Annotated in this window: 80 protein-coding genes; 38 read left to right on the top strand and 42 right to left on the bottom strand. The window is 73.4% G+C overall.

The genetic code is table 11. From position 1 onward, the window contains the following. Together MNZ39_RS04325 and mdcA are read right to left on the bottom strand one after the other, a co-directional pair. Positions 1-414, bottom strand: a 414-nt coding sequence (locus MNZ39_RS04325) for a triphosphoribosyl-dephospho-CoA synthase (protein ID WP_242335036.1), incomplete at its 3' end; no start/stop codon positions are given. A 4-nt stretch (positions 415-418) separates the two neighbouring features. Further along, a complete protein-coding gene (gene mdcA / locus MNZ39_RS04320) occupies positions 419-2,083 on the bottom strand; it encodes a malonate decarboxylase subunit alpha (RefSeq protein WP_242335033.1) in 1,665 nt (554 codons plus the stop codon). A 92-nt stretch (positions 2,084-2,175) separates the two neighbouring features. Between mdcA and MNZ39_RS04315 the strand changes: the two genes are divergently transcribed. The 5 genes from MNZ39_RS04315 to MNZ39_RS04295 all read left to right on the top strand — a co-directional run bounded on the left by MNZ39_RS04315 (position 2,176) and on the right by MNZ39_RS04295 (position 7,772). After that, positions 2,176-3,162 carry a bile acid:sodium symporter family protein gene (locus tag MNZ39_RS04315; RefSeq protein WP_255821094.1) on the top strand — a complete coding sequence of 329 codons (987 nt, stop codon included), beginning with the start codon at positions 2,176-2,178 and terminating at the stop codon, positions 3,160-3,162. 113 nt (positions 3,163-3,275) lie between these two features. Further along, positions 3,276-4,820: an AMP-binding protein gene (locus MNZ39_RS04310; protein WP_242335027.1), complete on the top strand. Its 1,545-nt coding sequence runs from the start codon at positions 3,276-3,278 to the stop codon at positions 4,818-4,820. A 20-nt stretch (positions 4,821-4,840) separates the two neighbouring features. Then, positions 4,841-5,869, top strand: coding sequence for a TRAP transporter substrate-binding protein DctP (dctP, locus tag MNZ39_RS04305; RefSeq protein WP_242335024.1), 1,029 nt, complete (start codon positions 4,841-4,843; stop codon positions 5,867-5,869). After that, entirely contained in the window at positions 5,866-6,426 is a 561-nt protein-coding gene (locus MNZ39_RS04300) for a TRAP transporter small permease (RefSeq protein ID WP_242335021.1), read from the top strand. Before dctP ends, MNZ39_RS04300 begins: the two co-directional genes overlap by 4 nt. Next, the gene (locus MNZ39_RS04295) at positions 6,423-7,772 is read left to right on the top strand and encodes a TRAP transporter large permease (RefSeq protein WP_242335018.1); all 1,350 of its coding nucleotides are present in this window, start codon (positions 6,423-6,425) and stop codon (positions 7,770-7,772) included. The genes MNZ39_RS04300 and MNZ39_RS04295 overlap by 4 nt, the downstream gene beginning before the upstream one ends. 173 nt (positions 7,773-7,945) lie before the next feature. Here the strand turns inward: MNZ39_RS04295 and MNZ39_RS04290 are convergent, their stop codons facing one another. Both MNZ39_RS04290 and MNZ39_RS04285 read right to left on the bottom strand, forming a co-directional pair. After that, positions 7,946-9,601 (bottom strand): DUF6178 family protein, encoded by a 1,656-nt coding sequence (locus MNZ39_RS04290; RefSeq protein ID WP_242335015.1) that lies wholly within the window; start codon positions 9,599-9,601, stop codon positions 7,946-7,948. After that, positions 9,598-10,242, bottom strand: coding sequence for a TetR/AcrR family transcriptional regulator (locus MNZ39_RS04285; protein ID WP_242335012.1), 645 nt, complete (start codon positions 10,240-10,242; stop codon positions 9,598-9,600). Before MNZ39_RS04285 ends, MNZ39_RS04290 begins: the two co-directional genes overlap by 4 nt. 327 nt (positions 10,243-10,569) lie before the next feature. Between MNZ39_RS04285 and MNZ39_RS04280 the strand changes: the two genes are divergently transcribed. From MNZ39_RS04280 to MNZ39_RS04265, 4 genes are all read left to right on the top strand, one after another. Beyond that, positions 10,570-14,019 carry a pyruvate carboxylase gene (locus tag MNZ39_RS04280; protein WP_242335008.1) on the top strand — a complete coding sequence of 1,150 codons (3,450 nt, stop codon included), beginning with the start codon at positions 10,570-10,572 and terminating at the stop codon, positions 14,017-14,019. Between the two features lie 108 nt (positions 14,020-14,127). Then, positions 14,128-14,523 carry a bacteriohemerythrin gene (locus MNZ39_RS04275; RefSeq protein ID WP_242335005.1) on the top strand — a complete coding sequence of 132 codons (396 nt, stop codon included), beginning with the start codon at positions 14,128-14,130 and terminating at the stop codon, positions 14,521-14,523. A 136-nt stretch (positions 14,524-14,659) separates the two neighbouring features. Continuing rightward, a complete protein-coding gene (locus MNZ39_RS04270) occupies positions 14,660-16,522 on the top strand; it encodes a 2-oxoacid:acceptor oxidoreductase subunit alpha (RefSeq protein ID WP_242335002.1) in 1,863 nt (620 codons plus the stop codon). A 1-nt stretch (position 16,523) separates the two neighbouring features. Beyond that, positions 16,524-17,567, top strand: coding sequence for a 2-oxoacid:ferredoxin oxidoreductase subunit beta (locus tag MNZ39_RS04265; RefSeq protein ID WP_242334999.1), 1,044 nt, complete (start codon positions 16,524-16,526; stop codon positions 17,565-17,567). Between the two features lie 170 nt (positions 17,568-17,737). On the opposite strand, the gene MNZ39_RS04260 is transcribed toward MNZ39_RS04265, so the two are convergent. Both MNZ39_RS04260 and MNZ39_RS04255 read right to left on the bottom strand, forming a co-directional pair. Further along, entirely contained in the window at positions 17,738-18,019 is a 282-nt protein-coding gene (locus MNZ39_RS04260) for a rhodanese-like domain-containing protein (RefSeq protein ID WP_242334996.1), read from the bottom strand. A 94-nt stretch (positions 18,020-18,113) separates the two neighbouring features. Continuing rightward, positions 18,114-19,400, bottom strand: a complete 1,287-nt coding sequence (locus MNZ39_RS04255; protein ID WP_242334993.1) for a hypothetical protein — start codon at positions 19,398-19,400, stop codon at positions 18,114-18,116. A 119-nt stretch (positions 19,401-19,519) separates the two neighbouring features. On the opposite strand from MNZ39_RS04255, the gene MNZ39_RS04250 reads away from it, so the two are divergent. The 4 genes from MNZ39_RS04250 (at position 19,520) to MNZ39_RS04235 (ending at position 24,821) form a co-directional block, all read left to right on the top strand. Beyond that, positions 19,520-20,491: a quinone oxidoreductase gene (locus MNZ39_RS04250; protein ID WP_242334990.1), complete on the top strand. Its 972-nt coding sequence runs from the start codon at positions 19,520-19,522 to the stop codon at positions 20,489-20,491. Positions 20,492-20,569: 78 nt separating this feature from the next. Next, complete coding sequence (locus MNZ39_RS04245) at positions 20,570-22,210, top strand: AMP-binding protein (protein ID WP_242334987.1); 1,641 nt, start codon at positions 20,570-20,572, stop codon at positions 22,208-22,210. A gap of 535 nt (positions 22,211-22,745) precedes the next feature. Beyond that, complete coding sequence (locus MNZ39_RS04240) at positions 22,746-23,309, top strand: DUF5666 domain-containing protein (RefSeq protein ID WP_242334985.1); 564 nt, start codon at positions 22,746-22,748, stop codon at positions 23,307-23,309. Positions 23,310-23,537: 228 nt separating this feature from the next. Then, complete coding sequence (locus MNZ39_RS04235) at positions 23,538-24,821, top strand: outer membrane protein assembly factor (protein WP_242334983.1); 1,284 nt, start codon at positions 23,538-23,540, stop codon at positions 24,819-24,821. A 278-nt stretch (positions 24,822-25,099) separates the two neighbouring features. Here the strand turns inward: MNZ39_RS04235 and MNZ39_RS04230 are convergent, their stop codons facing one another. The 3 genes from MNZ39_RS04230 to MNZ39_RS04220 all read right to left on the bottom strand — a co-directional run bounded on the left by MNZ39_RS04230 (position 25,100) and on the right by MNZ39_RS04220 (position 30,015). Continuing rightward, the gene (locus MNZ39_RS04230) at positions 25,100-28,192 is read right to left on the bottom strand and encodes an efflux RND transporter permease subunit (RefSeq protein ID WP_242334981.1); all 3,093 of its coding nucleotides are present in this window, start codon (positions 28,190-28,192) and stop codon (positions 25,100-25,102) included. Positions 28,193-28,217: 25 nt separating this feature from the next. Then, the gene (locus MNZ39_RS04225) at positions 28,218-29,309 is read right to left on the bottom strand and encodes an efflux RND transporter periplasmic adaptor subunit (RefSeq protein ID WP_242334978.1); all 1,092 of its coding nucleotides are present in this window, start codon (positions 29,307-29,309) and stop codon (positions 28,218-28,220) included. A 91-nt stretch (positions 29,310-29,400) separates the two neighbouring features. Continuing rightward, the gene (locus tag MNZ39_RS04220) at positions 29,401-30,015 is read right to left on the bottom strand and encodes a TetR/AcrR family transcriptional regulator (protein ID WP_242334975.1); all 615 of its coding nucleotides are present in this window, start codon (positions 30,013-30,015) and stop codon (positions 29,401-29,403) included. An 82-nt stretch (positions 30,016-30,097) separates the two neighbouring features. Here MNZ39_RS04220 and MNZ39_RS04215 point away from each other — a divergent pair, with 82 nt between their 5' ends. Beyond that, positions 30,098-31,087 (top strand): aldo/keto reductase, encoded by a 990-nt coding sequence (locus tag MNZ39_RS04215; RefSeq protein ID WP_242334971.1) that lies wholly within the window; start codon positions 30,098-30,100, stop codon positions 31,085-31,087. 176 nt (positions 31,088-31,263) lie between these two features. Here MNZ39_RS04215 and MNZ39_RS04210 read toward each other — a convergent pair whose 3' ends face one another. Further along, positions 31,264-31,656: a VOC family protein gene (locus MNZ39_RS04210; RefSeq protein WP_242334968.1), complete on the bottom strand. Its 393-nt coding sequence runs from the start codon at positions 31,654-31,656 to the stop codon at positions 31,264-31,266. Positions 31,657-31,759: 103 nt separating this feature from the next. On the opposite strand from MNZ39_RS04210, the gene MNZ39_RS04205 reads away from it, so the two are divergent. Together MNZ39_RS04205 and MNZ39_RS04200 are read left to right on the top strand one after the other, a co-directional pair. Further along, a complete protein-coding gene (locus tag MNZ39_RS04205) occupies positions 31,760-32,398 on the top strand; it encodes a YafY family protein (RefSeq protein ID WP_242334965.1) in 639 nt (212 codons plus the stop codon). Between the two features lie 221 nt (positions 32,399-32,619). Beyond that, positions 32,620-33,015 carry a hypothetical protein gene (locus MNZ39_RS04200; RefSeq protein ID WP_242334960.1) on the top strand — a complete coding sequence of 132 codons (396 nt, stop codon included), beginning with the start codon at positions 32,620-32,622 and terminating at the stop codon, positions 33,013-33,015. Between the two features lie 47 nt (positions 33,016-33,062). On the opposite strand, the gene MNZ39_RS04195 is transcribed toward MNZ39_RS04200, so the two are convergent. Next, positions 33,063-34,526: a sigma-54 dependent transcriptional regulator gene (locus tag MNZ39_RS04195; RefSeq protein WP_242334956.1), complete on the bottom strand. Its 1,464-nt coding sequence runs from the start codon at positions 34,524-34,526 to the stop codon at positions 33,063-33,065. Between the two features lie 210 nt (positions 34,527-34,736). Between MNZ39_RS04195 and MNZ39_RS04190 the strand changes: the two genes are divergently transcribed. The 3 genes from MNZ39_RS04190 to MNZ39_RS24810 are packed head-to-tail and all read left to right on the top strand — an operon-like array spanning position 34,737 to position 38,868. Beyond that, positions 34,737-35,933 carry an ABC transporter substrate-binding protein gene (locus MNZ39_RS04190; protein WP_242334952.1) on the top strand — a complete coding sequence of 399 codons (1,197 nt, stop codon included), beginning with the start codon at positions 34,737-34,739 and terminating at the stop codon, positions 35,931-35,933. After that, positions 35,930-38,149 (top strand): cell wall metabolism sensor histidine kinase WalK, encoded by a 2,220-nt coding sequence (locus MNZ39_RS04185; protein ID WP_242334949.1) that lies wholly within the window; start codon positions 35,930-35,932, stop codon positions 38,147-38,149. Before MNZ39_RS04190 ends, MNZ39_RS04185 begins: the two co-directional genes overlap by 4 nt. Then, positions 38,146-38,868 carry a response regulator gene (locus MNZ39_RS24810; protein ID WP_242334946.1) on the top strand — a complete coding sequence of 241 codons (723 nt, stop codon included), beginning with the start codon at positions 38,146-38,148 and terminating at the stop codon, positions 38,866-38,868. The genes MNZ39_RS04185 and MNZ39_RS24810 overlap by 4 nt, the downstream gene beginning before the upstream one ends. A 184-nt stretch (positions 38,869-39,052) precedes the next feature. On the opposite strand, the gene MNZ39_RS04175 is transcribed toward MNZ39_RS24810, so the two are convergent. Then, positions 39,053-39,592, bottom strand: coding sequence for a hypothetical protein (locus tag MNZ39_RS04175; protein WP_242334943.1), 540 nt, complete (start codon positions 39,590-39,592; stop codon positions 39,053-39,055). 213 nt (positions 39,593-39,805) lie between these two features. Continuing rightward, positions 39,806-42,058: an isocitrate lyase ICL2 gene (gene aceA, locus MNZ39_RS04170; protein ID WP_242334940.1), complete on the bottom strand. Its 2,253-nt coding sequence runs from the start codon at positions 42,056-42,058 to the stop codon at positions 39,806-39,808. Positions 42,059-42,380: 322 nt separating this feature from the next. Between aceA and MNZ39_RS04165 the strand changes: the two genes are divergently transcribed. Then, positions 42,381-42,839, top strand: a complete 459-nt coding sequence (locus MNZ39_RS04165) for an ester cyclase (protein ID WP_242334937.1) — start codon at positions 42,381-42,383, stop codon at positions 42,837-42,839. A gap of 48 nt (positions 42,840-42,887) precedes the next feature. Here MNZ39_RS04165 and MNZ39_RS04160 read toward each other — a convergent pair whose 3' ends face one another. From MNZ39_RS04160 to MNZ39_RS04145, 4 genes are all read right to left on the bottom strand, one after another. Next, positions 42,888-43,940 (bottom strand): NAD(P)-dependent alcohol dehydrogenase, encoded by a 1,053-nt coding sequence (locus tag MNZ39_RS04160; protein ID WP_242334934.1) that lies wholly within the window; start codon positions 43,938-43,940, stop codon positions 42,888-42,890. A 136-nt stretch (positions 43,941-44,076) separates the two neighbouring features. Beyond that, positions 44,077-45,465, bottom strand: a complete 1,389-nt coding sequence (locus MNZ39_RS04155; RefSeq protein WP_242334932.1) for an NAD(P)(+) transhydrogenase (Re/Si-specific) subunit beta — start codon at positions 45,463-45,465, stop codon at positions 44,077-44,079. Continuing rightward, a complete protein-coding gene (locus MNZ39_RS04150; RefSeq protein ID WP_242334929.1) occupies positions 45,462-45,764 on the bottom strand; it encodes an NAD(P) transhydrogenase subunit alpha in 303 nt (100 codons plus the stop codon). The genes MNZ39_RS04155 and MNZ39_RS04150 overlap by 4 nt, the downstream gene beginning before the upstream one ends. A gap of 12 nt (positions 45,765-45,776) precedes the next feature. Next, entirely contained in the window at positions 45,777-46,874 is a 1,098-nt protein-coding gene (locus MNZ39_RS04145; RefSeq protein ID WP_242334926.1) for a Re/Si-specific NAD(P)(+) transhydrogenase subunit alpha, read from the bottom strand. Positions 46,875-47,029: 155 nt separating this feature from the next. Here MNZ39_RS04145 and MNZ39_RS04140 point away from each other — a divergent pair, with 155 nt between their 5' ends. After that, on the top strand, positions 47,030-47,221 hold the full coding sequence (locus MNZ39_RS04140) for a hypothetical protein (RefSeq protein WP_242334923.1): 192 nt from the start codon (positions 47,030-47,032) through the stop codon (positions 47,219-47,221). A 95-nt stretch (positions 47,222-47,316) separates the two neighbouring features. Here MNZ39_RS04140 and MNZ39_RS04135 read toward each other — a convergent pair whose 3' ends face one another. Beyond that, on the bottom strand, positions 47,317-47,736 hold the full coding sequence (locus tag MNZ39_RS04135) for a cyclic nucleotide-binding/CBS domain-containing protein (RefSeq protein ID WP_242334920.1): 420 nt from the start codon (positions 47,734-47,736) through the stop codon (positions 47,317-47,319). Positions 47,737-47,859: 123 nt separating this feature from the next. Beyond that, complete coding sequence (locus MNZ39_RS04130) at positions 47,860-48,402, bottom strand: hypothetical protein (protein ID WP_242334917.1); 543 nt, start codon at positions 48,400-48,402, stop codon at positions 47,860-47,862. Between the two features lie 234 nt (positions 48,403-48,636). On the opposite strand from MNZ39_RS04130, the gene treS reads away from it, so the two are divergent. Further along, positions 48,637-50,298 carry a maltose alpha-D-glucosyltransferase gene (gene treS / locus MNZ39_RS04125; protein WP_242334914.1) on the top strand — a complete coding sequence of 554 codons (1,662 nt, stop codon included), beginning with the start codon at positions 48,637-48,639 and terminating at the stop codon, positions 50,296-50,298. 2 nt (positions 50,299-50,300) lie between these two features. Then, positions 50,301-50,636 carry a hypothetical protein gene (locus MNZ39_RS04120; protein WP_242334911.1) on the top strand — a complete coding sequence of 112 codons (336 nt, stop codon included), beginning with the start codon at positions 50,301-50,303 and terminating at the stop codon, positions 50,634-50,636. Positions 50,637-50,653: 17 nt separating this feature from the next. Here MNZ39_RS04120 and malQ read toward each other — a convergent pair whose 3' ends face one another. From malQ to MNZ39_RS04075, 7 genes are all read right to left on the bottom strand, one after another. Next, the gene (gene malQ / locus MNZ39_RS04115) at positions 50,654-52,174 is read right to left on the bottom strand and encodes a 4-alpha-glucanotransferase (protein ID WP_242334908.1); all 1,521 of its coding nucleotides are present in this window, start codon (positions 52,172-52,174) and stop codon (positions 50,654-50,656) included. A gap of 12 nt (positions 52,175-52,186) precedes the next feature. Beyond that, positions 52,187-52,909, bottom strand: a complete 723-nt coding sequence (locus MNZ39_RS04105) for a hypothetical protein (RefSeq protein ID WP_242334905.1) — start codon at positions 52,907-52,909, stop codon at positions 52,187-52,189. A 10-nt stretch (positions 52,910-52,919) separates the two neighbouring features. Next, on the bottom strand, positions 52,920-54,143 hold the full coding sequence (locus MNZ39_RS04100) for a hypothetical protein (protein WP_242335043.1): 1,224 nt from the start codon (positions 54,141-54,143) through the stop codon (positions 52,920-52,922). A gap of 88 nt (positions 54,144-54,231) precedes the next feature. After that, positions 54,232-57,561 carry a malate synthase A gene (gene aceB / locus MNZ39_RS24805; RefSeq protein ID WP_255821076.1) on the bottom strand — a complete coding sequence of 1,110 codons (3,330 nt, stop codon included), beginning with the start codon at positions 57,559-57,561 and terminating at the stop codon, positions 54,232-54,234. 129 nt (positions 57,562-57,690) lie between these two features. After that, positions 57,691-59,127, bottom strand: coding sequence for a hypothetical protein (locus MNZ39_RS04085; RefSeq protein ID WP_242334902.1), 1,437 nt, complete (start codon positions 59,125-59,127; stop codon positions 57,691-57,693). A 494-nt stretch (positions 59,128-59,621) separates the two neighbouring features. Then, positions 59,622-60,800 carry an alanine--glyoxylate aminotransferase family protein gene (locus MNZ39_RS04080; RefSeq protein ID WP_242334899.1) on the bottom strand — a complete coding sequence of 393 codons (1,179 nt, stop codon included), beginning with the start codon at positions 60,798-60,800 and terminating at the stop codon, positions 59,622-59,624. A gap of 203 nt (positions 60,801-61,003) precedes the next feature. Then, a complete protein-coding gene (locus MNZ39_RS04075; protein WP_242334896.1) occupies positions 61,004-61,735 on the bottom strand; it encodes a 16S rRNA (uracil(1498)-N(3))-methyltransferase in 732 nt (243 codons plus the stop codon). Between the two features lie 92 nt (positions 61,736-61,827). On the opposite strand from MNZ39_RS04075, the gene MNZ39_RS04070 reads away from it, so the two are divergent. From MNZ39_RS04070 to MNZ39_RS04060, 3 genes are all read left to right on the top strand, one after another. Then, complete coding sequence (locus tag MNZ39_RS04070) at positions 61,828-62,160, top strand: hypothetical protein (RefSeq protein WP_242334893.1); 333 nt, start codon at positions 61,828-61,830, stop codon at positions 62,158-62,160. A 175-nt stretch (positions 62,161-62,335) separates the two neighbouring features. After that, complete coding sequence (locus tag MNZ39_RS04065) at positions 62,336-62,686, top strand: hypothetical protein (protein WP_242334877.1); 351 nt, start codon at positions 62,336-62,338, stop codon at positions 62,684-62,686. A 152-nt stretch (positions 62,687-62,838) separates the two neighbouring features. Continuing rightward, complete coding sequence (locus MNZ39_RS04060) at positions 62,839-64,917, top strand: GtrA family protein (RefSeq protein ID WP_242334871.1); 2,079 nt, start codon at positions 62,839-62,841, stop codon at positions 64,915-64,917. A gap of 81 nt (positions 64,918-64,998) precedes the next feature. On the opposite strand, the gene MNZ39_RS04055 is transcribed toward MNZ39_RS04060, so the two are convergent. The 3 genes from MNZ39_RS04055 to MNZ39_RS04045 form a co-directional block, all read right to left on the bottom strand. Next, a complete protein-coding gene (locus tag MNZ39_RS04055; RefSeq protein WP_242334870.1) occupies positions 64,999-65,586 on the bottom strand; it encodes a cytochrome c3 family protein in 588 nt (195 codons plus the stop codon). 118 nt (positions 65,587-65,704) lie between these two features. After that, a complete protein-coding gene (locus tag MNZ39_RS04050; RefSeq protein ID WP_242334869.1) occupies positions 65,705-66,346 on the bottom strand; it encodes a trimeric intracellular cation channel family protein in 642 nt (213 codons plus the stop codon). Between the two features lie 39 nt (positions 66,347-66,385). After that, positions 66,386-66,811: a CBS domain-containing protein gene (locus MNZ39_RS04045; protein ID WP_242334867.1), complete on the bottom strand. Its 426-nt coding sequence runs from the start codon at positions 66,809-66,811 to the stop codon at positions 66,386-66,388. Between the two features lie 147 nt (positions 66,812-66,958). Here MNZ39_RS04045 and MNZ39_RS04040 point away from each other — a divergent pair, with 147 nt between their 5' ends. Beyond that, entirely contained in the window at positions 66,959-67,690 is a 732-nt protein-coding gene (locus MNZ39_RS04040; protein ID WP_242334864.1) for an RNA methyltransferase, read from the top strand. 15 nt (positions 67,691-67,705) lie between these two features. Here MNZ39_RS04040 and MNZ39_RS04035 read toward each other — a convergent pair whose 3' ends face one another. Further along, positions 67,706-68,572: a PfkB family carbohydrate kinase gene (locus MNZ39_RS04035; protein WP_242334861.1), complete on the bottom strand. Its 867-nt coding sequence runs from the start codon at positions 68,570-68,572 to the stop codon at positions 67,706-67,708. 131 nt (positions 68,573-68,703) lie between these two features. Then, positions 68,704-69,357, bottom strand: a complete 654-nt coding sequence (locus MNZ39_RS04030; protein WP_242334858.1) for a methyltransferase — start codon at positions 69,355-69,357, stop codon at positions 68,704-68,706. Positions 69,358-69,498: 141 nt separating this feature from the next. On the opposite strand from MNZ39_RS04030, the gene MNZ39_RS04025 reads away from it, so the two are divergent. Continuing rightward, a complete protein-coding gene (locus MNZ39_RS04025) occupies positions 69,499-69,792 on the top strand; it encodes a hypothetical protein (protein ID WP_242334856.1) in 294 nt (97 codons plus the stop codon). Between the two features lie 60 nt (positions 69,793-69,852). After that, complete coding sequence (locus tag MNZ39_RS04020) at positions 69,853-70,215, top strand: PilZ domain-containing protein (protein ID WP_242334853.1); 363 nt, start codon at positions 69,853-69,855, stop codon at positions 70,213-70,215. Between the two features lie 89 nt (positions 70,216-70,304). Here the strand turns inward: MNZ39_RS04020 and MNZ39_RS04015 are convergent, their stop codons facing one another. After that, the gene (locus MNZ39_RS04015) at positions 70,305-71,813 is read right to left on the bottom strand and encodes a DUF3482 domain-containing protein (protein WP_242334850.1); all 1,509 of its coding nucleotides are present in this window, start codon (positions 71,811-71,813) and stop codon (positions 70,305-70,307) included. Next, positions 71,810-73,303 (bottom strand): DUF2868 domain-containing protein, encoded by a 1,494-nt coding sequence (locus MNZ39_RS04010; RefSeq protein WP_242334847.1) that lies wholly within the window; start codon positions 73,301-73,303, stop codon positions 71,810-71,812. Before MNZ39_RS04010 ends, MNZ39_RS04015 begins: the two co-directional genes overlap by 4 nt. Before the next feature lie 243 nt (positions 73,304-73,546). Between MNZ39_RS04010 and MNZ39_RS04005 the strand changes: the two genes are divergently transcribed. Then, positions 73,547-75,157, top strand: coding sequence for a methyl-accepting chemotaxis protein (locus MNZ39_RS04005; protein ID WP_242334845.1), 1,611 nt, complete (start codon positions 73,547-73,549; stop codon positions 75,155-75,157). A 52-nt stretch (positions 75,158-75,209) separates the two neighbouring features. Beyond that, a complete protein-coding gene (locus MNZ39_RS04000) occupies positions 75,210-75,671 on the top strand; it encodes a cache domain-containing protein (RefSeq protein WP_242334842.1) in 462 nt (153 codons plus the stop codon). Positions 75,672-75,715: 44 nt separating this feature from the next. Here MNZ39_RS04000 and MNZ39_RS03995 read toward each other — a convergent pair whose 3' ends face one another. Continuing rightward, positions 75,716-77,287, bottom strand: a complete 1,572-nt coding sequence (locus MNZ39_RS03995; RefSeq protein ID WP_242334839.1) for a B12-binding domain-containing radical SAM protein — start codon at positions 77,285-77,287, stop codon at positions 75,716-75,718. 263 nt (positions 77,288-77,550) lie between these two features. On the opposite strand from MNZ39_RS03995, the gene MNZ39_RS03990 reads away from it, so the two are divergent. Continuing rightward, positions 77,551-77,757: a hypothetical protein gene (locus MNZ39_RS03990; protein WP_242334836.1), complete on the top strand. Its 207-nt coding sequence runs from the start codon at positions 77,551-77,553 to the stop codon at positions 77,755-77,757. A gap of 326 nt (positions 77,758-78,083) precedes the next feature. On the opposite strand, the gene MNZ39_RS03985 is transcribed toward MNZ39_RS03990, so the two are convergent. The 3 genes from MNZ39_RS03985 to MNZ39_RS03975 all read right to left on the bottom strand — a co-directional run bounded on the left by MNZ39_RS03985 (position 78,084) and on the right by MNZ39_RS03975 (position 83,098). Further along, the gene (locus MNZ39_RS03985) at positions 78,084-79,100 is read right to left on the bottom strand and encodes a ChaN family lipoprotein (RefSeq protein ID WP_242334833.1); all 1,017 of its coding nucleotides are present in this window, start codon (positions 79,098-79,100) and stop codon (positions 78,084-78,086) included. Between the two features lie 104 nt (positions 79,101-79,204). Then, positions 79,205-82,432 (bottom strand): C45 family autoproteolytic acyltransferase/hydolase, encoded by a 3,228-nt coding sequence (locus tag MNZ39_RS03980; protein ID WP_242334831.1) that lies wholly within the window; start codon positions 82,430-82,432, stop codon positions 79,205-79,207. Between the two features lie 60 nt (positions 82,433-82,492). Continuing rightward, positions 82,493-83,098, bottom strand: a complete 606-nt coding sequence (locus MNZ39_RS03975; RefSeq protein WP_242334828.1) for a tetratricopeptide repeat protein — start codon at positions 83,096-83,098, stop codon at positions 82,493-82,495. A 143-nt stretch (positions 83,099-83,241) separates the two neighbouring features. Here MNZ39_RS03975 and MNZ39_RS03970 point away from each other — a divergent pair, with 143 nt between their 5' ends. Beyond that, positions 83,242-83,784: a hypothetical protein gene (locus MNZ39_RS03970; RefSeq protein ID WP_242334825.1), complete on the top strand. Its 543-nt coding sequence runs from the start codon at positions 83,242-83,244 to the stop codon at positions 83,782-83,784. A gap of 66 nt (positions 83,785-83,850) precedes the next feature. Here the strand turns inward: MNZ39_RS03970 and MNZ39_RS03965 are convergent, their stop codons facing one another. Then, entirely contained in the window at positions 83,851-85,008 is a 1,158-nt protein-coding gene (locus MNZ39_RS03965) for a sensor histidine kinase KdpD (protein ID WP_242334822.1), read from the bottom strand. 110 nt (positions 85,009-85,118) lie between these two features. Here MNZ39_RS03965 and MNZ39_RS03960 point away from each other — a divergent pair, with 110 nt between their 5' ends. After that, positions 85,119-86,309: an acyl-CoA dehydrogenase family protein gene (locus tag MNZ39_RS03960; RefSeq protein WP_242334819.1), complete on the top strand. Its 1,191-nt coding sequence runs from the start codon at positions 85,119-85,121 to the stop codon at positions 86,307-86,309. A gap of 98 nt (positions 86,310-86,407) precedes the next feature. Beyond that, positions 86,408-86,806 (top strand): tautomerase family protein, encoded by a 399-nt coding sequence (locus MNZ39_RS03955; RefSeq protein ID WP_242334816.1) that lies wholly within the window; start codon positions 86,408-86,410, stop codon positions 86,804-86,806. A gap of 67 nt (positions 86,807-86,873) precedes the next feature. Here the strand turns inward: MNZ39_RS03955 and tdh are convergent, their stop codons facing one another. From tdh to MNZ39_RS03940, 3 genes are all read right to left on the bottom strand, one after another. After that, positions 86,874-87,905, bottom strand: a complete 1,032-nt coding sequence (gene tdh, locus MNZ39_RS03950; RefSeq protein ID WP_242334814.1) for an L-threonine 3-dehydrogenase — start codon at positions 87,903-87,905, stop codon at positions 86,874-86,876. 19 nt (positions 87,906-87,924) lie between these two features. Continuing rightward, on the bottom strand, positions 87,925-89,121 hold the full coding sequence (locus tag MNZ39_RS03945) for a glycine C-acetyltransferase (protein WP_242334811.1): 1,197 nt from the start codon (positions 89,119-89,121) through the stop codon (positions 87,925-87,927). A gap of 132 nt (positions 89,122-89,253) precedes the next feature. Beyond that, positions 89,254-91,125 (bottom strand): ATP-binding protein, encoded by a 1,872-nt coding sequence (locus MNZ39_RS03940; protein ID WP_242334808.1) that lies wholly within the window; start codon positions 91,123-91,125, stop codon positions 89,254-89,256. 321 nt (positions 91,126-91,446) lie between these two features. On the opposite strand from MNZ39_RS03940, the gene MNZ39_RS03935 reads away from it, so the two are divergent. After that, entirely contained in the window at positions 91,447-91,758 is a 312-nt protein-coding gene (locus MNZ39_RS03935; RefSeq protein ID WP_242334805.1) for a GNAT family N-acetyltransferase, read from the top strand. A 240-nt stretch (positions 91,759-91,998) separates the two neighbouring features. Further along, positions 91,999-93,123 (top strand): triacylglycerol lipase, encoded by a 1,125-nt coding sequence (locus MNZ39_RS03930; protein ID WP_242334802.1) that lies wholly within the window; start codon positions 91,999-92,001, stop codon positions 93,121-93,123. Between the two features lie 21 nt (positions 93,124-93,144). On the opposite strand, the gene MNZ39_RS03925 is transcribed toward MNZ39_RS03930, so the two are convergent. Next, positions 93,145-93,828, bottom strand: a complete 684-nt coding sequence (locus MNZ39_RS03925; protein WP_242334799.1) for a PrsW family glutamic-type intramembrane protease — start codon at positions 93,826-93,828, stop codon at positions 93,145-93,147. Positions 93,829-94,345: 517 nt separating this feature from the next. On the opposite strand from MNZ39_RS03925, the gene MNZ39_RS03920 reads away from it, so the two are divergent. After that, the coding region (locus MNZ39_RS03920) for an HNH endonuclease (protein WP_242334797.1) at positions 94,346-95,540 on the top strand (1,195 nt) is incomplete at its 3' end.

Below are 95,540 nucleotides of genomic sequence, written 5' to 3'. Positions count from 1 at the left end.
GGCGCGCGCCGCGATCGCCGCGGGCCCGCCGCGGGCGCCCTCGATGGCGGCGCCGGCGACGAGGAGGCCGAGCGCCCAGATCGCGCCGCGGTGCGCGTTCGCGCCGCCGGTGGCGGCGAGCATGGCGGCCTCGCCCTCGCGGCCGATCGCGCCGAGCGTGGTGCGCAGCGCGTCCGCCGGGCGGGCGCCGTGGGCGGCCTGGGCCATCTCGGCGAAGGCGCCGCGGAGCGCGTGGGCGGAGCGGCGCATCGTCGGGAGGTCGAGGTCCGCGTGCGCGCCGCTGCCGCGACGGTCGACGAGGCCGGGCTTGGGCGTGAGCTCCGCCTCGTCGAGGAGCGCCGACACCGCCAGGTCCGCGAGCCGGTCGGCCCGCCGCGAGGCGTGAGGGGGCGGCGCGTGCGCGATCGCGATCATGCGTTCACCAGGACCGGAAGCGGGCGGGCGGCCGGTAGAGCCCGCCCGACCAGGCGACGAGGTCGTCGATGCTGCGGGCCGCGAGGAGCGAGCGCCTCGCGTCGAGGCGGCGCACGCCGAGGTCCTCGGGGAACGCGACGATGCCGCGCCGGCGCAGCCCCTCGGTCCGCCGGGCGTCGGCTCCGAGCCCCACGGGCGTCGCCCCGGCGACCGCCGCGAGGGCCGCGCGGCGCTCCGTCGGCCCGTCCGCGCGGTAGAGGTAGGCGATCCCTTCCTCCGTCACGACGTGCGTGACGTCGTCGCCGTAGATCATCACGGGCGCGACCGGCATCCCGCTCGCCTTCCCGACCTGCACCGCGTCCAGCGACTCGACGAAGACCGGCTGGCCGCCCTTCTGGTAGGTCTCGGCGAGCTGGACGACGATCTTGCGCCCGCGGACGACGTCTCCCTCCGCCGTGATGAGGTCGAGCCACGGCGCGCTCGCGTGACGGCGTCCCCGCGGATCGTGGCCCATGTTCGGCGCACCGCCGAACCCGGCGAGGCGGCCGAGCGTGACCGTGGAGGAGTTCGCGTCCGCGTCCATCTGGAGCGTCGAGCCGATGAAGAGGTCCACGCCGTACTGCCCGGCGAGCTGGCACAGCACGCGGTTCGACCGCAGGCTGCCGTCCTTGCCGGTGAAGAACACGTCGGGGCGCGCCCGCACGTAGTCCTCCATCCCGACCTCGCTGCCGAAGCAGTGGACGCTCTCCATCCAGCCGCGCTCGATGGCGGGGATGAGGGTGGGGTGGGGGTTCAGCGCCCAGTTCCGGCAGATCCGGCCGCGCAGCCCGAGCGACTCGCCGTAGGTCGGCAGGAGGAGCTCGATCGCCGCGGTGTCGAACCCGATGCCGTGGTTGAGCGAGGTGACGCCGTGCCGCTCGTAGATCCCGCGGATGACCATCATCCCCATCAGGATCTGCAGCTCGTTGATGTGCCGCGGGTCGCGCGTGAAGAGCGGCTCGACCGCGTAGGGCCTGTCGGCGACCACGACGAGGTCGATCCAGGAGCCCGGGACGTCGACGCGCGGCAGCTCGTCCACGATCTCGTTCACCTGCGCGACGACCACGCCGTGGCGGAACGCGGTCGCCTCCACGATCGTGGGCGTGTCCTCGGTGTTCGGCCCCGTGTAGAGGTTGCCGTGCGCGTCCGCCTTGTCCGCGCAGACGAGCGCCACGTTCGGCGTGAGGTCCACGAACATCCGCGCGTAGAGCTCGACGTAGGTGTGGATGGCGCCGATCTCGAGCTTCCCGTCCTCGAGCAGCTGCGCGAGCCGGAGGCTCTGCGGGCCGGCGAAGGCGAAGTCCACCTTGCGCGCGATCCCGTGCTCGAACAGGGCGAGGTGCTCGGGCCGGCTGATGCTGGAGATGAGCAGGTGCACGTCGTGCACCGCCGCGGGGTCCACCCGCGCGAGCGAGCGCGACAGGAAGTCCGCCTGCTTCTGGTTGTCGCCCTCCAGCGCCACGCGGTCGCCGGGAGAGACGAGCGCCTCGAGCGCCTCCACCAGCCGGTCGGCGCGGAGCGCCTTTCCGTCCACGAAGGGAGCGACGCGCCCGAGCCGGCGGGCCTTCTCGGCGGGGCGTGTTCTCCAGGGCGAAGCGGGAACCGGCGCGCGGATGGTGGTATTCAGCATTCTGCATGCTGTATACAACAGGCAACATGCCAGCTCAACCGGAGAACGGGCGGACAGGCGGGAGCTCAGGTGGGGGTCGCCAGCGAAACGCACTGCGGCGACACGGGTTTCTCGCCGGGATGATCGGCGCGGTGGTGCTCGCGACGGCGCTCCCGGGGGCGGGGAGGACCGGCGGTCCCATGCACGGCGATCGCGTGGCCGACGCCGGGATCTTCGCCATCTTCCTCCTGCACGGGCTCGGGCTCGACACCGCTCGCCTGAAGGCCGGGCTCCTGCGCTGGAGGCTCCACGCCGTCGTGCAGGCGTTCACGTTCTGTGTCTTCCCGGTCCTGTACCTCGCGCTCGGCGCCACGTTCGGCCGCTTCCTCCCGCGGCCGCTCCTGCTCGGCTTCTTCTACCTGAGCGTGCTGCCGTCCACGATCTCGTCCTCCGTCGCCATGACGGGCATCGCGCGCGGCAACGTCCCCGGCGCGATCTTCAACGCCATCGCGTCGAACGTGCTCGGCGTCTTCGTGACGCCGCTCCTCGTGTCCCTCGCCGGGAGCGCGTCCGGCGGCGGCCGGCTGCCGCTCGCGCGCTCCATCCTCACCATCGGCGTGCTCATCCTCGTCCCGCTCGCCGTCGGCCTCGCGCTCCGTCCGCTCCTCGGGGGCTTCTACGCGCGCCACGAGCGCCAGGCGCACCGCCTCGACAAGGCGGTGATCCTCGTCATCGTCTACGTGGCGTTCTGTGACTCGGTGAGCTCGGGCCTGTGGTCGCACCACGGCCCCGGGGTCCTCGCGCTGACGCTCGCCGGCGCGGCCGTGCTCCTCGCCCTCGTGCTCGTCCTCACGACGGCGGTGGCGGGCTGGGTGGGGCTCGCGAAGGAGGACGAGATCGCGGCGGTGTTCTGCGGCTCGAAGAAGGCGCTCTCCTCGGGAGTGGGGATGGCGAAGGTGCTGTTCGGAGCGCAGCCCGGCCTCGGCCTGATCGTGCTGCCGGTCATGTGCTACCACCAGCTTCAGCTCTTCGCGTGCTCGGTCCTCGCCGAGCGCTACGCCCGCCGCGCCGCCGCGGCCCCTCCCGCCGTCCGGACCTGAGTCGCTCGTCCGCCCGCCCCAACAAGGGGGCGGACGGGGGGTTGACCGCTTTGTCGCAGGTTGCTTTGTATACAGCGTACAGAATGCACGATGCCGACCGAACGGACGGGACGATGCGACGAACGGACGCACCTAGCGAAAACCTGTTCGACGTCCTCACGGAGCGCGGGCGCGCCGACGCGACCTTCATCGAGACGGACGGCGGGCGGCGGCTCACGTACGCCGAGCTGCGGTCGCTCACGGGGCGGTACGCGAACGCGCTCGCCGCGCACGGGGTGGAGCCCGGCGACCGGGTCGCCGTCCAGGTCGAGAAGTCGCCCGAGGCCTACTGCCTGTACCTGGCGGTGCTCCGGCGCGGCGGCATCTACGTCCCGCTGAACCCCGCCTACACGGTGGCGGAGCTCCGGTACTTCCTCGAGGACGCCGCGCCCGCCGCGTTCGTGTTCGATCCGGCCGACGCGGCGGGCAAGGCGCCGCTGGCCGCCGCGTGCGGCGTCCCGGCCTGCCTCACGCTGGACGCCGCGGGGAAGGGGACGCTCGCGGAGCGCGCCGCCGCCGAGGACGACGCGTTCCCCACCGCGCCCCGCGGGCGCGACGACGTCGCCGCGATCCTCTACACGTCCGGGACGACCGGGCGGCAGAAGGGCGCGATGCTCACGCACGGGAACCTGGCGAGCAACGCCCGGGCCCTGACGAACCTGTGGGGGTTCACCGAGCGCGATCGGCTGCTGCACGCGCTGCCGATGTTCCACGCCCACGGCCTCTTCATCGCCGCGCACTGCGCGCTGCTCTCCGGCAGCGCGATGCTGTTCCTCGCCAGGTTCTCGGCCGAGCGCGTCGCGGAGCTCCTGCCTCGCGCCACCGCGATGATGGGCGTCCCGACGTTCTACACCCGCCTGCTGGATCTGCCCGGGTTCGGCCCGGAGGCGTGCCGGTCCGTGCGGCTCTTCACCTCGGGGTCGGCGCCCCTGCTCGCGGAGACGAGCCGCGCCTTCGCGGAGCGCGCCGGGCACGCCGTGCTCGAGCGCTACGGCATGACGGAGGCCGTCGTCATCACCTCGAACCCGCTCGACGGCGAGCGCCGTCCGGGCAGCGTCGGGAGGGCCATCGAAGGGGTCGAGCTGCGCGTCGCCGACGCCGAGGGCCGGCCGCTCTCCCGGGGCGCGGTGGGCGTGCTCCAGATCCGCGGCCCCGCGGTGATGAAGGGCTACTGGCGCCAGCCGGAGAAGACGGCGGAGGCCTTCACCGCCGACGGCTGGTTCCGCACCGGCGATCTCGGCACCGTGGCGGAGGACGGGTACGTGACGCTCGTCGGTCGGACGAGCGATCTCGTCATCTCCGGCGGGTTCAACGTCTACCCGAAGGAGGTCGAGCTCGCCCTCGACGCGCTCCCCGGCGTCGTCGAGTCGGCCGTCATCGGCGTGCCCCACCGCGACCTCGGCGAGGCGGTCACCGCCGTCGTGGTCCGGCGCGATCCGGCGCTCGACGCCGGCCGGATCGTGGGCGCGCTGAAGGCCCGGCTCGCCTCCTACAAGGTCCCGAAGCACGTGCACTTCGTCGACCACCTCCCCCGCAACGCGATGGGGAAGGTCCTGAAGAGCGCGCTGCGCGAAACGTATGCCGTCGAAGCGTCCCGTCCCGTCGTCCCAACCCACTGACCCGCAGCGCGGAGGCGATCGTGCACCAGTTCACCCGCAGGAACCTGCTGTTCGGAATGCTGGCCTCGCCGGCGCTGGCGCTCGTCGGCCGGCGCGCCCTCGCGGCGGGCACGACGGAGCTCAAGATCTCGCACCAGTTCCCCGGCGGCACCCTCACGGACGGCGACTTCCGCGACCGCCTGTGCCGCCGGTTCGCGGCCGAGATCGCGAAGCGGACGAACGGCGCGCTGACCGGGACGGTCTACCCGAGCTCCTCGCTCATGAAGGTCAACGCGCAGTTCAGCGCCGCCCGCAAGGGCGCGCTCGACATGAGCCTCTTCCCGCTCTCGTACGCGGGCGGCGAGGTCCCCGAGCTCAACATCGGCCTCATGCCGGGCGTCGTGACCTCGTACGAGCAGGGCATGGCCTGGAAGCACGGCGAGGTGGGCAAGTACCTCACCGATCTCCTCGCCGACAAGGGCATCGTCATCGTGAGCTGGGTCTGGCAGGCGGGCGGCGTCGCCTGCCGCAGCGGCGCCATCGTCGAGCCCCAGGACGCGAAGGGGCAGAAGGTCCGCGGCGGCAGCCGCGAGATGGACATGGTCCTCAAGGAGGCGGGGGCCACCGTGGTCTCGCTCCCCTCGAACGAGATCTACGCGGGCATGCAGACGGGGGCGCTCGACGCGGCCATGACCTCGTCGACGAGCCTCATCTCCTTCCGCCTGGAGGAGGTCGCGAAGCAGCTCGTCACGGGTCGCGGGAAGGCCTACTGGTTCATGCTCGAGCCGCTCATCATGTCGCGCGCGATCTTCGACGGGCTGCCGAAGGACCTGCAGTCGGTGATCATGACGGTCGGCGCGGAGCTCGAGTCGTTCGGCGTCAACTCCGCGAAGGCGGACGACCAGCTCGTCGCGGCGGCGTTCGCGAAGGCGGGCGCGAAGCCCGTGGACCTGTCCGAGGCCACCGTCCGTCGCTGGCAGGACATCGCCCGCGCCACCGCCTGGAAGGACTTCGCCGCGCGCAACGAGCGCTGCGCCCGGCTCCTCTCGCTCGCGGAGAAGACCCTGTGAGCCACGGATTCGAGCTCGAGGCCAGGGCAGCCGAGCTGCCGGCGCTGCCGCGCGCGGGCGCCCTCGGCGTGGCCATGCGCGCGCTCGCCGCCCTGAACCGCCATACCGTGATCGTCTCCGCCCTGGCGATCCTCGGCGCGGCGGCCGTCCTCACGGGCAGCGTCGTCACCCGCTACTTCTTCAAGGTCCCGACCGACTGGCAGGACGAGGCGGCCGTGTTCCTCATGGTCGGCGCGACCTTCCTGACGGCGGCGCAGGTCCAGGCGCAGCGAGGGCACGTGGCCATCGCGGCGCTCGCCTCGATCCTGCCGCCCCGCGTGAACCGGGCCCGCGCGCTCGTCGCGGACCTGGTGTCGCTCCTGTTCTGCACGTTCTTCACCTGGAAGTCCTGGGCGCTCCTCCACGAGGCGGTCGTGGACGGCCAGACGTCGTCGTCGTCGTGGGGGCCGCCGATGTGGATCCCGTACTCGCTCATGACGGTGGGGATGACCCTCCTCACCCTCCAGCTCGTGCTGCAGGTCCTGCATCGCCTCGCGCCGGAAGGAGCAACCGAATGAGCGTCTCCGTCGTCGGCGGTCTCTACGGCGCGGCCACCCTGCTCGTGATGTTCTCGGGCGTGCCGGTCGCCTTCGCGCTCGGGATGGTGGCGGTCGTCTTCATGTACTTCTTCATGCCCGGCGCGGCGCTCGACACCGTCACCCAGAACGTCTACGAGGAGATGTCGAGCATCACGCTGCTCTCCATCCCGCTCTTCATCCTGAAGGGCGCGGCCATCGGCAAGTCGCGCGCCGGGGCGGACCTCTACTCCGCCATCCACGCCTGGATCCGGCGCATCCCGGGCGGCCTCGGCATCGCCAACGTGTTCGCGTGCGCGCTGTTCGCGGCCATGGCCGGGTCGAGCCCGGCGACCGCGTCCGCCATCGGCAGCTCCGGCATCCCCGAGATGCGGTCCCGCGGGTACTCCCCCCGGCTCGCGGCGGGGATCATCGCCGCGGGCGGGACGCTGGGGATCCTCCTGCCGCCGTCGATCACCATGATCCTCTTCGCGGTCGCGTCGGAGCAGTCGCTCGGGCGGCTCTTCCTGGCCGGCATCGGCCCGGGCGCGCTGCTCGTGCTCCTGTTCGCGGGCTACACGGTGTTCCGCTTCAAGAAGGAGTACCGCGCCGCCCTCGCCACCTACGAGCGCACCGGCGTCCGCGCCGCGCACCTCGACGAGCCGGAGCTCTCGCTCGCCGAGAAGACGCGGATGCTGCCGAAGGTCCTCCCCTTCGTGGTCCTGCTGGTCGGCGTCATGGTCGCGCTGTACGGCGGCTTCGCCACGCCCTCCGAGACCGCGGGCCTCGGCGCGATCCTGGCGCTCGTGCTGGTGGGGATCATCTACCGCATGTGGCGCCCGCGCGACCTGAAGCCGATCTTCGCGGGGACGCTCAAGGAGTCGACCATGCTGCTGTTCATCATCGGCATGTCGCTCCTGTACTCGTACGTGATGAGCTACCTGCACATCAGCCAGTCGGCCGCCGAGTGGATCGTGGCCATGCACCTCTCGCGCTGGGTGCTCCTCGCGGCCATCCTCGTGTTCGTGGTGGTGCTCGGCTTCTTCCTGCCGCCGGTCTCGATCATCCTCATGACCGCGCCGATCATCCTGCCGCCCCTCAAGGCGGCCGGGTTCGACCTGGTCTGGTTCGGCGTGGTGATGACGGTGGTGATGGAGATGGGGCTCATCCACCCGCCGGTCGGCCTCAACATCTTCGTCATCAACAACGTCGCGCCGGACATCCCGCTCCGCGACGTCGTCTGGGGCGTGATGCCGTTCGTGGGCCTCATGGTGGTGGCGGTCGTGCTCCTGTGCGTCTTCCCCGGGATCGCGACCTGGCTCCCTGACGCGGTGATGGGGATGCGCTGACGCGGCCGCGCCCGCGCGCCGTGCTCGGGCGGAGGGGGGCGACGCGCTCGCCTCCCTCCGCCTCACGAGCCGGCCGCGAGGCCGGCCGAGCTCCGCGCGGAACGCGGCCATACTCGGGGTGCGAGTGCACTGCATTCGCACCCAGGGTAACGACAAACTCGGCGCGGCGAGCCTCACAGCTCTTCCAGGAGGCGCTGCGCTCTCCGAAGCTGCTCCTCCGTCGCGATGAACTCTCGCTCGCGGGGGCTCCACCCGGACAGGCGGTCCGACCCGACGCCAGTCTCCCTCGAGATGGATGGGCACTCGTCGAGGAGCGCCTCGAGAGTTCGGAGCGTGGGCGCGTCGAAGACGAAACTGAGCGCATCCAGCCTCCTCAGGGCGACCCATGGTTTTCCCGCCGCAACCGCGGAGCTCACTGCCTTTGCGGCGCTCGCCAACTGGGCCGCGACGTCGCGGTCGACGGTCTCTCGAATCCTCTGAGCGAGTGCCCGCTCGAGCGCACGCGCGGCGGTGAGGGATACTTCGGCATACAGCAGGTGCCACCCCGCCCGGAACAACTTGTCGGCGCCCTCGCGCGCCAGCATGTCGGTGGCACGCTGCGACAGCGGAGTCTCGGACACGTTGCCCGGCGCCGCCTTGAGCAGGTGCTCGAGTCCGAGGTTGCAGGTGGCCACCACCGCCTCGACCGCCTCGAATGGCCGCAATCTTCGGCCCGCGAAGCTGCAGCCAGCGACGAGGACGTTGCCGAGGTAGCTGAGCTCATCCATCCGGAGCGAATGGAGCTTCGGATGACTCGCGTAGAGTTCCACCACCGCCCGTTTGAAGAGCGCGTCCGCCTCCGATGAGCGCGAGGACGCGCTGCCGGCGAGGAGGTTCTGGCGCGCCTCTCGCGGAACCTCCGCCTCGTCCAGCTGTTCGATGAGCCTGGCCAACCTGGTCGCCTTGTCGGCGGTCTCGAGCGCGCGGGGCGCGGCCTTCTTTCCTCGCGGAGGGCCCGAGGGCGTGGGCTCGAGCGCGCGGAAATAGGCCCGGGTGATCGGGTCCGCCTCGCGCGAATCGATGATGTCGTGAAGGTCCGTCACGCGGGCGAGGCCCAGAAAGCTCGCCGCAGCCGATGGAGCGATGAAGCCTTCCCGCGCTCGCTGCTCCTCGCGCTCGGCGGCGACATCCGACTCGAGCATCTCCTCGGAGGTGAGGACGTCGTAGAGCCCGCCGTTCTCCTCGATGTATTCCGACGAGAGGTAGCAGCAGCGCTCCAGGATCCGTTGCAGGAGACCGTGATGGTCCCTGTCGAGCGCGACCAGGACGGACAGGATGGCGTCCCACCCGTCGTGTCGCTTCGAGATGACCTGGTACTGGCCGAACTCGTGGTAGAGGCAGCTGTCGAGCGCCTTGTCGGTCAGGTCGCTGTCCTCGCCACGACCCTCCATCTCGACGGCCAGCTCATCAACGTCGACGACCAGAACGTGTCGATGCAGCGACAGCGTCACGAGATCCTCGGGAAGCTCTGCGAGCTTCTGCGCGGTGAAGTCCTCGCCCGCCTCGAGCATCACCTCCAGCCAGAGGGCGAACCGATCAGCATCGAAGGTCTCGTCCTTCCCTGGCTCCTCGCTCCGCCACAGGTCCTCGTCGAAGATCCTCCTGAGCTGCTCCGTCGTGGCCAGCGAGACGATCTCGCCCGAATCTTCGAGCCCGACATGTTGGATGAGCCTTCCGAGGACGCGGGGCTCCAGGGCCTGCACGGTCGCCACGAGCGCGGGATCCTCCAGGATCCGCGCCAAGAGCTGGCGTGGCCGTGGTTGCGCGAATCGCGCGAGCATCCTCGTCATCGGCGCACCCTCGACGACAACGAAGCACCCTCGAAGAAGCTCTTCAGCCCGGCCAGGTGGTAATGCGAGAGGCCCGCGACGGCCTCGCGGATCTTGGCCTCGTCCTTGAACCTCGTGAGGATGCTCGCCATGGCGCTCACGAAATTCCGGTAGACCAGGTCGAGAGAGAACGTCGTCGTCTCCTTTGGATCGAACGTCGGCCTCGTGGATCTGGCATGGGCGATCGTCATCTTCACGAGGTCGTGGACCATCTTTTCGGCGAACGGCTCGTGGTTGGTTCCTTGGGCCTTGCCGAGCAGGACCACGACGCGAAGCCGGTTCTCGATACAGAACCGGAGGAGTTCTTCGGAGATCAGGTGATACGGGGCGTCCACCTCCAGCGCGCGAACGTCATCAACTCCATCGAGGGCATTGACGCGCTGCCGGATGAGCTCGGTGAAAGTCCTGGCGAACTCGTCGGAGACGACGGCGCGGAATAGCTCTTTCTTGTCTTGGAAATACCGGTAGATGTTGCCGGTCGAGATTCCAGCGGCTTCGGCGATCTCGGTCATGGTCGCGGCGCTGTAGCCCTTCTGCGCAAATACCGTCAGCGCGGCGCTGGAGATGCTCTCCTGAATGTCCTCCTTGAGGTACTGCGCCATGCATGCATCCCAGGTCTATAATGAACGTTCGGTTCATTTATGTGCCCCCGGATCGGACCTGTCAACCACGCCGATCCCCCACCACCCGACTCCAAAATCACGTAAGTCGGCGCCGCGGACCCCTCGACACGTCGCGTCGAACTGTGCTCCATTGCCGCACGTAGGACGCGCTGGACCGAGCCGAGGCTCGCCAAGCCCGACTTGATCCTCCTCGCAACCGCGCCTGCTCCGGCAGGCCGGGCGGCCAGCAGCGAACGACACCCGAGACCCCGACGCCCGCGCCGCCGCGACGGGTGGGCGTCCACCGTTCGCTTCGAGGAGCCGCACATGCCCGTCCCGTTCAAGAGAGTGATGGCCGCCAACCGCGGCGAGATCGCCATCCGCATCTTCCGCGCCTGCACCGAGCTCGGGATCCAGACGATCGCGATCTACTCGGAGGAGGACCGCCTCTCGCTGCACCGCTACAAGGCGGACGAGGCGTACCTCGTCGGCAAGGGCAAGAAGCCCATCGACGCGTACCTCGGCATCGAGGAGATCGTCGCGCTCGCGAAGCGGCTCGAGGTGGACGCCATCCACCCCGGCTACGGCTTCCTCTCCGAGAACGCGGAGTTCGCCGAGGCGTGCGAGCGGGCCGGCATCGTCTTCGTGGGGCCGACGCCCGAGATGCAGCGCCGGCTGGGCGACAAGGTGGCGGGCCGCAAGGCGGCGCAGGCGGCGGGCGTACCGGTCGTGCCCGGCACCGCCGAGCCGATCGCGCACGACGAGGAGGCGCTCGTCTTCGCGCGCGAGCACGGCTACCCCATCATCATCAAGGCGAGCGCGGGCGGCGGCGGGCGCGGCATGCGCGTCGCCCGCAACCAGCGCGAGCTCGTCGAGGGGCTCGTGTCGGCGCGCAGCGAGGCGGGCGCGGCGTTCGGCAACCCGGCCGTCTTCCTCGAGCGGTACATCGAGCGGCCGAAGCACATCGAGGTGCAGATCCTCGGCGACCACCACGGGAACCTCGTCCACCTGTTCGAGCGTGACTGCTCGATCCAGCGCCGGCACCAGAAGGTCGTCGAGTTCGCGCCCTCGCTCGCGCTCTCCGAGGCGCAGCGCGCGGCGATCTGCGAGGACGCGCTCAAGATCGCGCGCAGCGTGGCGTACCGGAACGCCGGCACGGTGGAGTTCCTCGTGGACCGCGAGGGGCGGCACTACTTCATCGAGGTGAACCCGCGCATCCAGGTGGAGCACACGGTCACGGAGAGCATCACCGGCCGCAACCTCGTGCAGGCGCAGCTCCTCGTGGCCCAGGGGAAGAAGCTCTCCGATCCGGAGATCGGCATCGCGCGGCAGGAGGACGTGCAGCGCCGAGGCTTCGCCATCCAGTGCCGCATCACCACCGAGGACCCGCAGAACGGCTTCGCGCCCGACTACGGGGTGCTGAAGGCGTACCGCTCGCCGGGCGGGTTCGGCGTGCGGCTCGACGCGGGCAGCGCCTTCACCGGCGCGGTTATCACGCCGCACTACGACTCGCTGCTCGTGAAGATCACCACCTGGGGGCTGACGCTCGGCGCGGCGGCGCGGGTGATGGACCGCTCGCTCCAGGAGTTCCGCGTCCGCGGGGTGAAGACCAACATCGCCTTCCTCGAGAACGTCGCGCGCCACCCCGTGTTCCTGGCGGGCGACTGCGACACATCGTTCATCGAGGGGCACCCGGAGCTCATGCAGGCCAAGGTCAAGAAGGACCGCGGCACGAAGCTCCTGCGCTACCTCGGCGAGGTGATCGTGAACGGCTCGCCCGGCGTGGCGAAGCCGCTCCGCTCGGCGGAGCTCCGCGAGCCGCGCCTGCCGAAGGTGGAGATGTCGGGCCGCCCGCCGAAGGGATCGCGCGACCTCCTCCTCGAGCGCGGGCCGGAGGGGCTCGCGCGCTGGGCGCTCGAGGAGCGGCGGCTGCTCTTCACCGACACCACCATGCGCGACGCGCACCAGTCGCTGCTCGCGACGCGCGTGCGCACCGACGACCTGGTCCGCATCGCCCCCGCCACCGCCCGCCTCGCCGCAGGGCTCTTCTCGCTCGAGCTGTGGGGAGGCGCGACGTTCGACGTGTCGATGCGCTTCCTCAAGGAGGACCCCTGGGAGCGGCTCCACAAGCTCCGCGCCGCGATCCCGAACGTCCTCTTCCAGATGCTGCTCCGCGGCTCGAACGCGGTCGGGTACACGAACTACCCTGACAACGTGGTCGAGCGGTTCGTGGAGGAGGCCGCGAGGAGCGGGGTGGACGTCTTCCGCGTCTTCGACTCGCTCAACTGGACGAAGGGCATGACGGTCGCCTGCGAGGCGGTGCGGCGGCAGAAGAACGCCGTGCTGGAGGCGGCGCTCTGCTACACGGGCGACATCAGCGATCCGCGGCGCGACAAGTACCCGCTCGACTACTACGTGAAGCTCGCGAAGGAGCTCGAGCGCATGGGCGCACACTTCCTCGCGGTGAAGGACATGGCGGGGCTCCTGAAGCCCTTCGCCGCGGCGAAGCTGGTGAAGGCGCTCAAGGAGGCGGTGGGCATCCCCGTCCACCTGCACACCCACGACACCTCCGGCGTGGCGTCCGCGACGCTGCTCGAGGCGGCGCGGGCGGGCGTGGACGTGGTGGACGCGGCGCTCGCGCCCCTCTCCGGCCTCACCGCCCAGCCCAACCTGAACTCGCTCGCGGCCGTCCTGCGCGGCGAGGAGCGGGACCCGGCGCTCGACGAGGGCGGCCTGCAGGAGCTCGCCGCTTACTGGGAGACGGTGCGCGAGTGGTACGCGCCCTTCGAGTCCGGGCTGCGGAGCGGGACCGCCGAGGTCTATCGCCACGAGATCCCCGGCGGCCAGTACTCCAACTACAAGCCGCAGGTGGCCGGGCTCGGCCTCCTCGACCGGTGGGAGGAGTGCAAGGACATGTACCGGAAGGTGAACCTGCTCTTCGGGGACATCGTCAAGGTGACGCCGTCGTCCAAGGTCGTGGGCGACATGGCCATGTTCCTCGTGAAGAACGGCCTCGAGCCCGAGGACCTCTTCACGGAGAAGGGCAGGGATCTCGCCTTCCCGGAGTCGGTGGTCGGCCTCGCGAGGGGCATGCTCGGCCAGCCTCACGGCGGCTTCCCGGAGGAGCTCCGCCGGGTGATCCTGAAGGACCAGGAGCCCATCACGCGCCGCCCGGGCGAGCTGCTCGAGCCCGCCGACCTGGAGCGCGAGCGGGCGCGCGCGGCGGAGCGCGCCGGCGTACCGGTGGACGACAAGGCGCTCGTGTCGTGGCTGCTCTACCCGAACGTGTGGCCGGACCTCGTGCGTCACCGCGAGGAGTTCTCGGACACCTCGGTCGTCCCGACGGCGGTGTTCCTCTACGGGCTCGAGCCGGGGCAGGAGACCTCGATCGAGATCGAGCCCGGCAAGACGCTCATCGTGCGCCTCGTGACCGTCGGCAAGCTCGAGAAGGACGGCACGCGCGATCTCTTCTTCGAGCTGAACGGCGAGGCGCGCACCATCACCGTGCGCGACCAGTCCGCGGCGCAGGGGGCCCAGGCCCGGCCGAAGGCCGAGCGCGGGAACCCCGCCCACGTCGGCGCCCCCATGCCCGGCAAGGTCGTGAAGGTGAACGTGAAGGCCGGCGAGCAGGTGAAGGCCGGCGCGGTGCTGCTCGTCACCGAGGCGATGAAGATGGAGACGAACGTGAAGGCGAAGGCGGACTGCACCGTCGCCGAGGTCCGCTTCAAGGAGGGCGACAAGGTGGAGAAGGAGGACCTCCTCCTCGTGCTCGCGTGACCGGCCGGGCCGGCCGGGAAGGCGGCCGCGCTGCGCGCCGCGGCGCATGCCCGAAAGGCGCGCGGCCGCGACGTTGACGGATCGTCGCGATGGGCGCACTCGTCGGGCATGCCGCTCGAGTGGAGCCCGTCGCTCGCGGTCGGGGTCGCGGAGATCGACGCCGACCACGTCGAGCTGTTCCACCGGGCCGAGCGGCTCGTGCGCGCGCTGCGCACGGGCGATCGGGCGGGGGTCGAGGCGCTGTTCACGTACCTCGCCGGCTACGCGGAGCGGCACTTCCTCGCGGAGGAGCGGCTCATGGTCGCCGCCGGCTACCCGCGCCTCGAGGAGCACCGCGCCGCGCACGCCCGCTTCCGGGGTGAGCTCGAGGGCCACCTCCGAGCCCACGCGCGCGACGGCGGCAGCGCCGCCGCCGGCCTCGCGCTCCACAACTGGCTCTCCGACTGGCTGCGCGAGCACCTCGCCGGGCTCGATCGGGACCTGGCGCTGCATCTCGGGCGCTAGGCCTCCCCGGCGAGGCCCGATCGCGACGCCCCTCGGAGGGAGCGCGCACCCGGCGGACTCCGGGCGGCATTGCCCGCTCGACCCGCCCGCCGACCCCGCCCAGCAGAAGCTCCTGCGGCCAGATGTCGCTCCCTCTATGAAGCAGATGGAGGAGCGCACGATGGCGTCCCCGGACAGCTCCGTCGCGCCACTGCCGGCCGCCCGGCCGGACGGTGGCGCGCGGGTGAACGACTTCTCGATCCAGGTCGCGACCGCGAACGGCTCGGGCTCGCAGAGCTCGAACACCGTGCTCCTGCGGGCGATCTTCCAGATGGGCGTGCCGGTCTCCGGCAAGAACCTGTTCCCGTCGAACATCGCGGGCCTGCCGACCTGGTACACGATCCGCGCCTCGCGGGACGGCTGGATCGCGCGGAAGAAGGAGGTGGACCTCCTCGTCGCGATGAACCCCGAGACGGCGCGCGACGACGTGCTCGGGCTCTCCGCCGGCGCGGCGGTGGTCTACGACGCGCCGCTCGCGCTCGCGGAGCTCCGGCCCGACCTCGTGTACTACCCGGTGGCGTTCGACGCGCTCGTCGAGCCGCTCACGAAGGAGCCGAAGCTCCGGCGGCTCCTCCGCAACATGGCGTACGTGGGCGTCCTCGCGCGGCTGCTCGACCTCGACCTCGGCGAGGTGGAGCACGCCATCGAGAAGCAGTTTCCGGGCAAGCCCAGGGCCCGCGACCTGAACGTCGCGGCGGCGCGGGCCGGCTTCGACCACGCGGCGACGCTCGAGAAGCGCGATCCGCTGGTCGTGCGCCGGATGGACCGGACGGCGGGGAAGATCCTGGTGGACGGCAACGCCGCGGCGGCGATGGGCGCCCTCTTCGCGGGCGTCACGGTCGTCGCCTGGTACCCCATCACGCCCTCGTCCTCGCTCGTCGAGACGCTCATCGGCCACCTCCGCAGGTACCGCATCGGCCCGGACGGCAAGGCGACCTTCGCGGTGGTGCAGGCCGAGGACGAGCTCGCGGCGGTGGGGATGGCCATCGGGGCGGGCTGGGCCGGCGCGCGGGCGATGACCGCCACGGCCGGACCGGGCGTCTCCCTCATGAGCGAGTTCGCCGGGCTCGCGTACTACGCGGAGATCCCCGCGGTGATCTTCGACGTCCAGCGGGTCGGCCCGTCGACGGGGCTCCCCACGCGCACCGCCCAGGGCGACGTGCTCTCGACGGCGTTCCTCTCCCACGGCGACACGCGCCACGTGCTGCTCTTCCCGGGGTCGGTCGAGGAGTGCTTCACGATGGGGGTGGACGCGTTCGATCTCGCCGAGCGCCTCCAGACGCCGGTGTTCGTGATGACCGACCTCGATCTCGGCATGAACGTGTGGATGTCCGACCCCTTCCCGTACCCGGCGCGCCCGCTCGATCGCGGGAAGGTGCTCGGGAAGGACGACCTCGACCGGCTGGGCGGATTCGCGCGGTACGCCGACGTGGACGGCGACGGGATCGGCTGGCGCACGCTGCCGGGCACGCCGCACCCGAAGGCCGCCTACTTCACGCGCGGCACGGGCCACGACGAGCAGGCCGCCTACAGCGAGGACCCGCGCACGTTCGAGCGGAACCTCGCCCGGCTCGAGAAGAAGCTCGACGGCGCGCGCGACCTCCTGCCCGCGCCGGTGCGGGAGGGCTCCGGCGAGGCGAAGCTCGGCCTCCTCGCCTACGGCTCCTCCGATCCGGCGCTCCGCGAGGCGCGCGATCAGCTCCGCCGCGAGGCGGGGCTCGACTCCGACTACCTGCGCGTGCGCGCCTACCCGTTCTCGCGCGAGGTGCGCGAGTTCGTGGAGGCGCACGAGCGGGTGTACGTGGTGGAGCAGAACCGCGACGGGCAGCTCGCGGCGCTGCTGAAGCTCGATCTGCCGGCCGCGCTCGTCCCGCGGCTCCGCCCCGTCCCGCACCTCGACGGGCTGCCGCTCGACGCCCGCACGGTGTCCGACGCGATCCGCGCCGAGGAGGCGCGCTGACATGGCCACCCCCGCGACCCCCGCCGCCCCGCGCACCAACCGGCTCGGCCTCAGCGTCGTCGAGTACAAGGGCGCGAAGAGCACGCTCTGCGCCGGCTGCGGCCACAACGCGATCTCCGAGCGCATCCTGGAGGCGATGTACGAGATGGGGGTGCCCCCCGAGCGCGTCGCCAAGCTCTCCGGGATCGGCTGCTCGTCGAAGAGCCCCGCCTACTTCATGAGCCGCTCGCACGCGTTCAACGCGCTGCACGGGCGCATGCCGTCCGTCGCGACCGGCGCGGTCCTCGCGAACCGCGAGCTCCTCGCGCTCGGCGTCTCCGGCGACGGGGACACCGCCTCCATCGGGATCGGCCAGTTCGTGCACCTCATGCGCCGGAACCTCCCGATCCTCTACGTCGTCGAGAACAACGGCGTGTACGGGCTCACGAAGGGGCAGTTCTCGGCGACGGCCGATCTCGGGGCGAAGCTCAAGACCGGCGTGCAGAACGACCTGCCCGCCATCGACCTCTGCACGCTCGCGATCCAGCTCGGCGCCACGTTCGTCGGCCGCTCCTTCTCGGGCGACAAGCGCCAGCTCTCGGCCATGCTGCGGGCGGCGCTCGCGCACCGGGGGACGGCGATGCTCGACGTGGTCTCGCCCTGCGTCACGTTCAACGACCACGAGGGCTCGACCAAGTCCTACGCGTACATGAAGGAGCACGACGTCCCGCTGCACGAGCTCCAGTTCGTGCCGGCGTTCGAGGACCTCGCGGTCGAGTACGACCCGGGGACCACCGTGGACGTGACGATGCACGACGGCTCGCACCTGCGGCTGCGCAAGCTGGAGGAGGGGTACGATCCGCGCGACCGCGGCCGGGCGATGTCGCGCCTCGTCGAGGCGCAGGCGGGCGGCGACGTGCTCACCGGCGTGCTCTTCGTGGACGCGAAGGCGCCGAGCCTCGTCGATCTCCTGAACCTCGTGGACGCGCCGCTCGCGACGCTGCCCGCGGAGGCGGTGCGGCCGCCGCGGGAGGTGCTCGACGCCCTCATGGACGCGCTCCGCTGAGCCACCGGCGGCCGCGGCGCGGACGTCGAGGGTCAGCCGCGCTTCGCCGCCGGCCCGCCGCGCTCCACCGGCAATCCACGGCCGAGCCAGTCCGGCAGGCCGCCCTGGTAGACGTGGAGGTTCTTGTAGCCCATCTCGGCCGCCGCACGGGCGGCCTCCTGGCTCAGCGTTCAGCCGCCGCCGCGGCAGTAGAAGACGATGGGCGCCGCGCGGTCCTTCGGGAGGGAGCCCTGGTACGCCTTCGTCCACGCCGCCGGGATGCTTATGGCGCCCGGCAGGTGGGCCTCGGCGTACTCCTCGGGGCTGCGGCTGTCCACGAGGACGGCCTTCCGCGCGCCGGAGACGAGCGCCCGGACCTCGTCGGCGCCGACGGTCCTGACCTGGGCGCCGGCCGCGCCCGGCAGGACGAGCGCGGCGAGGACGGCTGCCACGGCGATGAGGCTCGAGCGCACGGCGTTCCTCCGGCTGCGGGGGCGGCGAGAGGCCGCCGCCCGATGAGAGCCGCGGGAGGGATGGAGGGTTCGGCCGGGGCCGGCCGTCGGGCCCTCAGCCGCGGGCGAGCAGCGCGGGCCACCAGCGGAACGTGCACGCGTCCTTGCCGGACTGCTGCACCACCGTCCCGTCCCAGCCCTGGTCGAGGGCGCCGGTCGTGCAGCCCTGGGCGCCCTCACGGATCGTGATGCGACCGCAGAGCCGGCCCGAGGGCGCGACGAGCTCGATCCGCTGCACGCAGTCGGGCGCGGCCACGCCGGCGGGCTCCAGGGCGGCGTAGCCCGCGTTGCCGCGCGTGAGGCGGTACCCCCAGCGCGCGCGCTCCGCGAGCCAGGCCGGCAGGGGCTCCGAGCGCGCGGCGAGCGGCGCGTAGCGGCGCAGCCAGCTCCCGTCCGAGCGGACCGCGAGCCCGCCGTCGAGGAGCGGCGCGACGTCCACGTCGTGGCTGAGCCCCTCGCCGACGACGGCGGCGGAGGCCTCGGGCTCGCCGGCGTCGGCCACCGCCGCGCCCGAGGGCTCGACCCAGTGCGCGCGGAGGTAGGCGGAGTCCTGGAAGAGCATGAGCGCGGCGCCGGTGATGGAGACGCCGGCGGCCATGAAGTACGGCTCCGCCGCGTCGGGGTCGGACGACACCGGCACCGCCTCGGGCCAGCGGGGCGCCCCGCTCGCGTCGAAGCGGAACGCGTCGAGCGCGTTCCAGTGGTTGCCGGCCACCGTGACCGAGCGGAACAGCACCACGCTCCCGCCCTGGGGATCCTGCGCCAGCCTCGAGCGGAAGCCGGTGCGCAGCGCCGGGTCCGGCGAGATCGGGGAGGCGCGGCGCACCCGCCCGTCGGGCGCGATCGAGACGTGCTCGACCGTGCCGGCCGCTCCGGCGAGCCCCTGCCAGCCGTCCGGCGCGGCGACGAGCGCCTCGGCCGCGAAGGTGCCCAGCGGGCTACCGTCGCGGGAGCGCGCCTGCCAGGTGAGCGCACCCGCCGCGTCGCGCACGCCGAGCGCGACCGCGCCGGTCCCGTCGGCGCTGCCGGCGACGCAGGTACCGCCCGCGGGGGCGGTCAGCCGGACGGTCACCGGCTCGGGCGCAGCGGTGGGGACGAGCGCGTCGCACTCGGCGGCGGCGTCGAGCCGCTCGAGGTCCAGGGAGGCCGCTCCGGGCGCGCCCGACGCGGCGATGGGGCTGGAGGACGGCGGCGGTGGCACATCGGGACCCGCCGCGCCGGCGGTGGCGCCCGAGGAGGGCGGACCGCCCGCGCCGCCGCACGCCAGGAGCGCCCCGAGGGCCGACGCGGCGAGGAGGAGGACGGACGGCCGAGGTGCGAGGAGGTGGTTGGCGGGGCGCATGGCGGGGACAGTGTCGGCACGCCGATGGGGCTCCGCCTGCCTGCTCCCCTGATTTTCTCGGCCTCGCCCGCGCCGGGCGGGCCCTGGCGTGCCGCGCCGCCCAAGGTTAGGAGCCGGGCATGCCCAGGGCCATCCGCTTCCACGAGACCGGCGGGCCGGAGGTGCTCCGGCTCGAGGACGTCCAGGTCGGCGCGCCCGGCGCGGGCGAGGCGCGCGTCCGCCACACCGCGATCGGCGTGAACTTCGTCGACATCTACCACCGCTCCGGGCTCTACCCGCTGCCGCTCCCGTCCGGCGTCGGGGTCGAGGGCGCCGGCGTGGTGGAGGCGGTCGGCGCCGGCGTCACGCACGTGCACGCCGGCGATCGCGTGGCCTACACCGGGCCGCCGGGCTCGTACTCGGAGGTGCGGCTCGTCCCGGCGGACCGGCTCGTGAAGCTGCCCGACGACATCGCCGATCGCACGGCCGCGGCGGTCCTGACGAAGGGGCTCACGGTGCACGCGCTGGTGCGGCGCACGCACGCGGTCCGTGCGGGAGAGACGGTGCTCCTGCAGGCCGCCGCCGGCGGCGTCGGGCTCATCGCGGTGCAGTGGCTGAAGGCGCTCGGCGCGACCGTCATCGGGACCGTCGGCTCGGACGAGAAGGCGGAGATCGCGCGCGCCCACGGCTGCGACCACGTGATCGTCTACACGCGCGAGGACTTCCCGAGGCGCGTGCGCGAGATCACCGGCGGCGCGGGCGTCCCGGTCGTCTACGACTCCGTCGGCAAGGCCACCTTCGACGGATCGCTCGACTGCCTCTCGCCCCTCGGGCTGATGGTCCTCTTCGGGAACGCCTCCGGGTCGGTCCCGCCGTTCGACCCCGCCGTGCTCGGGCGGAAGGGCTCGCTCTTCCTCACGCGGCCGTCGGTCTTCACGTACATCGCCCGGCGGGAGGACCTCGAGCGCGGGGCCGCCGCGCTCTTCGAGATGCTGCGGACCGGGAAGGTGAGGGTGCAGATCGGCCGGACCCTGCCGCTCGCGGAGGCCGCCGACGCGCAGCGGGCGCTCGCGGCGCGCGAGACCACCGGGTCGGTGGTGCTCTTGCCCTGACGCGCAGGGTCTAGCGGCCGCTCGCCCGCCGAAATACGATGCCGACCTTTGCGCGAACCGCGCGCGGGAGGCATCTCTTTGTACGCACCTTCCTACCTGAGCGGCCCGTCCTCGGCGCCGCTCCTCGGCGAGACCATCGGGGAGAACCTGCGCCGCACCGTGACCCGGTTCCCGGAGCGCGAGGCGCTCGTCTCGGTCCAGCAGGGGTACCGCGCGACGTACCGCGAGCTCTGGGAGCAGACCTCCGAGATCGCGCGGGCGCTGCTCGTCCGCGGCGTGCGCAAGGGCGACCGCGTCGGGCTCTGGTCGCCGAACCGGTTCGAGTGGGTGGTGCTCCAGTACGCCTGCGCCCGCGTGGGCGCGATCCTCGTGAACGTGAACCCCGCCTACCGCGTGCACGAGCTCGAGTACGCGCTCCGGCACGCGGGCGTCTCGACGCTCCTGCTCGCGCGCGCGTTCCGCCAGGCCGACTACGTCACGATGGTGCGGGAGGTCCGGCTCCGCTGCCCGGAGCTGCGGCAGACGATCGTCATCGACGAGGAGTGGACCGACCTCCGGCAGGACGCGCGCCGCCTCTCCGAGGAGGAGCTCTCGCGCGTCGAGCGCGACCTGCAGTTCGACGAGCCGATCAACATCCAGTACACGAGCGGCACGACCGGCTTCCCGAAGGGCGCGACGCTCTCGCACCACAACATCCTCAACAACGGCTACTTCGTCGCGCAGTACCTCCGCTACACCGAGGAGGACCGCGTCTGCATCCCGGTGCCCTTCTACCACTGCTTCGGCATGGTGATGGGGAACCTCGCCTGCACCACGCACGGCGCGGCGATGGTGATCCCGGCGGAGAGCTTCGAGCCACAGTCGGTGATGCGGACCGTGCAGGAGGAGCGCTGCACCTCGCTCTACGGCGTCCCGACGATGTTCATCGCCGAGCTCGACCACCCGGAGTTCTCCGCGTTCGACTTCTCGTCGCTCCGCACCGGCATCATGGCGGGCTCGCCCTGCCCGATCGAGGTGATGAAGCGGGTCCAGCGGGACATGCACATGCCGGAGGTCACGATCTGCTACGGCATGACCGAGACCTCGCCGGTGTCCACGCAGTCGCGCCCGGACGATCCGCTCGAGAAGCGGGTCACCACCGTCGGCCAGGTCCACCCGCACGTCGAGATCAAGGTCGTCGATCCGACCACCGGGCGCGTCGTGCCGCGGGGCACGCCGGGCGAGCTGTGCACGCGCGGCTACTCGGTGATGATCGGCTACTGGAACGACGCGCCCGCGTCGCGCGACGCGATCGACACCGGGCGCTGGATGCACACGGGCGATCTCGCCACGGTGGACGCCGACGGCTACGTGAAGATCGTCGGCCGCATCAAGGACATGGTCCTGCGCGGCGGGGAGAACGTCTTCCCGCGCGAGGTGGAGGAGTTCCTCTACACGCTCCCCGGCGTCTCCGACGTGCAGGTGATCGGGGTGCCGGACGCGAAGTACGGCGAGGAGCTCATGGCGTGGGTGAAGCTGCGCCCCGGCGTGACGCTCACGGGCGACGATCTCCGGCGGCTCTGCCGCGGCAAGATCGCGACCTACAAGATCCCCCGCTACTACAAGTTCGTGGACGCGTTCCCGATGACGGTCACCGGCAAGGTCCAGAAGTTCCGCATGCGCGAGCAGGCGATCCAGGAGCTCGGGCTCGAGAAGGCCGCCCGGATCGAAACCGCCTGAACGACAGTTCGTGCTTCGCGATCACCTTCGGTGACGCGAATCGCGCTGTCGTTCAGGGATGTTCGAACGGGGGCTGCGCCCCCGCCCCGCCGCCGGCTGGCCGCCGTCGTCGGGGACCCCCCCCCGGCTCGCCGGGTCCCGTGCGCCGCCGCGAGCGGCTTCGCCGCTTCCGCGGCGTCGCCCCGGCGGGCTCGCTTCGCTCGCCTGTTCGCGAAGCATGATTGGCCGGTTAGTGCCTTCCGACCCTCGAGCCCCGCGGCGGAGGGAGCCCGCGGGGCGCTTGAATAGGCGCGCCGCGCCTGCCGTCGCGATCGCGGCGAGCCGAGTCGAAGGTGCACGCTCGGAGAAGGGGCTCGCTCCCTCGCGCGCCGCGCGGGCGGATGGAACGCCGAGGGGTGGACGGGCGCCGCTGCGTCCGCCTCCGCCCCCTGGCGTGCATCGACCCGCTCGCAGACGCCAGGTTTCCCGGACGGCGGGAGAGTGCGCACCTTCTCGCTTGCGGGCGCGACGCCCGCCACAGGGAGGGGAGTTGACCATGAGAAAGATCGCAATCGTGGGCGCGCTGGCCGCGCTCGCCTGGGCGCAGGGCGTCCGGGCGGAGGATCCGGCGAAGGCGGAGGCCGAGGCGCAGGAGAAGGTCCAGAAGGCGGAGGCCAAGGCGCACGAGAAGACCGCAGAGGCCCAGGCGGACGCGCAGAAGAAGACCGCCGAGGCGCAGAAGGACGTCCGCAAGGAGAAGGCGGAGGCCCAGGAGAAGGTGCAGGACGCGCGCAGGGACGAGATGCGTCAGGGCACCGCGGCGGGCACGGGCACCGGCTCGATGGCGGCGCGCGACGAGCGGAAGCACCCGATGTTCGAGGGCAAGGACAACTACGAGGTGAAGGGCAAGATCGAGGCCGTCACTGCGAGCTCGATCACCGTCCGTCGCGACGAGCTGCCGGCGGCCAAGCTGAGCGTCGATCACAACACGAAGATCGAGCTCGACGGCCAGCACGTCGCCGCGTCCCAGCTCAGGCAGGGGCAGGACGTGAAGGCGTCGTTCAACCTCAAGGACGACAAGCCGCTGGCCGTGGAGATCAAGGCCGAGAAGATGAAGTAGCGCCGCAGAAGGCGTTTGCTCGAAGGGCTCCCCGGACGTCTCCGGGGAGCCCCTTGCATTTGCGAGGCGCCTGGCGCGAGCGCCGGCTCCGCGGCCTCCTCCTCGACCCGCTCCTCGCAGGTGTCCGCGGGGGCCGTGCGCCGGAGGACGCCTTCTCTGCGCCATGAGGGAGGCCCCGCTCCTCGCCCTGCGCAGCGCCTGGCCCGGCGGTAGCTTCGTTCTCGACCCATGAGCGTCGCCCTGGTCCTCCTCGCATCCGCAGCGCTGTGCGCCGGCGCGCCCGAGCTGCCCCCGCCGGATCCCTCGGCCGCGGCGGCGCCCGCTGAGGGCGCGCAGGCGGGGGACGCACCGCGCAGCGCACCGGCGGCGCCGGCGTCGCAGGCCACGGACCCCGCGTCGCAGGAGTCACCCCCTCGAGCAGCTCCGCCGCCGCCTCCTCCGGCGCCGCCGACCGAGCCCGGAGAGCGGTCCGCCGAGACCTCCGCCCATCAGTCCGGGCACGTCGCAGCCGCCGAGGCGACGCACCGCGGGAGCCGCTGGTTCGCGCTGCCGGTCCTGTTCTGGCTCCCCGAGACCCGGCTCGGCTTCGGCGTGAGCGGCGGCCTCCACCTCCACCTCGACGGCGCTCCGCGGACGAGCAGCCTCTTCGCCGGCGCCGTCTACACGCTGCAGCGGCAGGGCTCGCTGGACGTCGCGGGGGACGTCTACCTCCCGGGCGGTGCGCTCCTGTCCGGGCGCGCGCGCGTCGTCCACTTCCCCGACGTGTTCTACGGGATAGGCCCGCACACCACGACCGCGCAGCGTGAGGACTTCACCCGCCGCGCGGCCGAGCTGGTGATCGCCGCCGAGTTCCCGATCGTCGCGCACCTGAGCGCCGGGCCGCGCCTGGACCTCCGTGCGGAGGAGATCCGCGACCGGCGGCCGGGAAGCGCGCTCGCGGAAGGCGACGTCACCGGGTGGAACGGCTACTCCGCGGCAGCGCTCGGCGCGAGCGCGCGGTGGGACTCGCGGGACAGCGCCTTCTGGCCCACCACGGGGACCCTGGCGCAGACCTGGTACGTCTACGCGCCGGAGGGGTTCGGCCGGAGCCACGGCTTCGGGCGCGGGGTCCTGGAGGTGAGCCGGTTCCTGGGGCTCGGCCGCGGGCGCGTGCTCGGGCTCGACGGCTACGCCGAGGGCGCCCACGGCGACCCACCGTTCACGCTCTTGCCGAAGCTCGGAAGCACCCACTTCCTGCGCGGCGTCCGGGAGGGCCGTTACCGCGACCGGCTCGACTGGGCGGCGCAGGCGGAGCTGCGGGTGCCGGTCTGGCGGCGGCTCAGCGCCACCACCTTCGCGGCGGCGGGCGCCGTCGCCCCGGGGCTCCGGGACCTCTCGCTGCGGACCGTGCAGGTCACCGGCGGCGCCGGCCTGCGCTTCCGGCTCACGGAGGAGGGCGCCAACATCCGGCTCGACCTGGCCGCGAGCCGGACGGGCGTCGAGGTGTACGTGCTCGTGCTGGAAGCGTTCTAAACGACAGTTCGTGCTTCGCGATCACCTTCGGTGACGCGAATCACGCTGTCGTTTAGCCATGTTCGAACGGGGGCTGCGCCCCCGCCCCGCCGAGCGAAGCTCGTCGGGGCCCCACCCCTGCTCGCCGGGTCCCGTGCGCCGCCGCGAGCGGCTTCGCCCCGGCGGGCTCGCTTCGCTCGCCTGTTCGCGAATCATGATCGACCTCTTAGGCGCGCCCGGGCCTCGAGCGGGCTCCCCGGGTCATCCCGGGGAGCCCGCTTTCGTGCGAGTGCCTCGTCCTACGCGGCCTTGTCCCCGGTCTCCTCCTCCTCGTGAGGCGCGGCCGGGAGGGCGCGGACGAGCCGCCCGCGCAGGCCGTCGAGGAGCGCGTACACCACCGGGACCACGACGAGCGTGAGGACCGTCGAGGCGGCGAGGCCGCCGATGATCGCCCAGGCCATGCCGGTGCGCATCTCGGCGCCGTCGCCGCGCGCGAACGCGACGGGGATCATGCCGGCGATCATCGCGATCGACGTCATGAGGATGGGGCGGAGCCGCAGCGGGCCCGCCTCGAGGAGCGCCTCGAGCGTGGTCCGGCCCTCGGCGCGGAGCTGGTTCGTGAACTCCACGATGAGGATGCCGTTCTTCGTCACGAGGCCGGCGAGCATGATCATGCCGATCATGGCGAGCATCGACATGAACTCGTGGGCGAGGAGCAGCGCCGCGATGGCGCCGATCACCGCGAGCGGCAGGGAGAGCATGATGGTGACCGGGTCGAGGAGGCTCTCGAACTGCGCCGCGAGGATCATGTAGATGAGGATGATCCCGAGCAGGAGCGCCATGAGGAACTCGCGCCCGGTGTTCGCGAGCTCCTTGCCCTGGCCCTCGAAGTCCGTCTGCACCTGCGGCGGGAACTCCTTCGCGATCCCGTTCAGGAACGAGATCGCCTCGCCGAGCGAGTAGCCCTTGAGGTTCGCGAGCATCGTCACCTGGCGCTTCAGGGCCTGGCGCTCGATCTGCGACGGGCCCTCGCCGCCCTGGAGCCGCGCCACGCTGCGCAGCTCGACGAGCTCGTTCTTGGGCGTGCGCAGGGTGAGCGCGCCGATCGCGTCCGGGTCAGCGCGGGTCTCGTCCGGGAGCCGGAGCTTCACGTCGTACTGGTTGCCCTTCTCGCGGTACGTCCCGAAGGCGTCCTGGCCGAGGAACGCGCGCAGCGTCTGGCCGACGGCCGCCGCCGGGAGCCCCACCGCGGCGGCCCGGTCGCGGTCCACCTGCACCGAGAGCAGGGGCCGCCCGGCGCGGTAGGTGGTGTCCACGTCGGTGAGGCCGGGGTTCTTCAGCATCGCGGCCTTGGTCTTCTCCACCGCCGCGAGGATCGCGTCCCAGTCGTCCGAGCGGATGTTGAACTGCACCGGCTGGGGGCGCGAGCCGCCGCCCGCCATCATCTGCTGGTCGGCCACGGAGAGCACCGTGCCCGGAGGCACCGCGAGCGACTGCCGGAGGTGCTGCTTGAACTCCTCCTGGCTGTAGCGGCGCTCGTTCACCCGGAGGAGGTTCACCGTGAGGTCGGCCTTGTTCACCGCCTCGTCCACGCCGCCGCCGACGAGGGAGAAGACGTTCACGACGCCGGGCACGCCGCGGATCTGGCCGGCGATGCGCTCCGCCTCGCGCTGCGTCTCCGCGAGCGGCGTCCCGACGGGGAGCTCCACGCTCACCGTGACGCCGCCCTGGTCCTGCGACGGGATGAACGTGAACTGGAGGAACTTGCCGAGGCCGACCGTCACGAAGAGCACGCCGACCGCCGCCGCGACGGTGACGGCGCGGTGCGCGAGCGCCCACTCGAGCGTGCGGCGGTAGCCGCGCTCGATGGCCGTGAAGAACCGCTCGAGCACGGCGCCCACCCGCGACGTGCCGTGCCCGTGCTTCGCCAGGATGCGCGCCGACATCATCGGCGTGAGCGTCATCGAGACGAAGTACGAGATGGCCACCGCGACCGCGACCGTCACGCCGAACTGGAAGAAGAAGCGGCCGACCATCCCCTTCATGAACGCCACGGGGATGAACACCGCGATGACCGAGAGGGTCACCGCGAGCACGGCGAGCGCGATCTGTCCGGTCCCGTTCAGCGCCGCCTCGCGCGGCCGCTCGCCCTTCTCGAGGTGGCGGACGATGTTCTCGATGACGACGATGGCGTCGTCGATGAGGAGGCCGATCGAGAGGGTCAGCGCGAGCATCGTCACCGTGTTGAAGGTGAAGCCGAGCGCGTGCATGACGGCGAAGGTGCCGATGACCGAGGTCGGCAGCGCCAGCGCGGAGACGATGGTGGCGCGCCAGTCGCGCAGGAACACGAGCACGACGAGCACGGCGAGGATCGCGCCGATGACGAGGTCGTGCTGCACCGCCGAGATGGAGCCGCGGATGAACTTGGAGTTGTCGGTGACGATCTCGAGCTTGGAGCCCGCCGGGAGGCGCTGGGTGAGCGCGGCGAGGTCCCCCTTCACGCGCTCGGCCACCTCGACGGTGTTCGCGCCCGACTGCTTGCGGATGACGAGCGCGACCGCCGAGCGGCCGTCGAGGGTCGCCGCCGAGCGCGCCTCCCCGGGGCCGTCCACCACGTTCGCGACGTCGCGCACGCGGATGGGCCGGTTGCCGGGGCTCGCCACGACGAGATCGCGGATCTCCTCGACCGAGCGGGCCTCGGTCTCGAGCTTGACCACGCGCTCCTGGCCGGGCTCGAGCGTGCGGCCGCCCGGGACGGAGATGCTCTGGGCGCGGATCGCCTGGGACACGTCGGTCGCGGCGAGGCCGTAGGACCGGAGCCGGACCGGGTCGACGACCACGTTGACCTCGCGCTCGCGCCCGCCGACCACGTCGATGGAGCCCACGCCCTGGAGCCGCTGGAGGCCGGGCTTCAGCTCGTCCTCGGCGATGCGGGTGAGCTCCTCGATGGGCACCGGGCCGGAGAGGGCGAGCTGGACGATCGGCATGGCGCCGAGGTCGAGCTTCTGCACGACCGGCGTCTCGATCTCCTTCGGCAGCTTGGAGAGGGTCGCCTGCACCTTGTCGCGCACGTCCTGGGCGGCGACGTCGACGGGCTTCGAGAGCTCGAAGCGCAGGACGACCATCGAGACGCTCTCGAAGTTCTGGGAGCGGAGGGTGTCGAGGCCGGAGATGGTGTTGAGCGCCTCCTCGAGCGGCTTGGAGACGTTCTCCTCGACGGTCTCGGGGTCGGCGCCCGGCAGGATCGTCGTGACGGTGACGATGGGGAAGTCGACCTCGGGCATCTGGTCGACGCCGATGCGCGGGTACGAGAACAGGCCGAACACCACCACCGCGAGCAGGAGCATGCTCGTGAAGATGGGGCGGCGGATGAACGTTCGGATGGGGCTCACGTGCGTGCCTCGGCTCTCTGTCGGATCACTGGAGGACGCGGACGGACGCGCCGTCCTTCAGGGCCGCGCCGCTCTCGGCGACGACGAGCGCGTCGGGACCGACGCCGGACAGGACGCGGACCGTGCCGGGCCCGAGCTTCTCGACCTTGACGGGCTGGCGCTTCAGCTTGTCGGCCTCGACCGTCCAGACGAACTGCGCGCCGGCCTCCTCCGCCACCGCGCCCGCGGGGAGGAAGAGCCCCTCGGCGGCGGCGCTCCCGCCGAGCGCGATCTCGACGATGGCCCCCGCCCGGAGCTCCTTCAGCGGGCCGCCGATGGGGTCGGCGCGCACGTCGACGGTGCGGGTGCCCGCCTCGACGACCGCGCCCACCGAGCGGATCCGCGCCTTGAACGGCTTGCCCGACGGGCTGACCGTGGCGGCGAGCTCGGCGCCGGGCGCGAGGAGGTCCGCGACCGCCTCCGGCACGCCCGCGCGCACCTCGAGCGAGCCGAGGTCCACCATCGCGAGCACCGGGGTCGGCGGCACCATCGCGACGAACTCGCCCGCGCTCTTCGTCCGCGCGGTGACGACGCCGTCGAACGGCGCCCGGAGCACGTGCTTCGAGAGCTGGTCCTGCGCGGCCGCGACGGCGGCGCTCGCCTGCTGGAGCGCGGCGGCCGTCTGCAGCTCCACGGTCTCCGCCCGCTCGACCGCCGCGGGCGAGGCCGCGTCGCCGCGGGCGAGCTCGCGCGCGCGGCGGAGATCGGACTCGGCGCCCTTGTGGGCCGCGGCGGCGGCCGCGCGCGCGGCCTCCGCCTGCTGCACCTGGATGCGCGCCGTCGAGGCGTCGAGCTCCGCGAGCACGTCGCCCTTCTTCACCCGGGACCCGACGTCCACGAGGAAGCGCTGGATGCGGCCGGAGGTCTCGGCGGAGAGCACGGCCTCGTGGCGCGCGCGCAGCTCGCCGGTCGCGCGCGTCACCTGGGCGGAGCCGGCGTGGGGCTTCACGGTCCGGACGCCGATGGCGTCGGGGTGCGCGTCGGTCGGCGCGGCGGCGGGGAGGGCGGCGCCGCCGCCGCGTCCGCAGGCGAGGGTGAGGGCGGCCAGCACGGCGAGGCGGGGGAGGGTGCGAGTCATCGTCCGAATCTCCATTCGGCAAATTGAAGCGGCGTTTAGCACGCTGCGCCCGGCCGGACAAGGCGCTGCGGTGGGAGCGGGTGCGGGGGGCCTAGCCGCCGGCCGGGCGGCCTGCCCCCCGCAACAGGAGCTCGACGGCGTGCGCGGCTTCCCGTGCCGGGTCCGGCGCCGCGGCCGCGCCCGCGACGATCCAGGGGAGGAAGAGCGCCTGGGTGATGCCGAAGAGGACGCGCGCCGCCTCCTCGGGCGGGAAGCGCAGGTGTTCCCTGGCCCCGGACGCGGCGAGGAACTCGGTCATGCGGCGGAGGAGCGGAAGCGGGCCGTCCTCGCCGTTCCGGCAGCGGTGGCGGGGGCCCAGGTCGAAGATGATGCGGAGCGCCTGGCGGCGCGCGAAGGCGAGCTCGAACTGGCGCTGGACGAGGAGCTCGAGCCGCTGCTCGAAGGTGAGCCCCGCGGGCAGGTGGGCGTCGAAGGTCGCGAGGAACGCGCCCCTGAACTCGTCCACGAGCGCCTCGTAGATCTCGTCCTTGCTCTTGAAATACGTGTAGAGCGACGCCGCCGTGAAGCCGACCTCGCGGGCGATCGCCTGCATGGTCGCCTCGTGGAACCCCGCCTGCGCGAACACCCGCGCCGCGGCGTCGATGATGTCGCGGCGAGTGTGCTCGATCTCTCGTGCCCGACGGGCTGATTTGATATTCGGTGCCACCGAATGCGTATTTGGCGCATGCGGGGCCCGGTGTCAAGGGGAACACGGGCATAAGAACGCCAGGACCAGGAGGAGGGAACGCATGGCGCTCGAGAGGCGGAGGCTGGGACGGCAAGGGCTGGAGGTGTCGGCGCTCGGGCTGGGCTGCATGGGGATGAGCCAGTCGTACGGCGCGGCGGACGAGGCGGAGTCCATCGCCACGATCCACCGCGCGCTCGAGCTCGGCGTCACCTTCTTCGACACCGCCGAGGTCTACGGGCCGTTCCGGAACGAGGAGCTGCTCGGGCGTGCGCTCGCGGGGAGGCGGGACGGCGCCGTGATCGCCACGAAGTTCGGGTTCCGGATCGAGGACGGGCAGAGCGTCGGCCTCGACAGCCGGCCGGAGCACGTCCGGGAGGTGGTGGAGGCCTCGCTGCGCAGGCTGCGCACCGACCGGATCGATCTCCTCTACCAGCACCGGGTCGATCCGGCGGTGCCGATCGAGGACGTCGTCGGGGCGATGGCGGAGCAGGTGCGGCAAGGCAAGGTGCGCTACCTCGGGCTCTCCGAGGCGGGCGCGCGGACCCTTCGCCGGGCCCACGCGGTCCACCCCATCTCGGCGCTGCAGAGCGAGTACTCGCTCTGGGAGCGCAACCTCGAGCCGGAGATCATCCCGCTCCTGCGCGAGCTGGGCATCGGCCTCGTCCCCTTCTCCCCGCTCGGCCGGGGGTTCCTCACCGGCGCGGTGCGGCGCGCGGAGGAGTACCCGGAGACCGACTTCAGGCGCCGCGACCCGCGCTTCCAGGGCGCGAACTTCGACGCGAACGTCCGCGCCGCCGACGCGGTGCGAGCGCTCGCGGCGCGCAAGGGCGCGACGCCCGGCCAGCTCGCGCTCGCGTGGCTCCTGCGCAGGGGCGACGACGTCGTGCCCATCCCGGGGACGAAGCGGCGCAGCTACCTCGAGGAGAACGTCGCCGCTGCGGCGCTCTCCCTGTCCCCCGCGGAGCTGGCCGAGCTCGACGCGGCGCTGCCGCCGGACAAGGTGTCGGGGCCGCGCTACGACGAGGAGCGCATGCGGACGGTGGACCGCTAGACGACGGGTCGCGTATTCACCGGCGCGCACGTGGCTTCGAGAGCTTCACTTCAGCCGGTCGCCGCCGGGTTCACCTTCTCGAGGCGCAAGACCCCGGCGCCGGACGGGCGCCGGGGCGTGCGTTCCGGGATCGGGCACCGAGCGGCGTCCCGCGCGAAGCCGCGGCCCGACGTGGGTCAGGCCCGCTCGGGAGCGCGGCGGGTCCGGTCGTGCAGGCCGACGCGGTTGCCCTCGGTGTCGAGCAGCAGCGCGAAGTGGCCGTGCTCGCCGATGTCCGTCTTCGGCACGAGCACCTTGCCGCCCGCCGCCTCGACGCGCCGCACGCACGCGTCGAGCACGCCGTCGGCGTTCAGGTACACCACCGCCCCGTCCGAGGCCGGCCTGAAGCGCGGGTCCTTCACGAGCGCGCCGCCGACGCCGTCGGAGCTCGGGAAGAACGCCATCGGCAGGCCACCGTCGTTCACGCGGGCCCCACCTCCGAGCGGGGTGGCGAGCACCGTCTCGTAGAACCTCCGGGCCCGCTCCAGATCCTCGACCGGCAGCTCGAACCAGTTGATCGCGCTCATCATCGCCTCGTCTCCCTTGGAAGGACGAACGGAGGAATCCGTCGTCGTGGCTATAAGATGCGCGCCGGGGGTGTCATCGTTATGTCAGGTTTCACGTCGAGGCCCCGTGACGCGACAAGCTCGCCTGTTCGCCATCGCCGAGTACCTGCGCGGCCGCCGCACCGGGGTGACCGCGCAGCGGATCGCCGAGCGCTTCGGCGTCACCGTCCGCACCGTCTACCGCGACCTCGACGCGCTGCGGGCGGGAGACCTGCCGCTGCACGCGGAGCAGGGCCGGGGCGGCGGGTACGCGCTCGACCGGCACTACTCGCTGCCGCCCGTCAACCTCAACGCGCGCGAGGCGGCCGTGCTCGTCGCGCTCGGCGCCTACGCGAGCGCCATGCGGCTGCTCCCCTTCGGCGAGACGCTCGAGGCCGCGCTCGACAAGGTTCGAGGTGCGCTGTCGGTGTCGGCGCAGCGCGAGCTGCTCTCGGTGGTGGCGGAGCTGAAGTTCGTGGGCGTCCCCGCGCTGCCGGCTCCGGCGCCCGTGCGCGCAGCGGTCGAGGAGGCGTGGTTCACGCGCCGGCCCTTGCGCGTCCGCTACCGGCGCGCGGACGGCGGCGTCGGCGAGCGGGTCGTGCGGGTGGTCGGGGTGGTGATGGAGAGGCACACCACGCTCGTCCACTGCGTCGACTCGAGCACCGGGGAGGAGCGCCACCTGCGCCTCGACCGCATCGACTCTGCGGCGCTCGAGCGGGGGCCGTAGGGGCAGCGCACCGGGGCGCTCGCGGAGTGAGCGCACGGGCGGCTCCCCGGCACCTGACCGCAGGGCATGCGCCTGCGCCACGCCCGGGGGCGCGGGCGCGTCCGCCGGGGGCGGGGAGCGCGCCGCGCGGCGGACTCCTCGCCGCCGCGCGCAATGAAACTTCGTCATCGCGAAAAGCGCGGGACGCACTCGCTCGCCAGACTCCCGGGCGAGGCACGATCATGAGACGGATTCGACTCCTCCTAGTCCTCGAGGGCACGAGCTTCGTGGCCGCGGCGCTCGTTCACTTCGGCGTGCTCGCCCGCGGCTACGAGCACCAGAAGGCGGGCACGGCCGAGAGCGTGATCGGCGGGGTGCTGCTCGCGGCGCTCGCGCTCACCTTCGCGAGCGCGCCGCGCACGCGCGCGATCGGGCTCGCGGCCCAGGCGTTCGCGCTCCTGGGGACGCTCGTGGGCCTGTTCACCATCGCCGTCGGCGTCGGCCCCCGCACCGCGCCCGACCTCGCCTACCACGCGGCGATCCTGTCGCTGCTTGCCGTCGGGCTCCTCGTCACGGCCCGACGCCCGGGCGCGTCACGGTCCGTGACGCCGGCCGTCGCCAGGGCGACGGGGCGATGACGGTGCACGGGAGCGCTCGCGACGACCGGCCGGTCTCGCCCCCGCGATCACTCGATCCCGTACTCGCGCAGCTTCCGGTAGAGCGTGGTCCGGCCGATGCCGAGCTGCTTCGAGGCGCGCGCCCGGTTGCCCCCGTACTGCCGCAGCGCCTCGACGATGGCCTGCTTCTCCATTCCCGCGAGCGACAGCCCGGCGTCCTCGCCGGCGGATCCGAGGGGCTCCGCGGGAGCCCTCGCGAGGGTCGAAGGCGCCGAGGTCGTCGGGAGCTCTTCCGCGCTCGGGGAGAGCGCGGCCGGCGCCGCGGCGCCCTCGCTCGGGCCGTTCGGCGCGGAGGGCAGCCCGAGCCCGCCCGGCAGATCCCCGGGGCGCACGACGCCGTCCTCGCACGTGACGAGCGCCCGCTGGCAGACGTTCTGCAACTCGCGGACGTTCCCCGGCCACCGGTGCGCGCGCAGCCGCGCCAGGGCCTCCTCCGAGATCGTCACCTCGCGCCCCCGCAGCTCGCGGCCCGCCTGCGCCAGGAACCGTCGCGCGAGCAGCACCACGTCGTCCCCTCGCTGCCGCAGCGGCGGCACCTCGAGCTCGAACACGACGATCCGGTAGTACAGGTCCTCGCGGAACCGCCCCGCGCGCGCCGCGGCGCCGAGATCCTGGTGCGTCGCCGAGATGAGCCGGAAATCGACGGGGATCTCCTGCGAGGAGCCGACGCGCTGCAGGCGCCGCTCCTGCAGCACGCGCAGCAGCTTCGCCTGCGTCGCCGGGGAGAGCTCGGCGACCTCGTCGAGGAAGAGGGACCCGCCCGCCACCTGCTCGAAGCTCCCGAGACGGCGCGCGGCCGCCCCGGTGAACGCCCCCTTCTCGTGGCCGAACAGCTCCGAGTCCTGGAGCGACTCCGGGATGGCCGCGCAGTTGAGCGCCACGAAGGGAGCCTCGGCGCGCCCGCTCCGCGCGTGGATGGCGCGCGCGACGAGCTCCTTGCCCGTTCCACTCTCGCCGTGGATGAACACCGAGATGTCCGTCGCAGCCACCCGGTCGATGAGGTGGTAGAGCCGGCGCATCGGCGGAGACTCGCCGGTGAACCCCGGCATCGCGCCCGCCGCGTCCCGCTCGAGCGAGGCGATGCGCAGCTCCATCGCGTGCTTCTCGATCGCGTTCACGACGGTGGTCACGAGCTTCGTCCGCTCGATGGGCTTCGACAGGAAGTCGTAGGCCCCCTTGCGCATGGTCTCGACGATCGTCGCGACGTCCGCCGCGGCCGTGAGCACGATGACCGGCACGTGCGCGTGGTGGGCGCGGATGCGCTCGAGGGTGGCGATCCCCCCGAGCCCCGGCATCGACAGGTCGAGCAGCACCGCCGCGGGGGTCTCGTCCGCGAGCGCGAGCAGGCAGCTCTCGCCGCTGTCCACCAGGGCAGGGGAGAGGCCTGCGGCCTCGAGCCACGCGCCGACGAGCGCGCGGAGGTGCGGGTCGTCGTCGACCACGAACACCCTGACCGGCTCACCCTCGCCCATCGGTCCGCCCCCGGCGCACCGACATTCCAGCACGGCGCCCCGGCGTCCGCCACCGCGCTGAATGCCGCGGAGTCACCGTCGCGGAGACCGGGTCCGCCGTGGCCGCCCCTTCGGCCCACTCCGTCCGGTTCCCAGGATTGGCGCGCTCGAGCGCGCCCTGGCGCGTAGAGTGGCGATGACGCGGGGACCTCGCCCGCGCAGAGGCAGGCCATGGTTCCTCTGCATCGCGTGGTGGCGTTGCTGCTCGCCCTCGCGACGACGCCCGGCCACGGAGCGGGCGGCCCCTCGACGCGCCCCGTGCTCCTCGCCCTCGATCTCGAGTTCGGGCACGCGACGAGCACCTCCGCCGAGGCAATCCGCAGGGGCGCGCTCATCGCCGCGGCCGAGGTCAACGCGAAGGGCGGCGTGCTGGACGGACGTCCGCTCGAGCTCGTCACCCGGGACAACCGCTCGGTCCCGTCGCGCGCGATCGAGAACGTGAGGGAGGTGGCGGCCAACCCGGACGTGGTCGCCGTGATGACGGGAAAGTTCAGCCCCGTCGTGGAGGAGCTCATCCCGGTCGTCCACGAGCTCGGCATCCCGCTCCTCGCGGCCTGGTCCGCCTCGGACGCGATCGTCCACAACGGCCGCACGCCCAACTACGTGTTCCGGCTGTCGCTCAACGACACCTGGGCCATGGAGGCGCTGTTCCGAGGCATCGAGCGGCAGGGGCTCAAACGCGTCGGGCTCGTCCTCCCGAACACCAGCTGGGGCCGCAGCTCGCTGGCCGCGGCCGAGCGGTACACGCAGCGAAGCCGGCGGTCCTCGCTGGTCGCGACCGCCTGGTACAACTGGGGCGACGCCTCGCTGAAGGCGCCATACCGCACGCTGCTCGCGGCCGGGGCGGAGGCGGTCGTGCTCGTCGCGAACGAGGGGGAGGGCTCGATCCTGGTGAAGGAGATGGCGGGCCTCCCGCCGGACGAGCGGCGTCCCCTGTTCTGCCACTGGGGCCTCACGGGCGGGCAGTTCACCCGGCTCGCGGGCGATGCGCTGCAGCAGGTGTCCCTCCACGTCGTGCAGACGTACAGCTTCGTCGGCGCCCGCGATCCGAACGCGCGGCGGGTCCTGCGGGCGCTGCGCGACGAGTTCGGCGTCCACGGGCCGCGCGCGGTGGAGGCCCCGGTCGGCGTCGCGCACGCGTACGACCTCGTCCACCTGCTCGCGAGGGCCATCGACCGGGCGGGCAGCACCGACCGGAAAGCCATACGCAGGGCCCTCGAGCAGCTCGGAGAGTACGACGGCCTCGTGAAGACGTACCGCCACCCCTTCACGGCCACCCGTCACGAGGCCCTCGGGCCGGGGGACGTCTTCCTCGCCCGCTTCGCGCCCGATGGCGCCCTCGTGCGCTCGGACGGGCCCGTCAGATGAGCGCGTCCGGTCGCCTTCGCAGGACCGCCACGGAGCGTCTCGGCGTCACCGCTCGCGCGGCGCGCTGGATCCGGCGGAGCATCGCGAACCGCATCGTGATCCTGGGCGCTGCGCTGGCGGCCTCGTTCGTCGTGGTCACGGGGGCCCTCGCGTTCCTCGTCACGCGCGCCGTGGTCGTCGACGGGGTCCGGGCGTCGCTCACCAGCGAGGCGACGCTCGTCGCGCAGCGGTTCGAGGGCTATCTGCTCGCAGTGCAGTCGGACGTCGCGGGGCTGGCGCGGAGCCCGCTCGTCGCGAACGGGCTCGTCGACTCCGCGGGGAGGGCGAGCTATCTCCAGCCCTTCCTTCGGGACCATCGCCTCCCGGCCCCGCTGGACGTGACGCCGTATCGCCTCGGGCTCGCCGACCACACCGGGAAGGTCATCGCCTCGAGCGCCGAGCTGACGGGGCGGTTCGGCGGTCGCCCGTGGTGGAGCGCCCTCGTCGAGCGAGGCGTGGAGCACGCCGGCATGCTCGACGAGGGCGAGCACGGCGAGCCCACGCTCGTCCTCGCATATCCGGTGGTGTACCCCGCGACCCGCCTGCCCGAGGGGGCGCTCGTGCTGGAGCTGCCGATCTCGGCGGTGTTCGGGCGGGCTGCGCGCATGCTGCCGGCGGGCCACGTCGCCGCGCTGCGCGTCACGAGCGGCGACCGGCTGAACGAGATCGTCGCCCCCGGTCCGCCGCGCCCGGGCGATCCCCTGGAGGTGGCCGTCGCGCTGGGGACGGCCGGCCTCGCGCTGCCGCTCGACATGACGGTCTCGGTCCAGACGGAGCGCGCGACGGCGCTCGCGCCGCTCTCCCGGCTCGCGCTCATGTACGCGATCGGCGGCGCGGTCGTCCTCGTCCTGGCGGGCGCGGCCTCGTGGATCTCGGCGCGCCGGCTCCTGGCTCCGCTTCGACGCCTCTCCCTCGCGGCCGACGCGGTCCAGCGCGGGCGCAGCGACGACGTGCGCTTCGAGACCGTGGGCGAGGACGAGCCCGCCCAGCTCGCCCGGACACTCCAGCACATGGTGGACGGCCTGCGCGCGGCGCAGGGGTCGCTGGAGGCGCGGGTGGCGGAGCGCACCCTCGAGCTCGAGTTCGCGGAGTCGCGCCTCCGGGAGATCGTGGATCACATGCTCGACGGGCTCGTCACCATCGACGAGCACGGCCGGATCGAGTCGTTCAGCCACGGCGCGGAGCGGATCTTCGGGTGGCGCGCCGCGGAGGTCCTCGGGCGGAGCGTCTCGTGCCTCATGCCGGAGCCCGATCGCTCGCACCACGACGGCTACGTTCGACGGTACCTCGAGACGGGCGAGCGCAAGGTGATCGGGAGCGGCCGCGAGGTCGAGGGCCTTCGCCGCAGCGGCGACCCGTTCCCGATGGAGCTGTCCGTGAGCGAGGTGCGGCTGCGGGGTCGTCCGGTCTTCGTCGGCCTCGTGCGCGACCTCACGGAGCGGCGGAAGATCGAGCGCATGAAGAGCGAGTTCGTCTCGGTCGTGAGCCACGAGCTCCGGACGCCGCTCACCGCGGTCCGTGGCGCGCTCGGGCTCCTCCGCGGCGGGGTCGTCGGCGCGCTCGACGAGAAGCAGCGCCAGCTCGTCACGATCGCCGACGAGAACGGCGAGCGTCTGTCGCGCCTCATCAACGACCTCCTCGACGTGCAGAAGATCGAGTCCGGCGCGATGCAGTTCAGGTTCGAGCCGGCGCCCGTCCCGGAGCTCCTGAGAGAGGCCGTGGCGCTGAACCAGGCGTTCGCGCAGCGGCTGCAGGTGGAGATCGCGACGGTCGGTGCGCTCCCCCCGATCGTCGTCTCGGTGGATCGCCACCGGTTCCAGCAGATCATGTCGAACCTCCTGTCGAACGCGTGCAAGTACTCGCCCCCGGGCGGCCGCGTCGAGGTCCGCGCCGTCGACGTCGGCGCGGGGACCGTCCGCATCGAGGTGCGGGACCGCGGCCCCGGCATCCCCGAGGCGTTCCGGGAGCACATCTTCGAGCGCTTCTCGCAGTCCGACGCGTCGAGCACCCGCGCGCGCGAGGGGACCGGGCTCGGGCTCTCCATCGCGAGGTCCCTCGTGGAGCGCATGCGCGGCCGGATCGACTACGTCTCCGCCGCCGGGGAGGGCACCACGTTCTTCGTGGAGCTCCCGGCGGAGCCAGCGGCGGTGCGCGCCGCGACCGCGGAGGCCACGTGAGCGCCGCGCGGCCGCTCCGCAGGGTGCTCGTCGTCGACGACGAGCGCGACATCCGAACGGTCGCGCGGATCGCGCTCGAGGCGGTGGGCGGCTTCGAGGTGGCGGAGTGCGCGAGCGGGACGGATGCCATCGCTCGCCTCGACGAGCTCCGCCCCGACCTGATCCTGCTCGACGTGATGATGCCGGGCACCGACGGTCCGGCGACGCTGGCCGCGCTGCGCGCGTGCGCGGGGACGCAGGCACCGGTGGTGGTGTTCCTCACGGCGCGCGTGCAGCCGGGGGAGGTGGCAGCCTACGGCGCGATGGGTGCGGCGGGCGTCGTGACGAAGCCCTTCGATCCGCTGGCGCTCGCGGCCGAGGTGCTGGCCATCTGGGAGCGAGCGGCGCCGCCGCGAGCTCTCCCGGAGAAGCCGGCGGAGCCGGCTGCGCCGCCTCCTCGTCCCGCCGCCGCGCGCGTGGACGTCGCGTCGCTGCGCGCCGGCTTCGTCTCCTCGCTCGACGCCGTGGCCCAGGAGCTCGAGGCGAAGGTGGCCGCGGGTGAGGCGGACGCGGCGGGTCGGCTCGCCCATCGGCTGCGGGGGACCGCCGGGACGTTCGGGCTCCCCGCGCTCTCGGAAGCGGCCGCGGCGCTCGAGGACGCGCTGCTGGCGGGGAGGGAGCTGGGCTCCCTCGCGGCCGAGGTCGCGCGGCTGCGCGAACGCCTGCTCGGCCCGTGCTGAGCTGGGCCGGAGGCCTCGAGGCCCGCGGCGAACGCAGCGCCGCCCCGGCCTGGCGGGCCGGGGCGGCGTCGAGCGAAGGCGCGGCGGCGAGTGCAGCGAGCCCGCTGGGGCGACGCCGCTCGCGGCGGCGCAGGGGACCAGCGTGATTCATCACCGAAGGTGATCGCGAATCACGAACCGACGTTCAGTACAGCAGGGCCCGGGACGCGCCGAACGTCACGTAGAGACGGGCCGGCGTCGTGGAGAGCGTCACGCGGGTTCCGGGCACCTCCACCCAGGCGATGTCGTTGTCCGAGGCCGGGCAGATGTCGCTGCCGTCGACGGTGCTCTCGACCTCGTCGCCGTAGCCGATGAGGAAGAAGCCGGTCACCTGCTTCTTGTTGTTGCGGGTCTCGAACTGGATGCTCAGCTCCGAGGCGCGGCTCCGCTTGAATTGCTTGGTCAGGGTGGTCTTCTTCCCCTCCTTCTCGCAGGTCACGTCGTAGACCGCCTCGGACTCGTAGCTGAACGCGATGGCGTTGGCGTACGACTGGAGCATGGCGTTGTTCCAGGCGAAGGGGGTCTGCACGTCGCCCTTCCCCACGAAGCCCTGGCCGGTCGCGGGATTGAACGTGACGTCCGCCGCGGCGGAGCCCGCGAGCGCGAGCGCTGCGAGGGCGAAGGAGATCCTGCGGAGGAGGCTGGAGCGGACGCGAGCGGACTGCTGGGCATTCTGAACGGTCATCTTCGTCACCGGGCCTTTCGTCGTTCGTCGTGAGTGAGACGGGACGACGCCATTGCGCGCGTCGTGCCACGCCCCGCTCGCCGGCGAGATCGCGGGTCCGGCGCCGGATCGCGACACGCGGCCGCGCCGGAACCGTTCCGAACCCGTGCGACCGTTCCGATCCGGGAGGGGAAGCCGTTTCGATCCGGAACGGGCGCTCGCCCGGTCTCCCGCCTATCGCCTCGCGATGAGCGCCTTGAGCGCCGCCCGGTCCGGCGCGAGCAGCTCCTTCACCCGCGCCTTGTTCACGTCGGCGACGATGATCTCGCCGACCTCCTGCACGACCGTGCCGAACAGCCCCTGCGCCCTCATGCCCTCCGCCTGGCGCTGGTTGTCCTCGGTGGGCGTCACGAAGTGCACCGAGTCCACCTTGTAGCGGTGGAACAGGAACAGGAGCACGAGCGTCATCAGCCGCTTCTTGCGCAGGCCGAGATCGAAGTTGTTCTGGTCGCGCACCGACAGGATGCTGCGCCCGCGCCGGTCGTGGATGCTCGCGAAGATCACGTCGAGCTTCTTCTCCCCGTCCGCCGAGACGAGCGCGAGCTCGAGCAGATCGGACTCCGCGGTGTGCGGCCGGAGGGCGACGCGCAGCTTGCCCTGCACCCCGTGGTGCTCGCGCCACGCGTCGAGCCACTCCTCGAGCAGCTTGGGCGGCACCTCGGTCTGCACGAGGTGCTGGACCTGCGTCGAGCCCTGGCCCATCGCCTTGGTGGTGGCGGTGCGGCCCGAGATCGACATGAGCCCGGCGTCGGCGCGCGGCCCGCCCACCAGCGTCTGCGGCGTGCGGTAGCCCGACTCGAGCAGGCGGAACTTCCGCTGCAGGCGCGCCAGCGCGAGCATGCCGTCCTGGCGGAGCGCGCTCGCGAACTCCTCCGCGGCGAGGCCGTCGATCTGGTGCCCGCCGTAGGTGATGAAGTTGAACACGAACCCCAGCTTCCCGAGCTCCTCGGGGAAGCGCCGCATCTGCTCGTCGTCCATCCCGGTGGTGTCCCAGTTGAAGGACGGGGAGAGGTTGTAGGCGAGCATCTTGTCGGGGAAGGCGGCGTGGATGGCGTCCGCGAACCGCCTCGCGTCGTGCAGGTCGGCCGTCTTGGTCTCCATCCAGAGCAGGTCCGCGAACGGCGCCGCGGCCAGCGACTTGGCGATCGCGTAGTCGAGGCCGCCGCGCACCTGGTAGTAGCCGTCGGGGGTCTTCGCGTGCTCGCAGTCCCAGGTGACGTCGAGGCCGATCGAGCGCGCCCGCTCCCGCGCCCGGTAGAACGGGGCGCGCTCGGCGAACGCGAGCCAGTCGGCCTTGCTCATCGCCGGCGGGTCGCCCTCGTTCTCGCGGAAGGCGATCGCCTCGCCCACCGCCTGGGCGTAGGTGGAGATGCCCGCCTCCTGCTGCCAGGCGTCGACGAACGCGTCGAAGACCTCGTCGAGCGCGGCGTCCACGGAGCGGATCGCTCCCCGGAGGTAGCCTGCGGCCGCGGCGGCGATCCCCTTCGCGAACCCGGTCCGCTCGAGCCAGGCGTCGGCGGCCGCGAGCTCCTCCTCGCAGAGCGCGTAGAGCTCGTGGCCGGAGAGCTCCTCCACGCCGGCCCGCTGGAACTGCCGCAGGATGGCGAGGAAGGCGGCCTTGAAGGTGGGCAGCGCGAGGTTCCTGGCGCCGAGGATGAACGGCTGGTCCCGGTCGTCGCCGCGCCCGTCGAGCAGGGTGGCCGACTCGGCGTCGGTGCGGGCGACGAGGATGCCCGGCACGCCCATGATGTCGAGCTGGAAGCGGGCCGCGGAGAGGCGCTTCAGCTGCTCGTCCTCGGAGACGAGCACCTTGCCGCCCTGGTGGCCGCACTTCTTCACGCCCGGCTTCTGATCCTCGATGTGGTAGCCCGGCACGCCCACCTCGACGAAGCGCCGGATGAGGTTGCGCACGTGCGCGTCACCGCCGTGGCCGGTGTCGGCGTCCGCGATGATGAAGGGCCGGAAGTCCACCGCCGCCGTCGCCCTGCGCTGCTCCTCGGTCATGCGCGCGCGGGCGTGGAGCTGGTTCCTGTCGGCGGTGAGCAGGGCGCGGACGATCGGCGCCGCCTCGTCGGGGACCTGGCTCAGCGGATAGCTCGCGAGGTCGGGGCCGGGGTCCTCGTGCGAGGAGCCCTTCGCGGAGGTGGCCCAGCCGCCGAGGTAGATGCCCTCGATCCCCATCTTCTTCATCGCCACCGCCTGCCCGGGCGAGTACGGGCCGAAGGTGGTGATGCACCGCCTCTGCTCGAACAGCTCGCGCAGGCGCGCGTGGAAGGCCTCGGCGGCGGACCGGGCCACCGTGTAGTCCGGCCGGATGGTGCCCCGCTGCTCGATCACCTCGCGCGCCGAGTGGATCCGCTTGATGCCCGCGAAGCGGGGGCTCTCGAACCAGCGGCGAAGCTCGGCGACCTCCTTCTCGAGATCCATCTCTCTCTCCCTCGCGCCGCGAACGAGGCGGCGGACCGTGGCAAACCTTTTCTTAGTGCTGCGTGTGGAGGACGACGAGGCCCACGCGGCAGGCGCGGCCGGCTCCGTCAGGTGCTGCGCGAGGGGCGCGCCGTGAAGCAGCCGGGCGGGGCGGCGCCCGCGCGGGACCGGCGTCCATCCGCCGTGCCCCCGACGGCTGGGCTCCACCGCCCCGTGATCTCGGGGGTCAGCGAGCGTTGACCGCGCGCCCCACCGGGCCGTTGCCTACGTCAGTCCCGCCTCCCCCTCGAAGGTCTTCAGGGGAGGTGGAAGGGAGCGAGTCATGGCCGTGGACATCAAGCAGTCTCACCGCAGGATGTTCGAGGAGGCCTGGGGGAAGGGGAACTTCGGCATCTTCGACGAGCTCTGCGACCCCAAGTACCGGAGCCACGATCCGCTGGCCGGAGACACCGATCTCGAGAAGACGCGCGAGCTGTGCCGCCAGTACCGGGACGCCTTCCCCGACATGGCCCCGACGATCCTCGGCTCCTTCGCGGATCACGACACGGTGATCACGCGGTGGCGCATGACGGGAACGCACCGCGCGGCGCTCATGGGCATCGAGCCCACCGGGACGCGCTGCACGGTCGAGGGGATCACGGTGGGGAAGTTCAAGGGCGCGAAGCTCGTCGAGGAGTGGACCCAGTGGGACGCGCTCGGGCTCATGCGCCAGCTCGGCGTCGCGACCGCGCCGCAGGCCGGCGCCGGGGCGCGCGCCACCGAGAAGCGGCCGCACGCGTGACGGGATTGGCCGAGCGCCGCGCGTCGGCCGCGCCCGGGGTGGGTCGGCTCAAGCGCGCGCGAGGCTCGAGACGTCGATGACGAACCGGTAGCGGACGTCGCCGCGCATCATGCGATCGTACGCCTCGTTGATCTTCTGGATCGGGATGATCTCGACGTCCGAGACGATGCCGTGCGCGGCGCAGTAGTCGAGCATCTCCTGGGTCTCCGCGATGCCGCCGATGAGCGATCCGGCGAGCCGCTTGTTCCCGGAGATGAGGGAGAAGGCGGCGACGGGGGTCGGCTCGGGGGGCACGCCGAGCAGCACCATGGCGCCCTTCGGGCGCAAGAGGCCGAGGTACGCGTTGTAGTCGTGCGGCGCCGAGATGGTGTCCACGATGAGGTCGAAGCGGCCCGCGAGCCTGGAGAACGTGGAGGCGTCCTTGGTGGACGCGAACCCGTGCGCGCCCAGCCGGCGCGCGTCCGCCTCCTTCGAGGCGGACGTGCTCAGCATCGTGACCTCGGCGCCCATGGAGGCCGCGAGCTTGACGGCCATGTGGCCCAGGCCGCCGAGGCCGACCACGGCGACGCGGTCGCCGGGCTTGCAGTTCCACTGGCGCAGCGGGGAGTAGGTGGTGATGCCGGCGCAGAGGAGCGGCGCGGCGCCGGCCGGATCGAGGCTGGCCGGGACCTTCAGGACGAACCGCTCGTCGACGACGACGCGCGTCGAGTAGCCGCCGTACGTCCGCGTGCGCCGGTCCATCTCCGTCCCGTTGTAGGTGAAGGCGGCGCCCTTCTCGCAGAACTGCTCGCTGTCGTGCCGGCAGGGATCGCACTCGCGGCAGGAGTCGACCATGCACCCCACGCCCGCGACGTCGCCCGGCGCGAGCCTCGTCACGGCCTTCCCGACCTGGCGGACGCGGCCGATGATCTCGTGGCCCGGCACCATGGGGAAGATCCCGCCGCCCCACTCGTCGCGCGCCTGGTGGATGTCGGAGTGGCAGACCCCGCAGTACAGGATGTCGATGAGCACGTCGTGCGGCCCCGGGTCGCGGCGCTCGACGGTGAAGGGAGCGAGCGGCGCTCCGGGGGAGGGGGCGGCGTAGGCGGGGGTCTTCGACATCGGGCTTCCTTTCGACGGCTCCGCGAGGAGCGCTCCGGGGAACGGGAGGTAATGTGCGCCGGACCGCCGCGCGAGGAAACGGCAAATTCCCGCATGCGTCATCCAGCTTCTCTTCACGACGGCCGCGGAAGAGGGCTCACGCCTGCTTGATCTCGTGCACGAGCTTCGCGAGCGACGCCTTCGCGTCGCCGAAGAGCATCGCGGTGTTCTCCCGGTAGAAGAGCTCGTTCTCGATGCCGGCGAAGCCGGGGTTCATCGAGCGCTTCATCACGATGACCTGCTTCGCCTCGTCGACGTTCAGGATGGGCATCCCGTAGATGGGCGAGGCCTTGTCCGTGCGGGCGGCGGGGTTCACGACGTCGTTCGCGCCGATCACGAGCGCCACGTCGGCGTTCTTGAACTCGTCGTTGATCTCGTCCATCTCCTTCAGCTTCTCGTAGGGGATGTCCGCCTCGGCGAGCAGCACGTTCATGTGGCCGGGCATGCGGCCGGCGACCGGGTGGATGGCGTAGAGCACCGTCCCGCCGTTCTTCTCGATGAGCGCCGCGAGCTCGCGGACCTGGTGCTGCGCCTGCGCGACGGCCATGCCGTAGCCCGGCACCACGATGACGAGCCGGGCGTAGGCGAGCTGGATGGCGGCGTCCTCGGGGGTGATCGCGTGGACGGTGAGCCCCTGCGCGGTCTTCTGCGCGGCCTCGGGGGCGGCGCCGAACGCGCCGAAGAGCACGTTCGCGAACGACCGGTTCATCGCCCGGCTCATGATGATGGAGAGGATGAAGCCGGAGGCGCCGTCGAGCGCCCCCGCGATGATGAGGACGTTGTTGCCGATGGCGAACCCCGTCGCCGAGGAGGCGAGGCCGGCGTACGAGTTGAGGAGCGAGATGACGACCGGCATGTCGGCGCCGCCGATGGGCAGCACCAGGGAGACGCCGAAGACGAGGCCGAGCACGACCATCGCGTAGAACGCGCCCGGGTTCGCCGGGTCGGCGACGAGCCAGGCGAACAGCGCGGCGGCCGCGGCGAACATGCCGATCGAGACGAGGTTCTGGCCCTTGAACGTCACCGGCCGGGAGGGGAGCAGCTCCTGGAGCTTCCCGAACGCCATGAAGCTGCCGGTGATGGTGAGCGCGCCGAACAGCACCTCGAAGCCCAGCGCGGCCATGACGGACCGCGAGACCTCCGCCCCGTTGCCGAGGTGCCAGTACTCCGCGACGCCGACGAGCGTGGCCGCGACGGCCCCGAACATGTGGGAGATCGCGATCCGCTGCGGCATCGCGGTCATGGGCACGTAGACGCCGAGCGGGTAGCCGACGAGCGAGCCGAGCACGAGCCCGGCGATGATCCACTCGTAGCGCACGATCTCGTGGTTCACGAGCGTGCCCACGATCGCGACGAGCATGCCGAGCGCGGCGAGCTGCATGCCGCGCCGGGCGCGATCGGGGAGGGTGAGGCTGCGCAGGCCGAGGATGAAGAGGATCGAGGCGAGGAGGTAGGCGGCCTCGATGAAGACGGTGCGGGGGCTCACTTGCGCGGCCCCCCGCGGTCGGCCCGCTTGAACATCTTGAGCATGCGGTCGGTGATGATGAAGCCGCCGACGACGTTGATGGTGGCGCTCGTCACCGCGATGAACCCGAGGACGGTCGGGAGGGCGCCGCGGTCCGCGCCCGCCATGACGAGCGAGCCGACGAGCGAGATCGCGCTGATGGCGTTCGTCGCCGACATGAGCGGCGTGTGGAGGAGGGCGGGCACGCGGGTGATCGTGAAGAACCCCACGAACCCGGCGAGCACGAAGACGTAGATCTCGATGAGCTCCAGGCCTGGCATGGATGATCCTCCCTAGCCGCGGACCTGCCCGTCGTGGACGACGAGCATGGCGCCGGTGATCTCGTCCTGCGGGTCGAGCACGAGCCGGCCGTCCTTCGCGAGGTGCTGCAGCAGGGTCGTGACGTTGCGGCCGTACATCTGGCTCGCGTGGAACGGCACCGTGGAGGGGAGGTTCAGGGGGCCGAGCACGGTGACGCCCGCCTCGACCACCGCCTCGCCCGGGCGCGTGAGCTCGCAGTTGCCGCCCGACTCCGCCGCGAGGTCCACCACCACCGAGCCGGGCCGCATCGAGCGGATCATGTCCGCGGTGAGGAGCCGCGGCGCCGGCCGGCCGGGGATCTGGGCGGTCGTGACGACGAGGTCCATGTCCTTCACGTGCGCCGCGATCGCGCCGAGCACGCGCTCCTGCTCCGAGGCGCCGAGCTCCTTCGCGTAGCCTCCCGCGCCCTCCGCGGCGACCTCCTGGACCTCCACGAACGACGCGCCGAGCGACTGCACCTGCTCCTTCACCACCGGGCGCACGTCGAAGGCGGAGACCACCGCGCCGAGCCGGCGCGCGGTGGCGATGGCCTGCAGGCCGGCGACCCCCGCGCCGACGACGAACGCCTTGGCCGGCGCGAGCGTGCCCGCGGCGGTGGTCATCATGGGGAGGATGCGAGGCAGCGCGTTCGCGCCGACGAGGACCGCCTTGTACCCGGCGAGCGTCGCCTGGGAGCTGAGCGCGTCCATGGACTGGGCGCGCGTCGTGCGAGGCACCTTCTCCATGGCGAGCGCCGACACGCGCCGCGCCGCGAGCCGCGCGAGGAGCGGCCCGCCCTGGTGCGGCGCGAGGAGCGCGACGAGGAGCGCGCCCTGCGGCAGGAGGTCCGCCTCCGCCTCCGACGGCCGCTGCACGCGCACCACCACCTCGGCGCCCTCGAGCGCGGCGGGGCCGTCCGCGAGCACGGCCCCCGCGGCCTCGTAGGCCGCGTCGGGGAAGCCGGCCGCCACCCCGGCGCCGCGCTCGACGCGGAGCTCGTGCTGCTGTTTCACGAGCCGCGCCACGTTCTCCGGCACGAGCGCCACGCGACGCTCCCCCGGCGACGTCTCCCTCGCCACTGCGATGCGCATGGTTTCCTCGCGCGCCGCGTCCGCCGCGGCGACACGCGGCCGCCCGGCCCCTCCTGGAGGCCGCACGGTCGCCGGGGGAGCCTCTAACCGGGCAACGGCGCGGCGCAAGGTGCAAAGGCCCGGGCAAAGCGACGCGCCGCGCCGAGGAGGACACCATGGGAGAACGGAGATCAGGACAGGACGCGCCGGAGATCCCCCGCGTGCCACCTCCGCGACCGGAGCTGCCGGGGCGTGGCGCGCAGCCGGACCGCGAGGTGCCGGGCATCCCCCGGCCGGAGCCCGAGCTCCCCGGCCGCCGGCCGGAGCGGCCGGAGGCGCCGCTGGATCCCAACGCTCCCGGGGAGTGAAGGCGCCCGGCGGGCGGGACGGCGCAGGAACGCCCGGCGGCCAGGGTGGAGGGACCGCCTCGAGCCGGCGCGACCTCGCGCGACCGGGCTCCGGGCTACCTCCCCGTGATGTAGTCCTGCAGCTGCTCGATCACGAACTGCTTCTCGTCGAGCATGAGCTGGATGATGTCGCGCATCGAGACGATGCCCACCACGCGCCCCTCCTCCTCGACGAGCAGGTGGCGGGTGTAGTGGTCGCGCATGAGCGCCGCGCACTCCGCCTCGCTCGCGCTCGACGGGACGTGTGGCAGGCCCGTCCGCATGGCCTCGCGGATGGGGAGGCCGCCGTCGCCGCCGCGGGCGAGCACGGTCATGACGAGGTCGCGCTCGGTGACGAGCCCGACCACGCCGCCGGCGTCCTTCACGCCCACGGAGCCGATCCTCCGATCGGCCATGAGCTGCGCCGCCTGGCGGATGGGGGCCGTGGCGTCGAGCGCCACGACGTCGCGGGTCACGTGCTTGTGGATCGAGGCCATGCGCCGCTCCTCTCTGGGGAGGATGGGTCCGTAACGAGCGGGCGGGGCGAGGCGCCGCGACGCAGCGTGGAAAAAGCGGGGCCCGCCCGCGAGGGACCCGGGGCGGCGCCGCGTGCGTGACGCTCAGAACTTGTCGATCCGCACCGGCCACATCCCGCGCTCGACCCCGGTGTAGCGCCGAACGCAGGACGGGGCGGCGTCGGGACGGTCCCACACCATCGGCGCGAACTGCGCGTCCACCTGCTCCCAGCGCGAGTTCGAGTGCATGGGGTCGCCGAGCTTGTAGTGGCCGAGCTCGTGGAGGAGCTCCGACGCCTCGAAGCAGCCCTCCGCGTCCGGCGGCACCCGCACCGAGAGGGTCTTCTCCAGGTAGTCGGTGCAGCCGTCGTTGTGCGACGCGAGGTAGCAGGCGTACTCGGCGTCCTCGCGGAACTGGATGCGCCAGCCGCCCAGGTTCGCGAGCCCCCAGAACGGCAGCTCGCGGTCGAGCAGGGAGGAGACCCGCTGCTCCGCGTCGGCCAGATCGGCCGGATCGTTCACGAACTCGATGCACGCGTCGCGGACGTAGAAGTCGCAGTGCCAAGGCTCGCACGCGCCGAGGCACAGCGCCGCCGCGATCGCCGCCGCCCAGATCCGCACGATGCCCCCGCCCCGCGCAGCGACCACGTCTGAAGCTAGGACTCGCCACCTCCGCCGCGAACGCCCCGGCCCATCGTGGCCCGCGCCCGGCCGGCGCCCCGGCCCCGTTCACGCTCCGAGAACCGGGACGGCGGTCCCTCGCCCGTCCGCCCGTCCGGGCGTATACACGGGAGCGCGGCGGGAGCCGGGACCCCTCGCGGAATCCTCCGCTTGCGGGTGCCCGGTGCGATCTTAGAACTGGCAGGAGGTCACGGACGCCGGATGGCAATCTTCCAGCGAAGGCGCGGCCAGGATCCGCTCTGGTACAAGGACGCGGTCATCTACGAGACGCACGTGAAGTCGTTCTACGACTCCAACGGCGACGGGATCGGCGATCTGCGCGGCCTCGTGGAGAAGCTCGACTACCTCCAGGATCTCGGCATCAACTGCCTCTGGCTGCTGCCGCTCTTCCCGTCGCCGCTCAAGGACGACGGCTACGACATCGCCGACTACCGCGGCGTCCACCCCGACTACGGGACGATGGACGACTTCCGCCAGCTCGTCGCGGCGGCGCACGCGCGCGGCATCCGGGTCCTCATCGAGCTCGTGGTGAACCACACCTCGGACCAGCACCCCTGGTTCCAGCGGGCGCGGCGCGCGCTGCCGGGCTCGTCCGAGCGCGCGTTCTACGTGTGGAGCGACACCGATCAGAAGTACCGCGACGCGCGCATCATCTTCACCGACACCGAGAAGTCGAACTGGACCTGGGATCCCGAGGCGAAGCAGTACTACTGGCACCGGTTCTTCAGCCATCAGCCGGACCTCAACTTCGAGAACCCGGCGGTCCTCCAGGAGGTGCTCGACGCCCTGAGCTTCTGGGCGGAGCTGGGCGTCGACGCGTTCCGGCTCGACGCCGTGCCGTACCTCATCGAGCAGGACGGGACGAACTGCGAGAACCTCCCCGGCACGCACCAGGTGATCAAGCAGATCCGGCGCCACGTGGACGAGCACTTCCCCGGCCGCATGCTCCTCGCGGAGGCGAACCAGTGGCCCGACGACGTCCGCCCGTACTTCGGCGACGGCGACGAGTGCCACATGGCGTTCCACTTCCCGCTCATGCCGCGCATCTTCATGGCGCTGCGGCTCGAGGACGTGGAGCCGATCGTCGAGATCATGCGGCGCACGCCGCCCATCCCGGACACCGCCCAGTGGGCGCTCTTCCTGCGCAACCACGACGAGCTGACGCTCGAGATGGTGACGAGCGACGAGCGGGACTACATGTACCTCGCGTACGGCCAGGACCCGCGCATGAAGCTCAACGTCGGGATCCGCCGCCGCCTCATGCCGCTCGTCGAGAACAGCCGCCGGCGCATGGAGCTCCTGAACAGCCTGCTGTTCTCGTTCCCCGGCACGCCGGTCGTCTACTACGGCGACGAGATCGGCATGGGCGACAACATCTACCTCCACGACCGCAACGGCGTGCGGACGCCCATGCAGTGGACCCCCGACCGCAACGCCGGCTTCTCGCGCGCCGACCCGAGCCGCCTCTACAGCGCACCCATCTCCGACGCCGTCTACGGCTACCAGGCCGTGAACGTGGAGGGGCAGTCGCGCGATCCGTCCTCGCTCCTCCAGTGGATGCGGAACACCATCGCGCTCCGGAAGCTCTTCAAGGCCTTCGGGCGGGGGACGATGGAGTTCCTGCAGGTCGCGAACCGGAAGGTGCTCGCCTACGTCCGGCGCTGGGAGGAGGACGTCATCCTGTGCGTCGCGAACGTGTCCCGCTCCGCGCAGCCGGCGGAGCTCGACCTCGCGGCCTTCGAGGGCTACGTCCCGGTGGAGATGCTGGGCTACACGGAGTTTCCGCGGATCGGCAAGCTCCCCTACTTCCTCACCCTCGGCCCGTACGGCTTCTACTGGTTCGAGCTCAGGAAGCCGCACTGACCATGGCCCACCTCGTCGCGTTCCTGCTCCGCCTCGTCCTCTCCGCCGGCGTCCTCTGGCTCGCCGTCGCCTGGGTGTCTCCGGCGAACCCGGCGAACACCTTCGGGCGCGCGGTGGCGGTCTCGGTCGTCCTCTCGATCGCGTACTACGTCACGCTCGCGAAGTTCCTCTGGTTCCTCCTCCTGCCGTGGCTCTTCTACGCGATGATCTGGCTCGCGGTGATCATGGGCGCGTACGGGATCGGGTTCTGGCGGGCGCTCCTCGTCGCGCTCGCGCTCACCGTCCTGTCCTGGCTCGTGTCGGCGCTCCTGGGCGTCCGGACCTTCCGCGCGGGGTAGCCGGCGCGGCGGAGGCGTCACCGACCGTAGAGCCGGGTGAGCTCCGCGAGGCGCGCCGCGCGCTCCGGCCCGAGCGCCTCCTCCCGCATTCGCCAGCGCCAGTTGCCGCCGAGGGTCGCGGGCGTGTTCATGCGCGCCGGCGAGCCGAGCCCGAGCACGTCCTGCATCGGCGCGATCGCGGTGTCCGCCACCGAGGAGAGGACCGCCCGGATCATCACCCAGCTCATGTCCCGACCGTCCGTCGCGAGGTACGCGCGCGCGTGCGCCTTCTCGCGCGCGACGTCCTCCGGGGTGCGGACGCTGTCACCGGCGCCGCCCGCCCACCAGCCCGTCACCGTGTCGTTGTCGTGCGTCCCGGTGTACGCGGCGGTGTCGCGCTCGTAGTTGTGCGGCAGGAACGTGGGCGCCTGCGGATCGATGCCGAAGGCGAACTGGAGCACCGCCATGCCGGGCAGGCGGAAGCGCCGCCGCAGCGCCTCCACCTCGGGGGTGATGACGCCGAGGTTCTCGGCCACGAACGGCAGCGCCCCGAGCGCGGCCTCGAGCGCCTCGAACAGCCGCGCGCCCGGCCCCGGGACCCACCGGCCCTCCTCGGCGGTGGCCGCGCCGGCGGGGATCTCCCAGTACGCCTCGAAGCCGCGGAAGTGATCGAGGCGGATCCGGTCCACGAGGGCGAGCGCGCCGCGGACGCGCGCGATCCAGCTCGCGAAGCCCTCGCGCGCGACGGCGTCCCAGTCCCAGAGCGGGTTCCCCCACAGCTGGCCGGTGGCGCTGAAGTAGTCGGGCGGCACCCCCGCGACGGCGGCGGGCCGTCCCGCGGCGTCGAGCCGGAACAGCTCGCGGCGCGACCAGACCTCGACCGAGTCGTGCGCAACGTAGATGGGGACGTCGCCGAGGAGCGCGATCCCGAGGGCGCGGCAGCGCGCGCGGAGCGCGTCCCACTGCCGCGCGAAGCACCACTGCGCGAACACCTCCGCGAAGACCGCCCGCGCGTAGCGGGCCCGGGCGGCGTCGAGCGCGCGCGGGTCGCGGCGGGCGAGCGGCTCCGCCCAGGCGGTCCAGGGCCGCCCCTCGTGCACCTGCTTCAGGACCCAGAACAGCGCCCAGTCCTCGAGCCACCCCGCCTCGCGGGCGCGGAACGCCTCGAGCTCGGCGCGCGCCTCCGCGCCCGCGCGCGCCCCGAAGGCCTGCGCGGCCCGCTCGAGCCGCTCGCGCTTCCAGGGCCCCGCCTCGTCGTACGCGGCGCGCTCGGGATCGGCGGCGGGCGCGCCGGCGAGATCGCCGTCCTCGAGCCAGCCCTCGTTGCGGAGCGTCTCCAGCGAGACGAGCAGGGTGTTGCCGGCGCGCGACGAGAGCGCCTGGTAGGGCGAGTCGCCGAAGCCGGTCGGGCCGAGCGGGAGGACCTGCCACAGCCGCTGGCCCGCCTCGGCGAGCCAGGCGGCGAAGCGATGGGCCCCGGCGCCGAGATCGCCCACGCCGTGCGGGGCGGGGAGCGAGGTCGGGTGGAGCAGGATTCCGCTGCGGCGGTCGCGGGGCAAGGGGCGCTCGGGCTAGAGGTGCTGGACCTTGTCCTCGGGGCCGGTCGGCCCCGGCTCGCCCGGCCGCGGCTCCCCGCGGGTCTCCCGGTCGAGCGCGCGCGACACGGCGTCGCGCGCCCCGAGCCCCACGGCGAGGGCGACGGAGAGCACGATGCCGCCGACCACGAGCGCGAACGCGAGCGTGGGGAGCTCTCCGCCGATGCCGACGTGCTCGAGGGCCATCGCCGCCGCGAGGACGAGGACGAGCCACTTCACCGCGAGCGCGATGAGGCGCGCCTGGCGGATCTGCTGGTTCACCGCGCTGATGAGCGTGCTCCGCTCGAGGAAGCGGGCGGCGCCGATCCCGACGAGCAGGATGATGGCCCCGACCACGAGCTTCGGGAGGAACACGAGCAGGGAGAGGCCGAACGCGCTCACCGTGCTCGCGCCGAGCACCTCGAGCGCGAGGGCGATGCCGGCCACCACCACGAGCCAGAACGCGAACCGCGAGACGATCGCGGAGGGCTCCTGGCGCGGCCCGAGGTCGCGGCCGGTGGTCACGCCCCACTCTCGCGCGCGCCGATCGAAGCCGGTGCGCCCGAGCACCGCCCGCAGGATCGCCCGGATGACGAACGCCGCGACGGTCGTGGAGACGAGCACGATGAGCATCGCCACGATGCCCGGCAGGTCCGCCGCGATCACCGCCCCGAGCCGCTCGAACGCCTCGCCCAGCACTGCTCGTACCTGTTCCCACATGGCCTCGTCCTCACGGGTTGAAGCGGTCCGGCCAGCGCCAGCGCGAGATGAGGTACCGCTTCTCGTCCTCGAACGCGGAGCAGAGCCGCTCGACGCGCTCGTCCGCCGCGTCCGGTCCGAGCGGTCCCACCTCGTTCACGTAGCTCGCGACCCAGCCCAGGTAGATGGGCGTGAGCGAGCGCAGGAGCTGGCGGCGCTCCATCAGCTTGAAGCGCCACGCCACCGCGAAGTCGTACAGCACGCGCGCCCAGATCGCGTCCGGCATGCGGAACGCCTCCGGGGGCGCGCGCGGGATCCGCTGCAGCGCGAGCAGGGTGTGCGGCGGCAGGACGCTGCTCCACAGCGGTCGCAGGTCGCGCCAGCCGAGCGCGAAGGCGTCCACGAGCGGCGCCACCGCCGGCGCGTTCGCGGGCTCCTCCGCGAGCCGCTCCTCCCCGAAGGTCGCGACCACCTGCGAGCCGATCACCCGCTGCCAGTAGTGCGCGTGCACCTCCATCTCGTGGAAGAGGGTGTCGAGCACGCCGGCGAGGGCCTGGGACACGTCGGAGGGCTGGGGCGCCGGGCGGGGCCGGGGACCGATGAACACCTGCGCGATGCGCACCTCGCGCGCGAGCGCCTTCGTCACGCACCACAGGTCCTCGCCCGCGTGCGCCGGATCCGTCCGCCACTCGGTGTCCGCCAGCAGGTGCCGGGCGAGGCGGCGCGAGAGCACCAGCTCGCGCCCGAGCGGCTGCCGCAGGCGTTGCCCGAACAGGGCGCGCGTGAGCGGGTAGACGATGCCGGTGACGAGCACGCCGTCGAGCCGGCCGCGCGCGTAGGACGGGACCACGAGGTCGAACCCGCCCGTGAGCACCGGCTCGAGCAGCGCGCGGAGCCACCGCGGGTCGCTCGGGCGGGGCAGGGGCTGGAGGAGCGCGCAGGCGGGCGCGTCGCGGGCGACCGCGATCTCGAGCAGGGTGGGCAGGGCGGCCTGCGGGCCGGTGTGACCCCCCGTGTAGATCGCCGGGGGGTGATCCCGCTCGACGAGCGCGAGCACCGTCTCCGGCGTCGCCGCGCCGCTCGGATCGCCGGTGAGGACGACGGCCAGCGCGGGACGCCCGGGAAAGGCCTCCTTGAGCCCGGTCTCCAGCGCGATCGCGGCCTCGGTGGCCGCCATGCGGTCCGGCTCGGCCGGCACGCCGACGACCACGTCGGGCCCGGAGGGCTCGCTGGGGCGCGACGACGGCTCGAGCACGAGAGACAAGGTAACCCCTCCCGCGGGATCGTCGCGCGCCAAGTTCGGGCGTCCGGAGGGGCGCCCGGACGCCGGGCGCCGGCGGCCCCTAATGTAGCGCCCGGGCGAGCACCATCTCGCGCGCCTCGTGGTCGCGGATCCGGCCGCCGAGGGCGCAGGTGAGGGGCGCCAGGTCCGACGCCGTCGCCTGGCCCTTCGCGCGCTCGCGGACCTGCTGGAGCGCGGCGATGAGCTCCCGGTGCTCGTCGGTCATGCGCAGCACCTCGGCGCGGTACTCGGGGGAGGCGGCGAGGAGCCCGTAGAAGCCCTTCTGGTGCTCCTCGTGCGCGAAGTGCTCGGTGAGGAGCTCCGCCAGCGACTCGAGGGCGGCGGTGATGGCGGCGACGTCCTTCGCCTCGCCGAGCCGGTCCACCACCGCCTCGATCCGCCCGTGGTCCTCGTGGAGGGCCGCCTGGACCTGCTCGGCGGCGTGGGTCGCGCCGGTCCTGCCCGCGGCGGTGAACTGCGCCGCCTCGGTGGAGCCCTCCAGGGCGAGCGTCGACGCGGTGCCGCCCGACACCGCGCTCGCGACGAGGTCGAAGTAGCCGGTGCCGACCTCGCGCTGGTGGCGCGTCGCGGTGTAGCCGTGCCGCTCCGAGGCGAACTCGGCCTGCTGCAGCTCGGTGTAGGCCGACATGCCGCGCTCGCGGTAGCCGCGGGCGAGCTGGAACATCCCGTGGTTCAGGGCGTGGAACCCGGCGAGGGTGACGAACTGGAACCGATAGCCCATCGCGCCGAGCTCGCGCTGGAACCTCGCGATGGTCGCGTCGTCGAGGTTCTTCTTCCAGTTGAAGGAGGGCGAGCAGTTGTAGGCGAGCATCTTGCCCGGGAACTTCGCGTGGATCCCCTCCGCGAAGCGCCGCGCCTCGCGCAGGTCCGGCGTCTGGGTCTCGCACCAGATCAGGTCCGCGTACGGCGCGTAGGCCAGGCCGCGGGCGATGGCCGTGTCGACGCCGGGCCGCATCCGGTAGAACCCCTCCGCGGTGCGCTCGCCCTTCTCGATGAACGGCGCGTCGTACGGGTCGACGTCGCTCATGACGAGCTTCGCGCCCTCGGCGTCGGTGCGCGCCACGAGGATCGTCGGCACCCCCATGACGTCGGCCGCGAGGCGCGCCGCGTTGAGCGTGCGGACGAACGTCGAGGTCGGCACGAGCACCTTGCCGCCCAGGTGGCCGCACTTCTTCTCGGAGGCGACCTGATCCTCGAAGTGCACCCCGGCGGCGCCCGCCTCGATCATGGCCTTCATGAGCTCGAAGGCGTTGAGGGGGCCGCCGAAGCCGGCCTCGGCGTCGGCGACGATGGGGGCGAACCAGTACGTTCCGTCCTTCCCCTCGGAGTGCTCGATCTGGTCCGCGCGCTGCAGGGCGCGGTTGATGCGCCGGACCACCTCCGGGACCGAGTTCGCCGGGTAGAGGCTCTGGTCCGGGTAGGTCTGACCGGCGGAGTTGGCGTCGGCCGCGACCTGCCAGCCCGAGAGGTAGATGGCCCGGAGGCCCGCCTTCACCATCTGCACGGCCTGGTTGCCGGTGAGCGCGCCGAGCGCGTTCACGTACGGCTCGCCGTGGAGGAGGTCCCACAGCCGGTTCGCGCCGAGCCGCGCGAGCGTGTACTCGATGCGCACGGAGCCGCGGAGCTTCTCGACGTCCTCCCGCGTGTAGCGGCGGACGATGCCCTCCCAGCGGCGCGGGTCGGGGTGGTGCGGCGCGGGCGAGTCGGCGAGGCCCTCCGTGCCGCCGGCGAGCATGCGCGCCTTCTCCTCGCCCTCGGCCTCGAGCAGCTCGTAGGAGGGGAGGGTGATGAACTCGACGAAGTCCCCCTGCGTGCTGATGCGCTCGAAGAGCGCGCGCGCCTCCTCGAAGCGGCCGCCCTGGAACGCGGCGTCCCCGACCTCGAGGCGGATCCGATCCATCTCGTCGGCGAGCACGGTGCGGAACCGCTCGACCGTGAGCGGCGCGCCGTCGTCGAGCGTCGCGCCGTGGTGGATCCACTGCCACGCGAGCGAGCGGGAGATCTCCACCGTCGCGGCGTCCTCCATGAGGCCGTAGATCGGGACGCAGCCGGTCCCGCGGAGCCAGGCCTCGAGGTACTGGACCGAGACGCGGATGTCGTGGCGGAGGCCCGCCTCGGTACGCGGGCCGTCCGGCACCTCGAGCAGGTCGCGCGCCGTCACGCGCACGTCCTCGCGCTTGCGGTGGAGCTGGTTCGGCGTCTTCATGTGCTGGTCGAAGATCGCCCTGGCGATGGGCACGAGGCCGGGGTGCGCCACCCAGGTGCCGTCGTGGCCGTCGGTCACCTCGCGGAGCTTGTCGGCGCGCACCTCGGCGAGCGCGGCCTCGTTCGCCGCCGGATCGTCCTCGATCGGGATCTGCGCGGCCATGCCGCCGATGGCGTGGACGTTGCGCCGGTGGCACGTCTGGATGAGGAGCTGCACGTACGCGCGCAAGAACCCCTTGTCCATGGTGATGTGCGCGCGGTCCGGCATGACGTGCTTCGCGTCCGCGCGGAAGCGCTTGATGGTCGAGAAGATGTAGTCCCAGCGCCCGCAGTTGAGGCCCGCGGAGCGCTCGCGCAGCTCCCACAGGATCTCGTCCATCTCGAACGCGGCGGGGAGGGTCTCGATGAGGCAGGTGGCCTTGATCGAGCCCCTCGGGAGGCCGAGCCGCTCCTCGCCGAGGGTGAACACCTCGTTCCACAGGCGCGCCTCGAGGTGGCTCTCGAGCTTCGGGCAGTAGAAGTACGGGCCGGAGCCCTTCGCGAGGAGCCGCCGCGCGGCGCTCGAGAGGTAGATGCCGAAGTCCCACAGCGCGGCGCTGACGGGCCTCCCGTCCACGCGCACGTGCTTCTCGAGCAGGTGCCAGCCCCGCGGGCGCACCATGAGGACGGCGGTCCGGTCCCCGAGCCGGTGGCGCTCGGCGGTCTCGGGGGCGTCGTGCTCGATCGTGCCCTCGACCGCGTCCCGGAGGTTCACCTGGCCCTCGACGACGTTGCGCCAGGTGGGGGAGCTCGAGTCCTCGAAGTCCGCCACGAAGACGTTCGCGCCGGAGCCGAGCGCGTCGATGATCGTCTTGCGGTCCAGCGGGCCGGTGATCTCGACCCGACGGTCCTGCAGATCGGCCGGGAGCGGCGCGACGGTCCAGTCGCCCGCGCGGACGTCCTCGGTGGCGGAGAGGAAGCTCGGCCGCTCGCCGGCGTCGTAGCGGCGCTGCAGCTCGCGGCGCCGCTCGAGCAGCTGCTCCACGCGCGGGCGAAAGCGGCGCACGAGGTCCGCGACGAGCGCGAGCGCCTCGCGCGTGAGCACCTCCTGGGCGCGTCGCGGCAGGGCGCCGCGGATCTCCATGCCGGGCGGAAGATCGAGCGGCGGGGTCTCGGGGGTGGGCATCCGGGAGGCTCCTCCTGATCGAAAGGTTGTCCTGATTTCGATCAAGCTCAATACCGGAGCGCGCGAGACGCTCGGGCCGCCCGGACGGCCCGAGCCAGGCTGGGGCGGCCAGCAGGCCGCGAGGGCCCGCTAGCCCGCCACGCCGAACCGCTCGGACGAGCGCTCGAGCCGGCGCACCGGACGGACGAGCGCGTCGTGCGTCGCGCCGGTGGCGAGCCGCAGGAAGGCGTAGCGGTCGAGCTCGAGCGCGCCCGCGAGCGACTCGGCGAGCCGCTCGAGGCGCCGCGCCTCGAGCCGGCTGCGCTCGCTGGAGGCCCGCTCGGCATTCACCGCGCTCTGCTCGAGGGCGCGGATGCGGCGGCGGGCGTCGGCGCGGTCGGACTCGATCCGCTCCAGGTCGGCGCGGGCCTGCTCGACGATCTCGACCCGGCGCGCGCGCTCGGAGACGTCGCGGGCGAGGGCGCGATCCCAGGCGAGGGCCGCGTCGAGGGCGGCGTCGCGGGTGGCCTGGAGGCGCGCCGCGACCCGGACGAGGAGGGCGCCCGCGAAGGGGACGATGGCGAGGAGCGCCACATGGGCGAGCCGGTTGGGCGCGGTCGCGGCGGCGGCGACGCCTCCGGCGAGGAGCGCCGCGAGGAGCGCCGCGGTGCCGCCGAGGCCCCGCCGGCTCGCGCCGTCCGGGCGATCGAGCTGGGCGGCGCGGTCGAGCGAGACGGCCGCGAACGCGAACACGGCGGCGGCGGCGCCGAGCGCGAAGACGAGCGCCATGCCCACCGGGACGGGCGACGCGTTCAACGCCTCGACGATGCTCGCCGGGTCGACGCCTTGCGCGGACAGGATCGGGCCGGAGAAGAAGAAGGCCTCGGCGACCACCAGCGCCAGCACGAAGCCCCGCAGGATCGCGGCGGGCGCTGGAGACGGGACGGGCGGCCGTCCGAGCTGCTCGGGGGTCGCGTCCACGGTGGCGGGGGCGGGCACCTTGCCCGCGGCGAGATCGTCGGCGAGGGCGCGCGCGAGCGTGTCGGCGCGGGAGCGCGCGGCCTCGGCGCGCGCGTCGAGCGCGGCGAGCGCGGCCAGCGCCTCGCGGATCTCCTGCGCCGCGAACGGGCCCTCGCGCTCGACGAGGGCCTTCATCCAGCGGGTCTGGTCGTCCGTGCGGGGCTGCGCGGCGTACGACGCGGCGTACGACGCGCCGTAGGTGGCCGGGATGGCGGGTGCCGCGTGGACGCGGGCGCGCACCACCGGCTCGCCGCCCTCCACGTCGACGACGACCGGCAGGTCCTCGAGCGTGACGGGGAGCCGCGAGGCGTACTTCGCGAGGCGGTTGCGGAGGAAGTCCTCGAGCCGGACACCCGAGCGGACCGCGAGGCGCGCCTCGACCGCGACGTCGAGCCGCGACCGCGAGACCTTCACGTCGGGCAGCGGCTTCGGCATCTTCGCCGCGGCGCGGGCTGCGGCGCGCCGCCGCGACGCCTCGAGGGCGAGGTCGAGCGCTCGGCGCCAGGCCGGACCCTTCCGCCGCTTGAACTCCGCCACGAGGCCGACGTTGTCGTCACCGACGTGCATGGACTCGATGCCTCCGTTCCCCACCCGTCGCCGAACCTATGGAGGGCAAGCGAGCCCTGGAAGCCAACCCGGCGGGGCGAGCCTGGAGGGGCTCGGTGGAGAGACGTACGGGCGGCGCGGGAGGGGGCAAAAACCGAGCGTGCCCTTGCCCGCGCGAGCGCTTCGGAGCGCGACGCGCGAAGACGAAATGATCGCTGCGGCGCAAGGAGAATCGGAGGAGCTCACCCCTCGCGTGCCCGCGCGGCCGATCGCTCGGGCCTGTGACGGGGGCTTGCCGGTGTCCTCGCTCTGCCAGGTTCACTGCGAGCGCCCGCCTGGTGCCATGGGAACTAGGGGAACGGGCGGGCGGTCGCTTCAGGGTCGGCGGGAAGGGGGACGACGGGCGGGGAGAGCGGGGGACGGCGGCGTTCGATCGCGACCCCGATGCCCGGAAGCGTACGCCCCCGACCCGAGCCAGCCGGGCGGGGGCGATCGTTCGTCGCGAATGGGCCGAGCTACCCGCGCGCGTAGACCTCGAGCGCGGCGGACGTCGCGGTGCCCGGCTTCGGACCCTTGCCCTGCTTCGCGAGGGCCTGCTCGATCGCGGCGAGGACCACGAGGACGCTCTCCTGCCGCGAGCCCTCGCCCATGAGGCCGATGCGCCACACCTTGCCCGCGAGCGGGCCGAGGCCGCCGCCGATCTCGATGCCGTGGTCGGCGAGGAGGGACTTGCGGACCGCTGCCTCCTCGATCCCGGCGGGGACCTGCACGCAGTTCAGCGTCGGGAGCCGGCGCCCCTCCTGTGCCTGCGGCGAGCACCCCAGCGCGGCGAGGCCCGCCATCAGCGCGGCCGAGTGGCGGCGGTGGCGCGCGAAGCGCGCCTCGAGCCCCTCCTCGTGGACGATCCGGAGCGCCTCGCGGAGCGCGTAGACCATGCTGATGGGCGCGGTGTGGTGGTAGGCGCGCTTCCCCTCCGCCCAGTAGTCCGCGATCATCGACGCGTCGAGGTACCAGCTCTGCACCTTGGTCTTGCGCGCGCGGAGCGCGTCGAGCGCGCGCGGCGAGAGGGTGAGCGGCGCGAGCCCGGGCGGGCAGGAGAGGCACTTCTGGGTGCCGGAGTAGCACGCGTCGATCTCCCACGCGTCCACCTCCACCGGCACGCCGCCCAGCGAGGTGACGGTGTCCGCGACGAGGAGCGCGCCGTGGGCGTGGCAGAGCTTGCCGAGCCCCTCGAGCGGCTGGTGCGCGCCGGTCGAGGTCTCGGCGTGGACGATGCCGACGGCCTTCACCTGCTCCTTCTTCAGCGCCTCCTCGACCCGTCCGAGGTCGCAGGTCTGGCCCCACGGGATCTCGATCTTCACGAGCTTCGCGCCGCAGCGGCCGACGATGTCGGCCATGCGGTTGCCGAAGACGCCAGCCGCGACGACGACGACCGTGTCGCCGGGCTCGACGACGTTCACGAGCGCAGCCTCCATGCCGGCGGACCCGGTGCCCGACAGGGCGATCGTGAACGGGTTCTGGGTCCGGAACGCGGCGCGGAGCTGGCCCTGGACCTCGTTCATGATCTCCAGGAACTTCGGGTCGAGGTGACCGAGCAGCGGCGTCGACATGGCGCGCAGCACGCGCGGGTGGACGGGGCTCGGCCCGGGGCCGAGGAGGAGGCGGGCGGGCGGCGACAGCTCGGGGACGTTCATGTCGGGGACCTCGTGGTTGCGGGCGCGCGGCGGCGAGCGGCGCGCCTCTTCGAGAGCGCGAATCGGATACAGATACACCAGCGGGAGATTCGCGGCCCAGGGGTCATGGGGGCTCTGCGGGCCCGATCGTCCGGCCGGGGGAGGGGCGCACGCGCGCGGACGGTGGAGCGGGCTCTCGCGCTCGGGTCCGACCGCGGGGTGGATCATCCGCCCCGCAGCCAGAGCTCCACCTGTCCCACCGCGTAGGGCACCGCCGCGTCGACGCGCAGCACGCGAGGCCCGAGCGAGAACGGCTCGAAGCCGCGCGCGCGGAGCGCCTCGGCCTCGTAGGGCGTCCAGCCGCCCTCCGGACCGATGGCGACGCAGGCCCGCTCGGAGAGCGGCGTGAGCGTCTCGAGCGGCGCGCTCCCGGCCGGATGCGCGAGGAGCCGCGACCGCTCGGGGAACGTCGCGTCGAGCTCGTCCTCCACGAACGGCTTGAAGAAGCGCCGGAGCGACACCTCGGGGAGGATCGTGTCCTTCCCCTGCTCGAGGCCGAGGACGAGCTCCGCGCGGATCGCCTCGGGCGCGAGGACCGGCGAGCCGAAGTAGCTCTTCTCGACGCGGTAGCTGCCGAGGAGCACGAGCCGCTTCACGCCCATGGAGGCGACCGCCTGCAGGACGCGGCGGAGGATCTTCGGGCGCGGCACCGCCGCGAGGAGCGTCACCTTCGCGGGCGGCGGCGGGGCGCGGTCGAGGCGCGGCGCGATCACCACCTCGGTGCCGGAGGCGTGGAGCACCTCCGCCTCTCCCATGCGACCGCCGACGACGCCCGCCTGGATCCGATCGCCCGCGACGGCGCGCAGGACCTCGCGGACGTGCAGCGCGCGGCGGCCGGACAGGCGGGCGACGCCGTCCGCCGCAAGCTCGGAGGGCTCGAGGAGGAGGAGGTTCACGGGAGCGCCAGACTACACCGCGCCGGCTCCGGCGCACCGCGCGCGGAGCCCCGGCCGGGCGCCGGGCCGGACGACCGGGTACAATCCTCTCGATGCCCGCTGATGCCGCCGCGTCCTGGACCCTCATCTCCGTCCTCTTCTCGTCCATCCCGCTCTCCGATTCGCTCGCCGCGGCGCTGCACGACGCGGCGGTGGAGCTGTACCGGCGCGACGACTCCGTGGGGCAGGTCGCGGGCGATCTCGCGAACGGCCGGGTCGTCAACCTGAAGCGGACGATGCAGCTCGGCGCGATCACGGGCCCCGCGTTCGAGGCGAAGCTCGACACCGAGCGCGGCGCCGGGACGGTCCGGTACCTGCTCACGCGCCAGGGCCTCGAGCTGCTCGGCCTCTCCGGCGAGCGGCCGCGCGGCGGCTATCTGAACTGAGTCAGCTTCAACGGGGCCCGCGCTCCGGCCCCGCCGGTTCGGCGCGGGACCCGCCCGGGCCGGCGCACTCCGCGCGCGGTGGCGTGTCGCCCGACATCGCCTCACCGGCACGCCTGCGCCGTACCTCGGTCGCGCGACCGGCCCGCGCGCGCGCGCGGGGTAGGCTCGCGAGTCGATGCCCTCGAGCAGGCGAGTCCTCCTCATCGAGCAAGACGCGGCGGTGCGCGCGTCGCTCTCCACGGCGCTCACCGGGCGCGGGGCGGAGGTCGTCGTCGCGAGCGACGGCGAGGACGGGCTCGCCAGGCTCGCCTGCGGCGAAGCGCCGGCGGTGGTGCTCCTCGGTCTTCACCCGCCACGCCGCGGGGACGACGCGTTCATGCGGGCGATCCGCGCCGATCCGCGCTACGCCGACGTCCCGGTCATCACGATGGCCGGCGACGGGCCCCACCGTAGGGGGCCCACGCCCTTCGACGTCGACGACGTGCTCGCGCTCGTGCTGTCGCTCTGCGATCCCGATCGCGCCTGAGCGAGCGCACGGCGGTCGCCGACGTTGGCGCGTGCGCGCCGCGCGAACGCTCGCGCTGCTGCCGAGAAACCCTCATTGGGCTTGACGCCCCGTTACGGGCATGCCCTTCGGGAGCGTCGCTCCCAGCGTGAGCACCGGGAGGGGAATCCCCGATGAAGGGTCGTCTCGCGCGGTTCGCCCTGGTGGGGCTGTCCGGGGTCGGGGTGAACCTCGCCGCGCTGCACCTCTTCGCCGGCGTGCTCGGGATCCAGGAGGTCGTCGCCTCCGCCCTCGCCATCGAGACGAGCATCGTCACGAACTTCCTGCTGAACGACGCGTTCACGTTCCGCGATCGCCGCGAGCTCGGCGCGGGGGTGGTGAGCCGCCTCGTGCGCTACCACGCGGTGAGCCTGGCGGGCGGCGTGGTGCAGCTCGTGGTCTTCGGGCTCGCCGCGCTGGCGCTCATGCGGACCCTCGGCCGGGCGGAGCTCGGGGGCCTGCGGTACCTCGCCCAGAGCGCGGGCATCGCCCTCGCCTTCGCGGCGAACTACCTCGGGAGCCTCCGCTTCGCGTGGGGGCCGCCCGGGGCGGGCGCGCCGCGTCCGGCGCTGTCGCTGCGGCGACCGGGGGCCTGGATCGCCCCCACGATCTTCGCCGGGATCCTCGTCCTGCACATCCTGCCGATCTGGCTCGTTCACTACTTCCCGACCCAGGACGGACCGCTGCACGTCGAGAACGTCCTCTCGCTCATGCGCTACCGTCACTCGCCGCTCCTGCAGCACTGGTACCTCGCGAACTGGGGCGCGCAGCCGAACTGGCTCACGCAGGCGCTCCTCGCCGGGCTCCTGCAGGTCGTCGGCCCGCTCACGGGCGAGAAGCTCGTGCTGACCGGCTACACGGTGCTCTTCCCGCTGGGCTTCCGGGCCCTGCTCCCGCCGGGTCGCGACGGGTGGTGGGCCGCGCTCGCCGCGTTCCCGTTCGTGCACGCGTTCCCCTTCCAGATGGGCTTCTGGAACTTCTGCTACGGGCTCGCGCTGGCGCTCCTCACGGTGGGCTTCTGGCTGCGTAGCCGGGGCCGGCTCGGGCCCTCGCGCTGGCTCGTGCTCGCGCTCCTCTCGGTGCTGCTCTTCCTCGCCCACTCGGTCGCGTTCGCGGGCGCTGGCCTCGCCATCGGGGTCCTCCTGGCCTGGCGCCTCGCCCTCGCGGTCCGCCGCTCCCGCGGGCACGCGGCGCGCCGCCGGCTCGTCGTGCGCGGCTACGCGGTGCGCGCCGGCGCCGTCGCGCTCGCGGCGCTGCCCGGGGCGGCCCTCCTCGGCGCCTGGCTCGTCGCGCACTCGGATCGCGCGTCCTCGCGCCTCCCGATCTACGAGCTCGCGGCCAAGCTCGCGACCGCGTACGCGCTCGTCTCGATCGACCGGCGCGAGATCCTCCTCGCGTGCCTGGTGTCGCTCGTCCTGTTCATCGGCGTGGTGCACCTCGCCCTCGTGCGCGCCACCTCGACGCGCGCGTTCCGGCCGCACGACGGCTGGCTCCTCGCCGCGGTGGCGTTCGCGATCGCGTACTTCGCGGTCCCGGAGGTCGTGGCGGCGGGCGCGCACGTGTCCGACCGGTTCGCGCTGTTCACCTTCCTCTGCGTGGCCGCCTGGATCGCCACCGGCGCGGCGCCCGCCATCGCCGTGCGGCGCCTCGCCCTGGCGCTCGCGGGGATCGCGGTAGTGGCGACGGGCCTCCGCTACGAGAAGCAGCGCCAGATCTCCGCCTACGTCGAGGAGTACGTCGCGGCGGCGGCCGGCCTCGGCCCGGACCGCGTGCTCCTGCCGGTCGCCATCTCGCCCTACGGCCCCGTCGACGAGAACGGCCGCAACCTCGGCTACCGCGTGAAGCCGCTCCTGCACGCGACCGGCTGGGTGGTGGCGCGCAACGGCGGGGTGGACCTCAAGAACAGCCAGGCGTTCACCGATCACTGTCCGCTGCGGTTCCCCGACGATCACAACCCGTTCCTCATGCTCGCCGGCTCGCTCGCGAAGATGGAAGGGACGCCCCCGTGCATCGACCTGCGCGCGGCCGTGGCGGCGCAGGTGGACTACGTCCTCGTGTACGGCGTCACCCCCGACGCGCTCGCGAGCCCGTGCGGCGCGCGGATGGCGCTCGACCTGCGGTCGCGCTACGAGCCCATCGCCCACTCGGCGAGCGGCATGCTCGAGATCTGGCGGCCCAGGCCCGAGGGCGCGCAGCACGCGCAGTACCCCTGACGGCGACCGCCCCCCGCAGACGACGAGGCCCCCCGGCGCGTCGCGCCGGAGGGCCTCGAACGGCTCACGAAAGAGCGGATGCTACTTCTTCGCGGGCGCGGCCGCGGGCTTCGCGGGCGCGGCCGCCGCGGGCGCAGCGCCGCCGGCGCGCTGATCCATCGAGGTGAAGACGACCGCCTTCTTCGCCACGACCTTCCCGTCGGCCTTGGCCGAGTGGCAGACGGCGCAGAACGCGTCCATGCTCTGGCCCTTCGCCGTGTCGACGCGGAGGTACTTGTAGTTGGCGTTCGACGGGTGCGGGTCGTGGCAGCCGACGCACTCGAACCGGCCGTCGCGGAGGAGGTCGCCGGGGACGTTCGCGACCTTCGGGTTCACCGAGGTGAGGCCGTAGGGGTGGCTCATGTGGCCGGACACCGGGGCGTAACCCTGGCCGCCCTTCGAGGTCTCCTCGTGGCAGCCGAGGCAGAGCGCCGTCGATCCGGTGTATGCAGCCTTCGTGCGGGGGTTCTGCGCCACCTTGTTCGGCGCCACGGCGAAGATGACATCGCCCTTCGCCGTGTGGATGCCGTGGCAGCCGTTGCAGCCGACGCCGTCGTGCCCGCCGAAGGCGAACGCGGAGATGGGCAGCGCGGCCGCGAGGGAGAGGACGAGGATTCGAACGCCGTTCATGTGAAGCTCCTGATGCGTACCGCGGGTTGACACCCTCGATGGGTGCGAAAGCGCGCGGACTGTACGCAAACGGGTCGCCTGGCTGCCTTGATGGAGAGCAACCGGGCGAGCGCTCGGATCAGGGGCCGTGGTCGGGCTCGAACGCACCGGTGCGCCAGCCGAGCCGGATGGAGAGCAGACGTACCATGAACGCGAGACTTATCCCCGCGAACGCCGCCGTCTCCTCCGGCAGGCGGAGGCCGGCCGCGAGGGCGATGAAGCACAGCACGCCGGTGAGGGCGGCGAGGGCGTAGGCCTCGCCGGGCTTGAAGATGAGCGGCTCCTCGCGGACGAGGACGTCGCGCAGCATCCCGCCGCCCACCGCGTTCACGCAGCCGACGAGCGCCACGGAGACGAGCGGGAGGCCCGCGGCGAGCGATTTCTGCGCGCCCACCACCCCGTACACGCCGAGCCCGAGCGCGTCGATGACCACGATCGCGAGCCGGGCGCGCTGGAAGTGCCGCCCGAAGAACGCGCCGGCGAGGCCGCCGCCGAGCACGCCGAGCAGGTAGCGCCCGTCGGTGAGCACGGCGGGTGGCCCCTGCTGGAGGAACAGCCCGTCGCGGAGGAGCGCTCCGCCGAGCCCCGTCGCGATCGAGAGCACGAGGATGCCGACGAGATCGTAGCGCTTGCGGACCGCGGAGATCGCCCCCGTCACCGCGAACAGGAACGAGGCGGCGACGTCGAAGGCGATGGGGAGATGGAAGCCGCCGCGCAGCACGCGAGCTACTTAGCACGTCGGCGGAGGTGGAGCGCGCGGTCAGAGGGCGCCGAGCATCGGGTCGCGCGCGTGGCGGAGCACCTCCGCGGCGAGCGCGGTGCTCGCGTTCGCGATGTCCTCGACGGAGAGCATGCCGGAGAGGTGCCCGGCGCCGTCGAGCACGATGAGCCGCCGCACCGCGCACGCCTCCATCGCGTGCGCCGCCTCGGCGAGCTCGTCCTCCTCGGTGCAGGCGACGACCTGGGGCGTCATGGCCTCCCGGACGCGGGTGCGTCTCGGGTCTGCGCCCGCCGCGGTCGCCCGCACGGCGATGTCCCGATCGGTCACGATCCCCGAGAGCGTGCCGTCCTCGAGCACGGGGAGGGCGCCGACGCCGAGCTCCTTCATCTTCCGGGCGGCCGCGACCAGCGTCTCGTCCACGCCGATGGTCGCGGCGTTCCGGGTCATCACCTCGCGCACGCGCATCGTCTACCTCCTCGTGCATCGAACCTCACGCGGTCGCGCGGCGCGAGGGGGACCGTCGGGGCGCTCCGGTCGAGGCGGGCAACCCGCCGCGGACCCGCCGGCTCCGCCGGGCGAGCGAGCGGGCGAGGAGCCGTCGTACGATGCCCCATGCCCGAAGCGATGCCCGTCGTCCCCGCGCCGGTGCGGATCGTCCTGCTCCGGCCGCGGAACCCCGAGAACCTCGGCGCCGTCGCGCGCGCGATGAAGAACTTCGGGCTCGCCGACTGGGCCATCGCGGAGCTCGGGACGCACGACTTCGCGACGGCCCGCAGGGTGGCGGTGCACGCGGAGGACCTCCTCGACAGGCCTCGGCTCGTCCGGACGCTCGACGAGGCGGTCGCCGACTGCGCGTGGGTCGTCGGCACCAGCTCCCGGAGGGTGCGCGGCAAGCGGCGCCTCGCCCCCGCGGCGGTCGCGCGCGAGGCGCTCGAGCGCGCCCCGGCGGGGCGGACGGCGATCGTCTTCGGCGACGAGCGCAGCGGTCTCACGAACGACGAGGTCCTCCGTTGCCACGACCTGTCCTCCATCCCGACGGACGAGGCGCAACCCTCGGTGAACCTCGCCCAGGCGGTGCTCCTCTATGCCTACGAGCTCAGGCGGGCGGCGCTCGAGGCGCACGCGCGGGCTCCCACGTCCCCGCCCGCGGGCGCGACGGACGCGGAGCTCGGGAGCCTCGAGGCGGCGCTGCGCGCGGCGCTGCGGGCGGGCGGATTCCTCGCGGGACCGGAGCGGCACGCGGTGCGCGACCTCGTCGCTCCCCTGCGGCGCGCGCGGCTCACGCAGCGGGAGGCGAGGCTTTGGTCGGCGGCGCTGCGGACGCTGGGGAGGGGAGAGGGGTAGGTCGGGGTCTCGGTCTCACGTCCCCACCGGCACCCTCCTCGCGCGCTCCGCCGCCTCGCCGATCCGCGGCAGCGTTTCCCCTCCCACTCCCTCGACCACGATCGACGCCGCGGCCGCGCCGAGGCGCGCGGCCTCGACCGGGTCGTCACCGCGGGCGAGCGCGAGCAGGAAGGCGGCCGCGAACACGTCGCCGGCCCCGGTCGGATCGACCTCTCGCGTGGGGAACACCCCCACGACGAACGTGCGGTCGCGCGTCGTCACCGTGCAGCCGGCGGCGCCCCGCGTGAAGACGACGATCGGCACCGCCGCGGCGAGGCGCGCGAGGAGGTCGTCCTGGCCGGCGAGGTCGTCCTCTCCGACGAACGCGGCGGTCACGCCGGCGAGCTCGGCGGGCGCGAAGGACCAGCGCGGCTGCACGACGGTGCCGTCCGCCGCCACGGCGCGCACGAGCCCCTGGACGCCCAGCCCCACCACCCGTGCGCCGGCGACGTCGGCGAACGCACGCGGCGCCACCTCGCCGAGGACGGGCGCGAGGTGGAGCACGTCCGCGCCGCGCCAGGCCACGGGGAGGGTGGCCGGATCGAGCGGCGGGGCGGAGGCCTCGACCCGCTGCCGGCGGGCGCCGCCCGGCGCGTGCATGTTGACGAAGAGGGTCGTGCGCGCCGCGGGCGCGATGATGGACTCCACCCCGGCGAGCGCGCGCTCCGGATAGTCGGCGCCGGCGGCCGTGAGCACGCGCGCCCGGGCGCCGAGCGCGCGGAACGTGTGCGCCGCGTACCACGCCGATCCCCCCGGGACGAGCCGCCCGGCGACACGGTCGAGCGTCACGTGGCCGCAGACGACGGCGGCCGGCCGCGCCGCGGAGGTGGGCAGGTCGAGCATCGCGACGGAGCGTACCACCCGTCCCGGCGGTCGCGGCCACGCGAGCGGAGCCGCGCGACCCGTCCGCCGCGTGCCAGGTCACGCGCCGTCGATCGTCGGCCCGGGCCGCCGTACCGGCGAGCGGACGCGGGTCAGGGCAGGATCTCGAGCACGCGCGCGTGCCGGAGCGGGCCGTCCTCGATCTCCACCGTCGTCGGGACGTCGTAGGACGCCCGGACGGCGAAGCCCTCGCGCGGAGCGTAGGTGCGGCCCGCGTCGCCGGCGAGGACGCTCACGCCGCGCGCGGCGAGCCGGCGGAACCACGCGAGGCTCCTGGCGGCGAGCGACCGCTCGTAGAAGACGTCGCCCGCGAGCACCACCTCGACGCCGGGGAGCGGCGCCTCGATCGCATCGCCCGCGCGGAACTCCGGCGCGACCCCGTTCAGCGCAGCGTTCACCCGCACGGCCGCCTCGCAGAACGGGTCGAGGTCGAGCGCGAGGACCCGCGCCGCGCCGGCGCGCAGGGCCGCGATGGCGACGAGACCGCTGCCCGTCGCGAAGTCCGCCACCGAGCGTCCGCGAACGAGGTCGGGGTGGTCGAGCACGTGGCGCGCGAGCGCCTGGCCCCCCGCCCACGGGAACGCCCAGAACGGCGAGTCGTCCCAGCCCGCCAGCTCGGCCGCCGTCGCATGCCACAGCGGCGTCAGCTCGCTCGCCTGGTGAATCATGATCTCGGGGGCGAGGGGCACGGGCGCGGGCGCAGTGCGCTCCCGGACGAATTCGACGAGCTCTTCGAGCGTTCGCAAACGAGCACGGAACAGACCACGCCACCGCCGGCGCCTGCAACCCAGGCGGGCAGGGTGCGCCCACCTCGCCGCACCCGGAGGCGGCTCCCCTTGGGGCACTTGGTGGCTCGTCTGCCGTGACGGAGGTTGGCCGCAAGGGTCATGTGGACCGTCATTCGTTTCGCGCTCTCGGGAGCGGATCCTGCGCCGTACCGCGCGGCCTTCGACCTGCTCCGGCGCTCCGGCTTCCAGCCCCATCGCCGCCCCGAGGACGCCGGGACGTGCGAGGTCTTCCCCGCCTCCGTGGTCGCCGATCTGCTGCAGGATCCCGGCGTCGTCTCGCGGGCGATCTTCGAGGCGCTCGCGGGCGCGCGGCTGCGGCCGGTGATGGTGGCGGGCGCGCACGTGGAGGTGCGCGCTCGCGCACGCCCCGAGCCGCCCGTTGCGCCTCGCTGATCCATCGGGCGACGTTCGTCGATCGAGTGGCGGGCCGCTCCGGCGGCCGTGGAGGGCCTGATGGACGCACCCGACCGGCGGCGGTTCTCGCGCATCCCCTTCCACGCGGGCGTGGAGCTGCACGTGGAGCGCGGCACCGCGCCCGCGCGACTCCTCGACATCGGCCTCAAAGGCGCGCTCGTCGAGGTGGGCGAGGGGCTCGACGTCGAGCGCGGCGACCCGTGCGCGCTGGCGCTCCGGCTGGAAGGCGGTGAGGTGGTGATCCGGATGGACGGTGCCATCGCGCATCGCGAGGGGAGGCGCGTCGGCGTGCGCTGGTACGCGATCGACCTCGAGAGCATCGCCCACCTCCGCCGCCTCGTGGAGCTGAACGTCGGCAGCGACGTGCAGGGCGAGCTCGCGGCGCTGGTGGGGAGCGCGTAGGCGAGGCGCCTCGAGCAGGACCCGACCCTGAGACCCTCACTGCCCCGCATGGCCGCCGGCGCGTCGACGCGCGGGCGGACCTCGGCCGCTCACGGACCGTGAGGGAGAGCTTCCGCTGAGGGCTCCTCGCCCGGGATGGGATCGACCCGGCGGAGGATCCGGCCGATCGCGCGCTCGAGCTCGTCCCGCACCCAGCGCGGCGGGTCGTAGGGGTCGCGCCGGAGCCGGCGGAAGAGCGACTCGAGGCCGCGCCGCTCGCCGCGCGCGAACTCCGCGACGAGGCCGGCTCGGCCACCCCCCGCGCCGGCCGTCTCGACCGCGATGGGCCCGCGCCGCGCGTGCGTGCGGCGGACCACGCTGTCGTAGTGGAGGAGCGCGCGATCGAGGAGGACCCACGGGAAGTTCGGCTGCGCGTGCGGACCGATGCGGAAGCGGCGCGCGCCGGACCAGTAGCGCTGGACGTCGAGGAGGAGGCCGGGGATGCCGGGCGCGCCGATCGAGCGGACGCGCGCGTAGCGCCTCCCCACGCCGTACAGCGCGCCGCCGCCGCCGAGCGCGCCGCCGAGGACGGTGCCCGCGAAGATGCTCGCGCCCCCGACCGCCGCGTCCACCGCGCCGCCGATGGCCGCGCCGGCCAGCGCGCCGGCGGCGACGAGCTGCGCGGGAGAGAGCCCGAGCAGCTTCCAGGCCTCCTCGGCGAAGAGATCCTGGCGGTACACGGGCCGCTCGAGGCCGGGGCCCTCCTCGAACCGCGCCTCGCGGTGGCCGTACAGCGCCTCGACGCGGCGGCGCGCCTCCTCCTCGCGGGCGCGGAGCGCGTCGTGGAAGCTCCGCTCGAGGCGGTCGCGCTGCTCCTCGATCGCGGCCTCGTCCTCGACCGCGAGCTCCTCGGTGTGCGTGAGCGCGTCCACGAGGAGGCCGGAGACGAGGGCGGCCGCCTCCGCCCGGCGCCGGCCACGCTGGGCGACGAGCGCGGCGACCGCCTCGTCCACCGCCGCGCGCCAGTCGGGCCGCAGCTCCCGGAAGACCTGCAGGAGGTTCACCCGCTCCTCGAACGAGACCGAGAACGCGTCGAAGTCGCGCACGATCTTGAAGTGCTGGTCGAGCGCGCGGTGCCACTCGGCCGCGTGGTCCTCTGCGCCGATGCGGTTGACGAGCGCCATCCCGGGCCGGCCCGTCCAGCGGAGGATCTCCATCTCGGCGTCGTAGTTCGGCCGATACGGGTGCGTGCCGTCGACGACGTAGAGCACGCTCGCGCCCGCCAGGATCGGCGCGAGCAGGCGGCACTCCTCGACGAGCTCGGAGGTGCCCTCGAAGGCACGCACGAGCTCGGCGACGCGCGCGGGCCGCTCCGCCGCGCTCACCTCGCGAGCGCGCAGCCAGGCGAGGGCGCGCGGAGCGTCCTCGAACCCGGGCGTGTCGACGAGCACGAACAGGGTCCGCCCGTCCACGCGGACGGGGAACTCGCGCACCTCGGTGGTGGTCCCCGGGCGCGGGTCGATGCGCACCGAGTCGTCCTCGGCGAGCGTCGCGACGATGCTCGACTTGCCCTTGTTCACGCGGCCGACGACCGCGAAGCGCGGGACCTCCGGGGTCACGGCGCCCCCTGGAGAGGCTCGACCGCGAGGTACGGGTCCTCGAGCCGGGCGAGCCCGTCTCGCCAGGTGCGCACGCTCGCCTCCGTGGCCGGACCGACGCGGTCCTCCCTCACCTCCGCCACGAGCACGAGCAGGTGCCGCCGCGGGCCCAGGGCGCCGCGCAGCTCGCGCACGAGCCTCAAGGCCGCCCGATCCGGCGCCTCGAATCCCTCGGCGACCACCACCACCGGCTCCGCCCCGTCCACCGCGGCGAGCCACCTCGCGCCGAGCTCGTCGCGCCCGTCGCGCCCGCCGGCGGCGTGGACGCTCGCGATCTCGCGCCGGACCTGGCGGGCGATGGCCGCCTCGAGGGCGGGGTGCGCCGGGACGTCGCGCCAGAGCACCACCGCGCAGCGCGTGCCCGCGGGCGGCGCGACGCCCGGGACCGTCGCCGGGATCACCGCAGGCGGCGCGGCCTCGGGGAGGACGGCCCCGGTCTCGACGTGCGGCTCGGCGAGCCGGGCGAGGACGCGCGCGATCTCCGCGTCGTCGAGCGGAAGGCGGGCGAGCAGCCTCGCGGCGCGCAGGCGCGCGACCGCGAGCGCGACGGCGCGCGGGAGGAGGCCGTAGGTCGCGACGGCCGCGAGGAGGAAGCGCCACCACTCCCCGACGAGCGCCGGGTCCGCGGCACGGCCTGCCCCGGCGTGGAGGTAGGCGCCCTCGAGCCGCGAGTAGCGCGTCGCCTCCACCAGCGCGAGCGACGGCGCGGCGTCCGGCCAGAGCGACGCCCAGGGCCGCGCCAGCGCCGAGACGAGGGCGTGGAAGCGCGGCGCGTCGAGGTCCACGAGCGTCGTGCTCCACGCGAAGGCGATGTCGGAGAACACCACGAGGCGCAGGCACCCGAGGAGCGCCCCGACGTTGAAGGCGACGCCGAAGGTCTGCGTCGCGCCGAGCAGGAGCCACGGCTCCACGGAGTGGTACAGCGAGCGCCGGCTGCGCAGCCGGTGCCAGAGCGCGCGCCACTCCTCCGCGCGCGCCTGCCCCGCCGCGCGTCCGGCGAGGCGCGGGTAGAGGGCGCCGATCGCCTCGCGGAAGACGCCCACGAGCGGCGCGCCCAGCGTCGCGAGCGGGAAGAGGAACGCGGCGAGGAGGAACAGGAGCAGGAGCACCTGCGCGCCGACGAGGACGAGCAGCACGTCCCAGACGTTCACCGGGTGCTCGCCGGTGTAGCCGAGGAGCGCCGTCGCGGCGCCCCAGCCGAGCGCGAGCCCGATCGCCGCGAGCGCCAGCCGGACGCCGGCCAGGGCGCGGGACACCGTGCGGCCGGGGAAGAGGAGGCTCGGCTCGCGCTCGCGGAGCTGGGCGAGCCAGCGGGCGAGCACGTCCCCCCGGTCACCGGCGAGGGACGCTCCACGCATCGCCTCGCGGTCGCGCCGCTCGAGCGCGCCCGCGGGCGCGTCCCGATCGCGGGCGAGCTGGGCCTCGAGGTCGATGAGGTCGGCGAGCGTCACGGCAGGTCGCCGAGGGAACATAAGGGATCGGCGCGCCCGGGTCGCGCCTCGCGGGTGCGCTCGACCCGGGTCGCGCTGCCCGCACCGAGCCCCGACCTCGCCCGCGCCGCTCGAGCCGGGCAGGGCGCCAGGAAAAGCGGCAGGTTGGGCCCCGCGCCTCCGAAGTGCGCGCCTGCGCCGCAGGCGGCCCCCGTCCTGCATCCCGGTGACTGAGGGTACGTCCTGCAAGGGTAGGTGAACGTGATGAAGCTGCGGCTCAGCGGGAAGGTGCTGGGACTCCTCGTCGTGGCGGTGATCTTCGTCGCGCTGGTCGGCGGCGCCGGTCTCGTCGCGACGGCCTCGATGGCCGGCGTGGTCGGCGACTACGCAGGCGCGAAGGTGCCCCAGCTCGTCGCGGTGTCGCGACTCGCCACGGCGGTGGGGCGCGCCACCGGCGCGGCGTCGGCGGTGGAGAACGGCACCCTCGAGCCGGAGGTGCACGAGGCGGCGCTCGCGCTCATCGCCGGCCAGCTTCGCGAGGCGGTGGACGCCGAGCGCGCCTTCGAGCGCGGGGGACGGGACGCGGGGGCGAGCCAGATCGCGCCCGCGCTCGATCGGTGGAAGCAGGACCTCGCGCAGCTCGACTCCGCCGCGCGGGCGAGGCGGGACGCAGGCGCGGCGGGCCAGTTCGCGGAGGAGGCGGGGGCCCAGCACGACGTGACGGACGCGTTCGAGCGCCTCCGCGTGGACGCGCAGCGGCTCCTCGAGGTGGTGGACGCGAGCGCCGTGGCGACCCGCACCGCCGCCGACGCGAGCGCGGCGCGCGCCCGCGACGCCGAGGCCGGCGCCCGGCGCGACATCGCCGTCGTGTTCCTCCTCGCGACGGCGGCGCTCGCCTCCGCCGGGGCCTTCCTCGTCCGCGCCATCCGGCGCGGCCTCCGCTCGGTCGTGGAGGCCGCGGAGCGGATCGCGGCCGGCGACCTGCGCGACGCGGTGGAGGTGACGAGCCAGGACGAGCTCGGCGACCTGCAGGCCGCGATGCGCCGCATGGGCGGGCAGCTCTCGCAGGTCATCGGCGACGTGCGCTCCGGCGCCGCCGCGCTCGCGGCGGTCGCGGGCCAGGTCTCCGCCACCTCGCAGCAGCTCTCGCAGGGCACCGGCGAGCAGGCCTCCAGCGTGGAGGAGACCTCGGCGCTGCTCGAGGAGATGAACGCGTCCATCGGCTCCAACGCGGCGAGCAGCCGGGACGTGGAGCGGATGGCGAGCGAGGGCGCGAGGAACGCCGAGCGCAGCGGCGCGGCGGTCACCGAGACGGTGGGCGCGATGCGCGCCATCGCCGAGCGGGTCTCGATCGTCGAGGAGATCGCCTACCAGACGAACCTCCTCGCCCTGAACGCCGCCATCGAGGCGGCGCGGGCGGGCGAGCAGGGGCGGGGCTTCGGGGTCGTGGCGACCGAGGTCCGCAAGCTGGCCGAGCGCAGCCAGGCGGCCGCCAAGGAGATCGGCGAGCTCGCCGCCCGCTCCGTCGGCGTGGCCGAGCGCAGCGGCGGGCTCCTCGCGGAGCTCGTGACGACCATCGCGACCACCGCCGAGCGGGTGCGCGAGGTCTCGGCGGCCTCGCAGGAGCAGTCGGCCGGGGTCGGGCAGCTCTCGAGGGCGATGACCGTCGTCGATCAGGTCACGCAGCGGAACGCCTCCGCCGCGGAGGAGCTGTCCGCGACCGCCGAGGAGCTCTCCACCCACGCCGACGCGCTCCGGGAGCGCGCCGCCTTCTTCACGGTCGGCGGGGAGGGTGGCGTCGCGGACGCGCTGGAGCACCCGCCCGCGCTCCCCCGCGAAGACCTCCCTCGCCTGCACGCCGCCGGCGCCCGCTGACCGGCGCCGGCCTTCCCCCCGACCCGCGCACTGCCCCACCGGAGGAACACCCATGAAGAAGCTCCTCGCCGCAGCCCTCGCCGCCGCCGTCCTGGGCGCGCTCGGGCAGGCCGCCGCCGCCGAGCCGTACGCCACCACCAAGGACGCCGAGCTGCTCGTGCACCGGGCGGCGCTGTTCATGAAGAAGGAGGGCAAGGAGAAGGCGATCGCGACGTTCAACGACGCGCACGGTCCGTTCATCTACCGGGACCTGTACGTCTTCGCGTACGACCTCGCCGGCAACTGCCTCGCGCACCCGACGAAGCCCGAGCGTGTCGGCAAGAACAACATGGGCGACAAGGATCCCGACGGGAGGTTGTTCGTCCGGGAGCGGATCCTCCTCGCCCGAAAGCACGGCAAAGGCTGGCAGCAGTACAAGTTCAACAACCCCGTCACGAACAAGGTCGAGCAGAAGGTGGCGTACTTCGAGCTCGTGGACGGGGTGGTGCTCGTCGCGGGGGCGTACAAGAAGTAGTCGCCGGGCACCCTCCTGCGCGCGCGCGGCGCGCCCGGCCGCCGTCAGGAGGCGGTCGGCGCCGCCGCCGCGCGCGCCGACCCGGCGCCGGGGACCTTTCCGGCGGCGCGGAGCGCCGCGAGCTGCCGATCGAGGCGCGGCAGGACCTCCTCGTGCGTGTAGCGGACGAGGTGCTCGCCGAGCACGGCGAGCGTCACCGCGCGCGGGAGCGCTGCGGGTCCGAGCCGCAGGGCCTGGCCGACGAGGCGCCAGAAGTGGCGGCGGCGCGAGCCGCGCAGGCCGAGGCGCCACAGGGTCCGCGCGAGCGTGGCGAGGGACCCCGGCCTGAGCGGGCTCGGGCGCATCGGCGCGAGCGCGAGGTGCAGCGCGCAGCGACGGAAGTAGGCGTCCTCGTCGTAGAGCTCCGCGAGCAGCCGGCGGTAGCCCTCGAGGAGCTCCAGATCGCCCATGGCGGGCTCGAAGTTGGTCTCGCCGAACTGGTCCCCGGTGGACTCGGCGCGAAGCCGGCCCTCGCGCGCGAGCCGCCTCCAGAGGGCCGTGCCGGGCAGCGCGGTGAGCGTCCCTACCATCGCGCGCGGGATCGGGAGCGCCTGGATGAACGCGCGCTGGCGCGCGAACGTGCCCGCGTCGTCGGCGTCGAAGCCGACGATGAACCCGGCGAAGACCTCGAGCCCCGCGGCCGTGAGGCGCCGCACCGCCTCCGCCGGATCCACGCGCAGGTTCTGGCGCTTGCCGGCCTCCTGCAGGGCGGCGCGATCGGGCGTCTCGATCCCCACGAAGACCGCCGAGAACCCGGCGTCGACCATCGCGGCGAGCAGCTCCGGCAGCGTCGCGAGGTCGAGGCTCGCCTCGGTGTAGAGGTCGAACGGCCGGCCGTGCTCCGCCTGCCAGCGCGCGAGCTCGGGGAGGAGTCGCGCCGCGGCGCGGCGGTTGCCGATGAAGTTGTCGTCCACGAGGAACAGCGGCCCGCGCGCGCCGAGCCGGTGGAGCGCCTCCAGCTCGGCGAGCACCTGCGCGGCCGACTTCACCCGCGGCACGCGCCCGAAGACCTCGATGATGTCGCAGAACTCGCAGCTGAACGGGCAGCCGCGCGACACCTGGATCGCGTGGCTCGCGTAGCGGTCCAGGGCGAGGAGGTCGAAGCGGGGGACGCGCGCGAGGGCGAGGTCGGGCCGGCCCTCGCCGGACGGCGAGAGGACGCGGTCGTGCGCGCCGGGGCGCTCGACCGCCGCGACGAGCCGCTCGAGCCGGCCCTCGGCCTCGCCCTGGAACACGTGGGCCGCCTCCGGGAACCGCTCCGGCGCGATGGTGGGGGCCGGCCCGCCCGCGACCGTGACCTTCCCGAGCGCGCGCGCCCGCGCGAGGACGGCGCGCATCGACGGCGCCTGCACGAGCATGCCCGAGACCAGCACGGCGTCCGCCCAGCGGAGGAGCTCGTCCGGCAGCGCCTCGAGGTGCTCGTCGTGGAGCCGGAGCTCCCAGCTCGCGGGCAGGTGCGCCGCGAGCGTCGCGAGGCCGAGCGGAGGAAGCGCCGCGTCCTTGCGGATGAACGGGAGGCTGTGCCCGTAGCCCCAGTACGTGGGCGGCGTGGAACCCTGCACGAGGAGCGCACGCATTCACGCGGTGTACGCCTCGTCCGTCATCCGCCCGTCACGGTCGCGCGCCATCGGTGGGGTGACCAGGCCGAGGCGGGTCGCGAGCTCGGAGGGGCGCCGGCCGAGAGGCCCCCGCCAAGGGCTCGTCTACCCAGCTCGGGGCACCCCACCGGCGCGCTCGGGGTGCAAACGTCCGCTCCGGCCGTGAGGGGTTGCGGCGAGACGCCGCGCTCGCCATGAGTCGTCGCGGCTCCGCTCCGGGAGCCCGAACGAAGGAGAGATCCATGAAGCTCGTTCTCCGCGCCGCCGCCGCGCTCGCGATCCTGGGCCTCGCGACGCCCGCCTTCCCCTGCGGCGACAAGCAGATGACGACGGCGTCGTCCTCGACGACGGCCTCGACGAAGAGCAAGGCGGCGGTCGCGAAGGCCGACAAGAAGGCGGCGGCGAAGACCGCCAAGGCGGCCCCGCAGAAGGCCACGGCCACGAACTAGCCTCGAAGCTGGCAGCGCCCCCCGCATCGCCACGGGGGGTGGGGCGTCGCCGGGCTCCGGGCCGGCGGCGCCCTTCTTTGCCCTGAACGGCCGAGCGTGATTAGCGATCAGGCGAGCAAAGCGAGCCCGCCGGGGCGACGCCGCGGAAGCGGCGAAGCCGCTCGCGGCGGCGCACGGGACCCGGCGAGCAGGGGTGGGGTCCCCGACGACGGCGGCCAGCCGTCGGCGGGGCGGGGGCGAAGCCGGCGCAGCCCCCGTTCGAAAATGCCTGAACGACAGCGTGATTCGCATCACCGAAGGTGATCGGCGAATCACGAAACTGTCGTTCAGGGCGCTTTGTGCTTCGTGAAGTCGTGCCCGCGCAGCGCGAGACACGGGTCCTCGCGCTCGGCGGCCGGCGTGAACACGACGAAGTCGAACGGGAGCGTCCCCACCCCGAACTCCGAGGCGTAGAGCGCCGGGTCGAGCTTTCCCTGCGAGACCTCGAACAGTCCCACCGAGACGACGCGCCGGCCGGGGAGCTCGCGCTCGAGCGAGGCCGGGACGCCGCGGTCGGTGCGGGCGTGGCCGTTTCCGGTCACGAGGATCGCGCCGCCGGCCGCCTGGCTCACCGCGGCGAGGCGATGCGCCATCTCCGCGTCGCGGGCGCGCTGCGCGAGCGCGAGCCGGTCGAGGATCGCGTCCGGCATCGGCGCGTCGCAGTGCGCGGCCTTCATCTCGGCGCGCAGCGAGGCGACGACCTCGGGGGGGAGCGGCTCCGCCTTCTGGAGCGCGGCGCGGAGCTCCGGGGTGAGCGCCTCCTGGCCCTTCATCGCGATCGCCTTCGCGAGGGGGACGGGCAGGTTCGCGCCGACGATCGGCATGCCCGCCTCGAGCCCGGCGGCGAAGATGGGCCGGTAGATCGCGAAGTCGTACCAGCCGCTGTGCTTCCAGTCGACGGCCCGGGCGATCGCGTCGGGATCGCGCGGGGCGCGGGCGATCGCGGCGTCGATGGCAGGCTGGTCGTCCTCCTCCATCATCTCGAAGGCGAGAGCCGGCCGCTTCCCGGCGGCGCCTATCGCGCGCACCAGCCGCGCCTGCAGCACGTGGTGGTCGGGGTTGTCGTGCATCTCGCCGAGCATGACGACCTCGGCGCCGTCGACCGCGCTCGTGAGCGTGGCCTCGTCGACGAGCCGCCCCGCCCGCGCGTCCCAGATCTTCCCCACGAGCGGGTGCTCGCGGTGGCGCTCGGACATCCACGCGCGCTCCTTCGAGATCGGCTCCTGCAAGAGCTTCTGGTTCGCGGCGCAGGCCGCGGAGAGGATTGCGAGGGCGGACGCGGCGACGAGTCGGTTCGGGCTCACCCGCACAGAGATAGCGCGTCCCGGCGAGGGACGCTCGCGTCCGGTGGGGACGCCGCACCTCGCGTGATGCGGGCGCGCTCCCCCCGCCCCGGGTGGCGCGCGCGTCAGCGCGCCGCGGCCGACGCTGCGGCCGGGTCCTGAAGCTTCACGGCGACCTCGAGCCGCTCGGTGCCGAGGTGACCGCGCTCGACCACCTCGGGGCCGCGCCACGACGTCCAGCCGGGCAGCCCGCGCTGCCACGCGTGGGTCATCTGCCAGAGCTGGAGGCGCGAGTTCGCGAGGTACAGGTAGAGCCCGCGGCTCGGGTTCCACGGGTTCCGCAGGGCGATCGCGAGCCCCTCGTCGGCGCGCCCGTGCAGCGTCCCGTCCCACCGGAAGAAGCCGCGCCCGGCCTCGAACGGCAGCTTGCCCTCGCGCGCGAGCCGCGCGACGAGCGCGTTGTCGGCCGCGCCGCCGAGGACCACGAGGTCGTGCTCGGCGAGGTCGGCGTCGGACACCTCCGCGTCCGCCGCCAGCGGGGGGAGGACCTCGGTGAACGCGTCCGCCACGGTGTCGCGCCAGACGAGCGCGAGCGAGTGGCCGGCCTCGACCTGGCGGGAGGAGCCCCACACGAACAGCGCGCCCGGGAAGTCGTCGAGGAGGTTCGGCAGCACGAACGCGTCGTCGCGCCCTACGGCGGCGTCGCCGCCGAGCGCCACTCGCTGCGGGCGCTCCGAGAGCTCGAACGTGAACGTCCGCGTCGCGGCGGCGGGGACCTCGATCCGCTCGTAGCGGATCGTCTTCTCGCCCCGGATCGCGAGCGTGGAGACGAACGGCCAGGGGTTCGTCTTCTGCGCGATCTCCACGGCGAGCCGGAAGCGGTCGCCCGCGCGCGTGGCGACCGCGGAGAGCACGGGGTCCGGGAGATCGGCGCGCTCGAGCCACGGCCTCACGAACGGCGCGACGTCCTGGCCCGCCGCCGCGGAGAACGTCCGCAGGAAGTCCTCGGTGCGCATCGGCTTCCCCGCGTACCGCTCGTGCACCGCGCGCATGCCCTTCGCGAACGCCGCGTTCCCGAGGCGCAGCCGAAGCTGGTGCAGCGCGAAGGTCCCGCGGATGCGGGGGATCTGGTACGGGCCGTAGCGATCGTAGGCGGGCGACAGCCGCGCCGGCGCGGCGGCGCCCTCGCGCAGCGTGAGCCAGGCGAGGCGCGCGGACAGGTCATCGAGGCCGGCGCGGAGGGCCTCGAGCGCCTTGGCGGGCTCCTCGGGGAGCTTCGCCAGGAGCGCGTGGTACGCGGCCGAGCCGCTCGTGAACCAGGCGTCCGCGTCCGTCGCGGGGAACACCGTGTCCTTCCAGAGGAGCTTCGGATCGTAGGCGAGCGCCGGGGCGATCCCGGCGAGGTCCGGCTTCGGCTTCGCGCCGGGCGCGGCCGCCGCGCCGGACGCCGGGCGGGCCTCCCGCGCCGCGCGGGCGCGGGCGAGGCCGTCCGCCACGACGATGGGGCTGAAGGTCGTGTAGCCGAGCGTGAGGTGCGGGATGGCGTCGGGGAGGTCGGCCGGGATCCACCTCCCGCCCACCCACTTCTCGCGCAGGGTCGTCTTCCCGTAATGGGCCAGGAACACGAGCTTCTCCGCCATCTCCGCGGTGGTGAGCTTGCCGTCGCAGGCGTGGGGGCGGTTGAGCGGCGAGGACGCCCAGAGCCTCACGCCCGCCTCGAGGTCGATCCCGCCCCGGCCGTGCTCCCGGTAGAACTGCTGGAAGGCGATGTCGCGGTTCCAGGCGGGGAAGTTCACGTCCACCGGCGCGTCGCCCGGACCGAGGGTGAGCTCCCGCCGCACGGCGGGATCCCGCGCGTTGTTGTTCGCCCACACGAAGTCGCGGAGCCCGCCCGGCGTGTCGCCGCGGCGGCCGCGCGCGCCGGTGCGCCACAGGCGGCTCGCCTTCGTGCCGAGGAGCAGGCACGCGCCCTCGTCCGTCTTGGCGTCGGCGATCGTCCAGTCGTTCGAGTAGAGCCCGTTGTTCCCGGCGCGCAGCAGCGCCGCGACCTCGTCGATCGAGGAGCCGTACTGCGCCGCCTTGCGGATCCGGTTCGACTGCGGGGTCCCGGCCGGCTCGAAGGGCGTCTGCCCCACGGTCGTCTCGCCGATCACCATCCCCGCGCCGTTCAGGTACCAGTCGGACCCGGAGTGGATGCCGCCCGGGAAGGTCTGCATGACGAGCCGGTGGCCCTTCGCCGGCACGACGTCGAGCACCACGTCCCAGTGCACGCCGGTGTAGCCGTTCCACATGAACAGCTGCCCCATGACGAAGCGGCCGCTGCGCGTGGCCGACCGGGTGGCGACGAACGACGAGCAGCGGTCTCCCTCCGCCTGGGCGGTCTCGTCCTCCGCCTTGACGAAGCTCCGGCCGCTGAGCGGCGTGCGCGAGACCTGGAGCGCGTCGTCGAGCTGCCCGAGGTCCACCGCCGAGTTGAGCGCGGCCACGTCGAGGAGGTCGAGCGGGCGGCCCTTCCAGCGCGCCCCCGCCTTCGCCGCGCCGTCGGCGATGCCCTTCATCTCCTCGAGGTACTCCGCGTCGAACTTGCGGAGCATGAGCGCGTCGGTGAGCCGGCGCAGGTCGTTCCAGCCGCGCTCCGGGTCGGCCTTGTCGTGCTGGACGGCGACCTTCGCGAGGAAGCGCGCGAGCTCGTCCGCGACGAGCGCTCCGTACTGCGCGCCGCGGGCGTACGGCTCGCCCTCGACGTGCACGAAGATCCAGCCGCCGTCGTCGTAGCGGAACCCCTCGCCCTCCCAGCGCACGGTCTCGAGCGGGACGTACTCGGTGACGTCGTCCACCGGCTCGAGCCGCACGTCGTCGAACACCGCCTCGCCGGTGGCGCGCCCGTTGCGGCCGAGGTGCAGCGCGACGCGATCCTCGGGCGCCAGCGCGAAGAACAGGAGCGAGAGCCGCCCCTCGCCGCTCGAGGGCGCCTGCGGCGAGCAGTTCGTGAACGGGGTGCTCGCCATCGCCACGCACGCGCCGAGCGCGGTGGGGTAGCGGGCGAGGGGATCGGCGCGGACGCCGCGCGTCCGCACCCACGCCGACAGGCGGTAGAGCTTGCCGACCTCGAGCCGCACGGGCGCGGAGGCGACCGTGACCTCCGCGCCCGACGCCGGCGCGGTGATCGCGAGCGCGCGGGCGCCCGTGGCGCGCGCCGCGTCGGTGACCGCCACCCGCGCCCCCTCGGTCGCGCGGACGGTCCAGGCCGGGGGCGGCGCGCCGGGCGCGCCCGCCTCGAAGCCGGGGTCCTGGAGGGAGAGGAGCGCGGGCGCCGCGGCCAGGGCCGAGGCGAGCAGGGCAGTGACGGGCATGCCGCGATTCTCGCGGATGCCCGCCCGGCTCGCCAGCGCGCGGCGCGCCCGCGCGGGACGCTACTTCGCGTTCTTCAGCTGCTCGAGCTGGGTGCGGGCCTGGATCGCCTGGCCGCTGCTCGGGTCGGTGGCGACGACCTTCTCCCACGCCTCCACCGCCTTCTTCGGCTGCTTGAGGTCGTACGCGTAGACGATGCCCAGGTTGAAGAGGCTCTGCAGGTGGCGCGGGTTCGCCTCGTTCGCCTTCTTGAAGTTCTCGACCGCCTTGTCGAACTGGCCGAGGGCCCGGTACATGACGCCCTGGTCCGTCAGGATGTCCGCGTTCCCCGGCTGCACCTCGAGCGCGTGGCCGTAGGCCTCGACCGCCTTCTGCGGCTGGTTCGTGTCGAAGTAGTCGTTCCCGAGCTGGGTCCAGGCCTGGACGTTCCTGGGATCCTGCGCGACGGCCTGCTGGAGCATGGCGATCCGCTGCTGGACGTTCACGCCTCCCGGGGCGCCAGGCACGCCTCCCATTGCGCCGGGCATCCCGCCCGCGGGCGCGCCGGCGGGCGCGGCGACGACCGGTGCGTGCGGGGTGCCGCCCCCCATGCTCGAGCCGACCGAGTAGCCGATGATGAGGCCGGCGAGCACGCCGACGAGCAGCGCGATGACGGTGTTCTTGTTCAACGGACTTCCTCCTCTTTGCGGACCGGCGGGTCCGGACGTGCGATTCTCGCACAGGAGCGACCCGGCAGGTACTCACGTCGTTCGCTCCCGCCCGGCGGGAAGGCGAGGCGGCGGGCGAGGCCAGGGTACACGGTGAGGTGAACATGCGGAGCACGTCCCTCGAGATCTTCGTCGCCGCCCTCTGCGCGGTCCTCCCCGCCGTCGCGGCGGCCGCGCCGCCCGCGGGCGACTACCGCGTCGCGGCCACGGTGCGCGTGCACGCCGGCGGCGTGCTGGATCGCGAGGTGCGCGAGGACGCGCGGGCGGTCGTCGCCCCGGCCTCGGCGGGGCGGGTCCGGGTGCGGCTCTCCGCGCGCGGGAAGACCTGCGAGCTCTCCGCCCGCGCGGGCGCGCAGGGCGAGCTCACCTTCACCCCGGGCCAGCGCTGCGCGCTCGACCTCGACGAGGAGGACGTGCGCGGGCGCGTGGACGCGACGCTCGGCTCGGGCACCGGGCGGGCGCAGGGAGACGCGCTCACGCTCGCGCTCGCCTGGAACCTCGCCGGCGCGGTGAGCCTGCGCGTGGGCGGGCAGCGGATGGAGGTGATGGGCAGCGAGATCGCCGTGCCGGACGCGTGGGCGCCGGAGGTTCCGCTGCGCGGCACGGCCGACGCGCGCGGGGAGGGGAGGCGCTCGGGGGCGAGGTAGCGCGTCTTCCGGGAGGCCCACCGCGTTCACCCAGGGTGGCAGCCATCGCCAGCGGTGGTCGCTCGCTCACCGCCGCCGGAGCGGCAGCCGGATCTCGAACACCGTCCCGCGCTCCGGGTCGGAGCGGAACGACACCGCGCCGCCGAGGACCTGCTCGCCGAGGAGCTTCATGCCGTAGGTCCCGAGGCCGCGGCCGCGCGCGGCCTTGGTGCTGAACGAGCGCTGGAAGATCCGCGCCCGCACCTCGGGCGGGATGACGCCCGCGTTGTGGACCTCCAGCGTCGCCTCGCCGCCCGCGGCGCTGCACGAGACCCCGACCTCGCCGCCGGGCGGGCTCGCCTCGAGCCCGTTCACGACCATGTTCACGAGCACGCGGAGGAGGAGCGCGGCGTCGGTCTCCACGACGAGGTCGCCGGGCGGGGCCCCGATCGCGAGCCGCCGCTCGCGCGCCGCGGCGTGGAACGAGAACACCGCGTCGAGCTCGGCGAGGAGGTCCGCGACGCGCACCGGCCTGGGCTCGAGGGTGAGCAGGCCGCGCTCGGCGAGCAGGAGGGCGCGGTGGTCGCGGATCTCGCGCTCGAGCTGGGCGGTGAGCTGGTCCATCCGCTCGAAGGCGGCCGCCGGCTGGACGGTGCCGCGCCGCAGCCGCGCGGCCCAGCCGCGGAGCCCGGCGACGGTGTTGAGGACGTCGTGCAGGAAGAGCTGCTCGAGGGCGTCGCGCCGCTTCTCCGCGGAGACGTCGCGCAGGGACACCGCCGTGAAGGCGTGGCCGTCCACCGGGAGCGGCGTCGCGCGGACGTTGAACTCGAGGGCGGCGCGGCCGGGGAGCTCGCTGCGCAGCAGGCACTCCGCCTCGAGCGAGCGCGCCTCGCGCTGGGAGCACAGGATGGCGGCGAGCGCCCCGCACTGCCGGCACGCGGGCGACGCGCCGCAGTCCCCGGAGGCGCGCACGTTCACGCAGCCGAGCGCCTCGCCCATCCGCAGGCCCGAGATCTCTCCGGTCCCGCCCGCGAGGTGCGCGCGCGTGTTCGCCGCGACGATCTGGCGCTGGGCGTTGAGCACCACGATCGCCCCATCGGCGGCCTCGAGCACGGCCGTCACCACGGGGCTCCGGCGCGCGGCCTCGATCTCGCGCCGGACCTGCTCCGGCGCCGCGCGGCGCGCGTCGGGGAGGGGGGTGGGCACGGCGCCCGGCGGGGGCGCGGCGGCGTCGGGTCCGCACATGGGAACGAACAGGATATCCGGGCCCGGCCCCGGCCGTCTGCCTCCGGAGGTCCCCGAGGTTCGGGACACCGCGCTTGACCGGCGCGGCGGCGCCCCGACAAGCTGCCGGGATGAAGATCCAAACACCAGCCCCCGCCGATCTGTTCCAGGTAGAGGACCGGCTGTCGGACGAGGAGCGGCTCGTTCGCCGCGCGGTGAGCCGGTTCGTGGACGAGCGGTTCCTGCCGGTCGTGCAGCGCCACTTCCGCGCCGGGACCTTCCCCCTCGAGCTCGTCCCCGAGATGGGCGCGCTCGGGATCTTCGGGATGACGCTCCAGGGCTACGGCTGCGCGGGCGCCTCGGCGATCGCCTACGGCGCGGCGATGCAGGAGCTCGAGCGCGGTGACTCGGCGCTCCGCAGCTTCGCCTCGGTGCAGGGGGCGCTCTGCATGTACCCCATCCACGCGTACGGCTCCGAGGCGCAGCGCGCCCGGTTCCTCCCGGCCATGGCCCGGGGCGAGATCGTCGGCTGCTTCGGGCTGACCGAGCCGGACTTCGGCTCCGATCCGGGCGGGCTCCGGACGCGCGCCGTGCGCGACGGCGACGCCTACGTCCTCGACGGCGCGAAGGCCTGGATCACGAACGGGAGCCTCGCCGACGTCGCGCTCGTCTGGGCCAAGGTGGACGGCGACGACGCCCGCGCCATCCGCGGCTTCCTCGTGGAGACGGGCACGCCCGGGTTCACCGCTCGAAACGTCGAAGGCAAGCTCTCGCTCCGCGCGTCGATCACCTCGGAGCTGCACCTCGACGGCGTGCGCGTCCCCGCCGAGAACGTGCTCCCGGGGACCGAGGGGCTCGGGCTCCGGGCCCCGCTCTCGTGCCTGTCGAAGGCGCGCTACGGGATCGCCTGGGGCGCGGTGGGCGCGGCGATCGCCTGCTTCGAGTCGGCGCGCGCCTATGCGCGCGAGCGGATCCAGTTCGGGCGGCCGATCGCGTCGTTCCAGCTCGTGCAGGAGAAGCTCGTGGACGTGTGGGAGGGGATCGTGAAGGGCCAGCTCCTCGCGCTCCGGCTCGGCGAGCTCGAGGATCAGGGCGGCGCGACCGCGGCGCAGATCTCGATGGCGAAGCGCGCGAACGTGCGGATGGCGCGCGACGCGGCGCGGACCTGCCGGGAGATCCTGGGCGCCGCCGGCATCGTCGACGACCACCCGCCCATGCGGCACATGGCCAACCTGGAGTCGGTCTACACGTACGAGGGGACCCACGACGTTCACACGCTGGCGCTGGGGAGGGCGGCCACGGGGATCGACGCGTTCACCTAGCTCGCATACCGGGACCCCCCGCTCCCACCTGGGCCGTCGCCCCGCGCCCGCTGCCCGTTACCCAACGGTCGCGGTCCCCCTCGACCCGGAGCGCGCCGATGCCCCACCTCTCCTTCGACCTGAACTTCGCCCCCACCGCCGAGGAGAAGCGGCGCTTCGCGGAGGCCGTCGTCGGCCACTTCGCGAGGATCATGGACACCGGCACCGATCACATCGGCCTCACCCTCCGCGCCTACGGCCGGGACGACCTCGTGTTCGGGCGCGCGGAGCAGCCGGAGAGGGGCATCGCCTTCCTGGACGCGGACATCCGGCGCGGGCGGACCGCCGACCAGAAGCGGCGGCTCGCCCTCGCGATCATGGACGAGCTCGAGCGGATCTGGCGCGTGCCGAAGCGCAGCGTCTACGTCGTGTACACCGAGCACGACGGCGAGAACTTCCAGCTCGAGGACCGCGTGCTGCCGTCGTGGACGGAGGGCGAGGATCCCCTGGCGGGCTAGCGCCCGCTGCCGCTCGAGGCGGTGGTCGCCGGCTCCGACGAGTGAAGCCCCGGAGCCGGTCGCGCCCTCACCCGGCCCAGTCGAGCACGACCTTGCCGGACTGCCCGCTCCGCATCACGTCGAAGCCGCGCTGGAACTCGTCGATGGGGAAGCGGTGCGTGACGACGGGCGAGATGTCGAGCCCGCTCTGCAGCATCGCGACCATCTTGTACCAGGTCTCGAACATCTCCCGGCCGTAGATGCCCTTCAGCACGAGCCCCTTGAAGACGACCTGGCTCCAGTCGATGGCCTCCTCCCCGGGCATGATCCCGAGGAGCGCGAGCCGGGCGCCGTGGTTCATCACCTCGAGCATCTGCCGGAACGCGCGCCCGTTGCCGCTCATCTCGAGCCCGACGTCGAACCCCTCCTTCATCCCGAGGTCCTTCATCACGCCGCGCAGGTCCTCGCGCGCGACGTTCACCGCCCGCGTCGCGCCCATCTTCCGCGCGAGCTCGAGCCGGTAGTCGTTCACGTCGGTGACGACGACGTGGCGGGCGCCGACGTGGCGCGCGATCGCGACCGCCATCACGCCGATGGGGCCGGCGCCCGTGACGAGCACGTCCTCGCCCACGAGGTCGAACGAGAGCGCGGTGTGGGTGGCGTTGCCGTAGGGATCGAAGATCGCGGCCACCTCGTCCGGGATGTCGTCCGGGATCCGGTAGACGTTGCTCGCCGGGATCACCACGTACTCGGCGAACGAGCCGGGCCGGTTCACGCCGACGCCGACGGTGTGCCGGCAGAGGTGGCGCCGGCCGGCGCGGCAGTTCCGGCAGAACCCGCAGGTGACGTGCCCCTCGCCGGAGACGCGGTCGCCCGGCTTGAACGCCTCGATCTCGGCGCCCACCGCGTCCACCACGCCCACGTACTCGTGTCCGACGATCATCGGCACCGGGACCGTGCGCTGGCTCCACTCGTCCCAGTTGTAGATGTGGACGTCGGTCCCGCAGATCGCGCTCTTGCGGACGCGGATGCGCACGTCGTGGACGCCCACCTCCGGCACGGGCGCGTCCTGCACCATCCAGATGCCCTCGGCCCGCTTCGACTTCACCAGCGCCTTCATCGATGTCTACCCCTTGCCCTCAGCCGCGGATGACGCCGAGCGCGCGACCGACCTTCGCGAACGCGCGGACGGCGAAGTCGAGGTCGTCCCGCGAGTGCGCGGCGCTCATCTGCGTGCGGATGCGCGCCTGGCCCTTCGGGACGACCGGGAAGAAGAAGCCGATCGCGTAGACCCCCTCGTCGAGCAGGCGGCGCGCGAACTCCTGCGCCAGCGGCGCCTCGTGCAGCATCACCGGGATGATCGGGTGCTCGCCCGGGAGGAGCTCGAAGCCGAGCCTCGTCAGCTCGGCGCGGAAGTACGCGGCGTTCTCGCGGAGCCGGCGGCGGAGGTCGTCGCTCCGCTCCACGAGGTCGAGCACCTCGAGGCTCACCGCCGCGATCACCGGCGCGAGCGTGTTCGAGAAGAGGTACGGCCGCGCCTTCTGGCGGAGCCACTCCACCACCTCGCGCGTGCCGGCCACGTACCCGCCCGACGCGCCGCCGAGCGCCTTGCCGAGCGTGCCGGTGACGAGGTCCACCCGGCCCATCACGCCGAAGTGCTCGGGCGTGCCGCGCCCCTTCTCGCCGATGAACCCCACCGCGTGGCTGTCGTCGACCATGACGAGCGCGCCGTGCCGCTCGGCGGCCTCGCAGATCGCCGGCAGCTTGGCGAGGTACCCATCCATCGAGAACACGCCGTCGGTCACGACGAGCTTGAAGCGCGCGCCCCCGGCCTCGGCCTCGGCGAGCTTCGCCTCGAGATCCGCCATGTCGCCGTTCGCGTAGCGGTAGCGGCGGGCCTTGCACAGGCGGATGCCGTCGATGATGGAGGCGTGGTTGAGCGCGTCGGAGACGACCGCGTCCTCCTCGCCGAGCAGCGCCTCGAACACGCCGCCGTTCGCGTCGAAGCACGACGAGAACAGGATCGCGTCCTCGAAGCCGAGGAACCGGGCGATGCGCCCCTCGAGCTCCTTGTGCACGTCCTGCGTGCCGCAGATGAAGCGGACCGAGGAGAGGCCGAAGCCGTGGCGCGGCAGCGCCTCCTGGGCGGCCTTCACGAGCTCGGGCCGGCCGGCGAGGCCGAGGTAGTTGTTGGCGCAGAGGTTCACGACGCGCCGGCCGTCCGCCTCGACCCAGGCGCCCTGCGGCGTGGTGATGACCCGCTCGCGCTTGAGGAGGCCGTCGGCCTCGAGCTGGCGGAGCTGGGCGCGGAGGTGCTCGGTGAAGGCGACGTTCATGGGGACCCTCGAACGGTTCGGGCCCCCGGTTTAACCGATTTCCGGGTGGGACGCCTCTCCTCGCGCGCGACCCGCCTGGAGCGGCCGGGCGGCCGGGCGGGAGGAGCCCGCCGCGCCGTCGCGCGGGGCTCCTCAGGCGCCGCGCGCGGAGGCGGCGAGGACCGCGCCGAGATCCTCGAGCGAGACGGGCTTCGCGAGGTGGCGGTCGAACCCGGCCCGCGCCGCCTTCTCGACGTCGTCCGGCAGCGCGTAGCCGGAGAGGGCGACGAGGAGCGTGGTGGCGAGCTCCGGATCGCCGCGCAGCGCGCGGGCCACCTCGTAGCCGTCCACGAGCGGCAGGCCGATGTCGCACAGGACGAGATCCGGCCGGGTCGCGCGAGCCAGCGCGATGCCGGCCCGCCCATCCGGCGCGACCGCGACCTCGTGGGCCGCGCCCGAGAGCAGGTCGCGCAGCATCTCGGCCGCGTCGGCGTTGTCCTCGATGACGAGCACGCGCCGTGGCCGGCCGAGCGCGAGCGGGTCGCGCCGAGGCTCCGCCCTGGGGGCGTCCTCGGCCGCGAGCGGCAGCGCCAGGGTGAACTGCGCCCCGCGCCCCGCGCCGGCGCTCGTGACCTCGACCGATCCGCCGTGCAGCTCGACGAGTGATCGCACGAGGTAGAGCCCGAGCCCGAGCCCGCCGCGCGCGCGGTCGAGCCCGCCGTCCGCCTGCACGAACGGGACGAACAGGCGCGGCAGGAGCGCCGGGTCGATGCCCTCGCCGTCGTCGGAGATCGAGAGGAGCGCCCGGTCGGCCTCGCGCCGCAGCGCCACCGTCACGCTGCCGCCGCCGTGAGTGAACTTCTCCGCGTTCGCGAGCAGGTTCCCGATCGCCTGGGCGAGGCGGGTCGGATCGCCGTCCACGTGGAGCGGCGCGTGGCCGCCGTCGATCCGGAGCGCGACGCCGTGCGCGGCGAGCAGGTCCGCGTGATCGGCCGCGGTCTGGCGCGCGAGCGCCGCGAGGTCGACGCGCTCGCGCCGGAGCTGGATCTTCCCGTGCGCGACGCGCGTCACGTCGAGGAGATCGTCCACGAGCCTCGAGAGGTGATCGCTCTGCCGGCGGATGACCTCGCGCGCGCGGGTGGCCTCCGGGCCTCCCGGCACGGCGCGATCGAGGACGGCGAGCGCGGTGCGCACCGGCGCGAGCGGGTTGCGCAGCTCGTGGGAGAGCATCGCGATGAACTCGCTCTTGCGCCGGTCCTCCGCGCGGAGCGCCTCCTCGGCGGCGACGCGCTCCGTGGTGTCGACGCCGGCCTGGACGAGGTGCCAGTGGTCGAGCGGGAAGAGCGAGGTGAGGTAGTGGCGCCCGTCCCACGCGAAGCGGCGCTCGAACGAGCTGCCGCGGCCGCTCGTCATGACCTCCCGCGAGGCCTCGAGGACGTCCGCGATCACGTCCGCGCCGAAGAGCTCGCTCGCGCGCCGGCCGGTGACCTCCTGGAGCGGCGCGCCGAGGAGCCGGAGCGCCTCGCGGTTCGCGTCCGAGAGCACCCAGTCGAGGACGCGGCCCGCCCCGTCCCGCACCACCGTGTAGATGAGGACGTGCTCGCGCAGCTCGTCGAAGAGGCGACGGTAGCGGGCGCCGTCGCGGCCGGGTCCCGGCGCCGCCTCGGCGGTGACGTCGCGCAGCGCGAGGAGCCGGCCGGTACCGCCCTCGAGCGGGACCGCGGTGACGCGCCCCTCCCACCACGCCTCGCGGCCGTTCACGATGCGCGGGCGGCGCGGCAGCTCCCGCCGCTCGCCCGCGGCGAGCGGCTCGCACAGCGCCCGCGTGAGCGCGCGGTCCCAGGGGAGGAGCTCCGCCACCTCGCGCCCGATCGCCTCGTCGGCGAGGTGGCCGGTGACGCGGAGCCACTCCGGGTTGGTGCGGACCACCTTGCCCGCGGCGCTCACGAGGCACAGGCCGACCCCGGCCTGCTCGAAGAGCGCGTCCACGAGTCCGTCCGCTGCGGTGCCCCCATCGCTGCGCACGTCGGAACACCTCCGCTCCAGGTGTAGGGCGGATGATACCCGGGGGGTGGGTCGCCGTCACATTCCGTGCCGTCCCGCGAATCTGGGGCGTGCGCTGATCATGAGACGTGGCGGCTCCGGGCATCGCGCGTGGCAATGCGGCTCGCGGGTCGAGGCGGTCCTGCCGCGGTGATTGGTCACGTCGGCGGCGTGAGATCCCGCCACGGAGAGCGGCGCGCCGCGGGGCCTCGTGGGCGGGGGAGCTCGTGCCCGCGGGCCGCTCGCCCGTGTCCCCGTTTCCCGGCGTGCATCCGTCCGGATCGCTCCTTACGCTCCACCTGCATGAGCGAGGAGAACCTCGAGGCGGGCGGGCTCGACGTGCGGCACGAGGAGCAGGGCGGCCGCGGCGCGTTCTACGTCGAGCAGGGCGGGCGGCGCATGGCGGAGCTCTCGTACGCGCGCGAGGGCGGAGATCGCGCCGTGATCGAGCACACCGAGGTGAACGACGCGCTGCGGGGGCAGGGGGTGGCCCGGAAGCTCGTGGACGCGGCCGTGAGCTGGGCGCGCGCGAGCGGGACGCGCTTCGTGCCGATCTGCCCGTACGCGCGCGCCGTCTTCGATCGTGACGCCTCGCTGCGCGACGTGCTCGTCTGAGTCCTCGCGGACCTCCGCCCGCGAGAGGCTCGTCGAGCAGCGGGCCGCGCGACGTGAAGTCGGTCGCGCGAGACGAGCTCGAGGCCTCCTGGTGCGGATCGCGTGCAGCTGGAGCCGCTCGCGTGGGCCCGCTGTGTCTGTGCGTGACGGGCCCGGCTCGATCGGGGCTTCGTCCCGTGCGCTCGCGCCGCACCACGCCTGGGAGTCCGGAGGCGGCCGCGCGGGGGCTAGATTTCCCCGGTGAACGGGCCGCATCACCTCATGCTGGTCCCGGGCTTCTTCGGGTTCGCGAGCCTCGGCGACTTCGCCTACTTCGGCCACGTCCGCGAGTACCTGTCCGAGATCGGGCCCGCCCTCGGGGTCCGCGGCGAGGTCCGGGTGGTGAGGACGATCCCCACCGCCTCCCTGCGGGTCCGGGCGGCCCGGCTCGTCGAGTCCATCGACGAGCTCCTCGACGAGAAGGGCGGCAGCGTCAGCGTGATCGGCCACTCGAGCGGCGGCCTCGACGCGCGCCTCGTCGTCACGCCCGACGTGTCGCTCCCGTCGCCCGTCGACGTCGAGCGCTGCGCGCGCGCGATCCGCACCGTCGTGACCGTCTCGGCCCCGCACCACGGCACGCCCGTCGCGCACCTCTTCAACAGCCTCCTCGGCCAGCAGCTGCTGCGGCTCCTCTCCGTCCTGACCATCTACGTGATCCGGGCGGGCCGGCTCCCCATCGGCCTCGGGCTGCGCGTCGCCCGGATCCTCCGGCGTCGCGACGCGGCGCCGGGCAGCCTCGTCGACCAGCTCCTGAAGGATCTCCTCGCGGACTTCTCGCGCGATCGCCGCGAGGAGATCGAGTCGTTCTTCGCGAGCCTCGGCAAGGACCAGGACCTGGTGGGCCAGATCACCCCAGGCGCGATGGACGTGTTCAACGCGGCGACGCACGACCGCCCGGGGGTGCGCTACGGCTGCGTGGTGACGCGGGCGCGGCCGCCGGGGATCCGCTCCGCCCTCGGCGCGGGCCTCGACCCCTACGCGCAGACGACGCACGCGGTGTACGTGGCGCTCTACCGCGTCGCCTCCCGCACGCCCGCCGCCCACCAGCCGCGGCTCACCCGCGCCCAGGCCGCCGTCCTGCGCCGCGCGTACGGGTGGCGCACCGACGCGCGCGCGAACGACGGGATGGTCCCGACCCTGAGCCAGGTCCGGGGCGACGTCATCCACGCGGCCTGGGCCGATCACCTCGACGTCATCGGCCACTTCCACCACCCGACGCGCGTGCCGCCGCACTTCGACTGGCTCACGAGCGGCAGCGGCTTCGACCGGCCGCAGTTCGAGCACGTCTGGCGAGAGGTCGCGGCCTACGTGGCCGCCGGGCAGTGAGCGCAGCCCCCGCTTCGTCGTTCAGCGCGCGACCGGCACCGGCGCCTGGGCGGCGCGCGGAGGGAGGCGCGCGCGGAGGTAGAGCCACAGCGGCGCCGCGAGGAGCGCCGCGCCGTAGCCGAGCTTCCCCGCGTCGGACGCGAGGCTGAGGTCTCCCGCCGCGTGCAGCGCCGCGGACAGGGCGAGCCCGCCCGCGAGGGAGCCCCAGGCGCGGCGCGCGTCGCGCGCGAACGCAGCGACGCCGAGGGCGAGGGGGAGCGCGAGCAGCGCGTGCGCGGCCGGGCCGAGCGCCACCCTCGCGAGCGCGACCGGCGAGTCCCAGCCCTGGAGCGTGGTGAGCGCCTCGAGCGCCGCGAACCCGGCCGAGACGCCGACCGCGGCGCCCATCACGCTCCGCGTTCGCCAGCCGCGCTCCACGACGAGCAGCAGCCCCGCGAGCTTCGCGCCCTCCTCCACGAGGCCGATGACCCCCGCGAGGGGCGCGGCGGAGGCGAGCCCGGCGTGGGAGAGCCGCTCCCACTCGAGCCGCACGCCCGCCCCGTCCAGGAGGTCGTAGGCGATCACGGCGAAGCCGAACGCCGCGGCGCCGCCGAACAGGGAGTGAAGTGCCAGACCCCGGATCTCCCCCGCCCGGCGCGCCGCCAGCGAGGCCCAGGCGAGTCCCGACGAGAGGCACGCGACGGCGAGGAGGAGCTCCCACGGCATGGAGCCAAGGTGGGAGCGGGGCGGACGTCCGTGCGAGCCCCCGTGCGGACGCCGGCCCGGAGGGGCACGCGGCCGGCGGTCGCATCGCGCGTAAACGACAGTCCGTGATTCGCGATCCCCCTTCGGTGCCGCGACTCACGCGTTTCGGCCATGTTCCGGAGATCGCGCCGGCGCACGGACCGGGACGTCGCGTGAGTCGCCGCGCAGTTCACGTAGAGTCACAACTATCGCCAGCGATAGTCCACCGGAACTTCGCAGCGTCGCTCGCGCTCAGGGCGGCGTCCCAGTTGCGGTGGGTGAAACATTCCCATTGACGCCTTCTCGCCTCGATCGCGCTCGGCATATGAGTAGGCGCGGGAGGGTCGCTCTCGCGCACGTACCTCGCGCGGGAAGCGCGCGCCGATCGGTTTGAGGCTCCGACGAGGGTGCAGCGGAGAACGCCGCGCAGGCGCGAGCCTGGAGCGTCTCGGGAGCTCCGGAAATCGCGTGTTACGAAGGGTGTACTGGAGGTCACCCCATGTCCGCGCTCGCCCCCGCTGCTCTCGAATCGAACGCCCTCGCCCTGCGCCTGCGCGAGCTCGCCGGAGAGGAACGGAACGTCCAGGTCGACTTTCTCCTGCACCTCGACGAGTTTGATCGGCGCCGCGCCTTCGTCGAGGTCGGCCATGCGTCCCTCTGGGCCTATTGCCTGGAGGCGCTCCACCTGCGGGAAGGCGCCGCCGGCCGGCGCATCCAGGCCATGCGGGTCTTGCGCCGCTTCCCGAGCCTCGAGGCTCCGCTGCGCGATGGGCGCTTGTGCCTATCCACGGTGGCGCTTCTCGGCCAGGTGCTCACCGAGGAGGACGTGGACGACCTCCTCGCTCGCGCCGCCTTCCGGACGCGCGCCGAGGTCGAGCAGCTCGTCGTCTCCATCCAGGCGCGCACCGCTCCGCGCGCTGGCCTCCGCAAGCTGGCCGAGCGCGCGCCCGCCGCGGGAAGCGCAGCGCTGCAGCTCCCGGCTTCCGATGCAGGGCAGGCCGAGACGGCGACCGAGCCCGGCACCGCGAAGCCGACCCTCGAACCGGGACCCGCGGCCGGCGCGCTGCCGGCGCCACCGCCCCCCGTCGCACAGCCGAAGCGCAAGGCCGAGACGCTCGCCGTCTCGGAGAGCCACTGGTCGCTCCGGGTCACCCTCGACCGCGCCTGCAAGGAGGACCTCGAGACGCTCCGGTCGCTTCTGTCGCACAAGGTCCCGGACGGCGACCTCGCGGCGGTGCTCCACGAGGCGATCCGCTGCGCGATCGAAAAGCACGGCAAGCGCAAAGGCGCGGTCGCGCCGGAGCGGAAGACGAAGGAAGCGAAGCAGGCCGGGACGACGAAGGCCGCCGCGACGAAGAAGACCGCGGCGAAGCCGCCGGCTGCGAGGACCACGATCCCGGCGATAGTGCGCCGCGCGGTGTGGACGCGCGATGGCGGGCGCTGCGCGTGGGTCGGCCCGGACGGCTGTCGCTGCAACAGCCGCTGGAGGCTCGAGCTCGACCACATCCAACCCGCCGCCCTCGGGGGACTGTCGACGATCGACAACCTCCGGCTCGCCTGCCGAGCTCCTGACGGATCCCCTCAAATCAGCACACCTGAGCGGCAGCGATACGCTCTCGGAGTGAGTCCCATGGTTCTTCCGCCAGGGCGCCTTCGAGGAGGTCCGGCGCGTGGTCCGCGAGCACAAGTCTGCC

This window comes from Anaeromyxobacter sp. SG66 (assembly GCF_022690805.1).
Classification (GTDB): domain Bacteria; phylum Myxococcota; class Myxococcia; order Myxococcales; family Anaeromyxobacteraceae; genus Anaeromyxobacter; species Anaeromyxobacter soli.
The sequence above is the reverse complement of the archived record's forward strand: the minus strand, read 5'-3'. Positions and strand labels throughout refer to the sequence as shown.

What these genes read in the sequence shown, in the direction of transcription:
- MNZ39_RS04135 (WP_242334920.1), bottom strand. Translation starts at nt 47,736, where the DNA reads ATGGCCTCGATCCACAAGCACGTGACCCGCGACGTCGTGGCGCTCGAC.
- MNZ39_RS04070 (WP_242334893.1), top strand. Translation starts at nt 61,828, where the DNA reads ATGCCCGCTGATGCCGCCGCGTCCTGGACCCTCATCTCCGTCCTCTTC.
- mdcA (WP_242335033.1), bottom strand. Translation starts at nt 2,083, where the DNA reads ATGCTGAATACCACCATCCGCGCGCCGGTTCCCGCTTCGCCCTGGAGA.
- MNZ39_RS04035 (WP_242334861.1), bottom strand. Translation starts at nt 68,572, where the DNA reads ATGCTCGACCTGCCCACCTCCGCGGCGCGGCCGGCCGCCGTCGTCTGC.
- MNZ39_RS03980 (WP_242334831.1), bottom strand. Translation starts at nt 82,432, where the DNA reads ATGCCCGTCACTGCCCTGCTCGCCTCGGCCCTGGCCGCGGCGCCCGCG.
- MNZ39_RS03960 (WP_242334819.1), top strand. Translation starts at nt 85,119, where the DNA reads ATGAAGATCCAAACACCAGCCCCCGCCGATCTGTTCCAGGTAGAGGAC.
- MNZ39_RS04060 (WP_242334871.1), top strand. Translation starts at nt 62,839, where the DNA reads ATGAAGGGTCGTCTCGCGCGGTTCGCCCTGGTGGGGCTGTCCGGGGTC.
- MNZ39_RS04195 (WP_242334956.1), bottom strand. Translation starts at nt 34,526, where the DNA reads ATGGGCGAGGGTGAGCCGGTCAGGGTGTTCGTGGTCGACGACGACCCG.
- MNZ39_RS04055 (WP_242334870.1), bottom strand. Translation starts at nt 65,586, where the DNA reads ATGAACGGCGTTCGAATCCTCGTCCTCTCCCTCGCGGCCGCGCTGCCC.
- MNZ39_RS04310 (WP_242335027.1), top strand. Translation starts at nt 3,276, where the DNA reads ATGCGACGAACGGACGCACCTAGCGAAAACCTGTTCGACGTCCTCACG.
- MNZ39_RS04275 (WP_242335005.1), top strand. Translation starts at nt 14,128, where the DNA reads ATGCCGCTCGAGTGGAGCCCGTCGCTCGCGGTCGGGGTCGCGGAGATC.
- MNZ39_RS03935 (WP_242334805.1), top strand. Translation starts at nt 91,447, where the DNA reads ATGAGCGAGGAGAACCTCGAGGCGGGCGGGCTCGACGTGCGGCACGAG.
- MNZ39_RS04020 (WP_242334853.1), top strand. Translation starts at nt 69,853, where the DNA reads ATGGACGCACCCGACCGGCGGCGGTTCTCGCGCATCCCCTTCCACGCG.
- MNZ39_RS03925 (WP_242334799.1), bottom strand. Translation starts at nt 93,828, where the DNA reads ATGCCGTGGGAGCTCCTCCTCGCCGTCGCGTGCCTCTCGTCGGGACTC.
- MNZ39_RS04080 (WP_242334899.1), bottom strand. Translation starts at nt 60,800, where the DNA reads ATGAACGTCCCCGAGCTGTCGCCGCCCGCCCGCCTCCTCCTCGGCCCC.
- MNZ39_RS04190 (WP_242334952.1), top strand. Translation starts at nt 34,737, where the DNA reads ATGGTTCCTCTGCATCGCGTGGTGGCGTTGCTGCTCGCCCTCGCGACG.
- MNZ39_RS04265 (WP_242334999.1), top strand. Translation starts at nt 16,524, where the DNA reads ATGGCCACCCCCGCGACCCCCGCCGCCCCGCGCACCAACCGGCTCGGC.
- MNZ39_RS04290 (WP_242335015.1), bottom strand. Translation starts at nt 9,601, where the DNA reads ATGACGAGGATGCTCGCGCGATTCGCGCAACCACGGCCACGCCAGCTC.
- MNZ39_RS04165 (WP_242334937.1), top strand. Translation starts at nt 42,381, where the DNA reads ATGGCCGTGGACATCAAGCAGTCTCACCGCAGGATGTTCGAGGAGGCC.
- MNZ39_RS04145 (WP_242334926.1), bottom strand. Translation starts at nt 46,874, where the DNA reads ATGCGCATCGCAGTGGCGAGGGAGACGTCGCCGGGGGAGCGTCGCGTG.
- aceA (WP_242334940.1), bottom strand. Translation starts at nt 42,058, where the DNA reads ATGGATCTCGAGAAGGAGGTCGCCGAGCTTCGCCGCTGGTTCGAGAGC.
- MNZ39_RS04085 (WP_242334902.1), bottom strand. Translation starts at nt 59,127, where the DNA reads ATGCACGTCGGTGACGACAACGTCGGCCTCGTGGCGGAGTTCAAGCGG.
- MNZ39_RS03965 (WP_242334822.1), bottom strand. Translation starts at nt 85,008, where the DNA reads ATGTGCGGACCCGACGCCGCCGCGCCCCCGCCGGGCGCCGTGCCCACC.
- MNZ39_RS03970 (WP_242334825.1), top strand. Translation starts at nt 83,242, where the DNA reads ATGCGGAGCACGTCCCTCGAGATCTTCGTCGCCGCCCTCTGCGCGGTC.
- MNZ39_RS04210 (WP_242334968.1), bottom strand. Translation starts at nt 31,656, where the DNA reads ATGATGAGCGCGATCAACTGGTTCGAGCTGCCGGTCGAGGATCTGGAG.
- MNZ39_RS04215 (WP_242334971.1), top strand. Translation starts at nt 30,098, where the DNA reads ATGGCGCTCGAGAGGCGGAGGCTGGGACGGCAAGGGCTGGAGGTGTCG.
- MNZ39_RS04270 (WP_242335002.1), top strand. Translation starts at nt 14,660, where the DNA reads ATGAAGCAGATGGAGGAGCGCACGATGGCGTCCCCGGACAGCTCCGTC.
- MNZ39_RS04065 (WP_242334877.1), top strand. Translation starts at nt 62,336, where the DNA reads ATGCCCTCGAGCAGGCGAGTCCTCCTCATCGAGCAAGACGCGGCGGTG.
- tdh (WP_242334814.1), bottom strand. Translation starts at nt 87,905, where the DNA reads ATGAAGGCGCTGGTGAAGTCGAAGCGGGCCGAGGGCATCTGGATGGTG.
- MNZ39_RS04045 (WP_242334867.1), bottom strand. Translation starts at nt 66,811, where the DNA reads ATGCGCGTGCGCGAGGTGATGACCCGGAACGCCGCGACCATCGGCGTG.
- MNZ39_RS04160 (WP_242334934.1), bottom strand. Translation starts at nt 43,940, where the DNA reads ATGTCGAAGACCCCCGCCTACGCCGCCCCCTCCCCCGGAGCGCCGCTC.
- MNZ39_RS04120 (WP_242334911.1), top strand. Translation starts at nt 50,301, where the DNA reads ATGGCCCACCTCGTCGCGTTCCTGCTCCGCCTCGTCCTCTCCGCCGGC.
- MNZ39_RS04000 (WP_242334842.1), top strand. Translation starts at nt 75,210, where the DNA reads ATGAAGAAGCTCCTCGCCGCAGCCCTCGCCGCCGCCGTCCTGGGCGCG.
- MNZ39_RS04295 (WP_242335018.1), top strand. Translation starts at nt 6,423, where the DNA reads ATGAGCGTCTCCGTCGTCGGCGGTCTCTACGGCGCGGCCACCCTGCTC.
- MNZ39_RS03995 (WP_242334839.1), bottom strand. Translation starts at nt 77,287, where the DNA reads ATGCGTGCGCTCCTCGTGCAGGGTTCCACGCCGCCCACGTACTGGGGC.
- MNZ39_RS04185 (WP_242334949.1), top strand. Translation starts at nt 35,930, where the DNA reads ATGAGCGCGTCCGGTCGCCTTCGCAGGACCGCCACGGAGCGTCTCGGC.
- MNZ39_RS03990 (WP_242334836.1), top strand. Translation starts at nt 77,551, where the DNA reads ATGAAGCTCGTTCTCCGCGCCGCCGCCGCGCTCGCGATCCTGGGCCTC.
- MNZ39_RS04240 (WP_242334985.1), top strand. Translation starts at nt 22,746, where the DNA reads ATGAGAAAGATCGCAATCGTGGGCGCGCTGGCCGCGCTCGCCTGGGCG.
- MNZ39_RS04235 (WP_242334983.1), top strand. Translation starts at nt 23,538, where the DNA reads ATGAGCGTCGCCCTGGTCCTCCTCGCATCCGCAGCGCTGTGCGCCGGC.
- MNZ39_RS04150 (WP_242334929.1), bottom strand. Translation starts at nt 45,764, where the DNA reads ATGCCAGGCCTGGAGCTCATCGAGATCTACGTCTTCGTGCTCGCCGGG.
- treS (WP_242334914.1), top strand. Translation starts at nt 48,637, where the DNA reads ATGGCAATCTTCCAGCGAAGGCGCGGCCAGGATCCGCTCTGGTACAAG.
- MNZ39_RS04250 (WP_242334990.1), top strand. Translation starts at nt 19,520, where the DNA reads ATGCCCAGGGCCATCCGCTTCCACGAGACCGGCGGGCCGGAGGTGCTC.
- aceB (WP_255821076.1), bottom strand. Translation starts at nt 57,561, where the DNA reads ATGCCCACCCCCGAGACCCCGCCGCTCGATCTTCCGCCCGGCATGGAG.
- MNZ39_RS04025 (WP_242334856.1), top strand. Translation starts at nt 69,499, where the DNA reads ATGTGGACCGTCATTCGTTTCGCGCTCTCGGGAGCGGATCCTGCGCCG.
- MNZ39_RS04040 (WP_242334864.1), top strand. Translation starts at nt 66,959, where the DNA reads ATGCCCGAAGCGATGCCCGTCGTCCCCGCGCCGGTGCGGATCGTCCTG.
- MNZ39_RS04175 (WP_242334943.1), bottom strand. Translation starts at nt 39,592, where the DNA reads ATGACCGTTCAGAATGCCCAGCAGTCCGCTCGCGTCCGCTCCAGCCTC.
- MNZ39_RS04280 (WP_242335008.1), top strand. Translation starts at nt 10,570, where the DNA reads ATGCCCGTCCCGTTCAAGAGAGTGATGGCCGCCAACCGCGGCGAGATC.
- MNZ39_RS03955 (WP_242334816.1), top strand. Translation starts at nt 86,408, where the DNA reads ATGCCCCACCTCTCCTTCGACCTGAACTTCGCCCCCACCGCCGAGGAG.
- MNZ39_RS04285 (WP_242335012.1), bottom strand. Translation starts at nt 10,242, where the DNA reads ATGGCGCAGTACCTCAAGGAGGACATTCAGGAGAGCATCTCCAGCGCC.
- MNZ39_RS04105 (WP_242334905.1), bottom strand. Translation starts at nt 52,909, where the DNA reads ATGTGGGAACAGGTACGAGCAGTGCTGGGCGAGGCGTTCGAGCGGCTC.
- MNZ39_RS04255 (WP_242334993.1), bottom strand. Translation starts at nt 19,400, where the DNA reads ATGCGCCCCGCCAACCACCTCCTCGCACCTCGGCCGTCCGTCCTCCTC.
- MNZ39_RS03945 (WP_242334811.1), bottom strand. Translation starts at nt 89,121, where the DNA reads ATGAACGTCGCCTTCACCGAGCACCTCCGCGCCCAGCTCCGCCAGCTC.
- MNZ39_RS04140 (WP_242334923.1), top strand. Translation starts at nt 47,030, where the DNA reads ATGGGAGAACGGAGATCAGGACAGGACGCGCCGGAGATCCCCCGCGTG.
- MNZ39_RS04225 (WP_242334978.1), bottom strand. Translation starts at nt 29,309, where the DNA reads ATGACTCGCACCCTCCCCCGCCTCGCCGTGCTGGCCGCCCTCACCCTC.
- MNZ39_RS04005 (WP_242334845.1), top strand. Translation starts at nt 73,547, where the DNA reads ATGAAGCTGCGGCTCAGCGGGAAGGTGCTGGGACTCCTCGTCGTGGCG.
- MNZ39_RS04200 (WP_242334960.1), top strand. Translation starts at nt 32,620, where the DNA reads ATGAGACGGATTCGACTCCTCCTAGTCCTCGAGGGCACGAGCTTCGTG.